This is a genomic window from Streptomyces sp. B93, from assembly GCF_018070565.1.
GTDB lineage: Bacteria > Actinomycetota > Actinomycetes > Streptomycetales > Streptomycetaceae > Streptomyces.
Genome location: NZ_JAGPXL010000015.1, coordinates 1 through 115,098 on the forward strand (window position 1 = coordinate 1; position 115,098 = coordinate 115,098).

The following is a 115,098-nucleotide window of genomic DNA, read 5'->3' on the forward strand; positions in this document are numbered from 1 at the left end:
CAACATATCTGGCGTTGACTTTTGGCACGCTGTTGAGTTCTCAAGGAACGGTCGCTTCCTTCGTACTCACCCTCTCGGGCTTTCCTCCGGGCGCTTCCCTTCGGTCTTGCGTTTCCGACTCTATCAGTGTTTTTCCATGTCCCTGACCACTGTCCCGCAGACATACGGAAAGTGACCCCGAGATAGGATCTGACAAGTTGGGTGCTGCCGAACCAAGGCGCTTGATCGCGTCGCTCAGCTCCGGGCAGGTCTACGACTGTACATGGGGCGCTGGAGCCCGTGCAAATCGATTGGTAGAGTGGTCTAGACCTCTTGACCGGGATCGCTCGTACGGAACGGAACGGGCACGTCATATGACATACCCTGCTGAACAGTGCGCCGTCCGGGACAGGCAGTGACGGCCCATCTGCATCTCCACCCCCCTGGGAGGCTCCCCATGACCACCGTGACGTCCCCGCTCGCAGGACGCGCCATCGGACTGGCAGAGGTGCCTGATCCGGTCTTCTCCGGGGCCATGGTCGGCCCGGGCACCGCCATCGACCCCGTGCGTGAGCCCTCTGACGCGGTGGCGCCCGTCGACGGAGTGATCGTCTCCCTCCACCCGCACGCCTTCGTCGTCGTCGACGCGGACGGCCACGGCGTCCTCACCCATCTCGGTATCGACACCGTCCAACTCAACGGCGAGGGCTTCGAGCTGCTGGTGAGCAAGGGCGACACCGTGACGCGCGGGCAGGCCGTGGTCCGTTGGGACCCGGCCGCCGTCGAGGCCGCCGGCAAGTCGCCCGTGTGCCCGGTCGTGGCGCTGGAGGCGACCGCCGAGTCACTTTCCGAGCTGCGTGAGGACGGCGACGTCAAGGCCGGCGACAGCCTCTTCGTCTGGAAGTGACGTCAGCGCCGTCGTCGGACGGCTGTCAGGACATCAACCGCGGCGGCCGGGTCCGCCGCACTATCGGAGACGGGTGAGATGGAGACAACGCTGCGAGGCGTCGGTGTGAGCCACGGTGTGGCGATCGGCGAGGTTCGGCACATGGGGACGGCGGTGCTCGAACCGCCCGCCAAGCAGATCCCGGCAGAGGACGCGGAGCGTGAGCAGGGGCGCGCCCGCAAGGCCGTGGAGGCTGTTGCCGCCGACCTGATGGCGCGCGGCAATCTGGCGGGGGGCGAAGCCCAGGCAGTGCTCGAGGCCCAGGCCATGATGGCGCAGGACCCCGAACTGATGGCGGACGTCGAGCGCCGGATCGCGGTCGGCAGCACGGCGGAGCGGGCGGTGTACGACGCTTTCGCCGCGTACCGGGCGCTGCTCGCGGGTGCCGGTGAGTACCTGGCCGGTCGTGTGGCCGACCTCGATGACGTGCGAAACCGTATCGTCGCCCGGTTGCTCGGGGTGCCGATGCCGGGCGTTCCGGACAGTGACGAGCCGTATGTGCTGATCGCGCGGGATCTTGCGCCCGCGGACACGGCGCTGCTGGATCCGGCTCTGGTACTCGGTTTCGTGACCGAGGAGGGCGGGCCGACGAGCCACAGCGCGATTCTGGCGCGTGCGCTCGGTGTACCGGCCGTGGTGGCGCTGCCGGGTGCCGGGGAGCTGGCCGAGGGCACCGTGATCGCCGTGGACGGCAGCACCGGTGAGATCTTCGTGAATCCCGGTGAGGACCGGAAGGCCAAGCTCACGGCCGAGGCTGAGGCGCGGAAGGCCGCGCTGGCGGCCGCGACCGGGCCGGGTGCCACGTCCGACGGTCACAAGGTGCCGCTGCTGGCCAACGTCGGTGGTCCGGCGGATGTGCCTGCCGCGGTCGAGGCGGGAGCGGAGGGGGTCGGTCTCTTCCGTACCGAGTTCCTCTTCCTCGACGAGAGCAAGCAGGCGCCCTCGGAGGAGAAGCAGGTCTCCGCGTACCGGCAGGTGCTGAAGGCCTTCCCTGAGGGGCGGGTCGTGGTGCGGGTGCTGGACGCGGGTGCGGACAAGCCGCTGGACTTCCTGACTCCGGCCGATGAGCCGAACCCGGCGCTCGGGGTGCGTGGTCTGCGCACGCTCCTCGATCACCCGGAGGTGCTGCGCACGCAGCTCACCGCGCTGGCGAAGGCGGCCGAGGGGCTGCCGGTCTACCTCGAGGTCATGGCTCCGATGGTGGCGGACCGGACGGACGCGAAGGCGTTCGCCGATGCCTGCCGCGAGGCCGGTCTCAAGGCGAAGTTCGGCGCGATGGTGGAGATCCCGTCGGCGGCGCTGCGGGCGCGGTCGATCCTGCAGGAGGTCGAGTTCCTGTCCCTGGGGACGAACGACCTCGCGCAGTACACCTTCGCCGCCGACCGTCAGGTGGGTGCGGTGTCCCGGCTCCAGGACCCGTGGCAGCCCGCGCTGCTCGACCTGGTGGCGCTGGCCGCCGAGGCGGCGAGGGCGGAGGGCAAGAGCTGCGGTGTCTGTGGCGAGGCCGCGTCGGATCCGCTGCTGGCGTGTGTGCTGACCGGTCTGGGTGTCACCTCCTTGTCCATGGGGGCGGCCTCGCTGCCTTATGTGCGGGCGACGCTGGCGAAGTACACGCTGGCGCAGTGCGAGCGGGCCGCGGCCGCCGCGCGGGCGGCGGACACGGCCGAGGACGCGCGCAGTGCCGCCCAGGCGGTGCTGTCCGGGGAGTAGTCCCCGCCGCCTGGCAATCGTGCAGGGGCGCTCCGCCTTCGGGTGGGGCGCCCCTGGCGTTTTCAGTGCCGGTGGCCCGGCGGCGTGGGGGTGTCGGGTGTGTCGTCGCCGAGGTCGGGTGGGGTGGTGTAGTCGACGTCGGATTCCGGGGAGATGAGGTCGCCGGATTCGATGTCGGTGCAGTAGGCGTCGAAGACCTCTGCGGCGGTGAGGGGTTTCAGGTCGTCGCCGGCCAGGCGCCATCCGTAGACGCGGTCGGTGGTGCCGGGGGCGCTGACCCTGATGACGAGTCCGCCGGGGCTGCGGGTGCCGATGCCGACGGCCAGGACGGTGGCGAGTTCGAGTGCCTCGGCCTCGTCGAGGTGGGTGGCGCCCCCGTTGTCGTCGTCTGTGTGGAGGGCGGCCAGCAGGGTCTCGGGTGTTCCGGTGACGCTGCACACGAGGTGGCGGCTGCCCGGTGGGGCGGTGTCGAGAATCCGTACGAGGAGTGTCGAGGCCCGTTCGAAGGCGGCGCGTCCGATGTCCTCGCCGCAGGATGCGCAGGCGCCGATGCGGGCGAGGAGGGTGGAGGCGTACTCCCAGGTGGCCTGGCGGACGCCCGCGTCGATGAGGGTGGGGAGGAGGTCGGTGAGGGGCTGGCCGTCGTAAGGGAGGGCGGGGCCCCTGGTGGCGAGTTCGGCGGTGAAGCGGGCGCGGCTGGACGGGATGTCCGGGTCGAGGCCTGTTTCCCGGCAGAACTCGGCGTAGTCCTCCGGGTCGAAGAGGGCGACCGTGGTGTGGCTGCCCTGGGAGGCACGGGTCCTGAGGAGGGCTTCGATCTGTTGCAGGTAGAGCGTGTGGTCGTCGAAGGTGAAGCTGCGGTAGCGGCGCCGCATGGTGCGGAAGTCGTGCTCGTCGGTGAGCAGGCCGATGGTGCCTGCGATCTCGCGGCGCAGTACGCGTCGCATGGTCCGGTGGTCGGTGTGCGCCATGTTTCCCCCTGTGCGCGGTCGATCAATGCTCACTCACCGTAACCGCCACCACTGACAACGGGTGGGCGGGCGGGGCGGCGGCGGTCACGGGGGTTGAGTGAAGCCGCAGGTCACAGGGGGGTCAGGCGCGTTTGCGGGCGAGGTCCTCGTAGAAGTGCAGGAGGTCGAGGTTGTCGATGGAGCCAGGGTTGACGGCCTTTTCCAGGGGGGTGCCCTGGAGGAGGCGTTTGACGGGGACCTCGATGCGCTTGCCGGTGAGGGTGTGGGGGACGCCGGGGACCTCGATGATCTCGTCCGGGACGTGGCGTGGGGAGAGCTGTTCGCGGATGGTCCGCTTGATCCGGGTCAGCAGGGCCTCGTCGAGGGTGGTGCCGGGGGCCAGCTGTACAAACAGGGGCATCCAGTAGCCGCCGTCGGGCTGTTCGATGCCGATGACCAGGGATTCCTTGATCTCGGGGAGTCGTTCCACGGCTTCGTAGATGTCCGCCGAGCCCATCCGTACGCCTTGGCGGTTGAGCGTGGAGTCGGAGCGACCGTGGATGACGACGGAGCCCCGGGAGGTGACGGTGATCCAGTCGCCGTGGCGCCAGACGCCGGGGTAGGTGTCGAAGTAGCTGTCGTGGTAGCGGCTGCCGTCGGGGTCGTTCCAGAAGCGGATCGGCATGGACGGCATGGGGTTGGTGACCACGAGTTCGCCGACCTCGTCGACGAGGGGGTCGCCGTTCGGGTCCCAGGACTGGAGGTCGGTGCCGAGGCCGGGTGCCTGGAGTTCGCCGATGTGGACGGGGAGGGTGGGGACGCCTCCGGCGAAGCAGGAGCAGACGTCCGTGCCGCCGCTGACGGAGGCGATCCACAGGTCGGCCCCGCTGTCGGCGAACTCGTCGTGCAGCCAGCGGAAGCCGTCGGGCGGCAGCGGGGAACCGGTGGTGGCGACGCACTGCACGGCGGACAGGTCGTGGTCGCGGGCGGGGTGTACGCCCGCCTTGCGGCAGGCCATGACGTAGGCGGCCGAGGTGCCGTACAGGGTGGCCCGGGTGCGTTCGGCGACGCGCCACTGGGCGCCGGTGTCGGGGTAGCCGGGGCTGCCGTCGTAGAGGACGATCGTGGTGCCCGTGAGCAGGCCGGAGACGAGGAAGTTCCACATCATCCAGCCCGTCGACGTGTACCAGAAGAAGCGGTCCCCGGGGCCGAGGTCGCAGTGCAGGCCGAGCTGTTTGAGGTGCTCGACGAGGATGCCGCCCTGGGACTGGACGATGGCCTTGGGGAGGCCGGTCGTGCCGGAGGAGTAGAGGACCCACAGGGGGTGGTCGAAGGGAACCGGCTCGAACTCGGGTTCGGTGTCGGCGGCGGTCAGCGCCGACCATTCCAGGGCACCTTCGGGGGCCGGGGTGCCGAGGAGGGGGATGTGGACCGCGGCGCGCAGGGTCGGCAGTTCGCGGCGGAGTTCGGCGACGGTGTCGCGGCGGTCGTGCTCCTTGCCGCCGTAGCGGTAGCCGTCGACGGTGAAGAGGACGACGGGTTCGACCTGCTGGAAGCGGTCGAGGACGCTGCGGGCGCCGAAGTCGGGGGCGCAGGAGGTCCACACGGCGCCGACGGTGGCGGTGGCGAGGAGGGCGACCACGGCCTGCGGGATGTTCGGGAGGTAGCCGCTGACGCGGTCGCCGGGGCGGACGCCCAGGGCGCGCAGTTCGGCGGCGAGGGAGCCTACCTGATGGCGCAGCTCGGACCAGGTCACGGGGCGGGGATCGTGGCTCTCGTCGACGCAGAGCAGCGCCGGTTCGTCCGGGCGGGTCCCGGCGGCTCGCAGGGCGTGCTCGGCGTAGTTGAGGGTGGCGCCGGGGAACCACTGGGCTCCGGGCATGGCGCGGTCGCCCAGCACGCGCGCGTAGGGGGTGGAGAAGCGTACGTCGAACCACTCCGTGACGGCTTTCCAGAAGGTGTCCAGCTCGTCCACGGACCAGCGGTGCAGTGCCGCGTAGCCGCCCTCGGCGGGGGCGCCGTGGTGTTCGGCGGCCCAGGTGTGGAATTTGGTGATCTGAGCCTGGGCGATGCGTTCCGGATCGGGCTGCCAGAGCGGCTGGGGGTTCTCGGTCGACATGGGGCGGCTCCCGGACTGTGCGCGTCGTGTGCGTCGCTCGCGCACGGGCTGGGGTGTGCGCGTGACGCGGCTGACACGGACGATGCCATGTGATCGACTTCCGCACCAGGGTGCACCGCACATAGTCGGTGTGGTGAAGATGTGGTCCGAGCACTGGTGAACGGCAGTTGAACGGCACCCTGAGGCGGGCCGCTCAGTGGCATGGTGATCACTATGGACGGTCGTGACCTGGTGCGTTCGGTGAAGGCGGTCGGTTCTGTGGGGACGGCTCAGGGAGTGCGGACCGTGCGCGCGGCCTGGCGGAGGAAGCGCGCCGATGCCTCGGGGTTGCCGCCGCGGGGCGCGGAGCGCGCGCGGGTGCCGGGTCAGGTGCGGGACGTGGAGCCCGCGCCCGGGGGTGGGACCCTCCGGTTCGGCCGCGCCGAGCTGCGGATCGTCGTCACCCTCGGCGGGGCCGTCTTCTGGGGGTGGGACGGGGCCGGTCCGGAGCCGTCGTACGCGCTGGCCGGGCCGTGTCCGGAGCCGGATCCGCGGGCGGTGCTGGAGCCGGACAAGGACGGTGGCTGGCGTGTGGTGGCCGAGCGGGTGACGGTCGTGGTGTCCCGGCACGGCGCCGTCGAGGTGCTCACGCCGGGCGGGGTGATGCTGCGCCGTGATCTGCCGCCCCGGTGGTGGGAGCCGGTGGGGGGCGGTCCGGCCCGCTGGATGCAGCGGTCGGAGGTGTCCGCGGACGCGCGGTTCTTCGGGCTGGGCGGCCGGGCGTCGGGGCCCCGGCTGCGGGACGGGTCGTACCGGCTGTGGAACACCGATCCGGGGCGGTCCTTCGCTCCCGGTGACGATCCGCTGTACATCACGATGCCGGTGCAGCTGGTGGTGGCCGACGCGGGGACGCACCTGGTCTTCCACGACAGCTCCTGGGACGGGACGGTGACGCTGCGGGAGGGCGAGGAGGGTGCCGGGTCGGGGCACGACCGGGCGGGCTCCTGCGAGCTGCGGATGGACGGTGGTCCGCTGCGCTGCTGGGTGGTGGTGGGTACTCCCGCGCGCGTGCTGCTCGCCTGGTCGGCGCTGACGGGGGCGCCCGCGCTGCCGCCCGCGTGGGCGCTGGGGCACCAGCACGCGCGGTGGGGTTTCGGCGGCGAGGGGGAGGTGCGGCGGATCGTCGAGGAGTACCGGCGGCGGGGGCTGCCGCTGGACGCGGTCCATCTGGACATCGATCACTACGACGACCACCAGGTGTTCACCGTGGACCGCGACCGCTTTCCCGACCTGCCCCGGCTCGCGGAGGACCTGCGGGAGGACGGGGTCCGGCTGGTGTCGATCGTCGATCCGGCGGTCAAGGCGGACCCGGGCAACGCCGTATACGCCAGTGGGTCGGCTGAGGGGGCGTTCATACGCGACGCCTCCGGGCGGCTGGTGCGGGGCGTGGTGTGGGCCGGGGAGTCGGTCTATCCGGACTTCACCGACGCGCGCGTGCGGGAGTGGTGGGGCGGGCTGTACGAGGAGCGCCTGAAGCAGGGGTTCTCGGGTTTCTGGCACGACATGAACGAGCCCACGTCGTTCATGTCGTTCGGGGAGTCGACGCTGCCGCGGTCGGCCCGGCATGCGTTGGAGGGACGCGGTGGTGACCATCGTGAGGCGCACAACGTCTACGGGCTGTGCATGGCGAGGGCCGGGTACGAGGGGGTGCGGGCGCTGGTGCCGGAGAAGCGGCCGTTCGTGTTCTCCCGTTCCGGGTGGGCCGGTATGCAGCGGTACGGGGGGACGTGGTCGGGGGATGTGGCGACGGGGTGGGCGGGGCTGCGGGCGTCGCTGTCGCTGGTGCTGGGTCTGGGGCTGTGCGGGGTGCCGTACTCGGGTCCGGACGTGGGCGGCTTCGACGGTTTTCCGTCGCCCGAGCTGTATCTGCGGTGGTTCCAGCTGGGCGCGTATCTGCCGTTGTTCCGCACGCACGCGAGCATCCGGGCGGGGCGGCGGGAGCCGTGGGAGTTCGGGGCCGAGGTGCTGGAGCACGCGCGCGTGGCGCTCCTCGAGCGGCGGCGGCTGCTGCCGTACTTCGTGACGCTGGCGCATCTCGCGCGGCGCACGGGGGCGCCGTACGTGCGGCCCGTGTGGTGGGGCACCCCGGAGGACCGGGCGTTGCGCGACTGCGAGGACGCCTTCCTGCTGGGCGACGGTCTGCTGGTGGCTCCGGTGCTCGACCCGGGGTCGGACCGGCGGGCGGTGCGGCTGCCGCGCGGGCGCTGGTACGACACGGTGACGGAGCAGGTCTACGAGGGTCCCGCGCGGGTGGTCGTGGAGGCGCCCCTGTCGCGTGTTCCGGTGCTCGCGCGCGCGGGTTCCGTCGTGCCGGTGCGCGGGACGGACGGTGGGCTGGAGCTGGAGGTGTGGGCGCCCGCCCCGGGGCGTACCGGGGGCGGGCTGGTGGTGGCGGACGCGGGCGACGGGTGGGACGAGCCGGAGCTGGAGCGGTACGTCGCCCGCTGGGAGGGGAGGCGGGTGGTGGTCCGCCGGGAGGGTGATGACGGGGTGTGCGAGCCCGGCCGTCCGGTGCGGGTACGGGGGCTCGCCGGGGCCCCGGGTCAGTAACGGCCCTCGAACCAGGCGCGCACGGCCAGGGTGTGCAGCGGGAAGGCCAGCTCCTCGGGCCTGCGCAGGAGGTGCCAGCCCTCCGTCTCGTCCGTGGCGGCCGGCTCGGGGAGGCGGTCGGCGGGGCGTTCGGGGAGGAGCCCGAAGAGCAGCAGGTGCCCGTCGGGGGAACTCATCGCGTCGACCAGCCGTACGTCGCGGCTCGCCGCGTCGATGCCGGTCTCCTCCTTGAGTTCACGGACGACGGCCTGGCGCCAGTCCTCACGGTCGTCGATGTAGCCGCCGGGCAGTGCGACGCCCCCGCGCGCGGGACCGATGGTTCGCGTGATGACGACCAGGGCGGTGCCCTGGGTGTCGTACACGGGTTGGAGGGCCACCGCGACGGGCAGCGGGTTGCGGTACGCGACAGTGCCGCAGGCCGGGCAGGTGCGGGGCCAGCCGGTGACGCCCTCTCCGTAGGGCGCGCCGCAGCGCGAACAGTGCGAGTTCGCTGCGGAGTTGATCGTGGAGTGCTGAGATTCGGACACGCGGCGGACTGTATCCGATCACGGAGAGGGCGTCTTCGGTGGGCGGCTCAAGGGCGGGCGGCGAGCGATCGGGCGGACACCGGGAAGTCGAAGTAGGTGTCCGGGTAGCGCTCGGGACGGTAGGTGAAGTGCCACCATTCCTCGGCGAGGTTCACGAAGCCCAGGTCTTCCAGGGTGGTCTTCAGCAGCAGTCGGTTGGCGCGCTGGGGGCCCTGGACACGCGGGTCGAGTGTGTGGCTGAGGGTGTCGAAGCAGTCGTAGCCGGTCCCCATGTCGACCGAGTTGTCGGGGAAGCGCTCGTCCTGGGGCGCGTAGCAGGGCACCAGGGGCTGGCCGGGGACGTAGGGCTTGGTGGGGCGGGCCGGGAGGCGGACCAGGGTGAGGTCCACGGTGGAGCCGCGGCTGTGGCCGGATCTCGCCGCGATGTAGCCGTCCGTGAACAGCCGTGTCTTGTCGACGTCCGGGTAGAACTCGTCCTTCATCGTCTGGTCGTCGAGGTCCTCGGCCCAGCGGACGAAGTGGTCGACGGCGCGCTGTGGCCGGTAGCAGTCGTACACCTTGAGGCCGTAGCCCTGGCGCAGGAGTTGTCGCTGGGCCTGGTGCAGGGCTTCGGCGGCGGGGCGGGTGAGGATGCACAGGGGTTGGCGGTAGCCGTCGATGCGCTCGCCGATGAAGTTGTGGGGGGTGATGTAGCGCATCTCCTCGATGATCGTCCGGTCCACGGTTCGCAGGGCGACGAAGTCGTCGGGTGCCCTGGGCTCGGTCTTCGCCTGGGCGGGGGCGGACGTGGCGGTGACGGCCAGCAGGGCGGCGAGCGTGGTGACCAGTCCTCGTACCGCGGTGGTGAGTCGTGTCATGTCCCCTGCGTCTATCAGGTGGAGGCTGCGGCGGGGAAGACGCCCTGCCGCTACCCGGTTGCCCGTGGCACACTTCTGACGTTCCGTCAGTTACGGATCCGGGAGGGGCGTTGACAGAGACAGGGACCCCTGTGGTGGCCGGGTGGTTCGCCGGAGAGGGGGACGCGTTCCGGTTGCTCGGCACGCGGTGCTCGGGCTGCGCCTCGGTGTTCTTCCCGCGCGAGGACGTCCACTGCCGCAATCCCGGCTGTTCCGGCGGCGATCTGGTGGAGGTGCCGTTGTCGCGGCGGGGGCGTGTCTGGTCGTACACGGACAGCCGGTACCGGCCTCCGTCACCGTATGTGACCGATCCGGAACTTCCGTGGGTGCCGTGCGCGTTGATCGCTGTGGAGCTGGAGTCCGAGCGGATGGTGGTGCTGGGACAGGCGGCTCCCGGTGTCACCGTCGCTCATCTGGCGGTGGGCATGGAGGTGGAGGTCGTCCCCGGTGTGCTGCTCGGGGAAGCGGGGGCGACCTGGACGACGTGGCAGTGGCGGCCGACGGGGGTGGCGTGATGACGGGTGAGGTTGCGGTGCTCGGGGCGGGCATGCACCCCTGGGGGAAGTGGGGGCGCGGCTTCGTCGAGTACGGCGCGGTGGCGGCCCGCGCGGCGCTCGCCGACGCCGGGCTGGAATGGCGGCAGATCGGCTCGATCGTGGGCGCGGACACCGTGCGCGGCGGCTATCCGGGGTATGTGGCGGGGGCCGCGTTCGCCAAGGCCCTGGGCTGGCAGGGGGCCCGGGTCACCAGCGTGTACGCGGCCTGCGCGTCGGGGGCGCAGGCGGTGAACGCCGCGCGGGCGCAGATCCTGGCGGGCCTGGCGGACGTGGTGCTGGTGGTCGGCGCCGACGCCGCGCCCAAGGGGTTCTTCCGCCCGGCGGGCGGCGAGCGGCCCGACGATCCGGACTGGCTGCGCTTCCGGGTCCTCGGCGCGACCAATCCGACGTACTTCGGGCTGTACGCGCGCCGGCGGATGGCCGTGCACGGCGACACGGTGGAGGACTTCGCCCAGGTCAAGGTGAAGAACGCGGCGCTGGGGGCGCTGAACCCGTATGCGCGCTACCGGCGTCGGGTGACCGCCGAGGAGGTCGCGGCCTCCGCGGTGGTCGCGGATCCGCTGCGGCTCCTGGACATCTGTGCGACCTCGGACGGCGGGGCGGCGCTGGTGCTGTCCAGCATGGACTTCGCGCACCGGCACGGGGCGGCGCGGCCGGTGCGCATCCGCGCGGTGTCGACGGTGACGCCGCGCTATCCCAACACCGTGCTGGATCTGCCGGACATGGCGACGGACTCGGCGGTGGCGGTGGCGCCCCCCGCGGAGTCGTTCCGCGCCTCGATCGCCCGGGCGGCCTACGAGGAGGCCGGTGCCGGGCCGGGGGACCTGTCCCTCGCGGAGGTGTACGACCTGTCCACGGCCCTGGAGTTGCAGTGGTACGAGGATCTGGGGCTGTGCGCCGAGGGTGAGGGGGCGAAGCTGCTCAGGGACGGGGCGACCGCGCCGGGCGGGCGCATACCCGTGAACGCCAGCGGTGGACTGGCCTCCTTCGGGGAGGCGGTACCGGCTCAGGCGGTCGCCCAGGTGTGCGAGCTGACCTGGCAGTTGCGGGGTGAGGCGGGAGACCGGCAGGTGGCGGGGGCGCGCATGGGCATCGCGGCGAACCAGGGACTGTTCGGGCACGGTTCGGCGGTGATAGCGGTGCGGTGAGGCACGGCCCTCACCTCCGGGTACCCCGCGGGGCGAGCTGTCCGTACGCTCTGTGATCGCCTCGGAATCCTGCGTGAACGTCTCATGAACTGGGCCTGGGCCCGCGCGGGCGGCGCCATCATGCTCCCGTGCACTCCTGGTCGGACACGCTCCGCTTCGCGTTCCAGCCGGTGGTCAACCTGGCCACCGGAGGGATCGCGGCGTTGGAGATCCTCGCCCGCCCGGAGACCGGTGACGTGCTGGCCGAGGCCCGTCGGGACCCCGAGATCGACGGTCGGCTGGCGGTGTTGGCGGTCCGCGCGGCGGTGGGCAAGGAGACCCTGCTGCCGCTGCATGTCAATGTGTTCGCCGGTACCCTCGCCGACCTCGGTGGGCTCGGTCCGCTGCACGACGCCGTGCGGGCGGCGGGACGGCTGCCCTGGGAGGTGACGATCGACATCTGCCCGCCCTGGACCCATGTGCCGCGCCAGGCCCTGCTGGACGCGGTGGCGGAGCTGCGCGCCCAGGGGTTCCGGATCAGCGCGGACGGGGTCGGCGACGGTGATCTGCCGCTGCGGCTGCTCACCGACATCGCCCCGGACCTGGTGAAACTCGACGCCTCCCTGCTGTCCAGACCGGCGGCGGTGCGAGCGATGCGCACGCTGGCCGACCAGTTGGGCGCGCTGCTGCTGGCGGAGGGCGTGGAGACCGAGACACAGTGCGCGGCGGCGGTGTCGGCCGGGGCGCAGTTGGCCCAGGGCGAGTTGTTCGCGCCTCCGGCCCGGCTGCCCGTCGCGGACGTATACGTTCCACCACGCCCCGGCGGCGGGGGCGGTGGTCCCGCGGCGCCGGGGCCGGGTCCGTCGGTGCGGCAGTTCCTGCGGCCCGCCGCGCTGCTGCCCGCCACGGCGTCCGCGGGGCAGGTGCGGGCCCTGCTGACCGGGTCGCCGGAAGTCTCCGGGGTGCTGCTCGTGGACCGCGCCGGGGTCCCGGTCCGGTCGGTGCACCGCTCCCGCTTCCTGCTGTCGATGTCGGGGCGGTACGGCCATGCGCTGTACGCCGACCGGCCCGCCGCCAAGCTGGGCGATCCGCCCAGGACGGTGGGCATCGGCGCCACCGCGTGGGAGGTGCTGGACGTGGTGGCGGTCGGTGAGCGGGACCGGGCGTCGGACGACGTGGCCGTGGTGGACGAGCACGGGCGGTGCCTGGGCGTCGTACGGCTGGCGGATCTGTTGCGGGCGTTGGCCGAGTCCCGGGTGGAGGAGGCTGCCGGGCTCAATCCGCTGACGCGGCTGCCGGGTTCGGACGCCATCACCGGGGAGGTGGACCGGTGGATCGCGCAAGGGCGGACGTTCGCCCTGAGTTGGCTGGATGTCGACCACTTCAAGCAGGTCAACGACGGGGCGGGGTTCGCCGCGGGTGACGAGCTGATCCGGTCCGTGGGGCGGGCGCTCGAGGCGGCGGCGGCCGGGAACACGCGCGTGGGTCACATCGGCGGGGACGACTTCCTAATCCTGGCCGAGCCGGAAGGGCTGGATCCGCTGGCGGTGTACGTGCTGGACGCGCCGTGGCATGCGGGTGGGCGGCCGGTGACCCTGTCCCTGGCCACGGTGGTGTGCGCGCCGGGCAGCGTCACCGATCACCGGCAGGCGGCGGCCTGTCTGGCGCCGCTCAAGAAGGCCGCGAAGTCACTCGGCGGGGCCAGTTGGGTGCTGGGCCGGCCCGGGCTGCCCGGGTACGAGGTCCTCCGGGGCGCGGAGCCGTCGCCGAGCCAGGCGGGCTGCGCGGTGGCGGAACCGGGGCTCGGCTGAGGGCCCTCGCGCACTCGGCCGGGCCGGCCGGGGACGGCCGGTGGAACCGTTGCCGTCAACGACCTTGACGGTCCCTGGGCGCCGGTGAACACTTCCCGGTGTCAGCCGACATCGCCGTACATACTCGGCGGATTCCGGCACTCCGCCGCATGGGCTCATGACCCTGGCCCACTCCCCCACAAGGCGATTCGGCGACGACGAGACGTTCGTCACGGACGCCTGGGCCGGGCACGGGACCCGCTCCGCCCCGGGCCGAAGTCGCCACGGGAGCAACGGGAGTCACGGGGAGTCACGGGGGAATCCGCCCCGCACCGAGGACCGGGGCCGATCACCCGGGTCCGGCACTAGGAGCCGCCATGAGCAACGGAGACATCGTCGTCGGCGAGATCATCGGCACCGCGATCCTCATCCTCTTCGGCGCCGGGGTCTGCGCCGCAGTCACCCTCAGATACTCCAAGGCCCGGGCCTCCGGCTGGATCGTGATCGCGTTCGGCTGGGGGTTCGGAGTGATGGCGGGCGCCTACACCGCCGCTCCGTTGTCCGGCGGGCACCTCAACCCGGCCGTGACCCTCGGCATCGCCGTCGACACCGGTGACTGGGACAAGGTCGGGCTCTATCTGCTGGGCCAGATGATCGGCGCGATGCTGGGCGCCGTACTGGCCTATCTGGTCTACTTCGCGCAGTTCCAGGCCAACGTCCGGGAGACGGGCACGACGGAGGGCACCGCCGAGGAGCCGACTCCGACGCTCGGCATCTTCTCCACCATCCCGGAGATCCGCCATCCGGTCGCCAACCTCATGACCGAGATCATCGCCACGATCGCACTGGTCCTGCCGATCCTCGCCTTCGGGCTGACCAAGGGGCTCGGCGAGTCCGGCACGCTCGTGCTGATCGTCGCCCTGCTGGTCGTGGGCCTCGGTCTCTCCCTCGGCGGGCCGACCGGCTATGCGATCAACCCGGCGCGCGACCTCGGCCCGCGCATCGTGCACACCTTCCTGCCGATCCCCAACAAGGGCACCTCCGACTGGGGTTACGCCTGGGTGCCCGTCGTCGGGCCGCTGATCGGCGGAGGACTGGCCGGGCTCATCTACAACGCAGCCTTCTGAGACAACTCAGCCCAAGGGGTAGCCATGACGGACCACGCCGAGAAGTACGTCGCCGCCATCGACCAGGGCACCACCTCCAGCCGCTGCATCGTCTTCGACCGGGACGGGGCCATCGTCGCCGTCGACCAGCGCGAACACCGCCAGATCTTCCCCAAGCCCGGCTGGGTGGAGCACGACGCCACCGAGATCTGGTCCAAGGTGCAGGCCGTCGTCGCCGGGGCGATCGCCAAGGCCGGACTGCGCGCCGACCAGCTCAGCGCGCTCGGCATCACCAACCAGCGCGAGACGACGGTCCTGTGGGACCGGGCGACGGGCAAGCCGGTACACAACGCCATCGTGTGGCAGGACACGCGCACCGCCGCACTCTGCGCCGAGCTGGGCGGCACGGACGGCCAGGACCGCTTCCGCGAGCAGACCGGGCTGCCCCTGGCCAGCTACTTCTCCGGCCCCAAGGCGGCCTGGCTCCTCGACCACGTGCCGGGTCTCAGGGCCCGCGCCGAACGCGGCGAGATCGCCTTCGGCACCATCGACTCCTGGCTCATCTGGAACCTCACGGGCGGCACCGACGGCGGACGGCACGTCACCGACGTCACCAACGCCGGGCGGACCATGCTGATGAACCTGGAGACCCTCCAGTGGGACCCGGCCATCCTCTCCGCGATGAACGTGCCGGAGACCGTCCTGCCCGAGATCAGGTCCTCCGCCGAGGTGTACGGGACCGCGGTCGGGCAGCTCGCCGGGGTGCCGGTCGCCTCGGCGCTCGGCGACCAGCAGGCCGCCGTCTTCGGGCAGGCGTGCTACGACGTCGGCACGGCGAAGAACACCTACGGCACCGGCAGCTTCCTGCTGCTCAACACGGGCGGCAGGCCGGTGCCGTCCAAGAGCGGGCTGCTGACCACCATGGGGTACAAGATCGGCGGCGAGGCTCCGGTCTACTGCCTGGAGGGGGCGATCGCCGTCACGGGCGCGCTGGTGCAGTGGTTCCGCGACCAGCTCGGCATCATCCGTACGGCGGACGAGATCGAGACCCTGGCGGCGAGCGTGGACGACAACGGCGGGGCGTACATCGTGCCCGCGTTCTCGGGGCTGTTCGCGCCGTACTGGCGTTCCGACGCCCGCGGTGTCGTCACCGGTCTCACCCGCTACGTGACGAAGGCGCATCTCGCGCGGGCGGTGCTGGAGGCGACCAGTTGGCAGACACGTGAGGTCGTGGACGCCATGTACCAGGACTCCGGGGTGCGGATCACGACCCTGAAGGTGGACGGGGGCATGACGAAGAACAACCTCCTCATGCAGCACCAGGCGGATGTGCTGGACGTGCCGGTGATCCGTCCGCGCGTGTCCGAGACGACCTGTCTGGGCGCCGCCTACGCGGCCGGGCTCGCCACCGGGGTCTGGAACGACCTCGACGAACTCAAGACGCACTGGCAGAGGGACGCCGACTGGACTCCGGCGATGACGGCGGCGGTGCGGGACCAGGAGTACCGCAACTGGCGCCGGGCTGTGGAGCGGAGCTTCGGCTGGCTCGAGGAGGGCGACAACTAGGCCTCCACGCGCGCGTGCACGGGGGGAACCAGGGCATCCGAGCTGTGTGGCCCGTACCCCGGTCGGCGGGGGTACGGGTCACGTCCGGGCGGTCGCCTCAGGTGGTGACCGGGTGTCGGCGGTCCGCCGTCCGGGTCATCGCGTGCTCGACGAGACCGACGAGGACGTCCCTGACCGACCGTCGGTCTCGCGCGTCGCACATCAGCAGCGGTACGTCGTCGTCGAGGTCGAGGGCGCGTCGGACCTGGTCGGCGGGGTGCCGGGCGGCCCCCTCGAAGCAGTTGACGGCGATCAGGAAGGGGATGGCGCGCCGTTCGAAGTAGTCGACGGCGGCGAAGCAGTCCTCCAGGCGGCGGGTGTCGACGAGGACGACGGCGCCGAGGGCGCCCTCGGAGAGTTCGTCCCACATGAACCAGAACCGTTCCTGGCCGGGGGTGCCGAAGAGGTACAGCGTCAGGTCCTCCCGCAGGGTGATGCGGCCGAAGTCCATGGCGACGGTGGTGGTGTGCTTGCCCGCCACGCCGGTGGTGTCGTCGACGGGGCGGCCCGCCTCAGTGAGCAGTTCCTCGGTCCGCAGCGGTCTGATCTCGCTGACCGCGCCGACCAGCGTGGTCTTGCCCACGCCGAAGCCGCCGGCCACGAGGATCTTGAGCGTGACGGGCTCGACCGGGAACCTGCCGCGCTCAGTTCGCCCGAGGATCATCGATGTCTTCTCCTGCTTGATGGGGGTCGTCGGGCGGTGAGCCGTAGCCTCCGCCGCCGGGGGTTTCGATGACGAGTACGTCGCCGGGGCCGACGTCCGTGGCGTCGCTGCCGCCGAGTGGGGTGACCGTGCCGTCCGCGCGTTCCACCCGGTTGGCGCCCAGCGCGCCGGGATGGCCGCCCGCCATGCCGTACGGCGGGACCCGGCGGTGCTGGGAGAGCGTGGAGACGGTCATCGGCTCCAGGAAGCGGACGCGGCGCACCGCGCCGTCCCCGCCGCGGGTGCGTCCGGCGCCGCCGCTGCCGTGCCGTACGGCGAACTCGTCGAGGCGGACGGGCAGTCGCCACTCCAGGACCTCGGGGTCGGTCAGCCGCGAGTTGGTCATATGGGTCTGGACGACGCTCGCGCCGGGGAAGCCGTCGCCCGCGCCGGAGCCCGAGGCGACGGTCTCGTAGTACTGGTGGCGTTCGTTGCCGAAGGTGACGTTGTTCATGGTGCCGGAGCCCTCGGCCTGCACGCCGAGCGCCGCGTAGAGGGCCCCGGTGATCGCCTGGGAGGTCTCCACGTTGCCCGCGACCACGGCGGCGGGCGGTTCGGGCGAGAGCAGGGAACCGGGCGGCACGATGATGCGCAGGGGGCGCAGACAGCCGTCGTTGAGGGGGATGTCGTCGGCGACGAGGGTGCGGAAGACGTAGAGGACGGCGGCGTTCACCACCGCGTAGGGGGCGTTGAAGTTGCTGTCCAACTGGGCGGAGGTGCCGGTGAAGTCGACGGTGGCGCGGCGGTTCTCGCGGTCCACGCGCACGCGTACCCGGATGACGGCGCCGGAGTCGGTCTCGTAGGCGTACTCGCCGTCCTCGAGGGCGTCGACGACCCGGCGCACCGCCTCCTCGGCGTTGTCCTGGACGTGCCGCATGTACGCCTGTACGACGTCGAGGCCGAACTCGTCGATCATGCGGGCGACCTCGTCGACGCCCTTCTGGTTGGCGGCGATCTGGGCGCGCAGGTCGGCGAGGTTGGTGCGGGGGTTGCGGGAGGGATGGGGTGCCTCGGTCAGCAGGCGGAGGGTCTCGCGCTCGCGGAAGCGGCCGTCCTCGGCCAGCAGCCAGTTGTCGAAGAGGACGCCCTCCTCCTCGATGCTGCGGCTGTTCGCGGGCATGGAGCCGGGGGCGATGCCGCCGATCTCGGCGTGGTGGCCGCGGGAGGCGACGTAGAACAGGATGCGGTCACGCTGCGTGGCGTCGGTGTGCTGGGTGGGCCGGGTGTCGAAGACCGGGGTGATGACGGTGACGTCGGGCAGGTGGGTGCCGCCGTGGTACGGGTCGTTGACGGCGTAGGTGTCGCCGGGGCGCATCCGGGAGCCGCGGCGGCGGATGACCTCCTTGACGCTGGTGCCCATGGAGCCCAGGTGGACCGGGATGTGCGGGGCGTTGGCGACCAGGTTCCCGTCCGGGTCGAAGAGCGCGCAGGAGAAGTCCAGGCGTTCCTTGATGTTGACGGACTGGGCGGTGGACTCCAGCCGGGCGCCCATCTGTTCGGCGATGGACATGAACAGGTTGTTGAAGACCTCAAGCAGAACCGGGTCGACATCCGTGCCGAGTTCGGAACTCTGCGTGACCGCCGCGCGTTCCATGACCAGATGCCCGTGCTCGGTCGCGGCGGCCTGCCAACCGTCGTCGACGACGGTGGTCGCGCTGGCCTCCGTGATGATCGCGGGTCCCTGGACCGGTTGTCCGGGCGGCAGGTCCGCCCGGTGGTGCAGGGGTACGTCGCGCCAGGTGCCGCCGGTGTGGAGGCGGACGGTCAGCGGGGCGGCGGTGCGGCCTTCGTAGGGGGCGAGGGCGGAGAGATCGGGGGGGTCGGTGAGTCCGGTGGCTTCGACGGAGAGGGCTTCGACGACGACGGGGCGGTCGAGGGTGAAGGAGTACGTGGCGCGATGACGTTCCTCGAACGCGGCCCGCATCGTGGCGGGGTCGGTCAGCTCGACGGTGAGGGTGGTGTCGGTGCCGTCGTAGCGCAGTTGGGCGCGGCGGGTGACCTGGATCCGGTCCTCCGGGATGTCCTCGGCGAGGAGTTCGGCGCGGGCGGCCGCCTCGAGGTCGTCGGCGGTCTTGCGGACGCCGGGCATGGCCGCGGGCTCCAGGGGTGCCTCGACGGACTGTTCGCGCATGGCGGTGGTGTCGGCGAGGCCGATGCCGAGCGCGGAGAGCACACCGGCCATCGGGGGCACCAGGACGGTGCGGATGCCGAGCGAGTCGGCGACCATGCAGGCGTGCTGGCCGCCCGCCCCGCCGAAGGTGGTGAGCGCGTAGCGGGTGACGTCGTGGCCCTGCTGCACGGAGATCCGCTTGACGGCGTTGGCGATGTTGGCGACGGCGATCCTCAGGTAGCCCTCGGCGACCTGTTCTGGGGTGCGGTCGTCGCCGGTGCGGTCCCTGATCTCACGGGCGAGGGCGGCGAAGCGGTCACGGACCAGCGCCTCGTCGAGGGGCTGGTCGCCGTCGGGGCCGAAGACACGGGGGAAGTGCGCGGACTGGATGCGGCCCAGCATCACGTTGGCGTCGGTGACGGCGAGCGGACCGCCGCCCCGGTAGCAGGCCGGTCCCGGGTCCGCGCCCGCCGAGTCCGGCCCTACGCGGTAGCGGGAGCCGTCGAAGTGCAGCACCGAGCCGCCGCCGGCCGCGACGGTGTGGATGTCCAGCATGGGGGCGCGCAGCCGGACCCCGGCGAGCTGGGTGGTGAAGACGCGTTCGTAGGCGCCCGCGAAGTGGGAGACGTCGGTGGAGGTGCCGCCCATGTCGAAGCCGATGACGCGGTCGAAACCGGCGAGCTGCGACATCCGGGCCATGCCGACGATGCCGCCCGCGGGCCCGGAGAGGATGGCGTCCTTGCCGCGGAACTGCCCGGCCTCGGTGAGCCCGCCGTTGGACTGCATGAACATCAGCCGGACGCCTTCGAGGCGGTCGCCGACGTGTTGGACGTAGCGGCGCAGCACCGGCGACAGGTAGGCGTCGACTACGGCGGTGTCCCCGCGCGGGACGAGCTTCATCAGTGGGCTGACCTCGCTGGACAGCGAGATCTGCGGGAATCCGGTGCGGGCGGCCAGTTCGCCGACGGCGTGCTCGTGCGCGGGATGGAGGTGGCTGTGCATGCAGACGACGGCGACCGCGCGGATCCCGTCGTCGTACGCCTGGCGCAGGGGGCCCGTGAGGGCGTCGAGGTCGGGGGCGCGCAGGACGGTGCCGTCGGCGGCGATGCGCTCGTCGATCTCGATGACCCGCTCGTACAGCAGTTCGGGGAGCTGGATGTGGCGGGCGAAGATGCGGGGCCGGTTCTGGTAGGCGATGCGCAGGGCGTCGCGGAAGCCCCGGGTGATGACCAGCAGGGTGCGCTCGCCCTTGCGTTCCAGGAGGGCGTTGGTGGCCACGGTGGTTCCCATGCGCACCGAGTCGACGGGGTCGCCGGATTCCGCCAGCAGGGCACCGACCCCTGCGACCGCCGCGTCGGAGTAGTGCGCCGGGTTGTCCGAGAGCAGCTTGTGCGTCAGCAGACGGCCGTCGGGACGGCGCGCGACGACGTCGGTGAAGGTGCCGCCCCGGTCGACCCAGAACTGCCAGCCAGTCACGTCCTCACCCCGCTTCCGCGCTGCTCACAGCGCCCGGAGGCCGTTGATCACATCGCGCAGAATACTCTCGTCGGGCAGTTCGGCCGGGGGCACCGGGCGGGTCACATGGACGAAGTCGCTGTCCACGAGGTCCCCGATGAGGACCCTGACGACACCGATCGGCAGATCCAGCTCGGAGGCGAGTTCGGCGACGGACTGCGGGGTCTCCCGGCACAGGTCGACGATGTCCATGTGTTCCGGGGACAGCGTCGGGTCCTCTTCGGGGTCGTCCGCGTGGCGTTCCGTGACGACCACCGCGATCAGGTCGAGGCGGTGCTGTGCCGCATGGCTGGTGCGGCCGCGCGTCATGGCGTAGGGGCGGACGACGGGCCCCGCGTCGTCGTCGAACCAGTGGCTTCTTGCCTGACCGTCTGCGCTCATGTCATCCCACTACCCGCCCGAGGGCAGATCGGTGCGCGGTGCGGCGTTCAGATGTGCGCCGACCCGCTTGACCAGGAGCGTCATCTCGTAGGCGACCTGGCCGACGTCGGAGTCCGCGTCGGCGAGGACGGCGAGGCAGCTGCCGTCGCCCGCGGCCGTGACGAAGAGGAAGGCCTCGTCGAGTTCGACGATCGTCTGCCGGACGCCTCCGGCGTCGAAGTGGCGGCCCACGCCCTTGGCCAGGCTGTGGAAGCCGGAGGCGACGGCGGCCAGGTGTTCGCCGTCCTCCCGGGTCAGGTCCTTGGAGACCCCGATCGCCAGGCCGTCGCCGGACAGTACGACGGCCTTGCGGATGCGCGCGACGCGGTCCACCAGATCGTCGAGGAGCCAGTTCAGCTCGCCGGACCCGGTGGTCGCGGTGTCGCCGGTCGCCTTCGGTGCGGTCATCGACCGTCCCCCTTGTTCGTTCCCTGTGGTGCTGTGCCGCTGTGGGCGTCGTCGCCCGCGGCGTTCTCCTGTCGGCCGCGCTGCCAGCCGCGCTGGAGCGAGGACATACGGCTGCGGACCTCGTCGGCGTCCCGGTCGTCGGACGCCGTCCGCTCCTCGGGGCGTGGCCGGGGTTCCTGCTTCAGCTGGGGCGCCAGGCTCGCCTGCCGCACGCGCCGGGGCAGGGGGCCGGTGTCGCCGCCGGGGCCTTCGGGCTCGGGCCGTCGGTCGGCGCCTCGGGGGTCGGACGGTGCGAGCGCGGCGCGGCGGGCCGGTGTGAGCGCGGCCGGGGTCCTGGGCGGGTCGCCGGGGTCGTGGGCCGCGGGCTCGGCGGTCCCGGCCCGGGTGGGGTCCGTCGGTGGGGTGCGCCGGTCCAGGCGGTCGGCGGACCGGGCCCGTCGGTCCGGGCGGTCGGCCTGCGGGACTTGTCCGTCCCTGCGGTCAGACTGCTGGCCCCGTTCGTCCTTGCGGTCCTTGCGGTCCTTGCGGTCCGCCTGGCCGGTGCGTCGGCCGATGGCGGATGCCCCCCGGCGGCGGGTCGGCAGGGCGGCGGGCCTGTCCGGATCGGGTCGGCCCGGCCCGGGAACCGCCGTGGTGTCCAGGTCGGCGTCCGTGCGACCGGGGCGTGGCTCGGGCACGGGGCGTCCGTGCGAGCTGACCAGCTTGGGTGTGCGTCGGCGGGGCAGGGGGACCGGGGCGGTGAGCCGGTCGTCGTCGATGTCCTCCGGGTCGGCGGCATCCGGGTCGGGTCCGCCGGTGCCGAGGTGCGGGTCCTGCTCGGCCCTGCGGCCGGCCGCCGCATGGTCCGGGCGGGCGGTGGCGCGGCGCGGGCGGAACAGGCCGCCGCGTTCGCTCTCCTCACCGTCGAGGGCGCCGGGGAAGTCGTCGATGGCGTCCAGGTCGACGGGGCCCTCCAGCTCGACGGGTCCGTCGAGGAGCGACGCGGGCAGGCCGGGGAGGCGCACCGGGACCTGGGAGAGCGCGGTGCGGCGGCTCTCCTCGATCTCGGCCTCGCGGGAGGGCTGCGGCCGGTCGAGGCGGAACCCGATGCCGTTGGTGTCCGGGACGTCGTCCGTCAGCAGCGCGTCGGGGATGAAGACGACGGCGGTGGTGCCGCCGTACGGGGAGGTTTGCAGCGAGACCCGTACGTTCTGCCGCTGGGCGAGACGGCTGACCACGAAGAGGCCGAGCCGGTCGGTGTCGGAGAGTTCGAACTCCGGTGTCTCGGCGAGCCGCAGGTTGGCGTCGAGCAGGGCTTCGGCGGTCATGCCGAGGCCCCGGTCGTGGATCTCCAGGGTGAAGCCGTTGGCGACCCGCTCGCCCAGGACCTGGACGGCGGTGTGCGGCGGCGAGAACACCGTGGCGTTCTCCAGGAGTTCCGCCACGAGATGGGTGAGGTCCGCGACGGCCGGACCGGTGACGGCGGTGCGCGGCAGACGGCGGACCTCGATGCGTTCGTAGTCCTCGACCTCGGCGACGGCGGCGCGGACGACGTCCATGAGCTGGATGGGTTTGCGCCACTGCCGGGACGGGGCGGCGCCGGAGAGGATCACGAGGCCCTCGGCGTGGCGGCGCATCCGGGTGGTGAGGTGGTCGAGGCGGAACAGGTCGGCGAGTTCCTCGGGGTCCTCGGTGCGGCGTTCCATGGTGTCGAGGAGGGTGAGCTGCTTGTGCAGGAGGACCTGGTTGCGGCGGGCGAGGTTGACGAAGACCTCGGAGACGCCGGAGCGCAGTTCGGCCTGTTTGACGGCCGCCTCGACGGCTGCGCGCTGCAAGGTGTTGAGGGCCTGGCCGACCTCGCCGATCTCGTTCCTGTCGTACTCCAGGCGCGGGACCTCGGTCTCCACGTCGACCTGTTCTCCCGCGGAGAGGCGGCGTATGACGCTGGGCAGGCGGACGCCGGACGCCTCATGGGCTTCCAGGCGCAGTTGCCGCAGGTCGCGGATGAGGCCGCGGCCGATCCGCGCGGAGACGAGCACGGTCAACAGGAGTGCGACCAGCCCCAGGGCGCCCGCGAAGACGGCCTGCACGATGACGCCGGTGGCGATGGGGCTGACGCGGTCCTGGTAGCGGTCGCTCGCCTCGTCGTCGAGGGTGCCGAGTCCGTCGAGGACGTTGCCCGCCGCGGTGTCCCAGCTCTTCGCGGTGACCCCGCTGGGTGTGCCGGGTCCGGCGGCGATCGCGGCCTGTTCGGCGACGCGCAGCGGGGCGGTGTCGGCGTTCTTCCAGAACCGTTCGTAGCGCTGGCGTTCCGAGGAGGGCAGCAGCGGCAGGTTGGTGTCGTACAGCAGGGTGCGCTGGGCGGCGAGATCGGAGATGTTGCGGATCTCGGCGCGGGAGAGTTCGCCGACGATCAGGGCGGAGCCGAGGAGGGCGTCCTCGCGGGAGAGGAGTTCGCGCGCGCGGGCGACATTGACGAGTGCGCGGTACTGCTTGTCCAGTTCGACGTCGTCGACGGCGTGGAGGTTGGCGAGCAGTACGTAGCAGGGGTCGACCAGGAGGTTGTACTGGTCGAAGGCCTGGGAGCGGTTGATCGTCCCGTCCTCGACGCTGCGGCGCAGGGAGTCGATGCCGTCGAAGGCCTCCAGTACGGCGGTCAGCCGCTCGGCGCTGCCGGGTCCCAGCGCGTCGCGCACATCGGGGTCGGCGGCGTTCCGCCTGATCTCGGCGATGGCCCGGTCGGAGGCGGTGCGGCTGCGTTTCAGCGCGGCGAGGCCGTCGGAGGCGCGCGGGTCGGCGAGGTGGGCGAGGGTCTGGCGGCGTTCCTGCTGGAGGACCCGGACGGTGTCCTCGGTGGGGTAGCCGACCTCCTCGATGAGGGACGACACGGTGAACAGCCGGCCCGCCTCACGTCCCGTCAGTACCGTGGCGAAGGCCCAGATCGCGGTCAGGGACACCAGCGGCACGAGAAGCAGCGCCACGATCTTCCGGCGGATGGACTTCCCGCGAAAGCGCATGGACTCCCCCAGCTCGACCCCCCACCGGCAGGGGGTGCGCATGTGCGTCAACAAACGGCGCGAGCCTACTACCGACGCACAGGGAACTCGAAGAGTCTTCCGGAGGGCGAACTTCCGCACGGGAGCCGAGAGATGTGGAGTTGTCCGGCCATTGCGGGAGATTGTGTCCCGCACGACACCCCAGGCCACAGGGGGCCATGGCGGTTGCACACATGGGGATTTGGCCAGAATTTTTCGGTGCCCGGGAATCTTCGCGGTGCGCCGTTCGTCCTTCTGTACAGGAAATGGGGGCGGAATCGGCCACAGGAGCCGCGTCCTGCAACCAGGCGGCGTAAATCAGCGCAAGCCGGGCAGCCAAGGGGAGTCGGGTCTTCGGACCGGGGCGAGCGGCCTGCTTGGCGGTGGGGAGTGACACGGTGATGGGCACGGCGGAGCGGTACGAGGCACCCGAGCAGGACGTGACGGGGCGAGCGCCGGTGGGGCAGGGGGCCGGGGCGCCGGAGCGTGACATGCCGGCGGTCCGGGAGCAGCCGCACTACCGGCCGTTGTGGATCGAGGAGCCCGCGCGGCGCCGTCGGCTGCCCGACCCGGTGCGTACTGCGGCGGTGCGGGCGGTGCTGATCGTCGCGGTGACGCTGGTGCAGGCGGTGGTGGCGTTCCTGTGCACCCTGGCCGGGTCGTGGCTGGCGTTCCCCATGGTCCTCAGCAGCGTGGCGAGCACGGTGGTGGCGACCTGGGGCGTCCTGGACGTGTGGGTGACCCGTCAGGTGTGGAAGCAGCGCAACGGTGTGGTGTCGACGCCCAGCAGCACGGCGCGGGCGCTGCGGCGCGAGCGGCGCCGGGTCCGGCGACAGGCGAAGGCCGCCGGTCGCGGCCAGAAGGGGATACGGCAGCCTGGAGGGGCCGGGCGCCTGTCTCACCCCTGACGGCACGTGGCCTTGCGGACTCCCCGAGGGTCGTGGCCTTTCGGGGTCTCCGAGGGCGCGCGGGCCGTCAGGCCCTCCAGGCTCGTGGACCGTCCGGTCCCGGAGGAGGCATGAGCCGTCCGGTTCCCAGGGGTTCGTAGGGGGTTCGCAGGGCGCCCGCCCAGGTGCGCATCCTTTCTCTCACCGGCCCCTGAAACGGTCGGCGTTCCTCGGAAGGCCGACGCCATCCGGCCTTCCCCGGGCGTGAGTTCACGCCGGCCCGAGTGAACGGCCGCGAGCGGTCAACGGTGAGGACCGCGGCGATTCGACCGTTGCGTTCGTACGGGTCCCCTCGGCCATGAGGACGGTGCCACCGTCCCTGCGGGCCGCGGACGGCTGCGCGGGCTTCCGGATTTCGTCGACCTCATGCCCGATCAGGTCACCCTGCGCCGGATGTTCCCGCTCCCCGCAGACCGCACGATCGTCGCCCGCGACGGCGGGGTGCTGGTACCCGGTGAGCGTCACCCCGGCGTCTTTCACGCGTGGCTGCTCGGGGCAGCTCCATGCCGAGGGGAACTGACGCATTGTGATGCGCGTCACATCTGAAAATACTCTCGAATGAGTTCCCGACATTCGGGCAGGCGCCCCGCCCCATGTCCTGTCAACAACCTGACTGGTCATGGGAGAGCCGGGAAGGCATCCGGCGCGCACGACAAGGAGCAGAGACCTCATGCCCGAGCAGGACGAGCAGGAGACGTACGACTACGTGGTGGTCGGCGGCGGCACGGCGGGATCCGTCGTCGCCGCGCGCCTCACCGAGGACCCGGGGGTGAGCGTCGCCGTCATCGAGGGCGGCCCGTCCGACGTGGACCGACCGGAGGTGCTGACGCTGCGCCGCTGGCTCGGCCTGCTCGGCGGCGAACTCGACTACGACTATCCAACCACCGAACAGCCGCGCGGCAACAGCCACATCCGGCACAGCCGCGCGCGCGTCCTCGGCGGGTGTTCCTCCCACAACACCCTGATCAGCTTCAAGCCGCTGCCCTCCGACTGGGCGGAGTGGGTCGATGCGGGCGCCGAGGGCTGGGACGCGGCGGCCATGGACCCGTACTACGACCGGCTGCTGAACAACATCGTCCCGGTGGACGAGAAGGACCGCAACGCCATCGCCCGGGACTTCGTCGACGCCGCCCAGCGGGCCACCGGCGTGCCCCGGGTGGAGGGCTTCAACAAGAAGCCGTTCACCGAGGGCGTCGGCTTCTTCGACCTCGCCTACCACCCCGAGGACAACAAGCGTTCCTCGGCGTCGGTGGCGTATCTGCACCCGGTGATGGACGCCCGCCCCAACCTGACGATCCTGCTGGAGACCTGGGCGTACCGGCTGGAGCTGGACGGGGAGCGGGTCACGGGGGTCCGGGTGCGCACCGCGGACGGTGTGGAGAGGACCGTCACCGCGGCGCGTGAAGTGGTGCTCTGCGCGGGCGCGGTGGACACCCCGCGGCTGCTGCTGCTCTCCGGCATCGGCCCCAAGGACGACCTGACCGGCCTTGGCATCCCCGCGGTGCACGACCTGCCGGGCGTGGGTGAGCACCTGCTCGACCATCCGGAGTCGGTGATCGTCTGGGAGACCCACGGGCCCATCCCGGAGAACTCCGCGATGGACTCCGACGCCGGTCTGTTCGTCCGCCGGGACCCCGAATCACCGGGCCCGGACCTGATGTTCCACTTCTACCAGATCCCGTTCACCGACAACCCGGAGCGGATCGGCTACGAGAAGCCGCCGTACGGCGTCTCGATGACCCCCAACATCCCCAAGCCCCGCAGCCGCGGCCGTCTGTACCTGACCAGCGCCGACCCCGAAGTGAAACCCGCGCTGGACTTCCGCTACTTCACCGACGAGGACGACCACGACGGCCGCACGCTCGTCGACGGCATCCGCATCGCCCGCGAGATAGCCAGGACCGAACCGCTGGCGAACTGGCTCAAGCGCGAGGTCTGCCCCGGCCCCGACGTCACCGGTGACGAGGAACTGAGCGAGTACGCCCGCAAGGTCGCGCACACCGTCTACCACCCCGCCGGAACCTGCCGGATCGGCGCTCCCGACGATCCGAACGCCGTGGTCGGCCCCGACCTGCGGGTGCACGGACTGCGCGGGGTACGGATCGCGGACGCCTCCGTCTTCCCCACCATCCCCGCCGTCAACCCGATGATCGGGGTCCTCATGGTCGGCGAGAAGTGCGCCGACCTGCTCACTCGGCCGACGAACCCCGGAGTCGATGCCTGATGTCCACCACCCTGCCCGAACAATCCGCGCCCACCTCGGACTCCGCGCCCCCCGTGTTCTCGGTACGCAACCTCTGGAAGGTCTTCGGCCCGAAGGCCGAACGCGTCCCCGGCAACCCCGGCCTGGAGTCGCTCCCCGCCGACGAGCTGCGCCGCGCCACGGGGTGCACGGTCGCCGTGCGGGATGTGTCCTTCGAGGTCCGCAAGGGCGAGGTCTTCGTCGTCATGGGCCTGTCCGGCTCCGGCAAGTCCACCCTGGTGCGCTGTCTGACCCGGCTGATCGAACCCACCTCCGGGGAACTGGAGATCGACGGCGAGGACGTGCGGGCGATGGACCGCACCCGGCTGCGCGAACTGCGCCGCCACCGCGCCGCCATGGTGTTCCAGCACTTCGGCCTGCTGCCGCACCGCTCGGTCCTGGACAACGTGGCCTACGGCCTGGAGATCCAGGGTGTCGGCAAGCTGGAGCGCCGCGCGCAGGCCATGAAGGTCGTCGCCAAGGTCGGCCTGGACGGCATGGAACACCGCAGGCCGAACCAGCTCTCCGGCGGCCAGCAGCAGCGTGTCGGACTCGCCCGCGCGCTCGCCGTCGATCCCGAGGTCCTGCTCTTCGACGAGCCGTTCAGCGCGCTGGACCCGCTGATCCGGCGCGACATGCAGGAGGAGGTGATCCGGCTGCACCGCGAGGAGGGCCGCACCATGGTCTTCATCACCCATGACCTCAGCGAGGCCCTCAGGCTCGGTGACCGGATCGCGCTGATGCGGGACGGCGAGATCGTGCAGTGCGGCACGCCGGAGGAGATCGTCGCCTCGCCCGCCGACGACTATGTGCGCGACTTCGTGCGCGACGTCCCCCGCGAGCAGGTCATCACCGTCCGCAGCGCCATGCGGGCCGGGGACTGCGGCGGCACCAAGCACCCCGGCGCCCTCGCCCCCGACACGGTCGTCGCCGCCGCCATCGAGACCGTCGCCCGCAGCGGGTCGGCGGCCTGTGTGGTGGCGGACGGCCGCTGCCTGGGCGTCGTCGACCACGAGAACCTGCTGGCGGTCGTCGCGGGCCTGGACTCCGAGCGGGCGGCGGTGAGCTGACGATGAGCACCCTCACCCCCGAGAAGCCAGCCCCGCAGAAGACGGGTTCACCACCGGGCAGGGACCAGCGCGTCGCCACCCGCTCCTTCCTCGCGCGCCGTCTGTCGGTGCTGCGGCCGTCCACACGGCGGCTGGGAGTGCTGGGCGTGGCGGCCGTGCTGCTCGTGCCGTTCGCCGCCGCGCTCTGGGGCAGCGGAGCCTGGCCCGCCGACCTGACGGTCGATGTGAAGGGCCCGCTCGACGACGCCTACGACTGGGTCCTGGACAACCGCGACACCAGCCCGGTGTTCCTCTACTTCCTGCTGCACCTGAGCAACTGGGCCGAGGACTCGGTGGCCTGGGTGACCGACTTCCTGCTGAACCTCGGCTGGTTCGCGGTGACCGCCGCCGCGGTGCTGACGGCCTGGCGGGTCGGCGGGCCGGGACGGCGGGGCCTGCGGACCGCGGGCACGGCGCTGGGCACCTTCGTGGTGTGCGGGCTGCTGGGCATGTGGGAAGCCACCATGGAGACGCTCGCGCTGATGGCGGTGGCCGTGCTGGTCTCCGCCCTGGTGGGCGGCCTGCTCGGGCTCGGCGCGGGCCTGTCGGACCGGTTCGAACGCATCCTGCGCCCGGTCCTCGACACCATGCAGATCATGCCCGCGTTCGCGTATCTGCTGCCGCTGGTGCTGGTCTTCGACATCGGTGTGCCGTCCGCGCTGATCGCCACCGTCGTCTACGCGGCCCCGCCGATGGCCCGGCTCACCTCGCTCGGTCTGCGCGGCGCCGACCCGGCGGTGATGGAGGCGTCGGCGTCGCTCGGCGCGACGCCCGTGCAGCGACTGCTGACCGCACGGCTGCCGCTGGCCCGCAAGGAGATCCTGCTGGGCCTCAACCAGACCATCATGATGGCGCTGTCCATGGTCACCATCGCCTCGGTGATCGGGGCGGGCGGCCTCGGCGAGGAGGTCTTCCGCGCGCTGTCCACGGTCGACGTGGGACAGGCGCTCGCCGCCGGCATCCCGATCGTGCTGCTCGCGGTCTGGCTGGACCGCACCACCGCCGCAGCCGGCGACCGGCTCGGCGAGGGCGGCGCCGGCACCGGGGCCGCCTGGCTGCACGGCTGGCGGGCCTGGGCCCTGGTGGCGGGCGCGTTCGCCGCGCTGCTCGCGGTCGGCAAGGCCGCGACGCCGAGCGAGTGGTCCGACGACTGGACCGTCGGCATCGCCCGGCCCGTCAACGACGCCGTCGGCTGGTTCACCCGCAACCTCGCCGAGGGCGTGCCCGTCCTCGGCGGCACCCGCACCTGGGCGGACGGTTTCACCACCGGCGTCCTCAATCCGCTGCGGGACACCCTGACGGCCACCCCGTGGTGGCTGCTGGTGCTGCTCGCCGCCGCGCTCGCGCTGCTGGCCGGGGGCTGGGGCGCCATGTGCACGGCCGGGCTGTCGATGGCGGCCGTCGGTGCCATCGGTGTGTGGGACCACTCCCTGGACACCCTCTCGCAGGCGATCGCCGCGGTGGTCCTCACCCTGCTCGCCGGGTTCGTGATCGGCGTGGCCGCCGCCCGGGTGCCCCTGCTGGAGCGGCTGTTGCGTCCGGTCCTGGACACCATGCAGACGCTGCCCCAGTTCATCTATCTCATCCCGGTGGTCGCCCTGTTCAACGTGGGCCGGGCCGCCGCCGTCGCCGCCGCCGTCCTGTACGCGCTGCCCGCGGTGGTCCGTATCACCGTCCAGGGTCTGCGCTCGGTGGACGCCGCCGCGCTGGAGGCCGCCCGCTCCATGGGCGCGGGCACCTGGCAGCAGATCCGCCAGGTGCAGCTGCCGCTGGCCCGCCCGGCCCTGATGCTCGCCCTCAACCAGGGCGTGGTCCTGGTCCTCGCCATGGTCATCGTCGGCGGGTTCGTCGGTTCCGGCGCGCTCGGTTACGACGTCGTCTACGGCCTCCAGAAGAGCGAACTCGGCGTCGGTCTGACTGCGGGCGTCGCCATCGTCCTCCTCGGTCTCGTGCTCGACCGGACCACTCAGCGCCGTACGGACGACCGGTCGCTCACCCACTGACCCCGCCCGCTCGCGATATCCCGCCCGACAGAAACGAAAGACACCTCTCCCATGATGAACAGAACCCATGCCCGCCGTGCCGCCGCCGCCGTCACCACCACGCTCGTCCTCACCACGCTGAGCGCCTGCGGCGCCGCCGACACCTCCTCCTCCAGCAGCTCCGACAGCGTCACCATCGCCGTGCCCTCCTGGGTCGGCGCGGAGGCCAACGCGGCGGTCGCCAAGTACGTGATGGAGAAGGAGCTGGACGTCAAGGTCAAGACGACCCAGCTGGACGAGTCGGTCGCGATCGACGGCCTCAACAGCGGCAAGGTCGACGCCGTACTGGAGGACTGGGGCGGCGCGCCGAAGAAGATAGAACAGTACGTCGAGCAGAAGAAGACCGTCGTCGCGGGCGGTGACCTCGGTGTCGTCGGGCACATCGGCTGGTTCGTGCCGAAGTACCTGGTGGACGAGCACCCGGACATCACCGACTGGAAGAACCTCAACAAGTACAAGGACCTCTTCAAGACCGCTGAGAGCGGCGACAAGGGCCAGCTGCTGGAAGGTTCGCCGTCGTACACGACGAACGACGACGCGATCATCAAGAACCTGAAGCTGGACTTCAAGACGGTCTACGCGGGCTCCGAGGCGGCGCAGATCACCCAGATGAAGGAGAACTACGCCGCCAAGAAGCCGTTCATCGGCTACTGGTGGACGCCGCAGTGGCTCAACGCCCAGATGGAGCTGGTGGAGGTGAAGCTGCCCGAGTACGAGGAGGGCTGCGACGCCGACCCGGAGAAGGTGGCCTGCGGGTACGCCAACACCCCGCTCCAGAAGTACTTCAACGCCGACTTCGCCAAGGACGGCGGTGACGCGGCCACGTTCCTGAAGAACTTCAAGTGGACCGCCGACCAGCAGAACGAGGTCGCCGCGATGATCGCCGACGAGAAGATGAGCGCGGACGCCGCCGCGGAGAAGTGGGTCGAGGCCAACCCGGACGTGGTCAAGGCCTGGCTTCCGTAGCCGAGAGCACCGCAAGCGGCCGTCCGGGCACCGACCCTGCCGCGTCGGCGCCCGGGCGGCCCCCTGTCACGAGCACCTGAAAGAGGCACACGATGCCGGACCTGTTCATCGGCGGCGACTGGACCGCACCCCGGGCGAAGCGGACCCGTGAGATCCGCTGTCCCGCCGACGGCACCCTGGTCGCGGTGGTCGACGAGGCGGACGGCGAGGACACCGCCGACGCGATCGCCGCCGCCCGCCGCGCCTTCGACGAGGGCCCCTGGCCGCGCACCCCCGCCGCCGAGCGTGGCGACCTGCTGCTGCGGGTGGCCGACCTGCTGCTGCGGGACAAGGCCGCACTCGCCCGCGCCGAGTCCCTCGACACCGGCAAGCGCCTGGTGGAGAGCGAATACGACATCGACGACGTGGCCGCCTGCTTCCGCTATTTCGGACGGCTGGTCGGGACCCAGACCGGCCGGGTCGTCGACACCGGCACCGACCACGCCGACAGCCGGGTCGTGTACGAACCGGTCGGGGTGTGCGCCCTGATCACCCCCTGGAACTATCCCCTCCTCCAGACCGCCTGGAAGGTCGCTCCGGCGCTCGCCGCGGGCAACACCTTCGTGCTGAAGCCGAGCGAGCTGACCCCGCACACCGCCATCCACCTGATGCGGCTGCTGACGGAGGCGGGCCTGCCCGCGGGCGTCGGCAACCTGGTCCTGGGCGCCGGACCGGAGGCGGGCGCCCCGCTGGGCGACCACCCTGACGTGGACCTGGTGTCCTTCACCGGCGGCCTGGACACCGGCCGCCGGCTGATGGCCGCCGCGGCCGGGACGGTGAAGAAGGTCGCCCTCGAACTCGGCGGCAAGAACCCCAACGTCGTCTTCGCCGACGCCGACTTCGAGGCGGCCGTCGACATGGCGCTGACCGCGGTCTTCCTGCACTCGGGGCAGGTGTGCTCGGCGGGGGCGCGGCTGCTGGTGGAGGACTCGCTGCACGACCGGTTCGTGGAAGAGGTGGTGCGCCGGGCGCGGCAGATCCCGCTCGGCGGGCCGTTCGACGAGCGGGCGCGCACCGGGCCACTGATCTCCGCGGCGCACCGGGCGAAGGTCGAGGCGTATGTCGCGCGGGGCCTCGAGGAGGGCGCCGTGCTGCGGTGCGGGGGCGCGCGGCCGGAAGGGCTCGACGAGGGGTTCTACTACCTGCCGACCGTGCTCGACGAGTGCGAGGCGTCGATGTCCGTGGTGCGGGAGGAGTCCTTCGGGCCGGTCCTCACCGTGGAGCGGTTCCGCGACGAGGACGAGGCCGTACGGCTGGCCAACGACACGATCTACGGGCTCGCGGGCGCGGTGTGGACCGGCGACGAGGCGAAGGCCGCGCGGGTGGCCGCCCGGCTGCGGCTGGGCACCGTGTGGATCAACGACTACCACCCCTATGTCCCGCAGGCGGAGTGGGGTGGTTTCAAGCAGTCGGGGACCGGGCGGGAGCTGGGTCCGGCCGGGCTCGCGGAGTACCAGGAGCCCAAGCACATCTGGCGCAACACCAGCCCCGCGGCGCAGGGCTGGTTCGACTGACGTCAGCTCCCCTGGGGGGCGGGGCGTTTGAACATGCGGGTCGCGGTGATCTCGCTGTGCACCGCCTCCGCCTCCCCGGCCGGGGCGGGCTCCGGCAGCCCCGGCCGCAGGTGCTCCTCGACGCTGATGTACTTCAGCCCCGCCCGTAGGTCGGCGTCGTTGCGCAACCTGATGACCAGCGGGAACTCCGCGAGCGCGGTCGTGTCGAACAGGCCGGTGGTGTACAGCAGCTGCACGCCGAGCGCGTCGGACACCGCACGCTGGAGTTCCAGCAGATAGGTGGCGTTGGCGCGGCCGATGGGGTTGTCCAGGAACAGGGTGCCCGCGTGGCGGTGCTTGTCGCGGCCCCGGTCGTTGCTGCGCAGCGCCGCCATCGTGCAGTACAGGGCGATGGCGGCGGTCAGCAGCTGGCCGCCGGAGAACACGTCGCCCATCTGCCCGACCGGCACCCGCTCGGCACGCAGCACGGCGTCCGGTTTGAGGATTTCCACGGCGACGCCCTTGGGCTGGAGGGCGGCGGCGACCCCGCGCAGCAGCAGGGACATGCCGTCGCGGCGCAGGTCGGAGTTCTTCTTCACGGCGGCGCGGGTCGCCTCGTCGATGACCTCGCCGAGCCGTTCGGTGAGGGTGGCCTGGTCGGGTTCGTCGAAGCGGATGCGCAGGAACTCCTGCCCCGACCACTCCCCCAGCCCTTCGGGCAGCCGGGACAGCCGCTGCGCGGACCGCAGGGTGGCGAGGGCCGACTCGACGAGGCCGCGCAGCCGGTCCACGATCGAGTCGCGGTTGCGCTCCAGCTGGGCCAGCTCGTCGGTGAGGACCCGCAGGCGGGGCGCGAAGGCGTCCGCCCACTTCTGTGCGTGCTCGGGCAGCGCGGCGGCGGGCAGTTCGCGGATCTGCTGGCGGGCCGGGGTGCGGACCTGTTCGTAGCGGGTGGAGTTGGCGTGCCGGACGAGGATGTCGCTGGCCTCGCGGACGGCGGCCTCGGCGGCGGACAGGTCGGCGGCGCAGCCGCGCAGGGAGCGGCGGGCCTCGGCGGCGGACTGCCGGGCGTCCTCCAGGGAACCCGGGTAGGGCTCGGGCCGGTCCTGGTCGTCGTCGGGAGTCTGCTCGCGGAGCAGGTCGCGCAGCAGGGCGGCGGTCTCGTCGAAGCCCCCGGCCGCGTCCTCGGCGGCACGGTGGGCGGCCAGCAGTTCGGCGTGGGCGTCGCGCGACTGGGCCAGCGCCTCGGTGCGGGAGGCGAGTTCGGCGGTGGCGGTGCGCAGCAGGGCCTGGGCGTGTTCGGCGTCGCGCGGGAGCAGTGCCTCAGGGAGGTCGGTGTGGGCGTCGCCGTCCTCGGGCGCGTGCCGCTCGGCCTCGCCGCGCAGGCGTCCCAGTTGCTCGGAGGCGGTGGACATCCGCGTCTCCAGCAGCTGCACCAGTTCCTCGGCGCGGGCGGCGGCGGCCTGCCGGGACGGGCCGTCGGAGCCGTCCGGCGAGGTCAGGAGCTGTTCCGCGCGGGTGCGCACCTTGTTGCTGAGCCGGTCCAGTTCGGCGCGGGCGGCGCTCTCGTCGCTCTCCGCGCGGGCCTGCTCGGCCCGCAGGTCGGCTCCGACGCCGACCTTCTCGTACACCTGGGAGGCGGCCCGGTACGCCTCCCGCAGGGCGGGCAGCGAGGCCTTCGGCCCGTCCGTGCCGTCCTCGGGTACGTCGTCGGGGGCGCCCGCGATCTCGGCGCGCTCGGCGCGCAGCGCGCGGGCGGTCCGGCGGGCGTCGTCGGCGGCGCGCTGGGCGGCGCGGCGGTCCTCGTCGGCGGCGCGGGCGCGCTCCAGGCAGACCTGGGCGCGGGCCTCCGACTCGGTGGCCTCGTCGGCCAGTTCACGCAGCCGCGCCTGCCATCCGGCGCGTTCGCGCAGGCGGAAGGCGAGTCCGGCGAGGGCGTCGGCGGCGCGCCGGGCCTTCTGTGCGGCCTCCTGCCGTTCGTCGCGCACCTGGGCCGCCTCGGCGGCGGCCTCCTCGGCCTCCGCGCGGGCGGTGCGGGCCTCCGCCAGCTCCGCCTCGGCCTCCTCGGCGAAGGCGCGCGCCTCGCGGGCGGCCTCGGCCAGTTCGACCAGGCGTCCGGCCGGGCAGCCGGTGCGCCAGGAGGCGAGCCGCGCGGACAGCTCCCGGTCCTTGCCGAGCCGGGCGGCGAGCGCCCGGATCTCCTCGTCGCGCTCGGTCGCGCGGGCGCGCAGCGCCTGCCGCTCCTCGTCGGCGGCGTGCTCGTCGTGCATGGCCGGGTTCGGCGGTACGAGGAAGACGTCACCGTCGTCCGCGCCGGGCGCCGGGGTGGGGGCGAGCAGGGCGGCGGCGGTGCCGACGGCCACGGTGGAGCGGGGCAGCAGCGCGGCCTCGCCGAGCGCCTCGCGGGCCCGGGTGTGCGAGGCCGGGTCGGTGATGACCACGCCGTCGACGAGTTCGGGCCGGGCGGCCAGGACGCGCGCGTGGTCGGCGGGGTCGACGGCCTGGGCGAGGTAGCGCCAGCCGGGCAGGGCCGGGATGCCGTGCTCGCCGAGGTACTCGACGGTGGCGAGGACGTCCGGGCCGGGCGGCAGCAGTCCGCCGTCGCCGAGCGCGCCGAGGATGCGGGCGTCGTCGGCGGCGGCGGTGCGCAGGTCGAACAGCTGGCGCTCGGCGGCGGAGACGGCGTCGTCGAGCAGTTCGCGCAACTCGTCGGCGAAGCGGTCGAGTTCCTCGGGGGTCAGCGCGCCGTTCGCGTCGGCCGTCGGGGTGCTCGCGCGGGCGCTGTCGGTGCCCGAGCGCGGTCCCGGGACGCCGGAGCGTGGCGCGCCCGGCAGGCTCAGCAGTTCCGCGAGCCGGGTCTCGGCGGCCAGCGCCTCGGCGGTGCGGCGTTCGCCGTCGTACGCCCGCTCGGCGGCGAGGGCGGCGTCCGCCGCGCGGGCCGCGGTGAGTTCGGCGCGGCTCTCGGTGGCCGCGGTCTCGCGGGCCTGTTCGGCGGCCCGGCGGGAGGCCTCGCGGGCGGTGTCCCAGGCGGCGACCGCGCTCTTCTCGGCGTCGCTGGCGGCGAGCGCGGCACGGGCCGGGTCGGCGTCGGGCGCGCTGTCGTCGAGCCAGCCCGCGCGAACGGCCTCGGCGGTTTCCTGCTCGACCTCGGTGAGCCGCTGCCGCAGGTGACCGGCCTCACTGCGGGCGCGCTGCGCCTCGGTGGCGGCGGCGGTGGAGTCGCGGTGGGCGGAGTCGCTGACGTCCTGGAGCGACGCCGAGCGCTCCTCCTCCTCGTTGGCGAGGGTCTCGGCGCTCTCCGCGGCCGAGTGCAGGGCCCGTACGAGGTCGACGGCGGCCTTGGTGCGGGCGGCGAGGGCGGGTGCGGCGTCCCGCTCGGCCTCCTGGATCGCGGCGGACACGCGGGCGACTCGGTCGGCGGCGGCGCGGTGGCGCAGTACGGTCTCGGCGGCCTGCCAGGCGGAGTGCAGGGTGCGGGCGTCGGCGAGTTCGCGTTTCTGCGCGGCGGCGGCCTTCTCGGCGGCGGCGAGCGCCAGGGAGGCGTGCCGGTAGGCGAGTTCGGCGGCGACGAGCGCGCTGTGCTCGCGGGTGGACTCGGCGTGGGTGACGGCGTAGGCGGCGGCCGTGACCCGCTGGGCGAGGTCGGTGGCGCGGACGCGTTCCTGGGTGCCGCGCGCGGACAGCCGCCGGGACAGGGTGCGGGTGCGCCGCTCGGCCGCGGTGTGGATGTCACGCGCGCGTGAACGGGCCTCGGCGGCTTCGACGATCCGGCCCAACAGGTCCACCGACCCGGCGGTGAAGTCGCGTTCGGCGATCAGTTCGGCGCGGCGGCCGAGCTTGTTGCCGAAGCCGCTGACCAGGTCGGCGAGGCCGTCGGTGTCCCGGGTGTCGGTGACGGCGCGCAGCAGCAGGTCGGTGAAGTCGGCGTCCTTCTTCACGGCGAAGAGACCGGCCGCCTCGCCCTCGTCGGCGTTCATCTCCCGCTGGTAGCGGAAGAGTTCGGGATCGAGGCCGAGTTCGCCGAGGTGTTCGGTCCAGCGCTCGTGGGTCTCCTCCCAGTGCACCTCCAGGTGCGGGTAGGTCTTGCCCGCCTCGGTGAGGGCGTCGCGGAAGCCCTTCATGGTGCGGCGGCGGCCCCGGGCGCCGGACTGGCCCTCGACGGGCGGGCGTACGGCGGTGGACTCGGCGACGGGCAGGTTGTCCAGGCTGAGTCCGGGGCCGGGCCGGAAGGAGTACCAGGCCTCGGCGAACTTGCGCGGGTCGTTGGAGACCTGGCGGCCCCGCCACTCGCTGACCTTGCCGACGACCACGCACTCACCGGTCAGCACGTGCTGCCACTCCAGCGCCACGTGCCCGCAGTCGTCGGCGAGCAGGAACTTGCGCAGCACGCCGGAGCTGGCGCCGCCGAGGGTGTTGCGGTGGCCCGGCAGCATCACCGAGAAGATCAGCTTGAGCAGGACGGACTTGCCACCGCCGTTCTCCAGGAAGAGGACGCCCGCGGGGGCCGGGCGGCGCGGCGGGCCGACCGGCTCCTCCTCGAAGAACTCCGCCTGCGTGGGGGCGGGGTCGGGCACGGGCTCGCCGACACCGCGCAGGTCAAGCACGGTGTCGGCGTAGCGCGCACCGGCGGGTCCGATGGAGTAGAGGCGGACCCGGGACAGCTCGTACATGGCGGACTCTCGTCAGTCTTCTGCGGGGGGGTCAGGGCTGGGGGGAGGCGTGGAACGGCAGTCCGGCGTCGGCGACCAGGTCCAGGTCGTCGGTGTCCTCGGCGGGCAGCAGGGTGGGGGTGCCGTCGGTCACCGGGACCACGCCCAGCTCCAGTAGTTCGGCCAGGGCGGCGCTGCCCGCCATGTCGCGGACCTGGAGCTGGTAGCGGGCGGTGGTGCGGTAGGTGCCGCCGTGGTCGTCGCCGGTGCGCTGGAGGAAGCCGGAGTCGGTGAGGAAGGCGACGGCCTTGGCGATGATGCCGGTGGTGGAGCCCGCGAGTCGGCGGGCGTCCTTGGTGGCGCCGGTCGCGCTGCGTCTGACCCAGATCCGCCAGGCGGCCTCCAGTCCGGGCGCGTCGCTCACCGGGTCGGTGTTCTCGCCCTGCGCCTCGGCCCGCTCCTCCAGGCGGCGGCAGGCCTGGCGGACGAAGGCGTCGACGCCGTTGACGGTGACCCGGCCGATGTAGCCGTCGTCGGCGAGGTCCTCGGGGCGGGGGAACGCCATCGCGGCGACGGCGAGGTGGGCGAGCCCGTGCAGGAACCGGTCGCCGGAGTCGGCTGAGGTACGACGCGCGTAGTCGCCCATGCGGACGGCGAACACCGAGTCCTCGGCGGCGGTCACCGCCATGCCCGCGCGCGGGGACACCTCCAGGACCACCAGGCCGAGCCCGGTGGCGACGGCGTCCGCGAGCCGTGCGAAGGGCGGGTCCTCGCGGTAGCGGCGCAGCAGTTCCGCGTACTCCTGGTCGCGGGCGGGCTGGAGCTTGGGCTGGAGCCCGAACGCGACGAGCCGGGCCGCGTCGGCGGCGTCGGCGGGCGTGACGGCGGCGCTCACGGACGCGGAACCGGTCCCAGTCGCGGAACCGGTCCCCGACGCGGCAGCGCTCGCCGACCCGGCGACGGTCTCCTGCTCGCTGCGGTCGTCGTGCTCGGTCACGGTCGGGGCTCCTTGCCGCGGTGTCGCTGGTACGGGGGTGTGCTGGTGTGCCTGCTCACGCGGCCTCCGTCCGGTCGGCCGCCATGCCGGCCGCGTCCAGCAGGGCGGTGCCCACGATGAGGTCGGCGCCGCCGAACTCGGGGTCGTCCAGTTCGGTCCCGTCGTCCACGGCGAAGAGCAGCTTCTGCTCGCCCTGGCGGTAGGCGGTGCCGACGGGCGGGCTGGCCGCGTGCACCGCCAGCAGGGCGACCAGGTACGGCAGGTCGGGGTCGCGGCGGCGGGCCTCGGCGAGCAGGCCGGAGAGTCTGCGGGGGGCGTCGGCGGGCAGGTCGAGCAGTTCCGTCGCCGCCGCGAGCTGCTCCTCGCTGAAGCGGCTGTCGTCCGGGGTGGCGATGAGGTCGGGCTCCGGCATCTCCGCGCCCAGGTGCTCCCGCTCCACCGGTGGTGTCAGCAGTATCTCGACGAGGTCGCCGACGCGCACGGACACGGGTGTGCGCAGGCCGGTGCCGTCGGCGAAGAAGGCGTCGGTGACGCGGATCGCCCGCTCCAGCGGGAGCGGCAGGGTGGGGGCGAGGAGATGGCCGTAGAGGTCCGTGCCGGAGGTGGCCGCAGGGGTGGCGAAGGCCTGCCGGTCCTGTTCGGCGCGGAACAGCGGACCGGCCTCCAGCAGCCGGGACTGGAGCTGGGTGTGCCTGCGGATGCAGTCCTTGACGATGTCGACCAGCTCGGCCGCACGGCGCTTGTGCTCGGGCTCCTCGGACTCGTCGCGGGCGCGGCGGATGTTGGTGAGGATCGCGTTCTCGTGGCGGTAGCGGTCGGCGACGTGGTCGAGGGCCTCGGCGATCATGTCGGGGACGGCGCTGAGCCAGTCCACCGCGCGGACGTTGCGCCGGGTGGCGTCCAGGGCGCGGCGCAGGGTCTCCGAATACTGCACGGTGCGGTACCGGGCCTGCTCGGCGGCGAGCTGGGCGTCGGCCAGCCGCCCCCGGTTGATCAGCACCTCCAGCTTGACCTCGGCGGCGATCTGGGCGCTGGTGACGTCGGTGTCCAGGGCGCCGACCAGGACGTTGACCGCCTCGTCCGTCGTACGGAGGTAGACGCTGCCGCCGGGGCCCGGTACCTCCTCGATCAGCTTGAAGTCGTAGTCCCGGCGGACGTAGGTGCCGTCCGGTGCGAAGGTGCCGTACACGGCGCGGAAGCCGCGGTCGACGTTGCCCACGTTGATCAGGTTCTCCAGCACCCAGCGGGCCACGCGCTCGTGCTCGGTGACGGGGCGCCGCGGGGCCTGGGCGGCGATGCGGGGGATGAGCCGGGCGACGACCTGGTCGTGGTCGGCTCCGGTGTCGAAGTCCATGTTCAGGGTGACGAGGTCGATCGCGGCGAGGGCGACCTCGGCCATGCCGTACACCGAGTACTCGCCCGCGAGGTTGGCCTTGCGGGTGTCCAGGTCGTGCAGCGGGGCGGTGCAGGCGAGCGCGCGCAGCCGCCGCGCCAGTCCTTCGTCGGCGGCCGGGCCCGGCGCGGGCCGCGGCCCCGCGCTGAGCTGGGGCGGAACGCTGTCCGTCGATGCAGGCGAAGTCACGGTGCACAGACTAGGTCCTCGGTCTGACAACGACCCAAACGGGCGCAGAAGCGACCACCGTCACAGCGGCGCTACACGCCTGGTCACCGGCGGGGGCCGGGCTCAGCCGTCGGCGCCCACCCGGCGCTGGTAGGCCCCGCCGATACGCTTCAGTGAGTCGTCGAGGTAGACCGCGAGCTGCCGCTCCGCCTCGGTCCTGTCGCCCGCCTGGAGCGCGTGCAGGATCTGCCGGTTGCGGGCGAGGTAGGGCTCGTGCAGGCGCCGGGGTTCGTCCACGACGTGGAAGGCGAGGCGGAGTTCGGCGAAGACGCTGCGCATCAGCTCGTCGGTGCGTGCGCTCCCGGCGAGGGCGACCAGTTCCCGGTGGAAGTGGATGTTGGCGGTGCCCAGGCGGCTCCAATCCTCCTCGGCGGCCGCCAGCTGGCCCTGGTTGACGGCCGACGTGAGCCCGTCGAGCGCGTACGGCGGCTCGCCGAGCCCGCGGACGACGGCGCACTCGACGAGGCGGCGGGTGCGGTAGATGTCCTCGACGTCCTCGACCGTCAGCACTCGCACGAAGACGCCGCGGTTCAGCTCGTGGACGAGCAGCCGCTCGTGGGTGAGCAGCCGGAAAGCCTCGCGCAGGGTGTTGCGGGAGACGCCCAGCGCCCCGCCGATGGCGTCCTCCGACAGCCGGGTGCCGGGCGGGAAGAAGCCCTCGGCGATCCGGGTCCGCAGGATGTCCGACACCCGCTCGGCGGTGCTGGTGCGCCCGAGGAGGGCGCGGTCGTCGGCCAGTCCCGTCAGCTGCTCTGCCATGCCCGGAATTCAACCGCAGACAGAAGAACGAGACAACATGAGTATTGAAGGATCGTTGAACGATCCTCTACGTTGCTACGAACGCACGGCACAACCCCGCAAGACACGGCAACGGCACGGCTCAGTCCCAGCACCCTCCGTCCTCACACTGCGAGGTGCACATGAGCACGACCCCTCCACGGCAGGCCCTGACCACCGACCCGCGGCCAGGGCCGGGCGAACCCCCCGACAGCGACGTCCCGTTGGGCTGGCTGCGCGCCCTCGGCCCGCGCGGCCGCCGCGCCTTCGCGGGCGCCTTCGGCGGCTATGCCCTGGACTCGTACGACTCTTCACGCTGCCGCTGAGCATGGTCGCGCTGGCCGCGTACTTCGGCCTGGACAGCGGCCAGACCGGCCTGTTCACCACCGTCACCCTGGTCGTCTCCGCGGTCGGCGGCGCGCTCGCGGGCGTGCTCGCCGACCGGATCGGCCGGGTCAGGGCACTGATGATCACGGTGATCACCTACGCCGTGTTCACGGTGGCCTGCGGCTTCGCGCCCAACTACGAGACGCTGCTGGTCTTCCGCGCCCTCCAGGGCCTCGGTTTCGGCGGCGAGTGGGCGGTCGGCGCGATCCTGGTCGCCGAGTACGCGAGTGCCAGGCACCGCGGCCGGACCCTCGGGTTCATCCAGAGTTCGTGGGCGGTGGGCTGGGCGGCCGCCGTGATCGTCTACACGCTGGTGTTCTCCTTCCTCGGTGACGACCTGGCCTGGCGCGTGATGTTCTGGACCGGCGCGCTGCCCGCGCTGCTGGTGCTGTGGATGCGGCGCCGGGTGCACGACGCGCCGCAGGCCACCGCCGTACGCGAACGAAGCCGCCGGAGCGGGAGCGCGAAGGACTCCTTCGCCGCCATCTTCAGGCCGGGGCTGCTGCGGACGACGGTCTTCGCGGTCCTGCTCTCCACCGGCGTCCAGGGCGGCTACTACACGCTGGCGACCTGGGTGCCGACGTACCTGAAGACCGAGCGGGACCTGTCGGTCGTCGGTACCGGCGGCTATCTGACGTTCCTGATCTCGGGCGCCTTCACCGGCTATCTGACGGGCGGTTACCTCACCGACCGGCTCGGCCGTCGCCGCAACATCTGGCTCTTCGCGCTGCTGTCGGCCCTCTGCATCCTGGCGTACGCGAACATCCCGAGCGGCGCCAACACCCTGCTGCTGGTGCTGGGTTTCCCGCTCGGCTTCTGCATGTCGGCCATCTTCAGCGGCTTCGGGTCGTTCCTGAGCGAGCTGTACCCGACGGCGGTGCGCGGGACAGGACAGGGCTTCACCTACAACACCGGCCGCGCGATCGGCGCGGTCTTCCCCACCACGGTCGGCTTCCTGGCCGACGGCTGGGGCGTGGGCGGCGCGCTCGTGTTCGGCGCGATCGGTTACGGTCTCGCCGCGCTGGCGCTGCTCGGACTGCCGGAGACCCGCGGAAAGGAGCTGGTGTGACCCGCACGGAGGACCGGCCGGTGACCCTGGCCGACGAGCACGCGCACGCGTGGAGCGCGAGGACGGCCCGGGCCCGCTTCCGCTCCGGACTGACCGGACCGACGGCGGGGGTCGCGGCCGGGCACACCCAGGTCAACCTGGTGTCGGTGCCCGCCGACTGGGCCTACGACATGCTGCTGTTCTGCCAGCGCAACCCCAAGCCCTGCCCGGTGCTCGACGTGACCGACGCGGGCTCCTGGACGACCGTGCTCGCCGACGGCGCGGACCTGCGCACCGATCTGCCGCGCTACCGGGTGTGGCGGGACGGGGAACTGGTCGACGAGCCCACGGACGTGCTCGGCCACTGGCGGGACGACCTGGTGACGTTCCTGCTGGGGTGCAGCTTCACCTTCGAGTGGGCGCTCGCCTCCGCGGGCGTGCCGATCCGCCACGTCGAACAGGGCCGCAACGTGCCGATGTACGTGACGGGCCGTCAGTGCCGTCCGGCGGGGCGGCTGAACGGCCCCATGGTGGTGTCGATGCGTCCGGTGCCGCCGCGGCAGCTGGCGGCGGCCATCAGGGAGAGCAGCCTGCTCCCGGCGGTGCACGGCGGGCCGGTGCACTGCGGTGACCCGTCGGCGCTCGGCATCGACGACCTCTCCCGCCCCGACTTCGGCGACGCGGTGGACGCCGAACCGGACGACATCCCGGTGTTCTGGGCCTGCGGAGTGACCCCGCAGGCGGCGCTCGCGGCCTCGCGCCCGCCGTTCGCCCTCACCCACGCGCCGGGGCAGATGTTCGTGACCGACGCGCGTGACGAGCAGTACCGCGTGGCCTGAACCGAGTTGAGAGGATTCCATGACCCCCATCGATCTGAACGCCGACCTCGGCGAGGGCTTCGGCCGCTGGCGGCTCACCGACGACGAGCGGCTGCTGTCCGTCGTCACCAGCGCCAACGTGGCCTGTGGCTTCCACGCGGGGGACGCGGCCACCATGCGGCGGGTGTGCGAGCTGGCGGCCGAGCGCGGGGTGACGATCGGCGCCCAGGTCTCCTACCGGGACCTGGCGGGGTTCGGGCGGCGCGCGATGGACGTGCCGCCCGCCGAGCTGACCGCCGAAGTGGCCTACCAGATCGGCGCCCTGGAGGTCTTCGCCCGCGCGGCGGGCGCCCGGGTCGCCTACGTCAAACCGCACGGGGCGCTCTACAACCGGGTGGTGCACGACGAGGAGCAGGCCCGCGCGGTCGTCGAAGGCGTACTCCTCGTGGACGACTCGCTGCCCGTCCTCGGGCTGCCCGGCTCGCGGCTGCTGGAGCTGGCCGCCAAGGCGGGGCTCCCCGACGTCCCCGAGGCGTTCGCGGACCGCGCCTACACCGACCAGGGCACTCTGGTGCCGCGCGCGCGGGAAGGCGCCGTGCTCACCGACCCGGCGACCGTGGTGGAACGGTCGGTGAGCCTGGCCCGCTCCGGAACGGTCGTCGCGGACTCCGGCTCCCGGATCGATGTACGCGCGCGTTCCCTGTGCCTGCACGGCGACACTCCGGGCGCGGTGGAGCTGGCCGGGCGCGTCAGACGGCGGCTGGAGGCGGCGGGCGTCCGGGTGGAGTCCTTCGCATGAGGGCCCTGCCCGTCGGTGAGGACGCCCTGCTCGTCGAGGTCTCCTCGGGGGACGAGGCGCAGGCCCTGCACGCGGAGCTGCTGCGCCGCCGCTCCGCGGGTGCGCTGTCGGCGCGGGAGATCGTGCCCGCGGCCCGCACGGTCCTCCTCGACGGTGTGGACGACCCGGCCCGCCTCGCCGCCGAACTGACCACCTCCGCGGTACCGCCCACGCCCCCGCGTGCTGGACAGGTGATCGAACTCCCGGTGCGCTACGACGGGCCGGACCTGCCGGACGTCGCCGCGCACTGGGGCGTGACCGAGGCGGAGGTGGCCCGGGTGCACGCCGCCACCGAGTTCCGGGTCGCGTTCTGCGGGTTCGCGCCCGGCTTCGGCTATCTGACCGGCCTGCCGCCCCGTTACGACGTCCCGCGCCGGGCCACGCCCCGTACGGCCGTCCCCCCGGGCTCGGTGGCGCTCGCGGGGCCGTACACGGGCGTCTATCCGCGATCGTCGCCGGGTGGCTGGCAGCTGGTCGGCACCACCGACGCGGTGCTGTGGGACCACGCGCGTGTACCGGCGGCGTTGCTGTCGCCCGGGGCGCGTGTGCGGTTCGTCCCGGTGGCGGCGGCCGGGGGAGCGGTGACCGCATGACGGACCGCGCCCTCGCCGTGGTGCGTCCCGGGTCCCTGACCACGGTGCAGGACCTCGGCCGCCCCGGCCACGCCCATCTCGGCGTTCCCCGTTCCGGCGCCCTCGACGCGCCCGCGGCCGCGCTCGTCAACCGGCTGGTCGGCAACCCGCGCGAGGCGGCCGTGCTGGAGACCACCCTCGACGGCTGTGCCGTGCGCCCCCGTTCGGCGGTCACCGTCGCGGTCGGCGGGGCGCCCTGCCGGGTCACGGTCGACGGGCACCCGGTCGCCTGGGGCGCCCCGGTGCGGGTACCGGCGGGGGCGGTGCTGGACGTGGGCGCGGCGGTCTTTGGCGTACGCGGCTATGTCGCCGTCTCCGGCGGCATAGCCGTCGAGCCGGTGCTCGGCAGCCGCTCCACCGACCTGTTGTCCGGGCTCGGCCCCCCGCCGCTCACCCTGGACGCGGTGCTTCCCCTGGGGCCCGCGACCGGGCGGCACGCGCGCGTGGACGTCGCCCCGCAGCCGGGCCCCCCGGCGGAACTCCTGCTGCGGGTGACGCCGGGGCCGCGTGCCGACTGGTTCACCGCGGACGCCGTGCGGACCCTCACCACGCGCGCGTACCGGGTGTCGAGCGCGAGCAACCGCATCGGGCTGCGCACCGAGGGGCCCGCCCTGGAGCGGGCCCGGCTCGGCGAACTGCCCAGCGAGGGCCTGGTGCTGGGCGCCGTCCAGGTACCGCCGGACGGCCGCCCGGTGGTGTTCCTCGCCGACCACCCCACCACCGGCGGCTACCCGGTGATCGCGGTCGTCCGCACCGCCGACCTGCCCGCGGCGGCCCAGGCCCGTCCGGGTACGCCGGTGCGATTCCTGGCCGTACGGCGCCGCTGACCACCGCCGGGCGGTCCGGACGGGCGTCGAGCCGCCCTCTCAGGCCGCCTCCGGCTCCGCCCACGGCTCCCCCGAGGACAGCGCGGCCAGCGCGGCGCTCACCGCGTGGGCCGTGCGCAGGTCCAGGCGGGAGCTGGTCCCGCGCGCGTGGTGGCGCATCTCGTCGGCGGCGAGGCGGAGGAGCTGCGGCAGCAGGTCGGTGCACCTGCAGGCCACCCAGCCGGTGCCCGCGGTGGCCAGCCAGCGCAGCCGCTCCGTCCTTGTGGGCGCGGGGAACTCCGGCTCGGGCGAGGGCCCCACACCGCCGGCGAGGCCGGTCCGGGCCAGCAGGGCGTGGAAGCGGAGGGCCAGTTGGCGGTGCCCGCGCTCTCCCGGGTGCAGCCGGTCGGCGCTCCACATCGCGCGGTCGGTGAGCCAGGCACCCTCGGCCGCGTGCAGGTGCACGGCGCCGTGCCGCGCCGAGAGGGCGTGCACCACGGTGTTGACCGCGCGTTGCCGCCGGGCCAGCGGGCGGGCCAGGGCGCCCGGCAGGCCGAGCATCGCGCCGGGGTCGGGCAGGCAGGCGGTGAGCACGACCGCGCCCTGGGCGGTGCAGGCGGCGTACACCTCGTCGAGCCGGGCGGCGACGGCGTGGATGTCGAAGGTGCGGCGCAGGGTGTCGTTGACGCCGACGAGCACGGACACCAGGTCGGGCCGCAGGGCCAGCGCGGCGGGCAGCTGCGTCTCCAGCACGTCCCGCGTCTGCGCCCCGCTGACCGCGAGGTTGGTCAGGTGGGCGGGACGGTCGCCGAGTTCCCCGGCGAGCAGCGCCGCCCAGCCGCGCCATTTCCCACCCACCGGGTCGCCCACACCCTCGGTGAGCGAGTCACCGAGGGCCACGAAGCGCACGGGTCTCATGACACGCCCTCACGCAGGGCGCCGACCCGCGACACGGACGGCACGCTCGCCGCGGTCCCCACGGGGGACCCACCCCGACCCACCGCATCGCCCCGGCCCGGCGCATCGCCCCGCACCGGAGACTCGGCCCGCACCGGCGACTCGGCTCGCGCGGAATGCTCGGCCCGCACCGGCACATCACCCCGCACACTCGACTCGACGGCCACCGCCGACTCGCGCACCCGAGGCTCGACCGCCACGGGTGACTCACCCCGCACCCGAGCCTCAACCGCCACCGGCCCAGGCACAGGCACCGCAACCGGCACCTCACCCCCCACCCCCGCGTCATGCGCGGCGAGAAACCCGGCCACCGCCGCATCCCACCCAAAGCACTCCGCACGCGTGCGTGCCGCGCCCCGCCGTTCGCCCTCGGGCCGCTCCAGCAGCATGGCGACGGCGTCCGCGAAGGCCTCCCCGTGGTCGGCGGCGGTGGCCCCGGCGGCGCCGACCACCTCCGGCAGCGCGGAGGAGGCGCTGGCCACGACGGGCGTACCGCACGCCATGGCCTCCAGCGCGGCCAGCCCGAAGGTCTCCGCGGGTCCCGGGGCCAGGCACACGTCGGCGGAGGCCTGGAGCGCGCCGAGCAGACCGCGGTCGGCGACATGCCCGAGGAAGGTCACGGGCAGCCCCCGTTCGGCCGCCCGCTGTTCCAGCCGCCCGCGCAGCGGCCCGTCCCCGGCCACCACCAGCACCGCCCGCTCGCCGCGCCGCAGCAGCGCCTCCAGGGCGTCGAGCGCGGTACCGGGCCGCTTCTCCACGGAGAGCCGCGAGCACATCACCAACAGCCGCTGGTCCACGCGCGCGTGCAGGTCGCGCAGGCCCGGGTCGCGCAGCGCCGGGTGCCGGCCCGTCAGATCGACGCCCAGGGGCGCCCGTACGACGTTGGTGGCGCCGATCCGGACGAACTCCCGCTCGGCGAACTCCGTGGTGCACACCACGCGCGCGTAGGCGTGCGCGGTGCGGGCGTTGAGCGCGTCGGCGGCGCGCCGGGACATCCCCTCGGAGAGTCCCCAGGTGCGCAGCACTCCGTCGGCGGTCTCGTGGGAGACCATCACCGCGGGCACCCGGGCGCGCCGCGCCCACCGGCCGGTCCACCTGAGCGTCGTACGGTCGGAGACCTCAAGTCGGTCGGGCGCCAGTTCCTCCAGCAGCGCGGCGACCCGGCGCTTGTCGGTGAGGACTCGGTAGCCGCCGGTGCCGGGCAGCAGCGGTCCGGGCAGGGTGATCACCCGGCCCTGCTCGGTGTCCCGGTCGTCGTACCGCTCGCCGGGCACCACCAGCACCGGCTCGTGCCCCGCCGCCAGGAAGCCCTTGCCCAGCTCCCGCAGGGCGGTGCGCAGCCCTCCGGAGGCGGGTGCGACGAAGTTGGCGAGCCGGACGATCCGCAGCGCGCTCATGCCGCCATCACCGCCGTCCGCGCGGCGAGGACGTCTTCGTAGTGCCCGATCAGCCGGTCGCCGATCGCGGCCCAGGTGCGCCCCTCGACGGCGGCGCGCCCGGCGGTGCCGTAGGCGGTCCGCAGCGGGGGGTCGGCGGCCAGGGAGGCCACGGCGTCGCGTACGGCGTCGGCGTCGCCCGGCGGGACCAGCAGTCCGGTGCGGCCGTGGTCGACCAGGTCGAGCGGGCCGCCCACGGCGGGCGCGACGACCGGCACTCCGCTGGCCATGGCCTCCTGCACGGTCTGGCAGAAGGTCTCGAAGGGACCGGTGTGCGCGAAGAGGTCGAAGGAGGCGAAGATCCGCGCGAGGTCGTCGCCGCCCCGGCGGCCGAGGAAGACCGCGCCGGGCAGCGCCTCCTCCAGGCCGGACCGGCTCGGCCCGTCACCCACGACGACGACGCGCACCCCGGGCAGGGCGCAGGCCCCGGCGAGCAGTTCGACGTGCTTCTCGGGGGCGAGGCGGCCGACGTAGCCGACGATCAGTTCACCGTTCGGGGCGAGTTCGCGGCGCAGCGCCTCGTCGCGGCGGTCGGGGCGGAAGCGGACGGCGTCCACGCCGCGCGGCCACAGCCGCACCCGGGGCACGCCGTGCGCCTCCAGGTCGCTGAGGGAGGCGCTGGAGGGCGCCAGGGTGCGGTCGGCGGCGGAGTGCACGGAGCGTATCCGCCGCCAGGCCGCGGCCTCACCGGCGCCCACATAGGTGCGGGCGTACCCGGCCAGATCGGTCTGGTAGACGGCGACGGCGGGGATGCCGAGCCGGGCGGCGGCGGCCATGCCGCGCACACCGAGGATGAAGGGGCTGGCCAGGTGGACGACGTCCGCGCGGTGAGTGACGAGCGCGGCGGCCAGGCGTCGGCTGGGGAGGGCGACGCGCACCTGGGGGTAGCCGGGGAGCGGCAGGGAGGGGACATGGACCACGGGGCACGGCGCCAGGGCGGCGTCGGCCTTGTTGCCCGGGGCGGGCGCCGGTGCGACGACGAGGGGAGCGTGACCGCGGTCGACGAGGTGCCGGGCGGTCTGGAGCGCGCAGTGTGCCACGCCGTTCACATCGGGGGGAAAGGATTCGGTCACGATGACGACACGCATACGGGTGTTGTCGCCGGGCTGGACGTGGCCGCGTCAACGTGGATCTTTCCGGGCGAGGAACGTCCCATGAGCTTCTGGATCGGCTCCCGCGCAGGTCGGACCACGTCCATGCGCTCCTGACCCGCGAGTCACCCCGTGTTCACACTGCGGGCGCGTCAGGGCCGATCCGGCTGCGTACGGCCGTCTGGACCTCCGCCTCCTCGGCCGGATCGGCGGCGAGCCTGCGCAGTCGCTCCACCACGCGCGCGTCCCCGGTCTCGGCGTGCCGGGCGGCCAGTTCCCGGGTGGTCTCCTCGCAGTCCCACAGGCATTCGACGGCGAATCCGGTGGCGAAGGAGGGGTCGGTGGCGGCGAGCGCGCGGGCGGCCCGGCCGCGCAGGTGGGACGAGGCGGTCTCGCGGTAGACGTGCCGCAGCACGGGCGCCGCGCAGACGATGCCGAGCCGTCCGGTGCCGTCGACGAGGGTCCACAGGGTGGGCGCGTCGGGGCCCTCCGAGCGCACCGCCTCGCGCAGGGCGCCAAGGACGAGGTCGCTGTCCCTGGTGGTGCCGCGGCAGGCGAGCATCCGCCCGGCGGCGGCGCCGAGGGCGTCGGGCCGCTGGGCCCAGCCGCGGGCCCGGTCGACGGCGGCGACGCCGCGCATCCGTTCGAAGGCGTCGACGGCGGCGTCCACGACAACCGTGGAGCCGGTGGCGACGGCGGTGTCGATCAGGTCGAGGGCGTCGGAGTCGTCGCCGTCGGCGAGGTAGCGCAGGGCGGTGCAGCGGGCGCCGTCGGAGCCGTCCTTGGCCGCCTGCACGATCTCGGCCCGGTCCTCGGGGCCGGCGACCGCGCTGAGACATCGGGCGGCGGGCACATGCAGGGCGGCGCCGCGTTCGATGCCCTGCTGGGCCCACTCGAACACCGCCTGCACGCTCCAGCCGGGGCGGGGCCCGGAGGGCCGCATCTGCCGCTGCCAGCGGTCGAAGCACCCGGTCTCCTGGGCGGCACGCACGCGTGCGGCGATCGTCTCGCGCGAGTCCTCCGCCCAGAGCCGCCAGGGCCGTGGCTCGAAAGCGTCCCTCACGGTGGCGGCCAGTTCGGCGTCGCCCTCGGGGCCGGCGGGGAACCGCGCGAGGACCGGCTCGGCGAGGGCGCGCAGCCCGGCGTCGTCGTCGCGCAGCGCCAGTTCGTCCAGGGCCCAGGCCCAGTTGGTGCCGTGGGCGGCGTAGGCGCGCAGCAGGTCGAGGGCGTCACGTCGGCCGTAGGAGGCGAGGTGACCGAGGACGGCGAGGGCGAGTCCGGTGCGGGACTCGCAGGTGTCCAGGACATCCTCGGGGTCGAACAGGTGGGCCTCGATCTCGTCGAGTCCGCCGCCCAGGTCGAGGTAGAGACGGGCGTAGTAGAGGGAGCGGTTCTCCAGCTGCCAGTCGTGGCGGGGGTCGTGCAGCACGCAGTGGTTGAGTGCCGCGAGCGCTTCCGCGCGGGGGGCGGTGAGCGCGTGCAGTGTGCCGTCGCCGCGGCCTCGCTGGAGCAGGCCGAGCAGCGTACCGCTGGGCGCTATGACCGGATCGAACATGGGAAACAGCCTCACATCAAGCGTCGACGCAACCGGGGAACGTGCACTACCTGGCCGCGTGACAACACGTCGGGGCGCCCGCCGTCTCTTGCTCGCTGTAGACCATCTTCCTCTGCCTCTCGTCAAGTGGCCCGTGCGGACCATTCACGGCCCGCGCGGTGCGGCAACACCTGCCCAGCCATCGCGTCCGTGAATCACGACGTCATGATGACTCGGCGGTTATCAGTACCGCGACCGATATTTCCGGCGGCCTTGTCCCGCCTCCCCCGTTTTCCGTTCCGAACCCCACTGACCAGCCCGTCCTCGCTGGTCAGGGCGTTCGGATCACTGTGCGCCGAACAATTCCAGCAGTTCTGTCTTGCCGAACATCCGGGCCGTGTCGACGGCCGAGGGAGTTCCCGCGGCCGGGTCGGCACCGCCCTTCAGAAGGGCCTCGATCACTTGCTGCTCCCCCTTGAAGACGGCCCCGGCGAGCGGGGTCTGTCCCCGGTCGTTGATCCGGTCGGCGTCGGCCCCGCGGGCGAGCAGCGCGCGCACGGTCTGCGCGTGGCCGTGGTAGGCGGCCAGCATCACCAGGGAGTCGCCGCGGTCGTTGGTGAGGTCCGCCGGTACGCCCGCGTCGACATAGGCCGTGAGCGCCTCGGTCTGCCCCCGCCGGGCCAGATCGAAGATCTTGGTCGCGAGTTCCACGACCTCGGGGTCGGGGACTTCGGTCATCGGCGGGACCGCCTCTCACTGCGAGCGCTTCGGGGACGTACGGGGAGCAGCGTACGGCGGCGAGCGGTGCAGCCGTACGGGTGAATCGCCAGCGTACTTGCTGCGCACGCACATGGCCGGACACACCCGAGGCAAAGATCACCAATGCGCCCGCCGGACGCAACCGCGCTGGTCGGACGCGCCGGGAGCTGCTCGGCCAACCGGACGAAATCCTCGGAATTTCACCCAGTTGCACCTTTTGTCGTATGGATACATGCTGTGAGCCTGGAAGTACTCATGGTGACTGTCCCCTCACACCAGGAGACCTCATGATCCTCTCCATCTCAGGCGTCGTCCTGCTCGGCATCGTCGTCTTCATCTTCTTCCGCAAGGACGGACTGAAGGCGTCGCACGCGCTGATCTCGGCCCTGTTCGGCTTCTACCTCGCGAGTACCGCCATCGCCCCGAGCATCAAGGCGGGCGGCGAGAGCCTCGCGAGCCTCCTGGGCGGCATCAAGTTCTGACGCCTGCCCGTCCGCACGCCCCGCTCCCACCCGTACGCACCTCCAGGAGACAGCAGTGGTCCGGCGCCCCCTCCCCCGCATTCTGAGCAACGGCAGCGCGCAGCTCGCCCGGAGCCGGGAGCTGGCCCGGACGGCCGCCGACAGCGCCACCGACGTCCTCCACCCGCTGATCACCATCACCCGCGGGCTGCGCCGACTGGCCTCGGCCGGCCGGCGCAGGTGGGCCGAGACCCCCAAGGACAAGCGCGGCCCCCTGCTGTTCCTGGTGGCCTCGGTCATCCTGGTGGTGGCGCTCGTGCCGTACGGTCCGCTGCTCGCCGCCATCACCCTGATGGCGGCGGCGGCGTGGCAGGGCCGGGACCGCACCCCACCGGCCCCGGACGGCCCCGACGAGTCCCAGGTCCAGCGCCTGAAGTCGCTCTACGAGGCGCTGGTCCCGTACTTCTCGGCCTCCGAGGACCCCGAGCCGATGTACAGCCACGGCGGCGACTGGGAGACGGCGCTGACCTCGTACGACTTCGACGCCTCGGGCCGCGTCACCCGCCTGGTCATCGACTACCCCGCCTACTTCACCGACGGCGAGCCCGAGTCCCGGGCGCGCATCGAGCAGCTGCTCAGCTCCAAGTCGGGCCGCGGCCGGGAGTACCACTTCGACTGGGACGAGGAGGGCAACCAGCTCACGGTCACCGTCCTCGCCCCCCTCCCCACCGGCATCCCCGCCCAGCGCTTCGTCACCGCCCCCGGCGAGACCGTGCTCGGCTTCACCGACCCCACCGAGGTCCAGCGCACGCTCCCCCTCACCTACGGTGAGGAACAGCACGACATCCCGCCGGTCGTCTGGCGCACCGGCCCGCGCTCCACCGAGCCGCATCTGCTGGCGCTCGGCCAGCCCGGCAGCGGCACCTCCACCCTGCTGCGCTCCGTCGCCCTCCAGGCGCTCCAGCACGGCGACGTCCTGATCGTCGAGGGCGGCGGCACCGGCGAGTACGCGTGCCTGACCGGCCGGGACGGCGTCCTCGCCGTCGAGTGCGCGCTGGCCGGGGCGCTGACCAGCCTGGAGTGGGCGGCGCACGAGACGGAGCGCCGGCTGATCGCCGTCAACCGCGCCCGCCAGGCGGGCCACCCGCCGCCCGAGGACACCAAGCGGCCCCTGTGGATCCTCCTGGACCGCCCGACCGCCCTGGCCCACGTGGCCGCCGCCGACGGGCACAAGGACCCCCAGTCCCTGCTCCAGATCCCCCTGCGGCACGGCCGCGCGGCCGGCGTCACGGTCGTCGTCGCCGAGCAGTTCGACGCCATGGACGCGCTGAGCGACGCGGTACGGCAGCACACACGCGCGCGTGTCGTCCTCGGCCCCGCCACCGCGGCGCAGCTGGAGCAGTTTCTGGGCGCCCCGCCGCGCACGACGCCGGTCAGCCATGTCCCGCCCGGCCGCGGCTACGCCCGACTGGGCACCGGCCCGGTCCTGCGCCTCCAGGTTCCGGCGACACCCGACCCGTACGACGACGCGACCGCGGACAGCCACCGGCAGGCGGTCATGGACCTGCTGCCGCCGCACACGACGCCGGGCGACGCGGAGGTCGAGGGGCCCGCCGACGCCCTCGCCGAGCCCACCGGTGGGCCGGAGACCGAGGCCGACCCCGAGACCACCCCCGAACCCGCCCCCGTCCTCAGGCCCACCCTGGACAAGCCCGACCCGGTCCCGGCGAAGGCGGCAGTGGCGGAGACGTCGTAGCGCCCGGCTCGGCCGGCACGCCAACCGTCCCTACGCGACGAACGTCCGCGGTGTCTCGCCGCCGCCCACCCCGCCGCTCTCCACCAGCCGGGCCGCGGCCGCCAGCCGCAGGGCGGCCTCCTCGGCCACCGCGCCCGCCACGGTGAACGGCAGCCGCACATACCCCTCGAACGCCCCGTCCACCCCGAAGCGCGGCCCGGACGGCACCCTGAGGCCCACCCGCTCCCCCGCCTCGGCGAGCCGCGACCCCGACAGCCCCCCGGCCCGCACCCACAGCGTGAGCCCGCCCCGGGGCACCTCGAACCCCCAGCCGGGCAGCTCCCGGCGCACCGCGGCGACCAGGGCGTCCCGGTTGCCGCGGGCCTGCTCGCGCCGTACCTCGACCGCCTGCTCCCAGCCACCGGTGCCGAACAGCCAGTTCACCGCCAGCTGTTCGAGGACCGGCGTGCCGAGGTCGGCGTAGGCGCGGGCGGCGACCAGGCTGCGGATGACGTCGGGGGCGGCCCGTACCCAGCCGATGCGCATCCCCGCCCAGAACGCCTTGCTGGCCGACCCGACGGTGATCACGGTGGACCCGGCGGGATCGAAGCCGCACACCGGCCGCGGCATCCGCACGTCGTCGTCCAGCCACAGTTCGGTCATCGTCTCGTCCGCGACCAGCACGGTCCCCGCCGACCGGGCCGCCTCCACCAGTTGCCGTCGCTGGTCCTCGTCGGCGAGCGCGCCGGTGGGGTTGTGGAAGTCGGCGACGACATAGGCGAGCCGCGGCGCCGCCTCCCGCAGCACCTGCCGCCAGCGGTCCATGTCCCACCCGGCGAGCCCCGCGGCCATCGCCACGGGCACAAGACGGGCGCCGGTCTCCCGCATCAGCTGGAGGATGTTCGCGTACGACGGCGACTCGACGGCGATCCGCTCACCACGCCCGGCGAACAGATGGCAGATCGCGTCGATGGCACCCATCGCCCCGGTCGTCACCATGATCTGCTCGGGCATGGTCGGGATGCCCCGCGCGGTGTACCGGTCGGCGATCGTGGCGCGCAGCGCGGGCAGTCCGGCCGGGTAGTCGCCGTGGGTGTGCGCGTAGGGCGGCAGTTCCTCCAGGGCGCCCCGCACGGCCCGGGTGAGCCAGGGTTCGGGCGCGGGCAGCGCGGCGGTGCCGAGGTCGATCATCGAGCCGAGCGCCTCCGGCGGCAGCGGTTCGAGCCCGCGCGCGGGCAGGGGGTTCCCGGCCGGTACGGCGGTCCAGCTGCCCGCGCCGCGCCGGGACTCCAGGAACCCCTCCTGGCGCAGCGCCTCGTAGGCGGCGGCGACCGTGGTGCGGCTGACGGACAGCGAGAGCGCGAGTTCCCGTTCGGCGGGCAGCCGCGCGGCCACCGGGACCCGGCCCTCCAGCACCAGCAGCCGGATGCCGTCGGCGAGCGCGCGGTAGGCGGGCGGACGGCGCGTGCCGGGGCCCGCCGGGCGGTCCTGCTGCGACTTGAGCAGCCGGGCGAGCTGCGCCGCCCCGACCGCCGAGGTCCACTGCGCCATGCGGATCAGTCCACCTTCCCCGAATTGGCCCTGGATGGCCATGCTTCCCAAGCCACAGAGTGGCACGCGCCAGGCCACTTCTCCAACAGGGGGCATCTCTTGTCCGCACCGGGACCCAGGCAGGGGCACGTCCCACGCCGTCTCACCCAGCTCTATCTCGGCCTCACCCTCTACGGCGCCAGCTCCGCCCTCCTGGTCCGGGCGGGCCTCGGTCTGGAACCCTGGAACGTGCTGCACCAGGGCCTCGCCGAACGCACCGGCCTGACCATCGGCGTCGTGTCGATCATCATCGGCGCGGCGGTCCTGCTGCTGTGGATCCCGCTGCGCCAGCGCCCCGGACTCGGCACCGTCTCCAACGTCTTCGTCGTCGGCGTCGCGATGGACGGCACCCTCGCCCTGGTCCCCGACGCCCACTCCCTCGCGGTCCGTGTCCCGCTCCTGCTGGCCGGGGTCGTGCTCAACGGCGTGGCGACCGGCCTCTACATCGCCGCCCGCTTCGGACCGGGCCCGCGCGACGGCCTGATGACCGGACTGCACCGGCGCACCGGCCGCTCGATCCGTCTGATGCGCACGGCGGTCGAGGTCGCGGTCGTCGTCACCGGCTTCGCGCTGGGCGGCACGATCGGCGTCGGCACCCTGCTGTACGCGGTCTCGATCGGCCCGCTCGCCCAGCTCTTCCTGCGCGTCTTCGCCGTCCCCGATGCATCCGGCGGCAGCACGGTCGTTGCCGCGGCGCCACCGCGGCGCGCGATACTTCGACGGTGACCACGCGGATACGCCACCCCTACCTCGACCACCCCGGACCCATCCCGTTCGCCCACCGGGGCGGCGCGGCGGACGGCCTGGAGAACACCGCCCTCCAGTTCCGGCGCGCGGTCGAGGCCGGTTTCCGCTACATCGAGACCGATGTGCACGCCACCCGGGACGGCAGGCTGGTCGCCTTCCACGACGCGACGCTGGACCGGGTGACCGACGGGGCGGGCCGGATCGCCGACCTGCCGTGGGCGGAGGTACGGCACGCGCGCGTGGCGGGCCGTGAGCCGGTGCCGCTCTTCGAGGAACTGCTGGAGACGTTCCCGGAGGTCCGCTGGAACGTGGACGCCAAGGCCGAGTCCGCGCTGCACCCCCTCCTCGACCTGATCGCCCGCACCGGATCGTGGGACCGGATCTGCGTCGGCTCGTTCTCCGAGGCCCGGGTGGTGCGCGCCCAGCGGCTGGCCGGTCCGCGCCTGGCGACGTCGTACGGAACCAGGGGGGTGCTGAACCTGCGGCTGCGCTCCTGGGGCGTGCCCGCCGCGCTGCGCCGGTCCGCGGTGGCCGCCCAGGTGCCCGAGGCGCAGTCCGGCATCCAGGTGGTCGACCACCGCTTCGTCCGGGCCGCCCACGCGCTCGGTCTCCAGGTGCACGTGTGGACGATCAACGAGCCCGAGCGCATGCACCGTCTGCTCGACCTGGGCGTCGATGGCATCATGACCGATCACATCGACACACTGCGCAAGGTCATGGAGGACCGGGGCGTCTGGGCCTGAGCCCCGCACCAGGGCCTTCTCGCGGCGCGGGCACGGGGAAGCGAGGGCACGGGTGGGCATCGACGCCGTGCGGGCGGAGGTCACCGACGAAGTGGCCGAACGGCGGCGCGAGCAGCGCGGCTGGTACTTCTACGACTGGGCCTGCTCCGTCTATTCGACCAGCGTGCTCACGGTGTTCCTGGGGCCGTACCTGACGTCGGTCGCCAAGTCGGCGGCGGACGCCGACGGCTTCGTCCACCCCCTCGGCATACCGGTGCGCGCGGGCGCCTTCTTCCCGTACGCGGTGTCCCTGTCGGTGATCGTGGCGGTGCTGGCGATGCCGCTGGTCGGCGCGGCGGCCGACCGCACCGGCCGCAAGAAGCCGCTCCTCGCGGCCGCCGCCTATCTGGGCGCCGCGGCGACGACGGGCATGTTCTTCCTCGACGGCGAGCGCTATCTGCTCGGCGGTGCGCTGCTGGTGGTCGCGAACGCCGCCCAGTCGGTGGCGATGATGCTGTACAACTCCTACCTGCCGCAGATCGCACCGCCCGAGGAACGCGACGCGGTCTCCTCGCGCGGCTGGGCGCTCGGCTACGCGGCGGGCGCCCTGGTCCTGGTCGCCAACCTGGTGCTGTACCTCGCCCACGACTCCTTCGGCGTCTCGGAGAGCACGGCCGTACGCATCTGCCTGGCCTCGGCCGGCCTGTGGTGGGGCGCCTTCGCGGTCATTCCACTGAGACGGCTGCGCGACCGCCGCTCCCCCGCGCGGGAGGCCGCCCTGCCGGGCCGCAGACAGCTCGCGGCGACCCTGCGCGACATGCGCCGCCACCCGCTGACCCTGGCCTTCCTGCTGGCGTACCTCCTCTACAACGACGGCATCCAGACGGTGATCTCCCAGGCGTCGGTCTACGGCTCGGAGGAACTGGGGCTGGAGCAGTCGACCCTGATCGTGGCCGTGCTGCTGGTGCAGGTGCTGGCGGTGGCGGGCGCGCTGGCGCTCGGCAGGCTGGCGCACCGGTACGGCGCGAAGCGCACGATCCTCGGCTCGCTGGTCGCCTGGACGCTCACCCTGGGCGCCGGGTACTTCCTGCCGGCCGGTGCGCCGCTCTGGTTCTTCGTGCTGGCGGCCGGGATCGGGCTGGTCCTGGGCGGCAGCCAGGCCCTGTCCCGCTCCCTCTTCTCCCACCTGGTCCCGCCGGGCAAGGAGGCCGAGTACTTCTCGGCGTACGAGCTGAGCGACCGGGGCATGAGCTGGCTGGGGCCGCTGCTGTTCGGGCTGACCTACCAGCTGACCGGCAGCTACCGGGACGCGATCATCTCGCTGGTGGTGTTCTTCGTGCTCGGTTTCGTGCTGCTCGCGCGGGTTCCGGTGCGCCGGGCGATCCGCGACGCGGGCAATCCGGTGCCGGACAGGATTTAGCACTCGGAGCGAAAGGGCTGTAGTGTACGCGTTTGGCCTGCCAGGCGTACCGTTACTGCGCGTCAAAGATGCCGAAACGCTGGGTGACATCTCCTTGCAGATGTGACAAACCGGGCGCCGGTGGGTACTGCACTGGTTGACAAGGCTGCGGCTACGACGGCGACGCATGACCCGGAACGGGACTCGGAACGGGAATCTTTACCGCCGACCGGACGTTGACCGGATGACGACGACAGCGACACCTGTCCTGTGGGCGACAAGCCCGGGAGGCACGATTCATGAGTGAGCGAGCTCTTCGCGGCACGCGCCTCGTGGTGACCAGCTACGAGACGGACCGCGGCATCGACCTGGCCCCGCGCCAGGCCGTGGAGTACGCATGCGAGAAGGGGCACCGCTTCGAGATGCCCTTCTCGGTCGAGGCGGAGATCCCGCCGGAGTGGGAGTGCAAGGTCTGCGGGGCCCAGGCACTTCTGGTCGACGGCGACGGTCCGGAGGAGAAGAAGGCCAAGCCTGCGCGTACGCACTGGGACATGCTGATGGAGCGGCGTACCCGCGAGGAACTCGAAGAGGTCCTCGAGGAGCGCCTCGCCGTCCTGCGGTCCGGTGCGATGAACATTGCGGTGCACCCCAGGGACAGCCGCAAGAGCGCGTAGCCGAAGGCCACGACAGCAAGACCCGAGAAATTGCCCGCGGGCGCCGTACACGGTGTGTACGGCGCCCGCGGGCATTTCGGGTGCGCCGCTCAGCGCTCGATGGGCGGGCGCGGCTCCTCGGGGCGGTCGGTACGCTCGCGCGGCTCGTCCCGGATGACCTCGCCCTGCACGACCTTGCCGTCGGGGCGGTGCATACGGGCCTGCTGGAAGGCGTCGCCCAGAGTGCCGGGGCGGGCGGTGCGCAGCCTGCGCTCCAGGGTCCGCTCGGCCCGACGGCTCAGCGCCTTCTGCACCGGCGGGATCAGCAGGACGAGGCCCACCGCGTCCGAGATCAGCCCGGGCATCATCAGCAGCAGGCCGCCCAGCATCAGCAGGCCGTTGCCGCCACCGCGCGAGGGGGCGGTGCCGCGCTGCAACGCCTCGTTCAGGTTCTGGAAGGCGCGGCGGCCCGCCCGCTTGATGACCACCGTGCCGCACACCAGCCCGGCGAGCAGGAGCAGGAACACCGTCAGTCCGCCCGCCGCGTCGGCGACCAGGGTCAGCAGCCAGATCTCCAGCACCAGCCAGGCCGCCACGCCCAACGGCAGGAAGGTGCGCAGCCGGGAGCGGCGCGGCCGGGCGGGGGTGGGAGTCGAAGCGCCAGTCGTCATGTCTCCAGTGTGCCTGGCCCCGGCTCAGCCCGGGATAAGCCCCCCGCAGCGGTCAGTCCCGGCCGCGCCCGAGCACCCGTCCGACGCGCTCCCCCACGCCCCAGGTGGTGACCCGCCACAGCGCCTCCACGAGGATGTCGCGGCTCATCTTGGAGTCACCGTGCTCGCGCTCGACGAAGGTGATGGGCACCTCGACCACGTGGTAACCGGCCCTGACGGCCCGGCGGGCGAGGTCGACCTGGAAGCAGTAGCCCTGGGAGGCCACCTCGTCGAGGCCGAGGCCCTCCAGTGTCTCGCGGCGGAAGGCGCGGTAGCCGCCGGTGACGTCCCTGATCGGTACGTCCAGCAGCACGCGCGAGTAGAGGCTGCCGCCGCGCGAGATGAACTCGCGCCCCTTGGGCCAGTTCACCACCCGGCCGCCGGGCACCCAGCGGGAGCCGAGCGCCAGGTCGGCGTTCTTCAGTGCGGTCAGCAGCCGGGGCAGTTCCTCGGGCTGGTGGGAGCCGTCCGCGTCCATCTCGATGAGGACGCCGAAGCCGTGCTCCAGGCCCCAGCGGAAGCCCGCGAGATAGGCGGCGCCGAGGCCCTCCTTGCCCTTGCGGTGCAGTACCTGGACGTGGTCGTCACCGGCGGCCAGTTCGTCGGCGAGCTTGCCGGTGCCGTCGGGGCTGTTGTCGTCGGCGACGAGGACGTGCGCGTCGGGGACGGCCTCCCGTACCCGGGTGACGATCGCCTTGATGTTCTCGGCCTCGTTGTAGGTCGGAATGATCACCAGAGGCGTGCCGAGCGGACCGAAGCGCCTCCCCCGGTCCTGTGCCGCGAGGGTCTCGTCGCCGTCGTTCACTGCTGCCCCTTCGAGTACGTCCGCAGGGGTCCACCATAATGGTCGCGGCCTGCGTGGACGTGACGGGACGTTCGTATTCCGGTGTCGATCGTCGCGGAACGGGGTAGGGATCCGTTCTTTCGGACTCTTTCGCCCGGATGCGGCGGGTACGGCGGATCGGGGCCCGGCGCCCTTCGGGCCGACCTGGGACCCGCTGGCTGCGGATCGACCTGAAGCCGTTGTCTACTGAACGCGCGGGCCCCACCCCGGTCCCACCTTGCCGGCCGGCCGGAACGTCCCTCGGGCGGCGGGGACGCTGAGCCTGGCACCCAGCGACGGTGCCCCGGTGCGGTACACCGTCCCTGACCCAGCGGCGCCGCGCCGAGTGCGCGGAGGTTCCCCGGTCGGGCGTCCGATGGTGGACCCGGCCGAACCTACCCGTCCTCGGCCGCTGCCTGTCAACAGCCGAGGAACCCGCCGGTCCGCCCGCCCGCCGCCGGTCGGCGGCGAGGATCCGCAGGTCGTACGAGGGGTGGCGGGCGGGGGCGGCCCGAGCGCCGCCCCCGTAGATCACTCGCCCGGCCGTACGAACACGGTCCGGCCGCCCACCACCGTGCGCAGACAGACGGGCAACTCGGAGCCGGGAGCGAGATCGGGCAGGCCGGGGGTGCCGGAGCGGGGGTCGGTCGACCAGCGCGCGACCCGGTCGTCGGGGGCCTGCACGACGAGGTCGCCGGTCCGCCAGACGGCGTAGTCGGCGGGCGCGCCCGGCACCAGCACACCGGCGTCGTCGCGGCCCACCGCGCGCCAGCCGCCGCGGGTGTGGGCGGTGAACGCGGCCCGCACCGAGACCCGGTGCTCGGGCGTGCGGTGGAAGGCGGCGGCGCGGACCGTGCCCCACGGGTCGAGCGGGGTGACCGGGCTGTCGGAACCGAAGGCCAGCGGGACCCCGGCCCGCAGCAGCGCGGCGAAGGGGTTCAGGGTGCGGGCCCGTTCGGCGCCCAGCCGCTGGGCGTACATGCCGTCCTCGCCGCCCCACAGCGCGTCGAAGGCGGGCTGCACGGAGGCGGTCAGGCCCAGCTCGGCGAAGGCGGCGACGGTGTCGGGGGTGAGCATCTCGGCGTGCTCGACGCGGTGCCGGGCGGCGCGGATCCGGGCCAGGCCGAGCTTCTCGGCGGCGGCGCGCACGCCCTCGACGACCGTGGTGACCGCGGCGTCGCCGATGGCGTGGAACCCTGCCTGGAGCCCGGCCTCGGTGCAGTCGGCGACATGTCCGGCGACGGCATCCACGTCCAGGTAGGCGATGCCGGTGTGGTCCGCGTCGGCGTAGTGCTGGTGGAGGCAGGCGGTGTGCGAGCCGAGGGCGCCGTCGACGAACAGGTCCCCGGCCGCGCCTACGGCGCCGAGCTGGCGTGCCCGGTCGATGTCCCGGTCCGCCCAGTAGCCGACGACGCGGGGGCCGTCCTCCTCGGCGGCCAGCCGCAGCAGCCCGGTGAAGTCGTCCTCGCCGGAGATCTCCGGCCCGGCGCACTCGTGGACCGTGCCGATGCCGAGCGAGGCGGCGTGCGCGAGGGCGGCGCGCTGGGCCTCGGCGCGCTGGAGCGGGGTGACGGCCGCGAGCGCGGCGGCGCGCACGGTGTGGTGGTCGTCAGCGGTCAGCGGCCGGTCCTCCCGGGTGACCCGGCCGGGGACCAGGTCCAGCAGGGCCGTGGTGACCACCGCGGAGTGGACGTCGATCCGGCTGAGGTAGAGGGGCCGTCCACCGGTGGCGGCGTCGAGTTCGGCGCGGGTCGGCGGGCGGCCACCGGGCCAGCGGGCGGCGTCCCAGCCGTGGCCGAGCAGCACCCGGTCGTCCGGGCGGGCGGCGGCGAACTCCCGGACCAGCCCGAGCGCCGCCTCCAGGCTCGGCGCGCCGGACAGGTCGAGGCCGGTCAGCGCGAGCCCGGTGGCGGTGGTGTGCACATGGGCGTCCGTGAACGCCGGGGTGACCAGCGCACCGTCCAGGTCGACGACCTCGTCCACCCCGTCCACGAAGGCGTCGGCGGCCCCTTCGGACCCGACCCAGGCCACCTGCCCCCGCTCGACGACCATGGCGGTGGCGAAGGGATCGGCGGGACTGTGGACCTCTCCACGGCGAAGCAGAACGGTCCTGACGGGCTCGGTGCGCTCACTCATGGGCACCAGTCTCACCCGACGCCGGGGGCCCATCGCACGGGGGGCGCCTCCGACGCCGCAAAGGGGCGCGGTGCTGTGTTCAATCTGCGGCTCCGCCGCGCGGGCGCGACCAACCACAGACCACCCGCACGCGCAGAACGACGATTCAGATCCGCGGCGGCCGCGCCTCATACGGCGTGGACAGGACCACCGTCGTCCGCGTGGACACCCCGGCCAACGACCGCAACCGGGCCAACAGCTCCTCCAACTCGTGCGGCGTGGCGACCCGCACCTTGAGGATGTAGTTCTCGTCGCCCGCGACGCTGTGACACGCCTCGATCTCCGGCACCCCCGCCAGCCGTTCCGCGATGTCGTCCGGCGCGCTGGGATCGAACGGCTTCACCGAGATGAACGCGGTCAGGGGCAGCCCGACCGCCTCGGGGTCGACCACCGCGGCGTAGCCGCGGATGACGCCACGCTGTTCCAGCCTGCGCACCCGCTGGTGCACGGCCGACGTGGACAGGCCCGTGGCCTTGCCCAGGTCTGTGTAGCTCATCCGCCCGTCCTTGACGAGCAGCTGCACGATCTGACGGTCCAGCTCCTCCATGGCGCAAGAACCTACAGTGCGCTTGATCTCCTCGGACACCTCGGCGAAACGGGCCGTGCCGTGCTCAGGGGACAAATGCGCCGCGCCGGGCACCTGCGGGCGGCATGTGACGAAGACCACACCCCCCGAGCGGGCTCCGTGATGTCCCCGTGATTACCCCGGATGCCGGACGGGAAGTGCTTGCTGTGGTCGAGGCCGCAGCGCCTTCACGGCCCAGCCCGAGGGGGAGAATCCCATGCAGAGTCTTAAGCGCCCTGGTCGTACCGCACCCAAGCGCCAGCAGCTGGTCGTCGAGCCCACGCCGGAGGGCGTCGAACCCGACGACTTCGACGCCGACGAACTCGACGCGTACGACACCTTCGAGATGTACCGGGTGATCTGCCCGGACTGCGCCCAGCCCATCGCCCTGCTCGCGGACGAGGAGGTCCTGCCGGAGCACGCGCTGTGCGCCTCGCCGTGGAACCCGTTCGGCCTCACGGTCTGCGCCGGTACGGGCCGCCGGGCCACGGACGCCCGTCCCGCCGACGAGTCGGTGGAGCCGCAGGAGCAGGACACCGCGCTGCTGCTGACGCTCCCCCAGGGCCTGGACTGGCGGATGCAGCCCTTCTCGCACGTCGGCGGACCGGGCTCGCGCCCCATCAGGGTCCCCGCGATGCGCCGGCACGCCGCCTGACGCGACACCGCGCAGGCACATCCCCGTAGCGGACACCCCGCGCCATGGCCGTACACCGCCGTGGTGCGGGTCGGGTACGCGTGCGCCGGAGCGGGGCGGGAACTCACGGACGATTCCGTGCGCCGGTGACCTGTCCACCCGTGGTCGCGTTGGCCGGGTATGAGTCCCACCCTTTCGGCGACGACGCGGCAGCGCCAGATCTACGTCCGCCGCCCCGCAGAATCGGTTCCGTCACCCCTTCCGACGGCCCAGCCGCAGCTGTCGGACCCGCCCATCTACCGTGATCTGCTCCGGACCTGGGCAGGCCACGGCCGCACCCTGCCGGGGCGCCACGACCCGGAGTGGGTGCGGCTCGCGGCGCCCCTGGTGCGGCCGGGACAGTTCAGCGCGTCTCCGGGCCCACGAGATGACGGGCGATGACCATCCGCTGGATCTGGTTGGTCCCCTCGACGATCTGGAGCACCTTGGCCTCGCGCATGTAGCGCTCGGCCGGGAAGTCGGCGGTGTAGCCGTACCCGCCGAGGATCTGCACGGCGTCGGTGGTGACCCGCATCGCCGTGTCGGTGCAGTGCAGCTTGGCCATGGCAGCCTGCCGGGCGAACGGCCGGCCCGCGTCCCGCAGCCGCGCGGCCGACAGGTACAGGGCGCGGCCCGCCTCGATCTGGGTCGCCATGTCGGCGATCATGAACCTGAGCCCTTGGAAGTCGGCGATCGGCCGCCCGAACTGCCGCCGCTCCGCCGCGTACGCCATCGCCTCGTCCAGCGCCGCCTGGGCCACGCCGATCGCGCAGGCCGCGATGCCGAGCCGTCCGGAGTCGAGCGCGGCGAGCGCGATCGCGAAGCCCTGGCCCTCGTCGCCGATGCGGGCGCTGTCCGGGACCCGCACGCCGTCGAGGTGGACCTGTGCGGTGGGCGAGCCCTTCATGCCCATCTTCTTCTCGGGCGCGGCGGCGCTCAGCCCTTCGGCGTCGCCGGGCACCAGGAACGCGGTGATCCCGCGCGGGCCCTCCTCGCCGGTGCGCGCCATGACGGTGTAGAAGTCGGCGACGCCGCCGTGCGTGATCCAGGCCTTCGTGCCGGTGATCACCCAGTCGTCGCCGTCCCGCACGGCCTTGGTGCGCAGGGAGGCGGCGTCGGAGCCGGAGGACGGTTCGGACAGGCAGTAGGCGCCGAGCAGACCGCCGCCGAGCATCGCGGGCAGGTGTTCGGTCTGCTGCTCCTTGGTGCCGTAGGCGGCGAGCGCGTAGGAGGCGAGGGTGTGCACGCTGACGCCGAGGCCGACGGTGAGACGGGCGGCGGCCAGCTCCTCGAGCACCTGGAGGTAGACCTCGTACGGCTGGTCACCGCCGCCGTACTCGGAGTCGTACGGCAGTCCGAGCAGGCCGGACTGCGACAGCAGGGCGAAGATCTCGCGCGGGAAGCGGCCCGCGTCCTCCTCCTCGGCCGCGTTCGGGGCGATCTCGCGCTGCGCGATGTCACGGACGAGCGAGATCAGATCCCGGGCCTCGTCCGTGGGCAGTTGGCGGTCCACCGGTTGCGGGGCGCGGTCGGGCATGGGAACGCTCTCCTCCCTGTTCGGGCAAGCGGCGGACGCACGCCTTCGGTGGTGGCGGCCCCGCCGGGTGTCACGGCACTCGCCGGTGCTTCCGCTCCCGGGTCGCGGAAGCGGCTGACCAGCGGCTGCGCTGTGAGTATGCCCGATCACGGACCTTCCGTCACCGGTTAACGACCGCTCACTTCAGGCCGTACCCGCGTGCTCACCGGAAGGAACGCCGAGGGCGCCGGAATCGTCCCGTCAGCCGTCCCGGCGGGCGGGGGCGGGGGCGCGGTGGGAGGGCTCCATTTCCTCGATGGCGCGCAGGGTGCCGCCGAGGGTCTTCACCAGCAGCTCGCGCATGGTCTCGCGGGAGAGCGCGGGACGGTCGATCCAGTCGAGGGTGGCGCCCTCCACGGCGCACACCCAGCCGAGCAGTCCCACGCGTGCGACCGGCGCCATCTCGCGAGTGCCGTACGCCCCGTCGGCGATGGTCTCGACGATCGCCTCGCGCACCCCGTCCCGGATGGCCTGCACCTCTGTGTCGAAGCCGACGCCGCCGCTGACGATGGTGCGGTACGCGGCCTGGTTGTGCTCGGCGTAGCGCAGGTAGCCCTCGATGGTGCGGTGCACCCGGTCCAGCTGGGGCAGTTCGGCCTCGCGGGCCGCGAAGTCGACGAGGTCGGCGACGGAGTCCTGGACGATCGCGAGGTAGTAGCCGCGCTTGGACTGGAAGTAGTAGTAGATCAGCCCCTTGGCGACATGAGCATGACGGGCGATGTCGTCCATCGACAGCGCGTCGTAGGACCGGTCGGAGAAGAGCCGCCGCCCGATGGCGATCAGTTCGGCGCGGCGCGCCAGGGACCGCTCGGTGCCACGGGCCCGGGGACGGGCACGGTCGTCGACGGAGGCACGCTGTTGACTGATATTCAATTTCGACCCTGGTCTCCGGGGGGCGGCGCGGGACAACCGCAGTATGGCAGGTCGGCCGTAGGGTCCGCCGGGGCCGGAAGGCCGGGGTCAGAGCAGTCCGAGACGGGTCACGAACACGGCGACGACCAGGACGAGGAGCCATCCGAGGGCATGCTCGACGATCTCCGGGCCGTGGTCCTTCGGCCCGCCGGTGCGGACGCGTCCGGCGGTGGCTGGGTGTGCGGTCATCCGTCCACCCTGCCACCGCCGGGAGCCCGCGCGGCGGAGAGGTTGCTCACAGCCTCACTGCCGCAGAGGGCTCAGCAGACGCCGACCGCTTCCAGCGCGGCGCGCTGCCGCGCGGTCGGCCGGGCCGGGAAGTACAGGTAGCAGACGCCGCCGGTGCCGGAGACGACCCTGCCGGAGGCGTTGTACCGCTTGGTGCGCAGCCAGATGTTCTCCCACTCGCGCCGCTTGTAGACGCGCCGCACCGCCTCGTTGCTCGGCGAGGCCGGGTCGTTGGCGATCACGTCGCCGTCGGCGGTGAAGCCGATCACCGTCATCAGGTGGCCCGAGGTGCCGTACCCGGACCCGGTCAGCTCCTCCTCGCGGAACGACTGGGACGTTATGGCCGGGATGCCCGCGGCGATCAGCGTCTCCAGGTCGGTGAGCGAGGCGAGCCGGGTGACCACGCCCTGGACGCCGTCGAAGGTGGCGGCGTAGGCGGCGTTGAAGGGCCAGTTGCCGCAGCCCGCGTACTGGTAGTCGTAGGTGTACCGGGCCGCGTGGCAGACCTGCGGGTCGGCGTAGGACGGGTCGACCCAGGAGAGCTGTTCGTCGGTGAGCCGTCCGCCCCAGTACTCGATGATCATCTGCGAGGAGGTGGGGCTGCACCAGGCCTCGCCGCCGTTGTCGTACTCGGGGTACTGGCCGACGTGGGTCTCCTGCGAGTAGCGCGGGACGTCCAGCTCACGCGCGAGGCCCGGCGTGGTGGCGGGCACGGTGAAGCGGTCCGGGATGTCGGAGCCCATCGCGCCGAGCCGCCACACGGTCGGCGTGAGCTTGGTGCCGGGCCTGCGGTGCAGGGTGAGCCGCAGCCGGTACGAGGTCAGGCGCAGTCCCGAGGCGGCGTCGTCGATGGCGAAGGTGTCCGTCCAGACGCTGCTCTTGCCGTCACCCTGGTCGTCCACCGAGGTCCGGCGGATGTCCTGGTCGCCCGCCGCCCAGCGGCCCATGACGTACCAGGGGGTGTCGGTGCCGTCGGAGTAGGTGCCCTTCAGCTCGACCTGGAGCCAGGTGCCGTCCGGGGTGTGCGCGTTCCAGGAGGCGATCACCTCGGTCGAGGGCACCTTGAGCCGGTGGACCGGGGAGGTCCAGGTCGCGTACTCCCAGGCGGCCGTGCGCCCGGTGTGCGGGTCGGTGTAGTCGGCGGTCCCGGCGGGCGTCGCGATCGCCAGGCCGGGGCGGTCGCCCGCGACGGCCCGGGTACCGCGGGCGGTACCGCCGCGCCAGTCGGTGTACGTGGTCCAGGCGTGGTTGTCGATGGGGCGGGCCGGGGCCTTGGCGGGGCCCGCGGCGGCGCTCGCCGCGTGGGCCACCGTCCCTCCCGCTCCGCTGCCCACGGCGGCGACGACCGCGGCGGCCAGAAGGGTTCTGCGGGACGGCTGTTCGGCTCTGCTCATGGGCGGAAGACCCCCAGGTGTCGAAGTCGGGGCAGGTCAGTCGAGGCGGGTCGGGTTGGGTCGAGGCACGTCATGCCGGGCGGGCCGGGGTCGGCCAGGTGCTCGGATCGTGGGCCAACTATGGCTGTTGATCACCCGGTCCGGCCAGCACTTCGGTCCATGGCGCGTCCACCAATATTGGTCTCGACCACTGGCACCACCTGGAGCGGAGCGCCCGGGGCGCCATGGATGATGGGGACGTGCCGACCTCCCGCCGCCCCCTCGTCCGCCCGGCCGGGCTCACCGCCCTCGCCGACGCCCTGCGCGCCCTGCCGCCGTCCTGCGGGCCGGCCCGGCTGGTCGGCGTCGACGGACACGCCGGGTCCGGCAAGTCCACGTTCGCCGGACGACTGGCGGAGGCGCTCGGCGGGGCGCCGGTGTTGCACCTCGACGACATCGCCAGCCACACCGAACTGTTCGACTGGACCGGCCGGATGCGGGCCCAGGTCATCGAACCCCTGCGCCGCGGCGCCCCGGCGCACTACACCCCCTACGACTGGACGGCCCGCGACTTCGGACCGCCCCGCGTGCTGGAGCCCGCGCCGGTCGTGCTCGTCGAGGGCGTCGGCGCCGGGCGCCGCGCGCTCCGGCCGTGGCTGGCGCTGCTGCTGTGGATGGACCTGCCCCCCGAGGAGTCCTGGCGGCGCGGACGCTCACGGGACGGGGCGGACCTGCGGGAGTTCTGGGACGGCTGGGTCCGCGCGGAGCGGCGGCATTTCGCCGACGACCCCTCCCGCCCCTTCGCGGACCTGCTGGTACGGCAGGGAACAGCGGGGTACGAGGTGCTGCCGGGGCCCACCGGACGCCCCCGCCGGGGACCCGCACATGACAGTCGGTGACGGAGCACCCGTCATGTGGTGAACGTGTGAAGACCCTTGCGCCGGAACTTGCCCTGGTGCTTCAACTCCGCTTGACCGACGGCCCGTACAGGACTTACGTTCTCAATGTGCGGCCCATCGAGGCCGCCCCGTACGCGAAGCCCCCGGTTGTTCCCCCGTGACCGGGGGCTTCGTTCTTCCCTCACCCCGCCGCCCCGGGCGCTGTGAGCCGCGATCCGCTCACCCTCGGTCACCACCCGCACCGCGCCCCATCTGCTCCCACCTCGACAAACGGCCGTACCGGCACCCTTCGGCGGGCGGCGGCCCACGGGTACGATGCCCTCGGGTGCGACCTTCCGGACGACGCTGTCTCGCACCGCCGCAACTCCCGTCCGGGGCACGGCGGTTCGACCCAGAACGGTCGGCGGGCGACGGCCCGGCGGTGAACCAGCGGGGGCATGGTTTGTGGGGGGACGTGATGGACTTCGGCACGCGGGGCCCCGAGGCCCCGGCCGACCTCGCCTGGCTGCGAGGCGTGGACGCGTACACCATGGGCGCCTATCCGCAGGCGGAGGAGGAGTTCCGCACCGCGGTGCGCCTCGACCCCGGGATGGCCGACGGCTGGCTGGGACTGCACGCGCTGCGCGTCGACACCACCACCGCGCTGCTGCGGATGTTCCGCCACCGTGAGCGCTTCGGCGAACAGCGCGCCCGGCACCGCCGTACGCTCAACTCCTGGTACTGGCTGGGCTGGTGGGTGCAGCCGGTGCTGGAGAGCCCCCGCGATCTGCTGCTCGCGCACGCCTCGCACTGGCTGGACGGCCGCCATGTCCCGGAGCTGGACCGGGCGCTCGCCGGACTGCCGCCGGTCGACACCGACCCGCAGGTGCGGTTCCTGCACGCCTGCCGCTCCTATCTGGTCAAGGACTGGGACCAGTTGGTGCGGCACACCGACCCGCTGCTCGACGATCCGCTGCTCGGCATCGAGGCGGGGCTGTTCGGCGGCATGGCCCGGGTCCGCCTGGAGATGTACGGGCAGGCCGAGCCGCTGCTGTCCGCCGCGCTGATGCGCTGCCGCAGCGAGCAGCCGCAGCGCAAGGAGCTGCGCTACTGGCTGGCCCGGGCCCACGAGGGCACCGGCCGGTCGGCCGCCGCGCTCCCGCTGTACCGGGCGGTGCACCGGGTCGACCCGGCGTTCATGGACACCTCGGCCCGGCTGGCGGCGATCGCCGAGGGCGACGGCTACGACGACTCCGACGGCCTGGCCCTCACCCTCACCGGCGTCGTTCCCGACCTCGACGGCCTGGACGCCACCGACCCGCTGTACGACACCGAGGGCCGGGACCTGAAGCTCTCCGAGCCCGAGCTGCCACCGGCCGGACCGCCGCCGTCGGTGAGCGACCCGGCGGTGCGCGAACGGGGCGCCGCGACCTCGCAGCCGCTGCCCGCCGGACCCACCGACCCGGCGCTGCTGGCCGAGGCGCTCGCCGAGCTGGAGCGGATGGTCGGGCTGGAGCCGGTGAAGCGCCAGGTCAAGGCGCTGTCGGCGCAGCTGAACATGGCCCGGCTGCGGGCCGGGCAGGGCCTGCCCGTGCAGCCGCCCAAACGGCACTTCGTCTTCTCCGGCCCCTCCGGCACCGGCAAGACCACCGTCGCCCGCATCCTGGGCCGGGTCTTCTACGCGCTCGGGCTGCTCGGCGGCGACCACCTGGTGGAGGCACAGCGGGCGGACCTGGTCGGCGAGTACCTCGGGCAGACCGCCGTGAAGGCCAACGAGCTGATCGACTCCGCGCTCGGCGGGGTCCTCTTCGTCGACGAGGCCTACTCGCTGTCCAACTCCGGATACGGCAAGGGCGACGCGTACGGCGACGAGGCCTTGCAGGTGCTGCTCAAGCGGGCCGAGGACAACCGCGACCACCTCGTGGTGATACTCGCGGGCTACCCCGAGGGCATGGACCGGCTGCTCGCCGCCAACCCCGGGCTGTCCTCCCGCTTCACCACCCGCGTGGACTTCCCCTCCTACCGGCCCCTCGAACTCACCTCGATCGGCGAGGTGCTGGCCGCGGAGAACGGCGACGTGTGGGACGAGGAGGCCCTCGACGAGCTGCGCGCCATCGCCGGGCACGTCGTCGACCAGGGGTGGATCGACGAGCTGGGCAACGGGCGGTTCCTGCGCACGCTGTACGAGAAGAGCTGCGCGTACCGGGACCTGCGGCTGTCGGTGTACCCGGGGTCGCTGTCCCGGGACGATCTGGCGACGCTGCGCCTGCCGGATCTGATGCAGGCGTACGGAGAGGTGCTGTCGGGGCGGGCACCGCAGGATCCGACCGCTCCGTGACGGACCCCGCGGCGCGCCGCGCCGCCGGTCAGCTCGCCAGCACCTCCCCGCCCGGCGCGGACCGGGTCGACGCCGGGTCGAGGGGGGCCGCGTCACAGGGAGCGGGCGGAGCGGGCGCCCGGTGCGCCGGGTCGCGCACCTCCCCCACCAGCAGCTCCAGCACGTCCTCCAGCGCGACCAGGCCCAGCACCCTGCCGGAGGCGTCGGCCACCTGCGCGAGATGGGTGGCGGCGCGCCGCATGACGGTGAGGGCGTCGTCCAGCGGGAGTTCGGAGCGCAGGGTCGTCATCGGCCGCCACAGCCGCTGCGGCACCGCCCGCTCGGAGTCCTCCAGGTCGAGTACGTCCTTCACGTGCAGATAGCCCATGAAGGCGCCGCCGCGCCCCGCGACCGGGAAGCGGGAGTAGCCGGTGCGGGCGGTCAGCTCGACGATCCGGGCCGGGGTGACCGAGGGAGGGACCGTCACCAGGGACTCCCGGCGCAGCAGGACGTCGGTGACCGGGCGGGAGCCCAGTTCCAGGGCGTCCTCCAGGCGCTCGGCCTCCTCCGGGTCGAGCAGGCCCGCCTGTCCGGAGTCCTCCACCAGCCGGTTGAGCTGCTCGCTGGTGAAGACGGCCTCCACCTCGTCCTTCGGCTCCACCCGGAAGAGCCTGAGGACGCCCTGGGCGACGGCGCCGAGGGCGACGGTGAGGGGGCGGCACAGCCGGGCGAAGGCGACCAGCCCCGGGCTGAGCCAGAGCGCGGCCTTCTCCGGGGCGGCCATCGCCAGGTTCTTCGGGACCATCTCGCCGATCACGAGATGGAAGAAGACGACGGTGGCGAGGGCGATCACATAGCCCAGCGGATGGATCACGGCGTGCGGCAGATGGACCCGCTCGAAGACCGGTTCCAGCAGCCGCGCCACGGTCGGCTCGGCCACCGCGCCCAGCGTCAGCGAGGACACCGTGATGCCGAACTGCGCCGCCGCCATCATCTGCGGCAGCCGTTCCAGGCCGTAGAGCACCTGCCGGGCACGCGCGGTGCCGAGCGGTTCGATCTGGCTGCGCCGCACGGACACCAGCGCGAACTCGGCGCCGACGAAGAAGCCGTTGGCCAGCACCAGCAGGGCGGCGAAGAGCAGTTGGAGGAGGCTCATCGCACGCCCTCCGCGACGGCGGGGACGGGGGCCGTCTCCGTCGCCGCCGTACGGCGCTCGGCGCGCACCCGGGTGAGCGGGAGGGCCGCCGGGGCCGTCGCGACCAGCCGGACGCGGTCGGCGCGGTAGTGGGAGACGCGGCGCACCACCAGGCGCCAGCCCGGCAGCTCCACGGTGTCACCCACGGCCGGGATGCGGCCGAGGAGGTCGGCCACCAGTCCGGCGACGGTCTCGTACGGCCCCTCGGGCGCGGTGAAGCCGACCCGGGTCAGGGTGTCGACGCGGGAGCCGCCGTCGACGTCCCAGGCCGGGCGGCCGTCCTCCGGCGGGGCCGGGACCAGCTCGGGCACGTCCTGTCCGTCGTGCTCGTCGCGGACCTCGCCGACGAGTTCCTCCACGATGTCCTCCAGGGTGACGACCCCGGCCGTGCCGCCGTACTCGTCGACGACGACCGCGATGGGCTGCTCGCTGCGCAGCCGGGCCAGCAGGGGGCGGACCGGCAGGGTCTCGGGGACGAGCAGCGGCGGGCGGGCGATCCGGCTCACGGGGGTGCGCAGCCGGTCCGCCGCCGGGACGGCCAGGGCGTCCTTGAGGTGGACCATGCCGACCACCTCGTCGATCCGTTCCCGGTAGACGGGGAAGCGGGACAGTCCGGTGGCGCGGGTCAGGTTGACCACGTCCTCGGCGGTGGCGGACGACTGGAGCGCGCTGACCTTCACCCGCGGGGTCATGACGGCCTGCGCGGTCAGCTCGCCGAGCGACAGGGTCCGTACGAAGAGGTCCGCGGTGTCCTGCTCCAGGGCTCCGGCGAGGGCCGAGTGCCGGGCCAGGGAGACCAGTTCGCCGGGGCTGCGGGCGGAGGCCAGCTCCTCGGTGGGTTCGACGCCGAGGGCGCGGACGAGGCGGTTGGCGACGGCGTTGAGCGCGGCGATCACCGGCCGGAACACCGTGGCGAAGACATGCTGGGGGCCCGCGACGAAGCGCGCCACCTGGAGCGGGCGGGACACCGCCCAGTTCTTCGGCACGAGTTCACCGACGACCATCTGCACGGCCGAGGCCAGCAGCATGCCGACGACGACGGCGAGGGTGGGTACCGCGCCCTCGGGGACACCGACGGCGGTGAACGGGCCGCGCAGCAGCGCGGCGAGGGCGGGCTCGGCGAGCATGCCGACCACCAGGGAGGTGATGGTGATGCCGAGCTGGGTGCCGGAGAGCTGGAAGGACAGCTCCCTGAGCGACGCGACCACCTTGCGGGCCCGTCGGTCGCCCTCGGCGGCGGCCCGCTCGGCGTCCGCGCGCTCGACGGTCACCAGGCCGAACTCGGCGGCCACGAAGAAGCCGTTGGCGAGGATCAGCAGGAACGCGGCTGCCAGGAGCAGCAGGGGGGTGGTCATGATGCCGCCGCCGGGGCCGGGGCGCGGTCCGCGCGGACGCGGGGTGCGCTATGTCGACCGGGGGCGGCGCAGGTACTGCAGGACGATCCGTCCATCGCCGGAGGGGGTCACTCCTCGGGTAGCAGGAACCCCTGTGCACCGGGCGGTACGACAGGGGCGAAGGCGCGGGGAGCGCGTCTTCGCCACCAGATTAATCAAGACAGGGGCGTGTGCGTCAGGGTGAACACCCCCGGCCGCCCCTGATGTTCCCCCGACTCAGCCCTGGCGTTCCCGGGCCCGGGCCTCCACCAGCGCGCGCAGGGCGGCGGCGTCGGCGATGGCCTGTTCCCTGGCGATGCCCGGCTGGATGCCGATGGCGGCCAGGCTGGTGCCGTCGCTGAGGTCGAGGAAGACCCAGGGGTCACCGACGCGCAGGTTCACCCGGACGATCTCCGCCCATTCCAGACGGCGGGTGCTGGCGAAGTTGACGACCGTGACACCGGACTCCTCGGCGACGATCTTCGGCCGGGCGAGGATCACCACCACGGCCGCGAGCAGGGCGCCGGTGAAGACGAAGCTGACGCGCTCCCCGGGGCCGAGCCGGTCGAGGAGCAGCGCGATGGCCGAGACGACGCCGAAGATCGCGACGGCGGCGGTGAGCAGGACCGCGCGGGTGCGGCCCGGCCGGAAGGTGTGGGGGAGCTGGGGAAGCGGTGCCCGTTCCGACATGGTGCGCCGCCTCTCAGAGCCGGCAGGCGTGGATGGCGGTGGTGAGGATGGCGCGGGCGCCGATCTCGTAGAGGTCGTCCATGACCCGCTGGGCGCCCTTGGAGGGCACCATGGCGCGTACGGCGACCCAGCCCTCGTTGTGCAGCGGGGAGACGGTCGGGCCCTCCAGGCCGGGGGTGATGGCGACGGCCTGTTCCAGGTGCTCGGCGCGGATGTCGTAGTCCATCATCACGTACGTCCGGGCGACCAGGACGCCCTGGAGGCGGCGCAGGAACTGCTGGACCTTCGACTCGGCGGTTTCCTCGGTGTCCGCACCGGTGCGCCGGACCACGATCGCCTCGGACTTCATGATCGGCTCGCCGATGACCTCCAGGCCCGCGTTGCGCAGCGAGGTGCCGGTCTCGACGACGTCGGCGATGACCTCGGCGACGCCCAGTTCGATGGCGGTCTCGACGGCGCCGTCGAGGTGCACGACGGAGGCGTCGATGCCGCTGTCGGCGAGGTGCTTGGCGACGATGCCCTCGTAGGAGGTGGCGACGGTGAGGCCGTTCAGGTCCTCGACGCCCTTGGCGGTGCCGGGCTTGGTGGCGTACCGGAAGGTGGAGCGGGCGAAGCCGAGCGGGAGGATCTCCTCGGCGTTGGCGCCGGAGTCGATCAGCAGGTCGCGGCCGGTGATGCCGATGTCGAGGCGGCCGGAGGAGACGTAGATCGCGATGTCGCGGGGGCGGAGGTAGAAGAACTCGACCTCGTTCTCCGGGTCGACGATGCGCAGTTCCTTGGACTCGCGGCGCTGCTGGTAGCCGGCCTCATGCAGCATGTCCGCCGCAGGGCCGGAGAGTGAACCCTTGTTGGGGACGGCGATGCGCAGCATGAGGTCGGCTTCCTTTGTTCGTTCTCTACGGGGATGAGGTGCGGGTACGGCTCAGAGGTGGGCGTAGACGTCGTCGAGGGAGATGCCGCGGGCGACCATCATCACCTGGACGTGGTACAGCAGCTGCGAGATCTCCTCGGCCGCCGCCTCCTTGCCCTCGTACTCGGCGGCCATCCAGACCTCGGCGGCCTCCTCGACGACCTTCTTGCCGATGGCGTGGACGCCCTTCTCGACCAGTTCGGCGGTGCGGGAAGTGGCGGGGTCGCCGTGGGCGGCCTTCTGCTGGAGCTCGCTGAACAGCTCCTCGAACGTCTTATTGGACATGGTGACGCTCAGCCTATGCCAAATGCCGGCTTGCTCAGCGCCAGGGTTCGGATACCGAGCGGAGGGTGGCCGCCGTGGCGACGGCCGCGGTCACCGCCTCGTGCCCCTTGTCCTCGCTGGAGCCGGGCAGTCCGGCCCGGTCCAGGGCCTGCTCCTCGGTGTCGCAGGTGAGCACGCCGAAGCCGACGGGGACGCCGGTGTCGAAGGAGACCTGGGTGAGGCCCTGGGTGACGCCCTGGCACACGTAGTCGAAGTGGGGGGTGCCGCCGCGGATGACGACGCCGAGGGCGACCACCGCGTCGTAGCCGCGGCCCGCGAGGCCCTTGGCGACCACGGGGAGTTCCCAGCTGCCGGGGACCCGGAGCACGGTCGGCTCGTCGATCCCCAGCTCGGTGAGGGCGCGCAGGGCGCCGTCCACCAGTCCGTCCATCACCTTCTCGTGCCACTGCGCCGCGATGACGGCGACCCGGAGGTCACCCACGCCGGTCACGGACAGTTCCGGTGCGCCCTTGCCGCTCACGTTCCTGTGTCTCCTCGTTCGTTCGCTTACTGGTTGCCGCAGGTGGGCACGGTGGTCGTGTCCAGCCAGGGCAGGTCGTGGCCCATCCGGTCCCGCTTGGTGCGCAGGTAGCGGAGGTTGTGCTCGCCCGCGGTCACGGGCATCGGCTCGCGGCTGGCGACCTTGATGCCGTGCCGGGTGAGGGCGTCGCTCTTGTCGGGGTTGTTGGTCAGCAGCCGCACCCCGCGCACGCCGAGGTCGTCCAGGATCTGGGCGCCCGCGCCGTAGTCCCGGGCGTCGGCGGGCAGGCCGAGTTCCAGGTTGGCGTCGAGGGTGTCGCGGCCGCGTTCCTGGAGTTCGTAGGCGCGCAGCTTGGACAGCAGGCCGATGCCGCGTCCCTCGTGGCCGCGCAGGTAGACCACGACGCCCCGGCCCTCGCTCTGGATGCGTTCCAGGGCGGTGTCGAGCTGGGGGCCGCAGTCGCAGCGCAGGGAGCCGAAGACATCGCCGGTGAGGCATTCGGAGTGGACGCGGACCAGCACGTCCTCGCCGTCGCCGAGGTCGCCGTGGACGAGGGCGACGTGCTCGACGCCGTCGACGGTGGAGCGGTAGCCGTAGGCGGTGAAGGTGCCGTGCCGGGTGGGCAGGTGGACCTCGGCCTCGCGGCGGACGGTGGGCTCGGAGGTTCGGCGGTAGGCGATGAGGTCCTCGATGGAGATGATCGACAGGCCGTGCTTGCGGGCGAACGGGATCAGCTCGGGCAGCCGCAGCATCCGGCCGTCCTCACCGGCGATCTCCACGATGGCCCCGGCCGGGCGGAGCCCCGCGAGACGGGCGAGGTCGACGGCGGCCTCGGTGTGGCCGTTGCGCACGAGGACGCCGCCGGGCTTGGCGCGCAGCGGGAAGATGTGGCCGGGGCGGACCAGGTCGTCGGGCTCGGCGGTGCCGCCGGCCAGCAGTTGGAGCGTGGTGGCGCGGTCGGCGGCGGAGATGCCGGTGGTCACGCCGTGCGCGCCGGAGGCGTCCACGGAGACGGTGAACGCGGTCTTCATCGACTCGGTGTTCTCGTCGACCATCTGCGGGAGCCTGAGCCGGTCCAGTTCGTCGCCCTCCATGGGGGCGCAGATCAGGCCGCGGCACTCGCTCATCATGAAGGCCACGATCTCCGGGGTCGCCTTCTCGGCGGCGATCACGAGGTCGCCCTCGTTCTCCCGGTCCTCGTCGTCGACCACGACGACGGGGCGGCCGGCCGCGATGTCGGCGATGGCCCGCTCGACCGGGTCGAGGGCGAGGTCCTCGACGCCGTCGGCGCTGTACAGGACGGTTGCCGCGGTCATGCGCGGGCTCCTTCCGGGACGGGCCGCGCGGCCGTCGTGCGGGAGCGCAGCCACCAGTCGCGCAGGCCCCACAGGACGAGCGCGCCGTAGATGACGTAGACGAAGCCGGAGAAGGCGTAGCCGTTGGCGAAGTTCAGGGGGACGCCGACGAGGTCGACGAGCAGCCAGGCGAACCAGAACTCGACCATGCCGCGGGCCTGGGCGTACATGGCGACGATGGTGCCGACGAAGATGTACGCGTCGGGCCAGGGGTCCCAGGACAGGCTCGGGTAGGCCTTGAAGAGCAGGGCCACGGCGACGGTGCCGACGACGGCAGCGGCGGCCATGGCGCCGCGCTCGGTCCAGCTGGCGAAGCGGACGGAGATGTGGCCGTCGGCCGCCTTGTCCCGGCCGCGGTTCCACTGCCACCAGCCGTAGAGCGCGACGGCCATGACGACGGCCTGCTTGCCCGCGCTGCCGGTGAGGTGGCCGAAGAAGGCGCCGAAGAGGATGAGACCGGCGAGGAACTGCACCGGCCAGGTCCACACCGAGCGCCGCCAGCCGAGGGCGAGGGCTATCAGGCCGCAGATGTTGCCGATCATGTCCGACCAGAGGATGTGCTGGTCGAACAGGACGAAGGCCTCGGAGTTCAGCGAGTTCACCGGGTCGCCCCCTGGCCCGCGCCGAGCATCCGCTCGACGTACTTGGCGATGATGTCCACCTCGAGGTTGACCGGGGCGCCGGGCTGTTTGTGGCCGAGCGTGGTGAGGTCGAGGGTGGTGGGGATGAGACTGACGGTGAAGTAGTCGGCACCGGCCTCGACGACGGTGAGGCTGATGCCGTCGACGGTGATGGAGCCCTTCTCGACGACGTAGCGGGAGAGCTCGGCGGGCAGGGAGATCCTCACGATCTCCCAGTGCTCGGAGGGGGTGCGCTCCAGGAGGGTGCCGGTCCCGTCGACGTGGCCCTGCACGATGTGGCCGCCGAGGCGGTCGCCGACGGCGGTGGGGCGTTCGAGGTTGACGCGCGAGCCGACGGTCAGGGCGCCGAGGCTGGACCGCTTGAGGGTCTCGGCCATGACGTCGGCGGTGAACTCGTCGCCCTCGTGGTCCACGACCGTGAGGCAGACGCCGTTGACGGCGATGGAGTCGCCGTGCTTCGCGCCCTCGGTCACGACGGGGCCGCGCAGCCGGAAGCGGGAGGCGTCGCCGAGGTTCTCGACGGCGGTGATCTCGCCCAGCTCTTCGACGATTCCGGTGAACACTTCCCGGGTCCTCCTGCCTCTTCGGGCACGGACTCCGGGGTTGCCGACGACGGCAGAAGGTACGAGCGAGGACACGGAGAGCGACGCCGGACTCATGGCCCGTCCGAGGACGGACCCGGTATCGGCGGCGCGCACGTGTGCCCGCCCGCCGCGCACTGCCTCCCATCCGGACTTTAACCGTCGGTCCAGGAATTTCACCTGGTCAACCGGTCGCTGGAGGCGACCGGGTCGCGGACTGTAACCGCCGGTTCGGACTTTCACCGACCCCGGAGTGCGCTGCTGTTGGTACAGGGCCAGTGTGCCACGCCCGTCCGGCGTCCATGCATGCGCATCGTGTGGAGTGCCTCACAGAGGGTGCGCCCGGAGCCCCGGGCCCCGCCGGGGAATTGGTCCATACCTATTGACGTATTGGTCTAGTCCTCCCTACGGTCTGCCCAACTCCGTGGAGAGGAACCGACTTTGCTGTCCCCCTCGCGCAACCACCGCAAGAGACCCGCCCTGCTCGCCACCGCCGGTGCCGCCGCGGGCCTGGTGCTGGCCGGTCTCCTCCCGGCGACCGTCTCGCACGCCGCCGACGAGGAGTCCTGCCGCCCCGACGGCCTCTACCGCACGCCCGGCGTCGCCGTCCCGTACTGCTCGGTCTACGACTCGGCGGGCCGGGAGAAGATGGGCGCCGACCACCAGCGCCGGGTGATCGGGTACTTCACCGGCTGGCGCACCGGCAAGGACGGCACGCCCGCCTATCTGGCCTCCGACATCCCGTGGGACAAGATCACCCACATCAACTACGCCTTCGCGCACGTCGACGCGGGCAACAGGATCTCCGTCGGCGCGGACAGCGCCACCAACGCGGCGACCGGAATGACCTGGCCGGGCGTGAGCGGCGCGGAAATGGACGCCACGCTCCCCTACAAGGGCCATTTCAACCTGCTCAGCAAGTTCAAGAAACAGCACCCGGACGTGAAGACGCTGATCTCGGTCGGCGGCTGGGCGGAGACCGGCGGCTATTTCGACGACAGCGGACAGCGCGTCGACTCCGGCGGCTTCTACTCGATGGCCACCAACGCCGACGGCTCGGTCAACCAGTCCGGCATCGACACCTTCGCCGACTCCGCCGTCCAGTTCCTCCGGACGTACGGGTTCAACGGCGTCGACATCGACTACGAGTACCCGACCTCCATGAAGGACGCGGGCAACCCGCTCGACTACTCGGTCTCCAACGCGCGCCGGGCCGGCCTGGTCAAGGGCTATGCCGCGCTGATGAAGACCCTGCGCGAGAAACTCGACCGCGCGGGCGCGGCGGACGGGCGGCACTACCTGCTGACGGTCGCGGCGCCCTCGTCCGGATACCTGCTGCGCGGCATGGAGACCTTCCAGGTCCAGAAGTACCTGGACTACGTCAACATCATGTCCTACGACCTGCACGGCGCCTGGAACGAGTACGTCGGCCCGAACGCCTCGCTCTTCGACGACGGGAAGGACGCCGAACTCGCCGCGGCGGGGGTGTACTCGACCTCCCAGTACGGCGGGATCGGCTATCTCAACACCGACTGGGCGTACCACTACTTCCGCGGCTCGATGCCAGCGGGCCGGATCAACATCGGGCTCCCCTACTACACCCGGGGATTCAAGAACGTCACCGGCGGCACGGACGGTCTGTGGGGCAGGGCACCGTCCACCAACTGCCCGGCTGGTTCGGGCCTGACCAAGTGCGGCGACGGCGCCACCGGCATCGACAACCTCTGGCACGACCTGGACACCAACGGCAGGGAGTCCCCGGCCGGTTCCAACCCGATGTGGCACGCCAAGAACCTGGAGAAGGGCGTCGTCGGCGACTACGTCACCCGGTACGGCTTCCCGGCCGACACCCGGCTGACCGGCACCTACGCCCGCAAGTACGACTCCACGCTGGTCGCGCCGTGGCTGTGGAACGCCGAGAAGAAGGTGTTCCTGTCCACCGAGGACGAGCAGTCGGTGAAGGCCAAGGCGGACTACGTCGTGGACCGCGGCATCGGCGGCACGATGGTGTGGGAGCTGGCGGGCGACTACGCCTGGAACGCGGCCAAGGGCCAGTACGAGCCGGGTTCGACGCTGACGACGGCGATGTACGAGAAGTTCAGGTCGGCCACGCCGTACGGCGCCCGGCGCGCGACCGTCGACATGCCGGCCGAGGCGCTCGACATCGACGTGCAGTTCGGGCAGTTCCCGCTCGGTGACTCCAACTATCCGATCAGCCCCAAGCTGAAGATCACCAACAACACCCCGGTGACCCTGCCCGGCGGCACGGAGTTCCGGTTCGACTACGCCACCTCGGCGCCCGGGAACGCCAAGGACCAGTCGGGCTGGGGCACCTCGGTGATCCGCAGCGACCACACCGGTGCCAACGTCGGCGGTCTCAAGGGCGACTACCACCGGGTCTCGCTGAAGCTGCCGGGCTGGCAGTCGCTGGCGCCGGGCGCGTCGGTGGAGCTGGACTTCGTCTACTACCTGCCGGTGTCGACGCCGTCCAACTGGACGGTGACGTTCGGCGGGACGACGTACGCGCTGGCCGGTGACCTGGCGCGCGGCACCACCGTGGTGAACCCGGGCACGGGTACGACGCCGACGCCGACGCCCACCGAGCCCGGCGGTCCGTGCACGGCACCGGCCTGGGACGCGGCCACGGCGTACGGCGGCGGCAGCACGGTGTCGCACCACGGGCACGACTGGAAGGCCAAGTGGTGGACGAAGGGCGAGGAGCCCGGCACCACCGGCGAGTGGGGGGTCTGGCAGGACCTGGGCGCCTGCTGACCCCCGCGCGGACCGGCCCGGCGGCGGTGACGACGGCCCTTGCCCGCCGCCGGGCCTCACCACGAGGGACGGAGGGCCTTCTGGCAGGCTGGGCACCATGACGACCGCCGCCGCTCCCGCCGCCGAGTTCGAGCGCCACCGCCCCCGGCTGTTCGGCCTCGCCTACCAGATGCTCGGCTCGGCCGACGAGGCCGAGGACGTCGTCCAGGACGCCTATCTGCGGTTCAGCGGCGCCGACCGGGAGCGGATCGAGCATCCGGCGGCCTGGCTCGCCAAGGTCGTCACCAACCTCTGCCTCAACCGGCTGACCTCCGCCCGCGCCCGGCGCGAGCAGTACGTCGGGGAGTGGCTGCCGGAGCCGGTGGTCACCTCCGACGGCACGCTCGGGCCGCTGGAGTCGGCCGAGCAGCGGGAGGCGGTGTCGCTGGCGATGCTGGTGCTGCTGGAGCGGCTGACCCCGGTCGAGCGCGCGGTGTACGTGCTGCGGGAGGCCTTCGGGTACGGGCACCGCGAGATCGCCGAGGTGCTGGAGCTGAGCGAGGCCAACAGCCGTCAGGTCTACCGGCGGGCGGTGCGGCGGGTCTCCGCCGAGGAGAGCCGCTTCGATCCGGCGCCGGAGCGGCAGGAGGAGCTGGTCAGGTCCTTCATCACCGCGGCGCGGGACGGGGATCTGAACGGCCTGGAGAAGCTGCTGGCGGACGACGCCACCTGGTGGACCGACAGCGGCGGCAAGGTCCACGCGGCCCGGCGCACGGTCGAGGGCCGCGAGCACGTCGCGCGGTTCGTGCTGGGCGTCATGCGGAAGTTCACGGCCGGGCTCGAGTTCCGGACGGCCGAGATCAACGGCGCGAGCGCGCTGACCACGTGGCGGGGGGACGAGCTGACGATGGTGATCTCCTTCGAGGTGCGCGACGGGCGGGTCACCCAGGTCCAGAGCATGATGAACCCGGACAAGCTGAACTTCGTACGGCGTCAGCTGCTGCCCCGCTGACCCCGCCGCCCGGCGTGGCTGTCACGTTTCCGGGTGGCTGCCCGGTCCCAGCTGACGTGAGGCGCTCCGTCCGGGAGCGCGCGGTGTCGGAAGGGACTGAACAGCATGACCACGATCCTGGTGACCGGCGGTACCGGAACCCTCGGACGGCACGTCACCGAACTGCTGCGGGCGGACGGCCACGAGGTGCGGGTGCTCAGCCGCACCGCCCAGCCGTACGCCGTCGATCTGCGCGAGGGCGGCGACGGGCTGGACACGGCCCTCGACGGCGTGGAGACGGTCGTGCACTGCGCCACGTCGGCGCGCGGCGGTGACGAGGACGCGGCGGCGAACCTGATCGCGGCGGCGCGGCGGGCCGGGGTGGGCCATCTGGTCTACATCTCGATCGTCGGCGTCGACCGGGTGCCGTTCGGCTACTACCGGAGCAAGCTCGCGGTCGAGCGGCTGGTCGAGGAGTCCGGGCTGGGCTGGACGGTGCTGCGGGCGACGCAGTTCCACGATCTGCTGGCGCAGGTGTTCGGGGCGCTGGCGAAGTCTCCGGTGCTGCCGCTGCCCGCGAAGGTGCCGGACCAGCCCGTCGAGGTCAGGGAGGTGGCGGCCCGGCTGGCGGAGCTGGCGACCGGCGCGCCGGTCGGACGGGCCGAGGACATGGGCGGCCCCGAGGTCCGCGACCTGGACAGCCTCGCCCGCGCCTACCTCCGGGCCACGGGCCGACGCCGCCCCCTGCTCGGCGTCCCGCTGTGGGGCTCCGCCTACCGGGCCTTCCGGGCGGGCGGCCACCTGACCCGCGACCACGCGGTGGGCAAGGGCACCTTCGAGGACTACCTGACCAGGCGCTTCGGCCGCCGCCCGGCTGCTTGAACGCCCGGCGGGGTGCGGGCGGACGCCGGCTGGCCGAGGGCCGACGGTTCCCGAGGCCACGACCCGGCCCACGCGGCTGCCCGCCCGGCGCGGACTTCCGGCAGCCACTGCCAGACGGCCGCGGCTGCCCGGCCGCCAACGCCCCACCTGCCCCACCCCTGCGGCTGCTCGACGGCCGCTGCCCGACCTCACGTCCGCCAAAGGGCCCCTACCTGACCCCGGCGGCTGCCCGCCGGGCGCGGGTTTTCCGATGGCCGCTGCCGGAGAACGGCCGCTGCTGTCTCACGGGCGCTCTCCGCGCCCCCTACCGCTCGCACGCCACCCCACCCGCCGCTCGCACGCCACCCCACCCGCCGCTCGCACGCCACCCCACCCGCCGCTGGCGCGGCGCCCCCATCCACCGCTCGCGCGCCGCACCCACCGCTCCCGCGCTCCCCCGCCTATCGCTCCCGCGGCGCGAACAGGTCGTCCTGGGCCCGGCTCCCGGCCGTCAGCAGCGCCCCGCGCAGGACCGCCGCGCCGCCCAGCGCACCGGCGCGGACCTCGGTGGGCAGCGGGGAGATGCGCCGGATGCGCTCCTCGACGCGCGCCGCCAGTTCCGGGCCCCCGGCCTGGCCGACCTCGCCGCCGAGCACCACGCAGCCGGGGTCCAGAACGGCGGCGACGGAGGCGACGCCGAGGGCGATCCGGTCGGCCAGTGTGTCGAGGAAGCGTCCGGCGCCGTCGTCGTCCGGCCGCTGCACGGCGGCCCGCACCACGCCCGCGGCGGGCGGCTCGCCGTCCGGTTCCGGCGCGGTCAGGCCGTACTCCCCCGCCAGCTTCACGATCGCCGCCGAGCCCGCCAGGGAATGGAAGCCGCCCGCGCAGTCGGTCGCCGAGGGCGGGCCGGAGGTGCCGGGGACCGGCAGGAACCCGATCTCGCCGGTGCCGCCGGAGGCACCGCGGCGCAGGACACCGTCGAGGACGACGGCGGCGCCGGTGCCGTGGCCGAGCCAGAGCAGCACGAAGGTGTCCCGGTCGTGGGCCGCGCCGTCGCGCTGTTCTGCGAGGGCGGCGAGGTTGGTCTCGTTCTCGACGCTGACGCGGGCCTCGGGGAGCCGTTCCTGGAGCGCGGCGACGAGGCGGCGGTGCCACTCGGGCAGGCTCACGGAGTCGCGCAGTTCCCCGGTGACCGGGTCGATCAGGCCGGGCGCACCGATCCCGACGGTGTGCAGCCGGTCCGCGCCCGCCTCCTTCACCACCCGTTCGACGAGGGCGACCGCCTGTTCGACCGCGGGCCCGGTGCCGGACGCGGCGTCGATGGGCAGCGCGGCCTCGGCGAGGACCCGGCCGAGCAGGTCGGCGACGACCACGGCGACGCCCTCGGTGCGGACGTCGAGGGCGGCGAGGTGGGCGCGGTCGGCGACGATGCCGTAGAGCCTGGCGTTGGGGCCGCGGCGCTGCTCCCCCGCCTCTCCGACGACCGCGATCAGACCGGCCTCGGTGAGGCGGTCGACGAGGTCGGCGACGGACGGCCGGGACAGGCCGGTGAGCTGTTTGAGCTGCCCCGCCGTCAGCGGCCCCTCGCGCTGGAGGTGGTCGAGCGCGAGCCGGTCGTTGATGGCCCGGGCGGTGCTCGGGGATGCGGGCATGCCGGGATCCTCCCAGATGGGCGCGGGTGCGGGCCGGGCGCCGGATAATCTCTATCTATCAGGCAGGCTCCCTGATAGTTTACGCGACGGCAGCGGCAGACGGCAGCCGACGGCAGCACGGGCCGGACAGCGACCGGAGAGGGGCGGGACAATGAGCGCAGTGGTCTACGAGCAACGCGAGGTGAAGCGCGCCCGGTACGCCGTGGCGGCGGTGTTCGCCGTCCACGGCGCCGTCACCGGCTCCTTCGCCACCCGGGTGCCGTGGATCCAGGACCACGCCTCGGTGAGCGCCGGACAGCTGGGCCTCGCGCTGGCCTTCCCCGCCCTCGGCGCGTCCGTCGCGATGCCGCTCGCGGGCCGGGTCAGCCACCGCTTCGGCGCCCGCGCCGCCCTGCGCGGCCTGCTCTCGCTGTGGACCCTGGCGCTGGTCCTGCCGTCCCTCGCGCCCAGTCTGGCCACGCTCTGCACGGCCCTGTTCGTCTTCGGCGCCACCGCCGGGATGTCGGACGTCGCGATGAACGCGCTCGGCGTGGAGATCGAGAACCGCCTCGGCAAGTCGATCATGTCCGGTCTGCACGGCATGTGGAGCGCGGGCGCCCTGATCGGCTCGGCGGGCGGCACCCTCGCCGCCCATCTGGGCGCGGACGCCCGGCTGCACCACGCGCTCGCCGCCGCCGTGCTCACCGTCGCCGGTCTGGTGGCCTGCACCTGGGTGCTGGACCTCCAGCCCGCCGAGGACGAGGAGCCGCCGCCCCGGTTCGCGCTGCCGCCCAGGTCGGCGCTGCTGATCGGCGCGGTCGGGTTCTGCGCGGTGTTCGCGGAGGGCGCGAGCCTGGACTGGTCGGCGGTCTACCTGCGGGACCAGTTGGAGACGTCCGCGGGTCTCGCCGCCGCCTGCACCACCGGCTTCACCCTCACCATGGCCATCGCCCGGATCGCCGGGGACCGGGTGGTGGACCGCTTCGGCTCGGTCCGCACGGTCCGCTACGGCGGTGTCCTCGCCGCCCTCGGCGGACTGATGATCGTCCTCGCCGGGCACCCGGCGGTCGCCATGACTGGCTTCGGCCTGATGGGACTCGGCATCGCGGTGGTCGTACCGCTCTGCTTCGCCGCGGCGGGCCGCAGCGGACCCAACCCGAGCCAGGCCATCGCGGGCGTCGCCACCATCACCTACACCTCGGGCCTGGTCGCGCCGAGCGCGATCGGCACCCTGGCCCAACTCACCAGTCTGGTGGTGTCGTTCGCGCTCGTGACGGTGCTCTCCTGCGGCCTCGCCGCCTTCGCGGGCGTGCTGCGCGGTGCCGACCGCGACCGCCCGAAGATCAGCGCACCGAGCACGCCGGTCGCCGAACAGCGCAGCTAGGGCGCTCCACAGACCACCGGCCCCGGACATCCACAGCCCCGCTCCGGGGCCGGTCCAGCGCATCCGCGCGCACCCCGCACAATGGTCCGGAACGTTTCACCTGGAAAGCACCGCGAGAAAGCGAAACACCATGGACCTCGGCGTGCGCTGGAAGCTGCACGGGGACGGGCGCACGCCCGGACCGGGAGCGGTCGTCCGCCCCGACGAACGGCTCTCCTGGCCCCGCACGGCCGGACTCGGCGCCCAGCATGTGGTGGCGATGTTCGGAGCCTCCTTCGTCGCCCCCGTCCTGATGGGCCTGGACCCCAATCTGGCGATCATGATGTCGGGCGTCGCCACGATCGTCTTCCTGCTCGCCACCCGCGGCCGGGTGCCGAGCTACCTCGGCTGCTCGCTCCCCTTCGTCGGCGTGGCCGCGGTGATCCGCGCGGACGGCGGCACCTCCGCCACCGTCACCGGCGCCGTCCTCGTCGTCGGCGCCGTGCTGTTCCTGGTCGGACTGGCCGTGCGGCGGTTCGGCGCGCGGATCATCCACGCCACGATGCCGCCGATCGTCACCGGCGCCGTGGTGATGCTGATCGGCTTCAACCTGGCCCCGGTCACGGCGGCCACCTACTGGCCGCAGGACCAGTGGACGGCCCTGCTGGTGATGCTCTTCACCGGTCTCGCCGTGGTCTGTCTGCGCGGCTTCTGGTCCCGGATCGCCATCTTCCTCGGCCTGGTCTTCGGCTACGGGATCTCCTGGGCCTTCGACCGGATCTTCGGGCGGATCCACTCCGCCGACGCGAGCGGCAAGGTCACCGACCACTGGCGGCTGGACTTCTCCGCCGTCGGCCAGGCCGACTGGATCGGACTGCCCACCTTCCACGGCCCGTCCTTCGAATGGTCGGCGATCCTGGTCGCGCTGCCGGTGGTGATCGCCCTGGTCGCGGAGAACGCCGGGCACGTCAAGGCGGTCGGCGAGATGACCGGCGACAACCTGGACGACAAGCTCGGTACGGCGATCTCAGCGGACGGCGTCGGCTCCATGCTGTCCACCGCGGTCGGCGGCCCGCCCAACACCACCTACTCCGAGAACATCGGCGTGATGGCCGCGACCCGCGTCTACTCCACGGCCGCCTACTGGGCCGCCGCCGGATTCGCCCTGCTGTTCGGCCTGTGCCCCAAGTTCGGCGCGGTCGTGGCGGCGATCCCGGGCGGCGTCCTCGGCGGCATCACCGTCATCCTGTACGGCATGATCGGCCTGCTCGGCGCCCAGATCTGGATCAACGCCAAGGTCGACCTGCGCAATCCGCTCAACCTGGTCCCGGCCGCCGCGGGCATCATCATCGGCGTCGGCAACGTCTCCATGGAGATCACCGACACCTTCTCCCTCAGCGGCATCGCCCTGGGCACCCTCGTCGTCATCACCGGCTACCACGCGCTGCGGGCCTTCGCCCCGGCCCACCTCAAGACCCAGGAGCCGCTGCTGGACGAGGGCACGTCCAGCTACGACGAGGATGCTCAGCGCGCCAGGTCGTAGGCGTACGACGGTGTGAAGGTGCCGGGTTCGCCCTTGCATCCGTCGGACTCGCCCGGCAGCTTCACCCACAGGTAGCCGTCGATCCGGGCCGCCCCGGTGTCCAGCGTCGGCGCCCGGCCGATCTTCCGTCCGTCCGGATCGCACCACTCCCCGTCCGCCGGTGCCCCGTTGCCGTTGCGGCTGGTGTCGATGACGGCGCCCAGACCGGCCGGACCGCCGAGGGCGTCGAGGACCTGACGGTCGTAGGCGGTCTCGTCGGCGGTGGTGTGGAAGTTGGAGACGTTGCTGAAGATCCCGTCGGAGGACGCGGGGTCGGCGGCGCCCGCCTGGCGCAGCAGCGCCGCCTGGCGGCCCGCCGGGTGCCAGCCGGAGTGGCCCGCGTCGTAGTAGACACGGGCCCTGGGACCGGCGGCCTTCAGCACGCGGCCCGCGCGGGCCAGCGAGGCGAACCGGTCGGCCCGCTCCCCCGCGGACAGGCACTCGGACTGGGCGACGGAGTCGGGTTCCAGGATCACGATGACCTCGCCGGAGCCGAGCCCGGCCGCGAAGGCGTCGATCCAGGCGTCGTAGGCCGCCAGGTCGGGCGCCCCGCCCTCGGAGTGCCCGCCGCAGTCGCGGTCCGGGATCACGTACGGCACGAGGACCGGGACCCGGCCCGCCGCCGCGGCGCCCGAGGTGACCGCGGCGACCCGGGCGGTGATCGTCGCCGGGGCGTGGTCGGCGAACCACACGGCGGCGGGCCGGTCGGCGATCCGTGACCGGATGACCTCCCGGCGCGGGTCGTCTGCGTTGCCGTGCACCCAGGCGAGGACCTGCGAGTCGGGATGCCGGTAGAGCCGGGGCGGGGCCACGGCCGCGGGCCGCTCCGGCGCACTGGCGGCGCGGGGCGACGGTCTCGGGGTGACGGACGCCGGGGCCGCGCTGGTGGCGGTGGCCGACGGCGGGACGGGGATCTCCGACGGGGACGGCGACGGCACGGGCGGTCGCTTGGGGCGCGGCATGCCGGTCACCTCGGCGCGCCGGGCCTCGTCCACCGGAGCCCGGTCGCCGACCGCCGTCAGCACCCCGGCCGCGGTGCCCACCGCGGCCACCACCGACGCCGCCACCACCATCACGCCGCGCCGCACGGCCCGTCCGCGCTCCGCCCTGCGCTCGGCGAGGCGCCGGGCACGTGTGCCTGGCACGCTGCTGTTCCCCCTCCCGCGCGACGGGCGCGTTCCCCCGTTCTGGGGAAGCGCCGGGCCCGTCGGCACGTCGCACAGCCTAAGGCTGGGACGCTGCCCCCATGGCGCAGTTGGAGCAGTTGGAGCAGTTCACCACCCCCGTCGACGCGGTCGTCTCCCGGATGCGTGCCCTGGACGCGGCGCTGGACGCGCGGGACGGCGTGGCGGTCTTCAACCGCGTCTACCTCACCGTCACCGAGGAGACCGACCGGCGGCTCGACAGCGGCCGGTTCCCGGACCAGCACACGGCGCTCACGCTGGACGTGCGGTTCGTACAGCGCTATCTCTCGGCGGTCGACGCGGTCACCGACGGGCTTCGCCCACCCGCCTGCTGGCGGCCGCTGTTCCAGTTCCGCCGCCATCCCGGCGTACGACCGCTTCAGTTCGCGCTGGCGGGCATCAACGCGCACATCGGCCACGACCTGGCGCTCGCCGTGGTGGACGCCTGTCGTACGTTGGACTGCGAACCCGACGAGCTGGAGAGCGAGTTCGACCGCGTGGGCGATCTCCTCACGGCGCTGGAGGAACGGGTCCGCGAGGATCTGATGCCGGGCCCCGACCTGCTCCGGATCGCCGACCCGCTCACCCATCTGCTGGGCGCCTGGAGCCTGGAGCGGGCCCGCGACGCCACCTGGGCGGCGGCGCGGGCGCTCTGGGCGCTGCGTGAACTCCCGGATCTCACGGTGGAGTTCACCGACCGTCTGGACGCGGCGGTCGGCTTCGCGGGCCGCATGATGCTCACCCCGCTGCCGGACTGAGCACCCGCCCGGCTCAGTCCTCCGGCAGCTCGACCGGCGCGATCTCGTCGTAGACGTCACCCGGACCGGGGTTGGTCGGGTCGGTCGCCCCGCCGAGCTGGTGCATGACGCCCCATACGGCGTTCAGCGCGGTGTGCACGGCGCCCTCGGCCCAGCCCGCCGTCCAGGAGATGTCGTCACCGGCGAGGAAGATGCCCCGCTTGTCGGCGGGCAGCCGGTCCTGCATGAAGTGGGTGAACAGGCGCCGCTGGTAGCGGTAGTGGCCGGGGAGGTTGGCCTTGAAGGCGCCCATGAAGTAGGGCTCGTTCTCCCAGGAGACCGTCACCGGGTTGCCGATGATGTGCTTCCTGATGTCGACCTTCGGATAGATCTCGCCGAGCGACTTCAGCATGACCTCCATCCGCTCGTTCGCCGACAGCGGCAGCCACTTCAGGCTGTCGTCGCACCAGGTGTACGACAGACAGATGACGGCGGGCTTGTCCGGGCCGTCGCCGAGGAGGTAGGTCCCGCGGGTCATCCGGTCGGTGAGGGTCATCGACATGACGTCCCGGCCGGTCCGCTCGTCCTTGTCCAGCCAGAACGGCCGGTCCACGGGCACGAACAGCTTGCTGGACTCCATGTAGTGGGTGCGCTCGATGGCGGTCCAGTGGTCGATCGGGAAGAGCGAGTCATCGCACTGGATCTTGGACAGCAGCATCCAGGACTGCGCGGTGAAGATCGCCGCGCGGTAGGTGCGGATGTCGCCCTTCGCGTCCGTCACCGTGATCCGGTTGCCCGCGGTGCGGTGCAGCCGGGTCACGGCCGGGCGGGGCTCGCCGCCCTCGTGCAGGCTCGCGAGCGAGGTTCCGTGGGCCCAGTGGACGACCTTCTGTGGTTCGCGTTCCCAGAGCCTGAGCGGCAGCTGCTGGGAGCCGCCGACGATGCCGCGGTGGTGGTCGTCGGCCTCGGTGTAGACGACGCGCAGGATCTCCAGGATGGAGTTGGGGAAGTCGGTGTCCCAGCCGCCGGTGCCGAAGCCGACCTGGCCGAAGATCTCCCGGTGCCGGAAGGACTTGAAGGCCTCGGAGTCACAGAGGAAGCCGTAGAAGGTCTGGTTGTCGAGCTTCTCGACGAGCCTCGCCCAGATCTCGCGGATGCGCGGCACGTCCCGCTCCCGCAGGGCGCGGTTCATGCCGGAGAAGTCGGCGCCCTCCTCCAGGCACCTGTTCCAGGCGGCGGCGACGTCCCGGTACACCTGGGGCAGGTCGTCGATGGTCTCGGCGTAGTGCGACTCGCCCTTGAGGTCGACGACGGTCGACGGGGTCGCCTCGGCGAGGGGGTTGGGGAAGGGCCTGGTCTCCAGGCCCACCAGGTCGATGTAGTGCTGGAGGGCGGTGGAGGACGGCGGGAAACGCATCGCCCCCATCTCGGCGGTGAGCGCCGGGTCGCAGCCGTCGAAGCCGACCGTGCGCAGCCGTCCGCCGATCTGGTCGGCCTCGTAGACCACCGGCTTCAGGCCCATCTTCATCAGCTCGTAGGCGGCGACGAGGCCGGACAGTCCGCCTCCGATGACGGCGACCTCGGTGCCGTGCTCGGTGGCGGGGACCTGGCCGAGGCCCGCCGGGTGGGCGAGGAAGTCGTCGTACGCGTACGGGAAGTCCGGGCCGAACATGGTGATCGGCGGCTGCTGCTCGTCTGCGTGCTCGACGGCGTTGGGCACGGTGGACGTCATGGTGGTGCGGACTCCTTGCGCGGAACTGGGGGAGCGGGTGGTTCAGATGAGGGAGCCGTACAGACCGGGGCGGCGGTCCTTCAGGTACGGGTTGGCCTCGCGGGAGGCGGCCAGGAAGGCGGGGTCGGCGTCGGCGAGGACGAGTTCCTCGGCGCGGCCGGCGCGGGTGCGGGCGATGCCGTCGGGTCCGGCGAGCGTGGACAGCCCGACGAACTCGAACTCGCCCTCGGCGCCGACGCGGTTGACGTACGCGACGTACATCTGGTTCTCGAAGGCCCGCACCGGCACGAGCGACTCGGCGACGAACTGGAACGGGTGCATCTGCGCCGTCGGCACCAGCAGCAGGTCGGTGCCCGCGAGGGCGTGGGCGCGGACGTTCTCCGGGAACTCCACGTCGTAGCAGATCATCAGACCGACGCGCAGACCGTTCAGCTCGGCCTGGACGACGGGCCGGTCACCCGGTGTGAAGTGGTCGCGCTCGAAGCAGCCGAAGAGGTGGGTCTTGCGGTAGTTGGCGAGCCGGGTGCCCTCGGCGGAGATCAGCTGCGCGGAGTTGTGCACGGTGTCCCCGTCGCGCTCCGGGTAGCCGTAGGCGACGGCGATGCCGTGCCGTCCGGCGATCTCGGCGACGGCGTCCGCGCCGTCCCCGTCGGCGGGCTCGGCGAGGCGGGCGATGTCGTCACCGATGGCGTACCCCGTGAGGAACATCTCCGGCGCGACCAGCAGCCCGGCCCCGGCGGCAGCGGCCCGCCCCGCGGCCTCGTCGAGGACCTTGAGGTTCCCGGCGGTCGAGCCGGGGTGACCGGAGCTTTGCAGCAGGGCGGTGCGCATGCGGTTCCTCACGCGGGCTGAAGGGAGTGGGGCGCCCCGGGAGAGATGGGTGCGGGGGCCACCTAGAAGGTACGGTCGACGCCCGCACCCGGACAAGAAGCCGCCGTTGCGTGTGCGTGGGCGGATCGTTGCGTGGTTCGGGCCGGTCGCGGCGATTCGTTGCGTGGGGGCCTGACGGGGGTCACCGGTCAGGTAGGTGACCCCGAGGAGAACCGTCGCAGCAGCGGCGAGAGCACCAGCACGGACTTGGTCCGCTCCACGAACGGCTCCCCGGCGATCCGCTCCAGGACCCGCTCGAAGTGCCGCATGTCGGAGGCGAAGACCTGGGCGACGGCGTCCGCGTCGCCGGTGACGGTGGACGCGGCGACGACCTCCTGGTAGCGCTCCAGACCGCGTTGGATGGTCTCCGGGGAGGTGTTGCTGCGGCAGTAGATCTCGACGAACCCCTCGGTCTCCCAGCCGAGGGCGGCCGGGTCCACCCGTACGGTGAAGCCGGTGATCGCCCCGGTGGCGCGCAGCCGGTCCACGCGCCGTTTCACGGCGGGCGCGGACAGGCCGACGAGCTGCCCGATGTCCGCGTAGGAGCGGCGGGCGTCCTCGGCGAGGGCGTGCACGATGCGTTCGTCGAGATCGTTCAGCACTGCGGGTCGTTCACTTCGCTTCGGCTCGGGCAGGAGGGGAGCGGCCGGGGGGCCGCACCCGCAGTAGATCACGCCGGGCCGGTACCCGGCTCAGCTCCAGCTGGCGTGCAGCGGCTTGCCCTCGGCGTAGCCCGCCGCGCTCTGGATGCCGACGACGGCCTTCTCGGCGAACTCCTCCAGGCTGGCGGCGCCGGCGTAGGTGCAGGAGGAGCGGACGCCCGCGATGATCGAGTCGACCAGGTCCTCGACGCCGGGGCGGGCCGGGTCCAGGAACATCCGGGAGGTGGAGATGCCCTCCTCGAACAGCGCCTTGCGGGCACGGTCGTAGGAGGACTCCTCGCTGGTGCGGTTGCGGACGGCACGCGCGGAGGCCATGCCGAACGACTCCTTGTAGTACCGCCCGCTGGCGTCCTGCTGGAGGTCGCCCGGCGACTCGTAGGTCCCGGCGAACCAGGAGCCGATCATGACGTTGGAGGCACCGGCGGCGAGCGCCATGGCCACGTCGCGCGGGTGCCGGACACCGCCGTCGGCCCACACGTGCTTCCCGTACTTCTTCGCCTCGGCGGCGCACTCCAGCACCGCGGAGAACTGCGGCCGTCCGACGCCGGTCATCATGCGGGTGGTGCACATGGCGCCCGGCCCGACCCCGACCTTGATGATGTCGGCGCCCGCCTCGACGAGGTCGCGCACGCCCTCGGCGGAGACGATGTTGCCCGCGACGATCGGCACCCGCGGGTCGAGCGCCCGCACCACCCTGATGGCGCTGATCATCGACTCCTGGTGGCCGTGCGCGGTGTCGATGACGAGGGTGTCGACGCCCGCGTCGAGGAGTTGCTTGGCCTTGCCCGCGACATCCCCGTTGATGCCGACGGCGGCGGCGATCCGCAGCCTGCCGTGCGCGTCCACGGCCGGGGTGTACAGGGTGGCGCGCAGCGCGCCCTTGCGGGTCAGGATGCCCGCCAGCTTGCCGTCGGCGTCCACGGCCGGGGCGTAGCGGCGGTTGTGCTGGTCGAGGGTGTTGAACGCCTCGCGCGGGTCGATGTCGGCGTCCAGCAGGAGCAGGTCCTTGGACATGACCACTTCGAGCTGGGTGAAGCGGTCGACGCCGCTGAGGTCGGCGTCGGTGACCACACCGACCGGGCGCCCCTCGTCGTCGACGACGACACCGGCGTTGTGCGCCCGCTTGGGCAGCAGGCCCAGCGCGTCGGCGACGGTCTGGTGCGGGGCCAGCACGATCGGGGTGTCCAGCACCAGGTGGCGGCTCTTCACCCAGGAGACGACATCGGTGACGACGTCGATCGGGATGTCCTGCGGGATGACCACCAGCCCACCGCGCCGGGCCATCGTCTCGGCCATCCGGCGCCCGGCGATGGCGGTCATGTTGGCGACGACGAGCGGAATGGTGGTGCCCGTGCCGTCCGGGGCGCTGAGGTCCACGCCCTGGCGCGAGCCGACGGCGGAGCGGCTCGGCACCATGAACACGTCGTCGTACGTCAGGTCGTACGAGGGCTGGATGTCGTTGAGGAAACGCACGTGCTGCACATCCCAGTCGATCAGAAGTGGCCCCCGGACAGGTCAGCCGGGGGAAAGAGCACGTACTTCATTGTCCCATGGCGTCCACGAAGCGGTGCACGGTCCGTTCCTCCAGGCTACGCAGGGTGCCCTGGGAGGATGCTCCAAGAGCGACCACCGCGTTCCGTCCTGTGCGGACGGCCGCGGCGGCACCCTTCGGCGCCACCACGGCCGTCTCCCGTTCCGCTCCCGTCCCGCCCGGTCAGGGCCCGTCGGGGTCGGCGCGGTTCAGCGCGGGCCGCGGCGCCGACCCGGCCGCCATCAGGTAGTCCGCGGCGGAGGTGTCCGTCACCAGGCTGGTGACGAGCCCCGACCGCAGCACCGCGTCGATCGCGGCCGCCTTCCGCTGCCCGCCCGCGATCGCCACGACCTCGGGGATACGGCGGAGCTGGTCGGCCTTGACCGTGATGCACCGCTCCCCCAGGTCCCGGCCGACCCGGCGCCCCTCGGAGTCGAAGAGGTGCGCGGACATCTCGGCGGCGACACCGAGCGAGGCGTAGTGCGCCCGCTCCTCGTCGCTGAGCATGTCGTGCACCGTCGAGATGCCCGGCTCCCAGGAGCCGATGGAGACGCAGGCGACCGTGACCTTGTCGAAGTACTCGAAGGCCCGGGCGATCCCGGTCTGGTGGCGCAGCGCCGCCGCGGTCGCCGCGTCGGGCAGCAGCATCGGCGCGTAGATGGGGTGGGCGTCGCCGCCGGACACCTGGGCGGCGCGGCGGACGGCCTCCACCGAGCCGCGCTCGGCGGTCCCGGCGTCGTACACCCCGGTCAGCTGGACCACCGTGCAGGGCGGCAGCCGGTCCAGGGCCGCCGCCATGTGGATGGTGGAGCGGCCCCAGGCCAGGCCCAGCACATCGCCCTCGTTGACGAGTTCGCCGAGCAGGTCGGCGGCCACCTCACCGAGGTTCTCGGGGTCCGGGGTCTCCTCCGCGTCGGCCGGGGACTCGACCACGACGGCGTGCCTGAGGCCGTACCGGGCGCGCAACGCGTCGGAGCGCTCGGCGTCCAGTTCGGCGGGGACTCGGATCTCGATCCGTACGAGATCCCGTTCGAGGGCGGTCTCCAGGACCCGGGCCACCTTGAAGCGGCTGACGCCGAACTCCTCGGCGATCTGGATCTTGGACTTTCCCTCGAGGTAGAAGCGGCGGGCCATGGCCGCCGCCTGCACCAGCTCAGCGGGTCCCATCCGCATGGCTGACCGGCCCGCCGACATACCCGACACGGCGATCTCCTCACTGCTGTTCACACTCTGGATACGCCGTTCATCCTTGCAGATACGGCGCGGTCGATCAGCCCTGCTGAGAGCCGTTCACGTTCCCGTGGCTCAGTGGCCGCATGCCCAGGACGCCGCCGCGGTGGCCGCCTCCGCCTGACTGCGCAGTGCACGTACCGCCTCGGCGGGGTCCTCGGCGCCGTACACGGCCGAACCCGCGACGAAGACGTCGGCGCCCGCGTCCGCGCACCGCTCGATGGTGGAGGCCGAGACACCGCCGTCCACCTGGAGCCACAGCTGGAGACCGTGCTTGCTGATCAACTCGCGGGTCCGCCGGATCTTCGGGAGCATGATGTCGAGAAACGCCTGCCCACCGAACCCGGGTTCAACCGTCATGATCAGCAGCATGTCGAGTTCGGGGAGCAGGTCCTCGTACGGCTCGATGGGCGTCGCCGGCTTCAGCGCCATGGAGGCGCGGGCGCCCTTGGCCCGGATCTCCCGGGCGAGCCGTACCGGCGCCGCGGAGGCCTCGACATGGAAGGTGACGGACCCGGCACCCGCCTCGACGTACTGCGGGGCCCACCGATCGGGGGCTTCGATCATCAGATGGCAGTCCAGCGGAGTGTCCGTCGCCCGCGCCAGGGACTCTACGACCGGAACGCCGAGCGTGAGGTTGGGGACGAAATGGTTGTCCATGACGTCGACGTGGAGCCAGTCGGCTCCCTGCACGGCCTTCGCCTCGTCCGCGAGGCGGGCGAAGTCGGCGGACAGGATGCTGGGGTTGATCTGCGCGGCCATGACCCAAGCCTGCCATGTCGCGGCGCTCGGCTGTCACGGCGGTCCCCGGTGGCTAGGGTTGCGTTTCGGCCGCGGGCCGGTTGTGGCTGGTCGCGCAGTTCCTCGCGCCCCTGAGGGGGCGTAGCCGTGGAGGTGGGTATGACGGGTCGACGGGGGATCGCGCATCTGGTGTGCGGGCGGCGGGCCAAGTGGCTGGTCCTGGGGCTGTGGGTGGTGGTGCTGCTGATCGTCGCACCGCTCGCGCAGAAGCTGACCGACGCACAGGACAACGACGCGCAGTCGTGGCTGCCGGGGTCCGCCGAATCCACCCAGGTTCTGGAGATCTCCGAGGACTTCAGGCCGGAGCAGATCCCGGCCGTCGTCATCTACGCCCGCGACGGCGGACTGACGGCCGAGGACCGGGCGCGGATCGCCGAGGACGTGCGGGAGCTGAAGCAGCTGCGCGACCACGGCATCCGGGGCGCCGAGACCCGCGGCCCGGTCTACGACCGGGAGACCGACCCCAGGGCCGCCCAGGTCTTCGTGCCGATCACCATGGACGAGCAGGGCTGGGAACGCATCTCCCCGGCCGTCGAGTCGATCCGCGACGACGTCGGCGAGAGCACCGGCGGCCTCGCCGTCCACATCACCGGCCCCGGCGGCACCTCCGCCGACTTCGCCGAGGCCTTCGAGGGCATCGACTCCACCCTGCTCTTCGCCGCGATGACCGTCGTCATCGTGATGCTGCTGATCACCTACCGCAGCCCCACCCTGCTGCTGGTGCCCCTGCTGTCGGTGATCGTCGCGCTGTTCACCGCCCAGGCGCTGGTGTACCTGCTCGCCGAGCACGGCGGGCTCACCGTCAACGGGCAGAGCGCGGGCATCCTGCTGGTCCTCGTCTTCGGCGCGGGCACCGACTACGCCCTGCTGCTGGTGGCCCGCTACCGCGAGGAGCTGCGCCGCCACCAGGACCGGCACGAGGCGATGGCGCTGGCGCTGCACCGCGCGGGCCCGGCGGTGATCGCCTCCAGCGCGACCGTCGTGCTGAGCATGCTGGTGCTGATGGCCGCCGAGATGAACTCGACCAGCGGCCTCGGCCCGGTCGCCGCCATCGGCGTCGCCGTCGCCCTGCTGGCGATGCTCACCCTGTTCCCGGCCCTGCTGGTGATCTTCGGCCGCTGGATCTTCTGGCCGGTGATCCCCCGCCACGGCGACCCCGACCCCACCGAACGCGGCGTCTGGGCCCGCACCGGCCGCCGTATCGCCCGCCGTCCGCGCATGGTGGGGGCGGTGACCGCGGGGGTCCTGGCGATCTGCTCCCTGGGGCTGATCCAGTTGCGCGCCGAGGGCATCAGCAACGCCGACGCGTTCACCGGCAAGCCGGACTCGATCGTCGGGCAGGAGGTCTCCGCGCGCTACTTCCCGGCGGGCAGCGGCGATCCGCTCGTCATCGTGGCCAACCAGCCGCAGGCCGAACAGGTGGGCCGGGCGGTGGCCGGAACACCCGGGGTGGTCCCGGAATCGCTGGGTCCGGCACCGGGCTCGAAGACCGTCCACGAGGGCCGGGTGCTGTTCGAGGCGACCATGTCCGACCCGGCCGACAGCGAGGCCGCGAAACAGACCGTGGAGCGGGTCCGGGACGCCGTGCACGAGGTGCCCGGCGCCGACGCCCTGGTGGGCGGCGGTACGGCCGCCCTGCTCGACATGGACAAGGCGACCACGCACGACAACATCCTGATCATCCCGCTGGTGCTGATCGTGGTGCTGCTGATCCTCTGCGTCCTGCTGCGCGCCCTGATCGCCCCGCTGCTGCTGATCGGCACGGTGATCCTGTCCTTCGCGGCCGCCCTCGGCATCAGTGCGCTGGCCTTCCGGTACCTCTTCGACTACGCGGGCGAGTCGACCGACTTCCCGCTGTTCGTCTTCGTGTTCCTGGTCGCCCTGGGCATCGACTACAACATCTTCCTCACCACCCGCATCCGGGAGGAGGCCGCCCGCCAGGGCACCCGCGCGGGCGTGGTGACCGGCCTCGCCGCCACCGGCGCGGTCATCACCTCGGCGGGCCTGGTCCTCGCGGGCACCTTCGCCGCCCTCGGCACCCTCCCCATGGTCGCCTTCGCGGAGATCGGCTTCGCGGTCGCCCTGGGCGTCCTGCTGGACACCTTCATCGTCCGCTCGGTCCTGGTGACGTCTCTGTTCCTGGACGTGGGCGAGAAGGTGTGGTGGCCACACCGCCTGGCTTTCTCAGCCCGTCCGGCGTTTGAGGACGAGGCCCGTCCAGGGCCGAAGGGGGGGCCTGGGGGCGGCAGCCCCCAGGGACGGGACGGGTAGGGGCGGCGGGGGCGACCCACCCACCTCAGCCCACCCGACGGATCACCGCAAGGTACATCGCGTCAGTCCCCTGCACATGCGGCCACAACTGCACGTCCGGCCCCTCCCCCAGCCCCGGCACCCCCGGGAACAACGGCCGCGCATCCACCAACTCCGTCTCCGGAAACTGCTTCAGCACATCCGCGACGACCGCCCGTGTCTCCGCGAGATGCGGCGAGCAGGTGGCGTACCCCACCACGCCCCCCACCCGCACGGACTCCAGCGCCGTCCGCAGCAACCCCCGCTGAAGCGGCGCGAACCCCTCCAGGTCCTCCGGACGCCGCCGCCACCGGGCCTCGGGCCGCCGCCGCAACGCCCCCAGCCCCGTACAGGGCACGTCCATCAGCACCCGGTCGAAGGTCCCGGGCCGCCACGGCGGCCGGGTCCCGTCGGCGGCGACGACCTGATACGGCCCCGGGTTGCCGTCCAGCGCCTTGGCGACCAGCCCGGCCCGGTGCGGCTGCTTCTCGGAGGCCAGCAACACGGCACCCCGCTCCGCGGCGAGTGCGCCGAGCAGCGCCGCCTTGCCGCCGGGCCCGGCGCACCCGTCGAGCCACCGCTCGTCCCGCCCGTCCAGCGGCGCGTTGGCCAGCGCGAGCGCGACGAGCTGGCTCCCCTCGTCCTGTACCCCGGCGCGCCCCTCCCGTACGGCTTCGACCGCCCCCGGCTCACCGCCCTCGGTGAGCCGCACGGCGTACGGCGACCAGCGACCCGGCTCTGCGGCGTCCTCCCGCAGCAGTTCCCCGGCCGTGGCCCGCCCCGGCCGGGCGACCAGCGTCACCTCGGGCCGTTCGTTGTCGGCGGCCAGCAGCTCCTCGATCCCGGCCCGCCCGCCACCGAGGGAGTCCCACAGTGCGGAGACCACCCAGCGCGGATGCGAGTGCACGACGGCGAGATGGTCCTCGGGGTCCTCGTCGTAGGGCGGCGCGACCCGCTCCAGCCAGCCGTCGAGATCGTGCTGGGCGACCTTGCGCAGCACGGCGTTGACGAACTTGGCGCGCCCGTCGCCGAGGACCACGCGGGCCAGCTCGACGGAGGCGGAGACGGCGGCGTGGCTGGGGATGCGGGTGCCCAGCAGCTGGTGCGCGCCGAGGCTGAGCACATCCAGCACCGGCGGATCGACCTCGCGCAGCGGCCGGTCGACGCAGGCCGCGATCACGGCGTCGTACGTGCCCTGCCGCCGCAGCGTGCCGTAGACCAGCTCGGTGGCGAGTGCGGCGTCCCGCCCGTCGAAGTCGCCCTGCTCACGCGCCTTGCGCAGCAGTGGCGGCAGCACGAGGTTGGCGTAGGCGTCCCGCTCGTCCACCGCGCGCAGCGCCTCGAAGGCGAGGACGCGGACGGGGTCCTTCTTGGGCCGCCGGTAGGGCTTGCCGGATGTGCGGGGCCGCCGGGAGGTGTCGCTCACGAAAGGTGCTCCGGAAACTCTGTATACGGTGTGCACCCAGCGTACGCCGCTGCCGCTCGCGCCCGGTCATCGCCGGGTCAGTCCCCCAGCCGCTCCCCGTCGGCGATCCGTACCCCGCGCGCCCAGTCCGCGGCCCGCATCGGCTTCTTGCCCTGCGCCTGCACCCACAGCAGCTCGACGGCGTGCGAGCCGGTGCCGACGTGGACGCTGTTCTTGCCCACGGACAGCTGCCCGGGCGCGAGATCCGTCCGCTCCGGCGTCGGCGCGACGTGCACGAGCTTGAGCCGCTCCCCGCGGAAGGTGGTCCAGGCGCCGGGAGCGGGCGTGCACCCGCGCACCACCCGGTCGACCCGCATCGCGGGCGTCGACCAGTCGACGCGGGCGTCCTCGACGGTGATCTTCGGAGCCAGGGTGACGCCGTCGGCGGGCTGCGGTACGGCCTTCAGGGTGCCGTCCTCGATGCCGTCCATGGTCGCCGCGAGCAGCCCGGCCCCGGCGAAGGCGAGCCGGGTCAGCAGGTCACCGCTGGTGTCGGCGGGCCGGACCGTCTCCGTCACCGTGCCGTACACGGGCCCGGAGTCGAGCCCCTCCTCGATGAGGAAGGTGGAGGCGCCGGTGATCTCGTCGCCCGCCATCACGGCGTGCTGCACGGGCGCCGCCCCGCGCCAGGCGGGCAGCAGCGAGAAGTGCAGGTTGACCCAGCCGTGCGCGGGGATGTCGAGGGCCACGCGGGGCAGCAGGGCGCCGTAGGCGACGACGGGACAGCAGTCCGGCGCGATCTCGCGCAGCCGCTCCAGGAACTCGGGGTCGCGCGGCCGGGCGGGCTTGAGCACCTCGATCCCGGCCTCCGCCGCCCGCTCCGCCACCGGGGAGGCGACCAGCCTGCGCCCCCGCCCGGCCGGGGCGTCCGGCCGTGTGACGACGGCGGCCACCTCGTGGCGCCCGGAGGCGATCAGGGCGTCCAGGGCGGGAACGGCGACCTCGGGGGTACCGGCGAAGACGAGCTTCATGAGCGGGCACGGGCCTCTCGGGCGGGACGAACGACGGGCAACGCACAAGTCTATGGCGAACGGAGAGCCGCGGAACGCTCCCGCGCGCATCCCGCGCCGGGGGCGTACGCATATGCCCTTACGCCCCTGGAGCGTGACCAGTCACGCAAAAAGGCGTTGGTCTAGAAAGAGTTGACCAACGGGCCGCGACAGCGGCCCGATCCTTTCTCCTCATCGCCGGTTCGAGAGGCTTGTTCATGGCCGACCACGCAACCCACGACGCCCAGGCTCGGGCCAGCCTGCACTTGCTGGTGCGCGACATCGAGCGGGTCCGCCGGCAGGTGGACGCACTGCGCACCCTCACCGCCCAGCTCGGCAACGTCTACCGCCCGCGCCGCTCCGGCCCCGCCACGGGCTTCGTCGTCTACGGACGCGCCCCCGCGCCGACCGTCCGTCTCGCCCAGGAACTGCGGGACAGTGTCGAGACCCTGGTGACGGCCGCGGTCGACTTCGACCGCTCGCTCGGCTTCTCGTGGGACGCGGTGGGCTCCGCCCTCGGGGTCACCAAGCAGGCGGTCCACCGCCGCTACGGCTCCCGTCGCGCCACCGCCCAGTCGGCCGCCGACGCCGAGCGCTCCACCGAACCCTCGGGCACCCGCACGGTCAGCGTGAACACCGGCATCCCGTCGATGCCCACGGTGCCCGCGGCCCGTTCGATGCCGACCCAGCCGACGGCGGGCAGCCCCGCCCTCCGCGAGGAGATCAGGCCAACGGCCTTCCCCGCCCCCCGCAACGGCTGACCCCCTACGGCTGCCCGCCAACTGCCCTCCCGGACCCGCCCCGGGAGGGCAGCCGTACCTACACCAGCCGCTGGAGCGGGGCCCACCCCGGCAGCTGAACTGCCATCTGCCACAGCCACAGACAACCGCCCGCCGGAGCCGCCCTCACCCCGACAGCTGAGCCGCCATCTACCGCAGCCGCACACAACCGCCCACCGGAGCCGCCCCCACCCCGACAGCTGAGCTGCCGTCTGCCGCAGCTGCGGGCAATCGTGCCGCTAGGGCGGCACGGGTGGGCGCAGCGGCACCCCGCGAGCGCCGGGCTGCGCAACGCCCCCCGCGCTCACGCCGGTCACCCGATGTCCGGCGGATCGATCCGCACCCGCACCGCCTGCCCCCCGCCCCGCGCCATCCGCACCGCCTGCGCGGCCTTCAACGCCGCCGCCAACGCGGCCCCCCGCCCGGGAGGCACCCGAATCAACGCCCGCTCCCACCGCTCCCCCGCCGGCGGCGCCCCCGGCCGCCGCTGTGCAGCTCCCCCCACCGCCGCGCCCGCTATCGGCACCGGCCCCAACACCTCCGCCTCCACGGGCAGTTCCACCATGCCGAGGAACTCGGCCACCGCCTCCGGCGGCCCCGCCACCGCCGCCATCCGCGACACCGGCGGAAACCCCAACTCGGCCCGCTCGGCCAGCTCACGCACCGCGTGCCCGACGGGATCCCAGCGCACCAGCGCCTGCACGGGCCGCAACGTCGGCTCGGCGACCACCACCACGGTCCCGCCCGCCGCCTGCGGCCGGACCAGCGCCGCCGCGGCGATCCAGCGGCGCAGGGCATCCTCCCCGGCCCGCAGATCGGGCCGCCCGAGCATGGCCCACCCGTCGAGCAGCAGCCCCGCCGCGTAACCGCCCTCGGCGACCGGCTCGGCCCCCGGTGTGCTCACCACCAGCGCGGGCGCCCCGGAGACGGTGTCCAGCACCTGCTCACGCCCCGACGTGCGCACCGGTACGGCGGGAAAGGCGCGGCCCAGCTCCTCCGCGGTCCGCCGCGCCCCGACGATCTGGGCCCGCAGCCGGAAGGCACCGCACTCCGGGCAGTGCCAGGCGCCCTCCTCGCGCCCGCACCAGCCACACGCCAGCGCCCCGGAGTCACGCGCCTGGAGCGGCCCGGCGCACCGCACGCACCGCGCGGGCGCCCGGCAGCGGTCGCAGGCCATCCGCGGAACGTAGCCGCGCCGCGGCACCTGCACGAGCACCGGCCCGTGCTTCAGGCCCTCCCGCACGACCTGCCAGGCGAGCGTCGGCAGCCGCGCGGCCCGGGCGGCCTCGTCCCGGGCAAGGTCGCCGTCCCCCACCGTCCGCACCAGCGGGGCGGCGGCCCGCACCTGCTCCCGGGGGGCGACCAGCGGCCGTGCCCAGCCGCTGTCGACCAGCTGCGCGGCCTCCACGGTGGTGCTCAGGCCCCCCAGCAGGAAGCCGCACCTGTCCTGCGCCGCCCTGAGCAGCAGCACCTCACGGGCGTGCGGCTGCGGTGCGTGCAGCTCGCTGTGGCTGTCGTCCCCGTCGTCCCAGAGGGCGACGAGGCCGAGGTCCCGCACGGGTGCGAACATCGCGGCCCGCGTCCCGACGACGGCCCGCACCGATCCGCGCCGCACGGCGAGCCACTCGCGGTACCGCTTCTCGGGCCCGGCGTCGGCGGTGAGCAGGGCGTGCCGCCCTTCCCCCAGGACGGCCGTCAGGGCGGCGTCGACGCGCGCGGCGTCCCGCCCGTCGGGTACGACGACCAGCGCCCCGCGTCCCGAGGCGAGCGTCGCGGCGACGGCCCGGGCCAGCTCCTCGGCCCACGACGGGCCGGGCAGCGCCTGCCACACGGCGCGCGGCGCTCCCCCGGCCGCCAGCGACTCCACGAAGGCGGGCCCCCGCTCGTACCGCGCCCACGACGCCGCCTCGGGCGCCGGGGGCGGCGGCAGCGGCTCGGGCGACGGCCGCTGCTCGGCACGGGCGCTGCGCGGCGGCACGGCCAGTTGCAGCACATCGGCGAGGCTCCCGGCGTACCGGTCGGCGACGGCCCGGGCCAGCCCCAGCAGTTCCTCGTCGAGTACGGGTTCGGGCGACACGACCTGGGCGAGCGCGGCCAGCGGCCCGGAGTAGTCGGACTCGGCCCGCCGCTCGATCAGGAAACCGTCGATCAGGCCCCCGCCCTCACGGCGCCCCTCCCGCACCCGGTGCCGCCCGGCCCCGAACCGCACCCGCACCCGCACGCCGGGCTGCGCGTCGGCGTCCAGCTCCTCGGGCACGGCGTAGTCGAAGTACCGGTCGAGATGGAGCACGCCCTTGTCGACGAGCACCCGCGCGACCGGCAGCTCCTTGGCCAGCGCGGCCCCGCGCCAGGTCCGCGGCTTGGCCCGCGGCGCCCTCGCCCCCCGCACGCTCTCCCTGATGAGCGCGAGCTGCTCGGGCGGCGCGCCTTCCCCGCCGTCCCCGCTCCCCGACCCGTTGTCGCTGCTCACGCCTGCATTCTCGCAAACGGCACCGACAACGGACCCCGCGCGCGCTCCCCGGGGGACCTCCCGCGTCCCCCACGTGCGACGTGCCCGGCCTCCCTCCAGGGAGAACCGGGCACGTTCGAACAATCGGGTGCCTTACAGCCCCACGGCCTTCCGCAGCGCCTCCACCCGGTCCGTGCGCTCCCAGGTGAAGTCGGGCAGCTCACGGCCGAAGTGACCGTACGCCGCGGTCTGGGAGTAGATCGGGCGGAGCAGGTCGAGGTCGCGGATGATGGCCGCCGGACGGAGGTCGAAGACCTGCTCGATGGCCTGCTCGATCCTGTCGGTGTCGACCTTGTGGGTGCCGAAGGTCTCCACGAACAGGCCGACCGGCTCGGCCTTGCCGATCGCGTAGGCGACCTGGACCTCGCAGCGGGAGGCGAGGCCCGCCGCGACGACGTTCTTCGCGACCCAGCGCATCGCGTACGCGGCGGAGCGGTCGACCTTGGACGGGTCCTTCCCGGAGAAGGCGCCGCCGCCGTGCCGGGCCATGCCGCCGTAGGTGTCGATGATGATCTTGCGGCCGGTCAGACCGGCGTCGCCCATCGGGCCGCCGATCTCGAACCGCCCGGTCGGGTTGACCAGCAGGCGGTAGTTCTCGGTGTCGAGCTTGATGCCGTCCTCCAGCAGCGCCTTCAGCTCGGGCTCGACGACGAACTCCCGGATGTCGGGCGCCAGCAGCGAGTCCAGGTCGATGTCGGAGGCGTGCTGCGAGGAGACGACGACCGTGTCCAGGCGGACCGCCTTGTCGCCGTCGTACTCGATGGTGACCTGCGTCTTGCCGTCCGGGCGCAGGTAGGGGATCGTGCCGTTCTTGCGGACCTCGGACAGCCGGCTGGACAGCCGGTGGGCGAGGAAGATGGGCAGCGGCATCAGCGTCGGGGTCTCGTCCGTCGCGTAGCCGAACATCAGGCCCTGGTCACCGGCGCCCTGCCGGTCCAGCTCGTCCTCATCGCCCTCGACGCGGCTCTCGTAAGCCGTGTCGACGCCCTGCGCGATGTCCGGGGACTGCGCGCCGATCGACACCGACACACCGCAGGAGGCGCCGTCGAAGCCCTTCTTCGAGGAGTCGTAGCCGATCTCCAGGATCTTCTCGCGCACCAGCTGCGCGATCGGTGCGTAGGTCTTGGTCGTGACCTCACCGGCGACATGCACGAGGCCGGTGGTGATCAGGGTCTCGACCGCGACCCGGGAGGACGGGTCCTCGCGGAGCAGGGCGTCGAGGATGGTGTCGCTGATCTGGTCAGCGATCTTGTCAGGGTGGCCCTCGGTCACGGACTCCGAGGTGAACAGGCGACGGGACACAACGCTCCCTGGGGTTGCAGCGGCTGCTGGCTGATCATGGGCGGACGGGACGGGGGCTGCGCCCGGCGTCGTCCGAGAGACAGTTTATCGGTCGCGTTCGGTCACCGGACCCCCGTCTCGCCTCTCGGAAGGCCTGTGACCTGCGGCACGCGCATTCTGCCCAATGGCGAGCCGCCTTGGCCAGGGTCGCCACACCGCGGCGTCGCATCCTCCACCACCGGTTCAGCGTTCCTCGAGGTCAGTCCAGCCGCGCCACTACCAGGTCCCAGACGATGTCCGCCAGCGCCTCCTTGGGTCCGTGCGGCACGGGCGTCTCGCCGCCGTCGGCGCCGAGCACCACCGCCTCGTTCTCCTCGGCGCCGAAGGTCTTGCGTTCGCCGACCTCGTTGACCACGAGGAGGTCGCAGCCCTTGCGCCGGAGCTTGGTGCGGCCGTTGGCCAGGACGTCGTCGGTCTCGGCGGCGAAGCCCACCACGACCTGCCCGGGGCGGGGCCGGTCGGCCGAGATCTCCGCGAGGATGTCCGGATTGCGCACCAGGGCGACGGACTCGGGGTCCTGGCCGTCCTGCTTCTTGATCTTCCCGGAGGCGTAGACCGCGGGGCGGAAGTCGGCCACCGCCGCGGCCATCACCACGGCGTCGGCGTCGGCGGCGGCCTTCAGCACCGCCTCCCGCAGCTGTACGGCGGTGCCGACGGGGACGACGTCCACGCCCGCCGGGTCCGGCAGGCCGGTGTTGGCCGAGATCAGCGTGACCCGGGCGCCGCGCGCCGCCGCCGTACGCGCGAGGGCGTAGCCCTGCTTGCCGGAGGAGCGGTTGCCGAGGAAGCGGACGGGGTCGAGGGGCTCGCGGGTGCCGCCCGCGCTGACGACGACATGGCGTCCGGCGAGGTCGGGCCCGGTCACGCCCCGGGCGAGCACCCGACGGCAGATCTCGAAGATCTCGGCGGGCTCGGGGAAGCGGCCCTTGCCGGTGTCGACGCCGGTCAGGCGGCCGACGGCCGGTTCGATAACGACGGCGCCGCGGCGGCGCAGCGTCGCCACGTTCTCCTGGGTGGCCGGGTGCTCCCACATCTCGGTGTGCATGGCGGGGGCGAAGACCACCGGGCAGCGGGCGGTGAGGAGGGTGTTGGTGAGCAGGTCGTCGGCGAGGCCGTGGGCCGCCTTGGCGAGCATGTCGGCGGTGGCCGGGGCGACCACGACGAGGTCGGCGTGCTGGCCGATGCGGACGTGGGGCACCTCGTGGACGTCGTCCCAGACCTCGGTGGAGACGGGGTGGCCGGACAGCGCGGACCAGGTGGCGGCGCCGACGAAGTGCAGCGCGGAGGCGGTCGGCACGACGCGGACGTCGTGGCCGGATTCCGTCAGTCTGCGCAGCAGTTCACAGGCCTTGTAGGCGGCGATGCCACCGCTGACCCCCAGGACGACCTTCGGCTTGTCCACCGTCTCTCCCCGCACCTCGAAGAACCTACGCCCCCATCACACACCACAGGCCCGGCAGTCGCGCTGCCGGGCCTGTGGAAAAGCCAGCTTCAGGCTGAAAATACTACCGCCGTCGCTGCGGTCGACTACTGCGCCGGGCCCTCGATGGCCTCGGACGTCAGCAGACCCGCGTTGATCTCGCGGAGGGCGATCGAGAGCGGCTTCTCGTGGACGTGCGTGTCGACGAGGGGACCGACGTACTCCAGCAGGCCCTCACCGAGCTGCGAGTAGTACGCGTTGATCTGGCGGGCACGCTTGGCCGCGTAGATCACGAGGCTGTACTTCGAGTCCGTGGCCTCGAGAAGCTCGTCGATCGGCGGGTTGATGATGCCCTCGGGCGCGGAGATGGAAGAGGACACGCTCTACCTTCCGATGGATGGGAAAAGATCAGTCGTGATCACACAACTTCCGTCAAGGCTAGCAGCTCACGCGCCACATCCTCGACGGAGGTGTTGACCAGGGTCTCGTCGAACTCCGGCTCGGCCGCGAGTTCGATCCTCGCGGCGGCCAGTCGGCGCTCGATCACCTCGGGCGGTTCGGTGCCCCGGCCGGTGAGTCTGCGCACCAGCTCCTCCCAGGAGGGCGGAGCCAGGAACACCAGCCGGGCCTCCGGCATGGACTCGCGGACCTGCCGGGCGCCCTGGAGGTCGATCTCCAGCAGCACCGGCTCACCGGCCTCCAGCCGCTCCAGCACAGCCGCGCGCGGCGTGCCGTACCGGTTCCCGGCGAACTCGGCCCACTCCAGCAGCTCGCCGTTGGCGATCAGCTTGTCCATCTCCTCGTCGGTGACGAAGAAGTAGTGGACCCCGTGCCGCTCACCGGGCCGGGGCTTTCGGGTCGTCGCCGACACCGAGAGCCACAGCTCGGGGTGTTCCTTGCGCATATGGGCGACGACCGTGCTCTTGCCGACCCCCGAAGGGCCGGAGAGCACGGTCAGCCGCGGACGTTCACTCATGCGGCGATTATTCCAGCAATCGCCCCGCGCCCGGGACTCAGGAGCCGGTGCTGCCGAACTCGCGCTCCAGGGAGGCGATCTGGTTGGAACCGAGACCGCGCACACGGCGGCTCTCGGAGATGCCGAGTCGCTCCATGATCTGCTTGGCGCGGACCTTGCCCACGCCCGGCAGGGACTCAAGGAGGGCGGAGACCTTCATCTTGCCGATGACGTCATTCTCCTGGCCCTGCTTGATGACCTCGTGCAGGGAGGCGCCGGAGTGCTTGAGTCGATTCTTGACCTCGGCCCGCTCCCGGCGAGCCGCGGCGGCCTTTTCGAGCGCGGCTGCGCGCTGTTCGGGGGTAAGGGGCGGAAGAGCCACGCCTACGTCACCTCGGATGTCGAACTGTCGGATACGGACCGGTGAGGAACCTAGTCGCCCCACACCTGGGGAGCCACGAGCAACACGCTTGCCCGTTCTCTCGTCGGAGACTAGCGGGCAAGTCCGCCAGAGTCAGCGAGAACAGCGGAAAAGTCCTGGTCAGCCTCTGTCAGGACAGTACATTTCAGACATATTGCCCCGGATTTGAGAATGTATCCAGGGCCGGCAAGCTCCCCGGGACCCCTCCGAAGCCCTCAGACCGCCGCCAGGGCCGCCCGGATCTCCTCGGCGAACCGGTCCGCGGCGTCACGCAGCGCAGTCACGTCGGGACCGTGTCGTAGCACCCCCCGGCTGACGTTCGGCACCACATTGCGCACCGCGGAGCCGAACACCCCCGGCAGATCGGCCGGAGTGGCTCCCTGGGCGCCGATGCCGGGCGCGAGCAGCGGACCGTTGATCTCCAGGTCGTACGACGACAGGTCACCCAGCGTGGCCCCGACGACCGCGCCGAAGGAGCCCAGGGGACGCTCTCCCGCGTTCTCGGCGGCCAGGTGCGCCAGCATCGTCGCCCCCACGTTCCGCCCGTCCGCGCGCACCGCGTGCTGCACCTCACCGCCCTCGGGGTTGGAGGTCAGCGCCAGCACGAAGAGCCCGGCGCCGCTCTCCCGGGCCAGCCCGACGGCGGGCCGCAGCGACCCGTAGCCGAGGTACGGCGACACGGTGAGCGCGTCGGAGAACAGCGGGGCGTCCTTGTGCAGGAAGGACTCGGCGTAGGCGGCCATGGTGGAGCCGATGTCGCCGCGCTTGGCGTCCATGACGATCAGCGCACCGGCCGCGCGGGCCTCCTCGACCGCCTTCTCCAGGACCGCGACCCCGCGCGATCCGAAGCGCTCGAAGAACGCGCTCTGCGGCTTGAGCACGGCGACCCGGTCGGCCATCGCCTCCACGACCGTGCGGCTGAACCGCTCAAGTCCGGCGACGTCGTCGTTCAGCCCCCACTCGGCGAGCAGCGAGGCGTGCGGGTCGATGCCGACGCACAGCGGGCCGCGCTCGTCCATCGCGCGGCGCAGCCGGGCGCCGAAGGGTTCCTGTGCGGTCATGCGGTCTCCTTCACGTCGGCGCCGACGGCGTCGGCGAGGGTGGCGTACGGGCTGGTGCGCAGGCGGGCGGCGAGGCCCTTGTGGATCGCGCGGCACCAGAAGGGGCCCTGGTAGACGAAGGCGCTGTAGCCCTGGATCAGGGTGGCGCCCGCGAGGATGCGCTGCCAGACGTCCTCGGCGTTCTCGACGCCGCCGACGCCGACCAGGGTGATGCGGTCGCCCACGCGCGCGTAGAGGCGGCGCAGCACGGCGAGGGAGCGGGCCTTCAGCGGGGCGCCGGACAGGCCGCCGGTCTCCCCGGTCAGGGCGGGGCCGGAGGTCAGACCGAGGCCCTCGCGCGCGATGGTGGTGTTGGTGGCGATGATGCCGTCCAGGCCCAGTTCGACGGCCAGGTCGGCCACCGCGTCGATGTCCTCGTCGGCGAGGTCGGGCGCGATCTTGACCAGCAGCGGGACGCGCCGGGTGGTGACGGTGCGGTCGGCGGCCTCGCGGACGGCGGTCAGCAGGGGGCGCAGCGCCTCTGTGGCCTGGAGGTTGCGCAGGCCGGGCGTGTTGGGCGAGGACACGTTCACGACCAGGTAGTCGGCGTACGGCGCCAGCCGCTCGGCGGACTTCACGTAGTCCTGGGCGGCCTCCTCCTCGGGGACGACCTTGGTCTTGCCGATGTTGACGCCGACGACGGTCCTGAAGACCGGATCGCGGGAGGCGAGGCGGGCGGCGACGGCGAGCGAGCCGTCGTTGTTGAAGCCCATGCGGTTGATCAGCGCCCGGTCGGCGACCAGCCGGAACAGCCGCTTCCTGGGGTTGCCGGGCTGTGGCTCCCCGGTGACGGTGCCGATCTCGACGTGGTCGAAGCCGAGCATCGCCATGCCGTCGATCGCGACGGCGTTCTTGTCGAAGCCCGCGGCGAGGCCGAAGGGCCCGTGCATCCGCAGCCCGAGCGCCTCCGTACGCAGTTCCTCGTGGCGCGGCGCGAGCACGGCGGCGACGAAGGTGCGCAGGACGGGGACGCGCGCGGTCAGCCGGATCCAGCGGAAGGCGAGGTGGTGGGCCTGCTCCGGGTCCATCCGCCGGAACAGCAGGTTGAAGAGAAGCTTGTACATCGTGTCCTCGTGAAGAGGGGGACACCGTTTCCGGTGTCCCCCTCGTGGGCTGCTAGTCGCGGGCCGCGGTCAGGTGTTCCGCGTGTTCCTGGAGCGATCGGACGCCCACGTCTCCGTGGTTGAGCGCGTCGATGCCCTGGACGGCGGCGGCCAGCGCCTGGACCGTGGTCAGGCAGGGCACGGAGCGGGCCACCGCGGCGGTGCGGATGTCGTAGCCGTCGAGTCGGCCGCCGGTGCCGTACGGGGTGTTGACGATGAGGTCGACCTCGCCGTCGTGGATCAGCTGGACGATGGTCCGCTCGCCGTTCGGTCCGATGCCCTCGGACTGCTTGCGCACGACCGTGGCGTTGATGCCGTTGCGCTTGAGGACCTCGGCGGTGCCGGAGGTGGCGAGCAGTTCGAAGCCGTGCGCGACCAGTTCCCGGGCCGGGAAGATCATCGACCGCTTGTCGCGGTTGGCGACCGAGATGAAGGCGCGGCCCTTGGTCGGCAGCGGGCCGTAGGCACCGGCCTGCGACTTGGCGTACGCCGTGCCGAAGACGGAGTCGATGCCCATGACCTCGCCGGTGGAGCGCATCTCCGGGCCGAGGACGGTGTCGACGCCGCGGCCGTGGATGTCGCGGAAGCGCGACCACGGCATGACGGCCTCCTTGACGGAGATCGGCGCGTCCAGCGGCAGTTCGCCGCCGTCGCCCTCCTTGGGCAGCAGCCCCTCCGCGCGCAGTTCGGCGATGGTCGCGCCCAGCGAGATCCGGGCGGCGGCCTTCGCCAGCGGCACGGCCGTCGCCTTGGAGGTGAAGGGGACGGTGCGCGACGCGCGCGGGTTGGCCTCCAGGACGTAGAGGATGTCCCCGGCGAGCGCGAACTGGATGTTGATCAGGCCGCGCACGCCGACGCCCTTGGCGATGCCCTCGGTGGAGGCGCGCAGCCGCTTGATGTCGAAGCCACCGAGGGTGATCGGGGGCAGCGCGCACGCGGAGTCGCCGGAGTGGATGCCGGCCTCCTCGATGTGCTCCATCACACCGCCGAGGTACAGCTCCTCGCCGTCGTAGAGGGCGTCGACGTCGATCTCGATGGCGTCGTCCAGGAACCGGTCGACGAGGACCGGCCGGGAGGGGCTGATCTCCGTGGACTCGGCGATGTAGGACGACAGCCGGGCCTCGTCGTAGACGATCTCCATGCCGCGCCCGCCGAGCACGTACGACGGCCGCACCAGGACCGGGTAGCCGATCTCGTCGGCGATGGCCTTGGCCTCGGCGAAGGTGGTGGCGGTGCCGTGCTTGGGGGCGGGCAGGCCCGCCTCGGCGAGGACGCGGCCGAAGGCGCCGCGGTCCTCGGCGGCGTGGATGGCCTCGGGCGAGGTGCCGACGATCGGTACGCCGTTGTCCTTCAGGGCCTGCGACAGGCCCAGCGGGGTCTGGCCGCCGAGTTGGACGACGACACCCGCGACGGGTCCGGCCTGCTGCTCGGCGTGGACGATCTCCAGCACGTCCTCCAGCGTCAGCGGCTCGAAGTACAGACGGTCGGAGGTGTCGTAGTCCGTGGAGACCGTCTCCGGGTTGCAGTTGACCATCACGGTCTCGTACCCGGCGTCGGAGAGCGCGAAGGAGGCGTGGACGCAGGAGTAGTCGAACTCGATGCCCTGGCCGATGCGGTTGGGGCCGGAGCCCAGGATGATCACCGCGGGCTTCTCGCGGGGCGCGACCTCGGTCTCCTCGTCGTAGGAGGAGTAGAAGTACGGCGTCCTGGCGGCGAACTCGGCGGCGCAGGTGTCGACGGTCTTGTAGACCGGGCGGATGCCGAGCGCGTGCCGCACCTCGCGGACCACGTCCTCCCTCAGGCCCCGGATCTCGCCGATCTGGACGTCGGAGAAGCCGTGCCGCTTGGCCTCGGCGAACAGCTCCGGGGTCAGCTCGGGGGCGGCGGCCAGCTCGTCGGCGATCTCCTTGATCAGGAAGAGCTGGTCGACGAACCAGGGGTCGATCTTCGTGTACTCGAAGACCTCCTCGGGCGTGGCGCCCGCGCGGATGGCCGCCATGACGGTGTTGATACGGCCGTCGGTGGGCCGGACGGACGCCTCAAGCAGCGTCCGCTTGTCGCCCGGGTCGCCCACGAACGTGAACTGGCTGCCCTTCTTCTCCAGCGAGCGCAGCGCCTTCTGGAAGGCCTCGGTGAAGTTGCGGCCGATGGCCATGGCCTCGCCGACCGACTTCATGGTGGTGGTCAGCGTGGCGTCGGCCTGCGGGAACTTCTCGAAGGCGAACCGGGGAGCCTTGACGACCACGTAGTCCAGGGTCGGCTCGAAGGAGGCCGGGGTCTCCTGGGTGATGTCGTTCGGGATCTCGTCGAGGGTGTAGCCCACGGCGAGCTTGGCGGCGATCTTGGCGATCGGGAAGCCGGTCGCCTTGGACGCGAGCGCCGAGGACCGCGACACGCGCGGGTTCATCTCGATGACGATGACCCGCCCGTCGACGGGGTTGACCGCGAACTGGATGTTGCAGCCGCCGGTGTCGACGCCGACCTCACGGATGATGGCGATGCCGACGTCGCGCAGCACCTGGTACTCGCGGTCGGTGAGCGTCATCGCGGGGGCGACGGTGATGGAGTCGCCGGTGTGCACGCCCATCGGGTCGAAGTTCTCGATGGAGCAGACGACCACGACGTTGTCGTGCTTGTCGCGCATCAGCTCCAGCTCGTACTCCTTCCAGCCGAGGATGGACTCCTCCAGGAGCACCTCGGTGGTCGGCGAGAGCGTGAGGCCCTGACCGGCGATGCGGCGCAGTTCCTCCTCGTCGTGCGCGAAGCCGGAACCGGCGCCGCCCATGGTGAAGGAGGGGCGTACGACGACGGGGTAGCCGCCGAGCTGCTCGACCCCGGCGAGGACGTCGTCCATGGAGTGGCAGATCACCGAGCGGGCGGACTCGCCGTGCCCGGTCTTCCTGCGGACCTCCTCCACGACCTCCTTGAACTGGTCGCGGTCCTCGCCCTTGTGGATGGCCTCCACCTTGGCGCCGATCAGTTCGACGCCGTACTTCTCCAGGACGCCGTTGTCGTGCAGGGAGATCGCGGTGTTGAGGGCCGTCTGGCCGCCCAGGGTGGGCAGCAGCGCGTCGGGCCGCTCCTTGGCGATGATCTTCTCGACGAACTCGGGGGTGATCGGCTCGACGTAGGTCGCGTCGGCGATCTCCGGGTCGGTCATGATCGTCGCCGGGTTGGAGTTGACCAGGATGACCCGCAGGCCCTCGGCCTTGAGGACGCGGCACGCCTGGGTGCCGGAGTAGTCGAACTCGGCGGCCTGGCCGATGACGATCGGGCCGGAGCCGATGACCAGGACGGACTGGATATCGGTGCGCTTAGGCACGCTGGCCCTCCATGAGCTTCACGAAGCGGTCGAACAGGTAGGCGGCGTCGTGCGGGCCCGCTGCCGCTTCGGGGTGGTACTGGACGCTGAAGGCCGGGCGGTCGAGGAGCTGGAGCCCTTCCACCACGTTGTCGTTGAGGCAGACGTGGGAGACCTCGGCGCGGCCGTAGGGGGTGTCGGAGACCTGGTCGAGCGGGGCGTCGACGGCGAAGCCGTGGTTGTGCGCGGTGACCTCGACCTTGCCGGTCGTACGGTCCTGCACGGGCTGGTTGATGCCGCGGTGGCCGTACTTCAGCTTGTAGGTGCCGAAGCCGAGCGCGCGCCCGAGGATCTGGTTGCCGAAGCAGATGCCGAACAGGGGCGTGCCGCGCTCCAGGACGCCCCGCATGACGGAGACGGCGTGGTCGGCGGTGGCGGGGTCGCCGGGGCCGTTGGAGAAGAACACGCCGTCGGGCTGGACGGCGTACACGTCGTCGACGCCGGCGGTGGCGGGCAGGACGTGCACCTCGATGCCGCGCTCGGCCATGCGGTGCGGGGTCATGCCCTTGATGCCGAGGTCGACGGCGGCGACGGTGAACTTCTTCTCGCCGATGGCGGGGACGACGTACGGCTCCTTGGTGGCGACCTCCGCCGACAGGTTCGCGCCGGTCATCTCGGGGGCCTGGCGGACCTCGGCGAGCATGGTGCCCTCGTCGGGCAGCGCGTTGCCGGAGAAGATGCCGACCCGCATGGCGCCGCGCTCGCGCAGGTGCCGGGTGAGCGCGCGGGTGTCGATGCCGCTGATGCCGACGACGCCCTGCGCGGCCAGTTCCTCGTCCAGGGAGCGCCGGGAGCGCCAGTTGGACGGCACGCGCGCGGGGTCGCGCACGACGTAGCCCGCGACCCAGATCCGCTTGGACTCGGGGTCCTCGTCGTTGACGCCGGTGTTGCCGACGTGCGGGGCGGTCATCACGACGACCTGGCGGTGGTACGACGGGTCCGTCAGGGTCTCCTGGTAGCCGGTCATGCCGGTGGAGAACACCGCTTCGCCGAAGGTCTCCCCCACGGCCCCGTAGGCACGGCCGCGGAAGGTCCGGCCGTCCTCCAGGACGAGTACGGCGGGAACCTTGGCGGTTCCCCTGGTGGAGGTCGTC

General features: G+C 72.7%; 91 protein-coding genes, 3 pseudogenes and 1 riboswitch (2 of these 95 cut by a window edge). Of the genes and pseudogenes, 37 read left to right on the top strand and 57 right to left on the bottom strand.

The features are described 5' to 3' along the window. Window positions 1–436: 436 nt before the first annotated feature. Together KBY47_RS16845 and ptsP are read left to right on the top strand one after the other, a co-directional pair. Window positions 437–886, top strand: a complete 450-nt coding sequence (locus KBY47_RS16845; protein WP_210921955.1) for a PTS glucose transporter subunit IIA — start codon at window positions 437–439, stop codon at window positions 884–886. Window positions 887–964: 78 nt separating this feature from the next. Then, the gene (gene ptsP, locus KBY47_RS16850) at window positions 965–2,635 is read left to right on the top strand and encodes a phosphoenolpyruvate--protein phosphotransferase (protein ID WP_210921956.1); all 1,671 of its coding nucleotides are present in this window, start codon (window positions 965–967) and stop codon (window positions 2,633–2,635) included. A 62-nt stretch (window positions 2,636–2,697) separates the two neighbouring features. Here ptsP and KBY47_RS16855 read toward each other — a convergent pair whose 3' ends face one another. Together KBY47_RS16855 and KBY47_RS16860 are read right to left on the bottom strand one after the other, a co-directional pair. Further along, a complete protein-coding gene (locus KBY47_RS16855; RefSeq protein ID WP_210921957.1) occupies window positions 2,698–3,606 on the bottom strand; it encodes a hypothetical protein in 909 nt (302 codons plus the stop codon). A 121-nt stretch (window positions 3,607–3,727) separates the two neighbouring features. After that, complete coding sequence (locus KBY47_RS16860) at window positions 3,728–5,704, bottom strand: acetoacetate--CoA ligase (RefSeq protein ID WP_210921958.1); 1,977 nt, start codon at window positions 5,702–5,704, stop codon at window positions 3,728–3,730. Between the two features lie 213 nt (window positions 5,705–5,917). On the opposite strand from KBY47_RS16860, the gene KBY47_RS16865 reads away from it, so the two are divergent. Next, a complete protein-coding gene (locus KBY47_RS16865) occupies window positions 5,918–8,293 on the top strand; it encodes a TIM-barrel domain-containing protein (protein ID WP_210921959.1) in 2,376 nt (791 codons plus the stop codon). Here the strand turns inward: KBY47_RS16865 and KBY47_RS16870 are convergent. After that, complete coding sequence (locus tag KBY47_RS16870; protein ID WP_210921960.1) at window positions 8,287–8,820, bottom strand: NUDIX domain-containing protein; 534 nt, start codon at window positions 8,818–8,820, stop codon at window positions 8,287–8,289. The genes KBY47_RS16865 and KBY47_RS16870 overlap by 7 nt on opposite strands. 47 nt (window positions 8,821–8,867) lie before the next feature. Beyond that, window positions 8,868–9,677: a M15 family metallopeptidase gene (locus tag KBY47_RS16875; RefSeq protein WP_210921961.1), complete on the bottom strand. Its 810-nt coding sequence runs from the start codon at window positions 9,675–9,677 to the stop codon at window positions 8,868–8,870. A 131-nt stretch (window positions 9,678–9,808) separates the two neighbouring features. Here KBY47_RS16875 and KBY47_RS16880 point away from each other — a divergent pair, with 131 nt between their 5' ends. The 5 genes from KBY47_RS16880 (at window position 9,809) to glpK (ending at window position 15,862) form a co-directional block, all read left to right on the top strand. Beyond that, window positions 9,809–10,231 (top strand): Zn-ribbon domain-containing OB-fold protein, encoded by a 423-nt coding sequence (locus KBY47_RS16880; RefSeq protein WP_210922087.1) that lies wholly within the window; start codon window positions 9,809–9,811, stop codon window positions 10,229–10,231. Next, the gene (locus KBY47_RS16885) at window positions 10,231–11,421 is read left to right on the top strand and encodes a lipid-transfer protein (protein ID WP_210921962.1); all 1,191 of its coding nucleotides are present in this window, start codon (window positions 10,231–10,233) and stop codon (window positions 11,419–11,421) included. The genes KBY47_RS16880 and KBY47_RS16885 overlap by 1 nt, the downstream gene beginning before the upstream one ends. Before the next feature lie 128 nt (window positions 11,422–11,549). Further along, entirely contained in the window at window positions 11,550–13,211 is a 1,662-nt protein-coding gene (locus KBY47_RS16890; RefSeq protein ID WP_210921963.1) for a GGDEF domain-containing protein, read from the top strand. Window positions 13,212–13,567: 356 nt separating this feature from the next. Then, window positions 13,568–14,317, top strand: coding sequence for an MIP/aquaporin family protein (locus tag KBY47_RS16895; RefSeq protein WP_210921964.1), 750 nt, complete (start codon window positions 13,568–13,570; stop codon window positions 14,315–14,317). Between the two features lie 24 nt (window positions 14,318–14,341). After that, window positions 14,342–15,862: a glycerol kinase GlpK gene (glpK, locus tag KBY47_RS16900; protein ID WP_210921965.1), complete on the top strand. Its 1,521-nt coding sequence runs from the start codon at window positions 14,342–14,344 to the stop codon at window positions 15,860–15,862. Between the two features lie 97 nt (window positions 15,863–15,959). Here glpK and KBY47_RS16905 read toward each other — a convergent pair whose 3' ends face one another. Genes KBY47_RS16905 through KBY47_RS16925 form a run of 5 tightly spaced genes read right to left on the bottom strand, consistent with a single transcriptional unit; the run spans window position 15,960 to window position 24,053 of the window. Beyond that, window positions 15,960–16,565, bottom strand: a complete 606-nt coding sequence (locus KBY47_RS16905) for an ATP/GTP-binding protein (protein WP_210921966.1) — start codon at window positions 16,563–16,565, stop codon at window positions 15,960–15,962. Then, window positions 16,546–20,190 carry a hydantoinase B/oxoprolinase family protein gene (locus KBY47_RS16910; RefSeq protein ID WP_210921967.1) on the bottom strand — a complete coding sequence of 1,215 codons (3,645 nt, stop codon included), beginning with the start codon at window positions 20,188–20,190 and terminating at the stop codon, window positions 16,546–16,548. The genes KBY47_RS16905 and KBY47_RS16910 overlap by 20 nt, the downstream gene beginning before the upstream one ends. Before the next feature lie 24 nt (window positions 20,191–20,214). After that, window positions 20,215–20,610 carry a DUF742 domain-containing protein gene (locus KBY47_RS16915; protein WP_210921968.1) on the bottom strand — a complete coding sequence of 132 codons (396 nt, stop codon included), beginning with the start codon at window positions 20,608–20,610 and terminating at the stop codon, window positions 20,215–20,217. A 9-nt stretch (window positions 20,611–20,619) separates the two neighbouring features. After that, complete coding sequence (locus tag KBY47_RS16920; protein ID WP_210921969.1) at window positions 20,620–21,057, bottom strand: roadblock/LC7 domain-containing protein; 438 nt, start codon at window positions 21,055–21,057, stop codon at window positions 20,620–20,622. Beyond that, on the bottom strand, window positions 21,054–24,053 hold the full coding sequence (locus KBY47_RS16925; RefSeq protein ID WP_210921970.1) for a nitrate- and nitrite sensing domain-containing protein: 3,000 nt from the start codon (window positions 24,051–24,053) through the stop codon (window positions 21,054–21,056). Before KBY47_RS16925 ends, KBY47_RS16920 begins: the two co-directional genes overlap by 4 nt. A 419-nt stretch (window positions 24,054–24,472) precedes the next feature. Between KBY47_RS16925 and KBY47_RS16930 the strand changes: the two genes are divergently transcribed. The 7 genes and pseudogenes from KBY47_RS16930 to KBY47_RS16955 all read left to right on the top strand — a co-directional run bounded on the left by KBY47_RS16930 (window position 24,473) and on the right by KBY47_RS16955 (window position 32,930). After that, window positions 24,473–24,979, top strand: a complete 507-nt coding sequence (locus tag KBY47_RS16930) for a hypothetical protein (RefSeq protein ID WP_247694825.1) — start codon at window positions 24,473–24,475, stop codon at window positions 24,977–24,979. Between the two features lie 393 nt (window positions 24,980–25,372). Continuing rightward, window positions 25,373–25,564, top strand: a pseudogene (locus tag KBY47_RS37380) (hypothetical protein); the annotation flags it as partial. A gap of 124 nt (window positions 25,565–25,688) precedes the next feature. Then, window positions 25,689–27,242, top strand: a complete 1,554-nt coding sequence (locus KBY47_RS16935) for a GMC family oxidoreductase (protein ID WP_210921972.1) — start codon at window positions 25,689–25,691, stop codon at window positions 27,240–27,242. Beyond that, window positions 27,242–28,330 (top strand): glycine betaine/L-proline ABC transporter ATP-binding protein, encoded by a 1,089-nt coding sequence (locus tag KBY47_RS16940; protein WP_210921973.1) that lies wholly within the window; start codon window positions 27,242–27,244, stop codon window positions 28,328–28,330. Before KBY47_RS16935 ends, KBY47_RS16940 begins: the two co-directional genes overlap by 1 nt. A 2-nt stretch (window positions 28,331–28,332) precedes the next feature. Continuing rightward, window positions 28,333–30,372 carry a proline/glycine betaine ABC transporter permease gene (locus KBY47_RS16945; protein ID WP_210921974.1) on the top strand — a complete coding sequence of 680 codons (2,040 nt, stop codon included), beginning with the start codon at window positions 28,333–28,335 and terminating at the stop codon, window positions 30,370–30,372. Between the two features lie 51 nt (window positions 30,373–30,423). Beyond that, complete coding sequence (locus KBY47_RS16950; protein WP_374103087.1) at window positions 30,424–31,377, top strand: ABC transporter substrate-binding protein; 954 nt, start codon at window positions 30,424–30,426, stop codon at window positions 31,375–31,377. A 92-nt stretch (window positions 31,378–31,469) separates the two neighbouring features. Beyond that, window positions 31,470–32,930, top strand: a complete 1,461-nt coding sequence (locus KBY47_RS16955) for an aldehyde dehydrogenase family protein (protein ID WP_210921975.1) — start codon at window positions 31,470–31,472, stop codon at window positions 32,928–32,930. Window positions 32,931–32,932: 2 nt separating this feature from the next. On the opposite strand, the gene KBY47_RS16960 is transcribed toward KBY47_RS16955, so the two are convergent. The 4 genes from KBY47_RS16960 to KBY47_RS16975 form a co-directional block, all read right to left on the bottom strand. Continuing rightward, entirely contained in the window at window positions 32,933–37,579 is a 4,647-nt protein-coding gene (locus tag KBY47_RS16960) for a hypothetical protein (protein ID WP_210921976.1), read from the bottom strand. Between the two features lie 31 nt (window positions 37,580–37,610). Beyond that, on the bottom strand, window positions 37,611–38,555 hold the full coding sequence (locus tag KBY47_RS16965; RefSeq protein ID WP_374103088.1) for a hypothetical protein: 945 nt from the start codon (window positions 38,553–38,555) through the stop codon (window positions 37,611–37,613). A gap of 55 nt (window positions 38,556–38,610) precedes the next feature. Next, window positions 38,611–40,137 (bottom strand): hypothetical protein, encoded by a 1,527-nt coding sequence (locus KBY47_RS16970; RefSeq protein WP_210921977.1) that lies wholly within the window; start codon window positions 40,135–40,137, stop codon window positions 38,611–38,613. 102 nt (window positions 40,138–40,239) lie between these two features. Then, on the bottom strand, window positions 40,240–40,935 hold the full coding sequence (locus tag KBY47_RS16975; RefSeq protein WP_210921978.1) for a GntR family transcriptional regulator: 696 nt from the start codon (window positions 40,933–40,935) through the stop codon (window positions 40,240–40,242). 161 nt (window positions 40,936–41,096) lie between these two features. On the opposite strand from KBY47_RS16975, the pseudogene KBY47_RS16980 reads away from it, so the two are divergent. The 5 genes and pseudogenes from KBY47_RS16980 to KBY47_RS17000 all read left to right on the top strand — a co-directional run bounded on the left by KBY47_RS16980 (window position 41,097) and on the right by KBY47_RS17000 (window position 45,503). Further along, window positions 41,097–42,409 (top strand): annotated as a pseudogene (locus KBY47_RS16980) (MFS transporter). After that, window positions 42,406–43,227, top strand: a complete 822-nt coding sequence (locus tag KBY47_RS16985) for a putative hydro-lyase (RefSeq protein ID WP_210921979.1) — start codon at window positions 42,406–42,408, stop codon at window positions 43,225–43,227. The pseudogene KBY47_RS16980 and the gene KBY47_RS16985 overlap by 4 nt, the downstream one beginning before the upstream one ends. A 19-nt stretch (window positions 43,228–43,246) precedes the next feature. Further along, on the top strand, window positions 43,247–44,005 hold the full coding sequence (locus KBY47_RS16990) for a LamB/YcsF family protein (protein WP_210921980.1): 759 nt from the start codon (window positions 43,247–43,249) through the stop codon (window positions 44,003–44,005). Continuing rightward, window positions 44,002–44,637: an allophanate hydrolase subunit 1 gene (locus KBY47_RS16995; protein WP_210921981.1), complete on the top strand. Its 636-nt coding sequence runs from the start codon at window positions 44,002–44,004 to the stop codon at window positions 44,635–44,637. Before KBY47_RS16990 ends, KBY47_RS16995 begins: the two co-directional genes overlap by 4 nt. Further along, window positions 44,634–45,503 (top strand): biotin-dependent carboxyltransferase family protein, encoded by an 870-nt coding sequence (locus tag KBY47_RS17000; protein ID WP_210921982.1) that lies wholly within the window; start codon window positions 44,634–44,636, stop codon window positions 45,501–45,503. The genes KBY47_RS16995 and KBY47_RS17000 overlap by 4 nt, the downstream gene beginning before the upstream one ends. Before the next feature lie 39 nt (window positions 45,504–45,542). Here the strand turns inward: KBY47_RS17000 and KBY47_RS17005 are convergent, their stop codons facing one another. From KBY47_RS17005 to KBY47_RS17025, 5 genes and pseudogenes are all read right to left on the bottom strand, one after another. After that, on the bottom strand, window positions 45,543–46,400 hold the full coding sequence (locus KBY47_RS17005) for an SGNH/GDSL hydrolase family protein (RefSeq protein ID WP_210921983.1): 858 nt from the start codon (window positions 46,398–46,400) through the stop codon (window positions 45,543–45,545). 272 nt (window positions 46,401–46,672) lie between these two features. Beyond that, window positions 46,673–47,836: pseudogene (locus KBY47_RS17010) on the bottom strand (glycosyltransferase); the annotation flags it as partial. After that, a complete protein-coding gene (locus KBY47_RS17015) occupies window positions 47,833–48,963 on the bottom strand; it encodes a glycosyltransferase family 1 protein (RefSeq protein ID WP_210921984.1) in 1,131 nt (376 codons plus the stop codon). The pseudogene KBY47_RS17010 and the gene KBY47_RS17015, both read right to left, overlap by 4 nt. Before the next feature lie 139 nt (window positions 48,964–49,102). Continuing rightward, on the bottom strand, window positions 49,103–50,521 hold the full coding sequence (locus KBY47_RS17020; RefSeq protein ID WP_210921985.1) for a HEAT repeat domain-containing protein: 1,419 nt from the start codon (window positions 50,519–50,521) through the stop codon (window positions 49,103–49,105). A gap of 324 nt (window positions 50,522–50,845) precedes the next feature. Further along, window positions 50,846–51,238: an ankyrin repeat domain-containing protein gene (locus KBY47_RS17025; RefSeq protein WP_210921986.1), complete on the bottom strand. Its 393-nt coding sequence runs from the start codon at window positions 51,236–51,238 to the stop codon at window positions 50,846–50,848. A gap of 308 nt (window positions 51,239–51,546) precedes the next feature. Between KBY47_RS17025 and KBY47_RS17030 the strand changes: the two genes are divergently transcribed. Together KBY47_RS17030 and KBY47_RS17035 are read left to right on the top strand one after the other, a co-directional pair. Beyond that, window positions 51,547–51,741 carry a hypothetical protein gene (locus tag KBY47_RS17030; RefSeq protein ID WP_007380617.1) on the top strand — a complete coding sequence of 65 codons (195 nt, stop codon included), beginning with the start codon at window positions 51,547–51,549 and terminating at the stop codon, window positions 51,739–51,741. Window positions 51,742–51,796: 55 nt separating this feature from the next. Next, window positions 51,797–53,476, top strand: coding sequence for a hypothetical protein (locus KBY47_RS17035; RefSeq protein ID WP_210921987.1), 1,680 nt, complete (start codon window positions 51,797–51,799; stop codon window positions 53,474–53,476). A gap of 30 nt (window positions 53,477–53,506) precedes the next feature. Here KBY47_RS17035 and KBY47_RS17040 read toward each other — a convergent pair whose 3' ends face one another. Further along, window positions 53,507–55,006 carry a PLP-dependent aminotransferase family protein gene (locus KBY47_RS17040; protein ID WP_210921988.1) on the bottom strand — a complete coding sequence of 500 codons (1,500 nt, stop codon included), beginning with the start codon at window positions 55,004–55,006 and terminating at the stop codon, window positions 53,507–53,509. A gap of 99 nt (window positions 55,007–55,105) precedes the next feature. Here KBY47_RS17040 and KBY47_RS17045 point away from each other — a divergent pair, with 99 nt between their 5' ends. From KBY47_RS17045 to KBY47_RS17060, 4 genes are all read left to right on the top strand, one after another. Continuing rightward, on the top strand, window positions 55,106–55,771 hold the full coding sequence (locus KBY47_RS17045; RefSeq protein ID WP_210921989.1) for a YitT family protein: 666 nt from the start codon (window positions 55,106–55,108) through the stop codon (window positions 55,769–55,771). Next, on the top strand, window positions 55,768–56,535 hold the full coding sequence (locus KBY47_RS17050) for a glycerophosphodiester phosphodiesterase (RefSeq protein WP_210921990.1): 768 nt from the start codon (window positions 55,768–55,770) through the stop codon (window positions 56,533–56,535). The genes KBY47_RS17045 and KBY47_RS17050 overlap by 4 nt, the downstream gene beginning before the upstream one ends. Before the next feature lie 52 nt (window positions 56,536–56,587). Further along, window positions 56,588–57,934, top strand: a complete 1,347-nt coding sequence (locus tag KBY47_RS17055) for an MFS transporter (RefSeq protein WP_210921991.1) — start codon at window positions 56,588–56,590, stop codon at window positions 57,932–57,934. A gap of 278 nt (window positions 57,935–58,212) precedes the next feature. Next, window positions 58,213–58,587 (top strand): RNA polymerase-binding protein RbpA, encoded by a 375-nt coding sequence (locus KBY47_RS17060; protein ID WP_003977404.1) that lies wholly within the window; start codon window positions 58,213–58,215, stop codon window positions 58,585–58,587. An 89-nt stretch (window positions 58,588–58,676) separates the two neighbouring features. Here the strand turns inward: KBY47_RS17060 and fxsA are convergent, their stop codons facing one another. The 4 genes from fxsA to KBY47_RS17080 form a co-directional block, all read right to left on the bottom strand. Further along, window positions 58,677–59,237 carry an FxsA family membrane protein gene (gene fxsA, locus KBY47_RS17065; protein WP_210921992.1) on the bottom strand — a complete coding sequence of 187 codons (561 nt, stop codon included), beginning with the start codon at window positions 59,235–59,237 and terminating at the stop codon, window positions 58,677–58,679. Window positions 59,238–59,289: 52 nt separating this feature from the next. Next, on the bottom strand, window positions 59,290–60,081 hold the full coding sequence (locus KBY47_RS17070; RefSeq protein WP_210921993.1) for a polyprenol monophosphomannose synthase: 792 nt from the start codon (window positions 60,079–60,081) through the stop codon (window positions 59,290–59,292). A 549-nt stretch (window positions 60,082–60,630) separates the two neighbouring features. Beyond that, complete coding sequence (locus KBY47_RS17075; protein WP_210921994.1) at window positions 60,631–62,235, bottom strand: amidohydrolase; 1,605 nt, start codon at window positions 62,233–62,235, stop codon at window positions 60,631–60,633. Window positions 62,236–62,380: 145 nt separating this feature from the next. Next, window positions 62,381–62,821 (bottom strand): Lrp/AsnC family transcriptional regulator, encoded by a 441-nt coding sequence (locus KBY47_RS17080; protein ID WP_110626847.1) that lies wholly within the window; start codon window positions 62,819–62,821, stop codon window positions 62,381–62,383. Between the two features lie 235 nt (window positions 62,822–63,056). Between KBY47_RS17080 and KBY47_RS17085 the strand changes: the two genes are divergently transcribed. Then, window positions 63,057–63,494: a hypothetical protein gene (locus tag KBY47_RS17085; RefSeq protein WP_210921995.1), complete on the top strand. Its 438-nt coding sequence runs from the start codon at window positions 63,057–63,059 to the stop codon at window positions 63,492–63,494. 382 nt (window positions 63,495–63,876) lie between these two features. Here KBY47_RS17085 and KBY47_RS17090 read toward each other — a convergent pair whose 3' ends face one another. The 4 genes from KBY47_RS17090 to KBY47_RS17105 form a co-directional block, all read right to left on the bottom strand. Then, entirely contained in the window at window positions 63,877–65,049 is a 1,173-nt protein-coding gene (locus KBY47_RS17090; RefSeq protein WP_210921996.1) for an acyl-CoA dehydrogenase family protein, read from the bottom strand. 240 nt (window positions 65,050–65,289) lie between these two features. Continuing rightward, window positions 65,290–65,961 (bottom strand): TetR/AcrR family transcriptional regulator, encoded by a 672-nt coding sequence (locus KBY47_RS17095; protein WP_210921997.1) that lies wholly within the window; start codon window positions 65,959–65,961, stop codon window positions 65,290–65,292. Between the two features lie 87 nt (window positions 65,962–66,048). Beyond that, window positions 66,049–66,189 (bottom strand): SCO1431 family membrane protein, encoded by a 141-nt coding sequence (locus KBY47_RS17100; protein WP_210921998.1) that lies wholly within the window; start codon window positions 66,187–66,189, stop codon window positions 66,049–66,051. A gap of 71 nt (window positions 66,190–66,260) precedes the next feature. After that, entirely contained in the window at window positions 66,261–67,622 is a 1,362-nt protein-coding gene (locus tag KBY47_RS17105; protein WP_210921999.1) for a peptidase C39 family protein, read from the bottom strand. A 239-nt stretch (window positions 67,623–67,861) separates the two neighbouring features. On the opposite strand from KBY47_RS17105, the gene KBY47_RS17110 reads away from it, so the two are divergent. Continuing rightward, window positions 67,862–68,500 (top strand): hypothetical protein, encoded by a 639-nt coding sequence (locus tag KBY47_RS17110; RefSeq protein ID WP_210922000.1) that lies wholly within the window; start codon window positions 67,862–67,864, stop codon window positions 68,498–68,500. Between the two features lie 457 nt (window positions 68,501–68,957). Next, window positions 68,958–70,817 carry an AAA family ATPase gene (locus KBY47_RS17115; protein WP_210922001.1) on the top strand — a complete coding sequence of 620 codons (1,860 nt, stop codon included), beginning with the start codon at window positions 68,958–68,960 and terminating at the stop codon, window positions 70,815–70,817. Window positions 70,818–70,845: 28 nt separating this feature from the next. Here KBY47_RS17115 and KBY47_RS17120 read toward each other — a convergent pair whose 3' ends face one another. The 9 genes from KBY47_RS17120 to KBY47_RS17160 all read right to left on the bottom strand — a co-directional run bounded on the left by KBY47_RS17120 (window position 70,846) and on the right by KBY47_RS17160 (window position 78,328). After that, window positions 70,846–71,952: a hemolysin family protein gene (locus tag KBY47_RS17120; protein ID WP_210922002.1), complete on the bottom strand. Its 1,107-nt coding sequence runs from the start codon at window positions 71,950–71,952 to the stop codon at window positions 70,846–70,848. Beyond that, the gene (locus KBY47_RS17125; protein ID WP_210922003.1) at window positions 71,949–73,346 is read right to left on the bottom strand and encodes a hemolysin family protein; all 1,398 of its coding nucleotides are present in this window, start codon (window positions 73,344–73,346) and stop codon (window positions 71,949–71,951) included. Before KBY47_RS17125 ends, KBY47_RS17120 begins: the two co-directional genes overlap by 4 nt. A gap of 255 nt (window positions 73,347–73,601) precedes the next feature. Further along, window positions 73,602–74,054, bottom strand: a complete 453-nt coding sequence (locus tag KBY47_RS17130) for a PH domain-containing protein (RefSeq protein ID WP_210922004.1) — start codon at window positions 74,052–74,054, stop codon at window positions 73,602–73,604. Between the two features lie 13 nt (window positions 74,055–74,067). After that, a complete protein-coding gene (gene hisG / locus KBY47_RS17135) occupies window positions 74,068–74,925 on the bottom strand; it encodes an ATP phosphoribosyltransferase (RefSeq protein ID WP_210922005.1) in 858 nt (285 codons plus the stop codon). A gap of 51 nt (window positions 74,926–74,976) precedes the next feature. Further along, window positions 74,977–75,249: a phosphoribosyl-ATP diphosphatase gene (locus tag KBY47_RS17140; protein WP_210922006.1), complete on the bottom strand. Its 273-nt coding sequence runs from the start codon at window positions 75,247–75,249 to the stop codon at window positions 74,977–74,979. A gap of 34 nt (window positions 75,250–75,283) precedes the next feature. Continuing rightward, the gene (ribH, locus tag KBY47_RS17145) at window positions 75,284–75,769 is read right to left on the bottom strand and encodes a 6,7-dimethyl-8-ribityllumazine synthase (RefSeq protein WP_210922007.1); all 486 of its coding nucleotides are present in this window, start codon (window positions 75,767–75,769) and stop codon (window positions 75,284–75,286) included. A gap of 26 nt (window positions 75,770–75,795) precedes the next feature. Next, window positions 75,796–77,085, bottom strand: a complete 1,290-nt coding sequence (locus tag KBY47_RS17150) for a bifunctional 3,4-dihydroxy-2-butanone-4-phosphate synthase/GTP cyclohydrolase II (RefSeq protein WP_210922008.1) — start codon at window positions 77,083–77,085, stop codon at window positions 75,796–75,798. Continuing rightward, entirely contained in the window at window positions 77,082–77,726 is a 645-nt protein-coding gene (locus KBY47_RS17155) for a nicotinamide mononucleotide transporter family protein (protein ID WP_210922009.1), read from the bottom strand. The genes KBY47_RS17150 and KBY47_RS17155 overlap by 4 nt, the downstream gene beginning before the upstream one ends. Then, a complete protein-coding gene (locus KBY47_RS17160) occupies window positions 77,723–78,328 on the bottom strand; it encodes a riboflavin synthase (protein WP_210922010.1) in 606 nt (201 codons plus the stop codon). Before KBY47_RS17160 ends, KBY47_RS17155 begins: the two co-directional genes overlap by 4 nt. A 148-nt stretch (window positions 78,329–78,476) precedes the next feature. After that, window positions 78,477–78,607: riboswitch (FMN riboswitch) on the bottom strand. Between the two features lie 180 nt (window positions 78,608–78,787). On the opposite strand from KBY47_RS17160, the gene KBY47_RS17165 reads away from it, so the two are divergent. The 3 genes from KBY47_RS17165 (at window position 78,788) to KBY47_RS17175 (ending at window position 82,970) form a co-directional block, all read left to right on the top strand. Then, window positions 78,788–81,118: a chitinase C-terminal domain-containing protein gene (locus KBY47_RS17165; RefSeq protein ID WP_210922011.1), complete on the top strand. Its 2,331-nt coding sequence runs from the start codon at window positions 78,788–78,790 to the stop codon at window positions 81,116–81,118. A 97-nt stretch (window positions 81,119–81,215) separates the two neighbouring features. Further along, the gene (locus KBY47_RS17170; protein ID WP_210922012.1) at window positions 81,216–82,109 is read left to right on the top strand and encodes an RNA polymerase sigma-70 factor; all 894 of its coding nucleotides are present in this window, start codon (window positions 81,216–81,218) and stop codon (window positions 82,107–82,109) included. A gap of 105 nt (window positions 82,110–82,214) precedes the next feature. Further along, window positions 82,215–82,970: an SDR family oxidoreductase gene (locus KBY47_RS17175; protein WP_210922013.1), complete on the top strand. Its 756-nt coding sequence runs from the start codon at window positions 82,215–82,217 to the stop codon at window positions 82,968–82,970. A 440-nt stretch (window positions 82,971–83,410) separates the two neighbouring features. On the opposite strand, the gene KBY47_RS17180 is transcribed toward KBY47_RS17175, so the two are convergent. Next, window positions 83,411–84,601 carry an ROK family transcriptional regulator gene (locus tag KBY47_RS17180; protein WP_210922014.1) on the bottom strand — a complete coding sequence of 397 codons (1,191 nt, stop codon included), beginning with the start codon at window positions 84,599–84,601 and terminating at the stop codon, window positions 83,411–83,413. Between the two features lie 151 nt (window positions 84,602–84,752). Between KBY47_RS17180 and KBY47_RS17185 the strand changes: the two genes are divergently transcribed. Then, window positions 84,753–85,964, top strand: a complete 1,212-nt coding sequence (locus KBY47_RS17185; RefSeq protein ID WP_210922015.1) for an MFS transporter — start codon at window positions 84,753–84,755, stop codon at window positions 85,962–85,964. A gap of 130 nt (window positions 85,965–86,094) precedes the next feature. Beyond that, complete coding sequence (locus tag KBY47_RS17190) at window positions 86,095–87,486, top strand: uracil-xanthine permease family protein (protein ID WP_210922016.1); 1,392 nt, start codon at window positions 86,095–86,097, stop codon at window positions 87,484–87,486. On the opposite strand, the gene KBY47_RS17195 is transcribed toward KBY47_RS17190, so the two are convergent. After that, window positions 87,468–88,598: a glycoside hydrolase family 6 protein gene (locus tag KBY47_RS17195; protein WP_210922090.1), complete on the bottom strand. Its 1,131-nt coding sequence runs from the start codon at window positions 88,596–88,598 to the stop codon at window positions 87,468–87,470. The two genes, KBY47_RS17190 and KBY47_RS17195, sit on opposite strands and share 19 nt — an antisense overlap. Window positions 88,599–88,780: 182 nt before the next feature. Between KBY47_RS17195 and KBY47_RS17200 the strand changes: the two genes are divergently transcribed. Beyond that, entirely contained in the window at window positions 88,781–89,467 is a 687-nt protein-coding gene (locus tag KBY47_RS17200; protein ID WP_210922091.1) for a DUF5995 family protein, read from the top strand. Between the two features lie 13 nt (window positions 89,468–89,480). Here KBY47_RS17200 and KBY47_RS17205 read toward each other — a convergent pair whose 3' ends face one another. The 6 genes from KBY47_RS17205 to rpe form a co-directional block, all read right to left on the bottom strand. Continuing rightward, complete coding sequence (locus KBY47_RS17205) at window positions 89,481–91,178, bottom strand: NAD(P)/FAD-dependent oxidoreductase (RefSeq protein ID WP_210922017.1); 1,698 nt, start codon at window positions 91,176–91,178, stop codon at window positions 89,481–89,483. A gap of 42 nt (window positions 91,179–91,220) precedes the next feature. Further along, window positions 91,221–92,009, bottom strand: coding sequence for a carbon-nitrogen hydrolase family protein (locus KBY47_RS17210; protein WP_210922018.1), 789 nt, complete (start codon window positions 92,007–92,009; stop codon window positions 91,221–91,223). A gap of 188 nt (window positions 92,010–92,197) precedes the next feature. Further along, window positions 92,198–92,650, bottom strand: a complete 453-nt coding sequence (locus KBY47_RS17215) for an Lrp/AsnC family transcriptional regulator (RefSeq protein ID WP_033275118.1) — start codon at window positions 92,648–92,650, stop codon at window positions 92,198–92,200. A 90-nt stretch (window positions 92,651–92,740) separates the two neighbouring features. Then, a complete protein-coding gene (locus KBY47_RS17220; protein ID WP_210922092.1) occupies window positions 92,741–94,183 on the bottom strand; it encodes a GuaB1 family IMP dehydrogenase-related protein in 1,443 nt (480 codons plus the stop codon). 241 nt (window positions 94,184–94,424) lie between these two features. Next, window positions 94,425–95,468 carry a sugar-binding transcriptional regulator gene (locus tag KBY47_RS17225; protein WP_210922019.1) on the bottom strand — a complete coding sequence of 348 codons (1,044 nt, stop codon included), beginning with the start codon at window positions 95,466–95,468 and terminating at the stop codon, window positions 94,425–94,427. A 78-nt stretch (window positions 95,469–95,546) separates the two neighbouring features. Then, the gene (rpe, locus tag KBY47_RS17230; protein WP_210922020.1) at window positions 95,547–96,233 is read right to left on the bottom strand and encodes a ribulose-phosphate 3-epimerase; all 687 of its coding nucleotides are present in this window, start codon (window positions 96,231–96,233) and stop codon (window positions 95,547–95,549) included. A 138-nt stretch (window positions 96,234–96,371) separates the two neighbouring features. On the opposite strand from rpe, the gene KBY47_RS17235 reads away from it, so the two are divergent. Further along, window positions 96,372–98,543, top strand: a complete 2,172-nt coding sequence (locus KBY47_RS17235; RefSeq protein ID WP_210922021.1) for an MMPL family transporter — start codon at window positions 96,372–96,374, stop codon at window positions 98,541–98,543. Between the two features lie 25 nt (window positions 98,544–98,568). Here KBY47_RS17235 and KBY47_RS17240 read toward each other — a convergent pair whose 3' ends face one another. Together KBY47_RS17240 and fmt are read right to left on the bottom strand one after the other, a co-directional pair. Continuing rightward, a complete protein-coding gene (locus tag KBY47_RS17240) occupies window positions 98,569–99,987 on the bottom strand; it encodes an RsmB/NOP family class I SAM-dependent RNA methyltransferase (protein ID WP_210922022.1) in 1,419 nt (472 codons plus the stop codon). Between the two features lie 77 nt (window positions 99,988–100,064). Further along, a complete protein-coding gene (fmt, locus tag KBY47_RS17245) occupies window positions 100,065–100,997 on the bottom strand; it encodes a methionyl-tRNA formyltransferase (RefSeq protein ID WP_210922023.1) in 933 nt (310 codons plus the stop codon). Window positions 100,998–101,233: 236 nt separating this feature from the next. Here fmt and KBY47_RS17250 point away from each other — a divergent pair, with 236 nt between their 5' ends. Continuing rightward, window positions 101,234–101,776 carry a hypothetical protein gene (locus KBY47_RS17250; RefSeq protein ID WP_210922024.1) on the top strand — a complete coding sequence of 181 codons (543 nt, stop codon included), beginning with the start codon at window positions 101,234–101,236 and terminating at the stop codon, window positions 101,774–101,776. A 331-nt stretch (window positions 101,777–102,107) separates the two neighbouring features. Here KBY47_RS17250 and KBY47_RS17255 read toward each other — a convergent pair whose 3' ends face one another. Continuing rightward, window positions 102,108–104,264: a primosomal protein N' gene (locus KBY47_RS17255; RefSeq protein ID WP_210922025.1), complete on the bottom strand. Its 2,157-nt coding sequence runs from the start codon at window positions 104,262–104,264 to the stop codon at window positions 102,108–102,110. Between the two features lie 132 nt (window positions 104,265–104,396). After that, a complete protein-coding gene (metK, locus tag KBY47_RS17260) occupies window positions 104,397–105,605 on the bottom strand; it encodes a methionine adenosyltransferase (RefSeq protein ID WP_210922026.1) in 1,209 nt (402 codons plus the stop codon). A 238-nt stretch (window positions 105,606–105,843) separates the two neighbouring features. Beyond that, window positions 105,844–107,046: a bifunctional phosphopantothenoylcysteine decarboxylase/phosphopantothenate--cysteine ligase CoaBC gene (gene coaBC / locus KBY47_RS17265; protein ID WP_210922027.1), complete on the bottom strand. Its 1,203-nt coding sequence runs from the start codon at window positions 107,044–107,046 to the stop codon at window positions 105,844–105,846. A 125-nt stretch (window positions 107,047–107,171) separates the two neighbouring features. Further along, on the bottom strand, window positions 107,172–107,444 hold the full coding sequence (rpoZ, locus tag KBY47_RS17270; protein WP_003977348.1) for a DNA-directed RNA polymerase subunit omega: 273 nt from the start codon (window positions 107,442–107,444) through the stop codon (window positions 107,172–107,174). 38 nt (window positions 107,445–107,482) lie between these two features. Next, window positions 107,483–108,040 carry a guanylate kinase gene (gmk, locus tag KBY47_RS17275; protein WP_210922028.1) on the bottom strand — a complete coding sequence of 186 codons (558 nt, stop codon included), beginning with the start codon at window positions 108,038–108,040 and terminating at the stop codon, window positions 107,483–107,485. A 37-nt stretch (window positions 108,041–108,077) separates the two neighbouring features. Next, window positions 108,078–108,401 carry an integration host factor gene (locus KBY47_RS17280; RefSeq protein WP_003977346.1) on the bottom strand — a complete coding sequence of 108 codons (324 nt, stop codon included), beginning with the start codon at window positions 108,399–108,401 and terminating at the stop codon, window positions 108,078–108,080. A gap of 254 nt (window positions 108,402–108,655) precedes the next feature. Beyond that, window positions 108,656–109,501, bottom strand: a complete 846-nt coding sequence (pyrF, locus tag KBY47_RS17285) for an orotidine-5'-phosphate decarboxylase (protein ID WP_210922029.1) — start codon at window positions 109,499–109,501, stop codon at window positions 108,656–108,658. Further along, on the bottom strand, window positions 109,498–110,604 hold the full coding sequence (locus KBY47_RS17290; RefSeq protein WP_210922030.1) for a quinone-dependent dihydroorotate dehydrogenase: 1,107 nt from the start codon (window positions 110,602–110,604) through the stop codon (window positions 109,498–109,500). Before KBY47_RS17290 ends, pyrF begins: the two co-directional genes overlap by 4 nt. Before the next feature lie 52 nt (window positions 110,605–110,656). After that, window positions 110,657–113,965: a carbamoyl-phosphate synthase large subunit gene (gene carB / locus KBY47_RS17295; RefSeq protein ID WP_210922031.1), complete on the bottom strand. Its 3,309-nt coding sequence runs from the start codon at window positions 113,963–113,965 to the stop codon at window positions 110,657–110,659. Further along, a protein-coding gene (gene carA, locus KBY47_RS17300) for a glutamine-hydrolyzing carbamoyl-phosphate synthase small subunit (RefSeq protein WP_210922032.1) crosses the window boundary here: on the bottom strand, window positions 113,958–115,098 show its 3' portion. The gene runs 2 nt beyond the window's last position; only the last 1,141 of its 1,143 coding nucleotides appear in the window; its start codon straddles the right edge of the window (only 1 of its three bases is visible, at window position 115,098); the stop codon is at window positions 113,958–113,960. Before carA ends, carB begins: the two co-directional genes overlap by 8 nt. Then, a protein-coding gene (locus KBY47_RS17305; RefSeq protein WP_210922033.1) for a hypothetical protein crosses the window boundary here: on the bottom strand, window positions 115,097–115,098 show a 2-nt sliver of it. The gene runs 559 nt beyond the window's last position; only 2 of the gene's 561 nt are visible here; its start codon lies beyond the right edge, outside the window; its stop codon straddles the right edge of the window (only 2 of its three bases are visible, at window positions 115,097–115,098). The genes carA and KBY47_RS17305 overlap by 4 nt, the downstream gene beginning before the upstream one ends.

Excerpts from the sequence above, each read along its gene's own strand:
- KBY47_RS17290 (WP_210922030.1), bottom strand. The coding sequence starts at position 110,604 with ATGTACAAGCTTCTCTTCAACCTGCTGTTCCGGCGGATGGACCCGGAG.
- KBY47_RS17020 (WP_210921985.1), bottom strand. The coding sequence starts at position 50,521 with ATGTTCGATCCGGTCATAGCGCCCAGCGGTACGCTGCTCGGCCTGCTC.
- KBY47_RS16940 (WP_210921973.1), top strand. The coding sequence starts at position 27,242 with ATGTCCACCACCCTGCCCGAACAATCCGCGCCCACCTCGGACTCCGCG.
- KBY47_RS16995 (WP_210921981.1), top strand. The coding sequence starts at position 44,002 with ATGAGGGCCCTGCCCGTCGGTGAGGACGCCCTGCTCGTCGAGGTCTCC.
- KBY47_RS16915 (WP_210921968.1), bottom strand. The coding sequence starts at position 20,610 with ATGAGCGCAGACGGTCAGGCAAGAAGCCACTGGTTCGACGACGACGCG.
- KBY47_RS17150 (WP_210922008.1), bottom strand. The coding sequence starts at position 77,085 with ATGACCGCGGCAACCGTCCTGTACAGCGCCGACGGCGTCGAGGACCTC.
- KBY47_RS17040 (WP_210921988.1), bottom strand. The coding sequence starts at position 55,006 with ATGGCGCAGTGGACCTCGGCGGTCGGGGCGGCGCAGCTCGCCCGGCTG.
- KBY47_RS17100 (WP_210921998.1), bottom strand. The coding sequence starts at position 66,189 with ATGACCGCACACCCAGCCACCGCCGGACGCGTCCGCACCGGCGGGCCG.
- KBY47_RS17205 (WP_210922017.1), bottom strand. The coding sequence starts at position 91,178 with ATGACGTCCACCGTGCCCAACGCCGTCGAGCACGCAGACGAGCAGCAG.
- KBY47_RS17115 (WP_210922001.1), top strand. The coding sequence starts at position 68,958 with ATGGACTTCGGCACGCGGGGCCCCGAGGCCCCGGCCGACCTCGCCTGG.
- KBY47_RS17195 (WP_210922090.1), bottom strand. The coding sequence starts at position 88,598 with ATGGTGGTGGCGGCGTCGGTGGTGGCCGCGGTGGGCACCGCGGCCGGG.
- KBY47_RS17175 (WP_210922013.1), top strand. The coding sequence starts at position 82,215 with ATGACCACGATCCTGGTGACCGGCGGTACCGGAACCCTCGGACGGCAC.
- KBY47_RS17000 (WP_210921982.1), top strand. The coding sequence starts at position 44,634 with ATGACGGACCGCGCCCTCGCCGTGGTGCGTCCCGGGTCCCTGACCACG.
- KBY47_RS17085 (WP_210921995.1), top strand. The coding sequence starts at position 63,057 with ATGCAGAGTCTTAAGCGCCCTGGTCGTACCGCACCCAAGCGCCAGCAG.
- KBY47_RS17235 (WP_210922021.1), top strand. The coding sequence starts at position 96,372 with ATGACGGGTCGACGGGGGATCGCGCATCTGGTGTGCGGGCGGCGGGCC.
- hisG (WP_210922005.1), bottom strand. The coding sequence starts at position 74,925 with ATGCTGCGCATCGCCGTCCCCAACAAGGGTTCACTCTCCGGCCCTGCG.
- KBY47_RS16860 (WP_210921958.1), bottom strand. The coding sequence starts at position 5,704 with ATGTCGACCGAGAACCCCCAGCCGCTCTGGCAGCCCGATCCGGAACGC.
- KBY47_RS17180 (WP_210922014.1), bottom strand. The coding sequence starts at position 84,601 with ATGCCCGCATCCCCGAGCACCGCCCGGGCCATCAACGACCGGCTCGCG.
- KBY47_RS16950 (WP_374103087.1), top strand. The coding sequence starts at position 30,424 with ATGATGAACAGAACCCATGCCCGCCGTGCCGCCGCCGCCGTCACCACC.
- KBY47_RS17075 (WP_210921994.1), bottom strand. The coding sequence starts at position 62,235 with ATGAGTGAGCGCACCGAGCCCGTCAGGACCGTTCTGCTTCGCCGTGGA.
- KBY47_RS17170 (WP_210922012.1), top strand. The coding sequence starts at position 81,216 with ATGACGACCGCCGCCGCTCCCGCCGCCGAGTTCGAGCGCCACCGCCCC.
- KBY47_RS17210 (WP_210922018.1), bottom strand. The coding sequence starts at position 92,009 with ATGCGCACCGCCCTGCTGCAAAGCTCCGGTCACCCCGGCTCGACCGCC.
- rpe (WP_210922020.1), bottom strand. The coding sequence starts at position 96,233 with ATGGCCGCGCAGATCAACCCCAGCATCCTGTCCGCCGACTTCGCCCGC.
- KBY47_RS17190 (WP_210922016.1), top strand. The coding sequence starts at position 86,095 with ATGGACCTCGGCGTGCGCTGGAAGCTGCACGGGGACGGGCGCACGCCC.
- KBY47_RS16885 (WP_210921962.1), top strand. The coding sequence starts at position 10,231 with ATGACGGGTGAGGTTGCGGTGCTCGGGGCGGGCATGCACCCCTGGGGG.
- KBY47_RS17090 (WP_210921996.1), bottom strand. The coding sequence starts at position 65,049 with ATGCCCGACCGCGCCCCGCAACCGGTGGACCGCCAACTGCCCACGGAC.
- gmk (WP_210922028.1), bottom strand. The coding sequence starts at position 108,040 with ATGAGTGAACGTCCGCGGCTGACCGTGCTCTCCGGCCCTTCGGGGGTC.
- fmt (WP_210922023.1), bottom strand. The coding sequence starts at position 100,997 with ATGAAGCTCGTCTTCGCCGGTACCCCCGAGGTCGCCGTTCCCGCCCTG.
- KBY47_RS16845 (WP_210921955.1), top strand. The coding sequence starts at position 437 with ATGACCACCGTGACGTCCCCGCTCGCAGGACGCGCCATCGGACTGGCA.
- KBY47_RS16865 (WP_210921959.1), top strand. The coding sequence starts at position 5,918 with ATGGACGGTCGTGACCTGGTGCGTTCGGTGAAGGCGGTCGGTTCTGTG.
- KBY47_RS16875 (WP_210921961.1), bottom strand. The coding sequence starts at position 9,677 with ATGACACGACTCACCACCGCGGTACGAGGACTGGTCACCACGCTCGCC.
- KBY47_RS17250 (WP_210922024.1), top strand. The coding sequence starts at position 101,234 with ATGGCCGACCACGCAACCCACGACGCCCAGGCTCGGGCCAGCCTGCAC.
- KBY47_RS16990 (WP_210921980.1), top strand. The coding sequence starts at position 43,247 with ATGACCCCCATCGATCTGAACGCCGACCTCGGCGAGGGCTTCGGCCGC.
- KBY47_RS17130 (WP_210922004.1), bottom strand. The coding sequence starts at position 74,054 with ATGTCGGAACGGGCACCGCTTCCCCAGCTCCCCCACACCTTCCGGCCG.
- KBY47_RS17105 (WP_210921999.1), bottom strand. The coding sequence starts at position 67,622 with ATGAGCAGAGCCGAACAGCCGTCCCGCAGAACCCTTCTGGCCGCCGCG.
- KBY47_RS17030 (WP_007380617.1), top strand. The coding sequence starts at position 51,547 with ATGATCCTCTCCATCTCAGGCGTCGTCCTGCTCGGCATCGTCGTCTTC.
- KBY47_RS16935 (WP_210921972.1), top strand. The coding sequence starts at position 25,689 with ATGCCCGAGCAGGACGAGCAGGAGACGTACGACTACGTGGTGGTCGGC.
- KBY47_RS17125 (WP_210922003.1), bottom strand. The coding sequence starts at position 73,346 with ATGACCACCCCCCTGCTGCTCCTGGCAGCCGCGTTCCTGCTGATCCTC.
- KBY47_RS16960 (WP_210921976.1), bottom strand. The coding sequence starts at position 37,579 with ATGTACGAGCTGTCCCGGGTCCGCCTCTACTCCATCGGACCCGCCGGT.
- KBY47_RS17080 (WP_110626847.1), bottom strand. The coding sequence starts at position 62,821 with ATGGAGGAGCTGGACCGTCAGATCGTGCAGCTGCTCGTCAAGGACGGG.
- fxsA (WP_210921992.1), bottom strand. The coding sequence starts at position 59,237 with ATGACGACTGGCGCTTCGACTCCCACCCCCGCCCGGCCGCGCCGCTCC.
- KBY47_RS16930 (WP_247694825.1), top strand. The coding sequence starts at position 24,473 with ATGGGCACGGCGGAGCGGTACGAGGCACCCGAGCAGGACGTGACGGGG.
- KBY47_RS17140 (WP_210922006.1), bottom strand. The coding sequence starts at position 75,249 with ATGTCCAATAAGACGTTCGAGGAGCTGTTCAGCGAGCTCCAGCAGAAG.
- KBY47_RS17060 (WP_003977404.1), top strand. The coding sequence starts at position 58,213 with ATGAGTGAGCGAGCTCTTCGCGGCACGCGCCTCGTGGTGACCAGCTAC.
- KBY47_RS16975 (WP_210921978.1), bottom strand. The coding sequence starts at position 40,935 with ATGGCAGAGCAGCTGACGGGACTGGCCGACGACCGCGCCCTCCTCGGG.
- KBY47_RS17005 (WP_210921983.1), bottom strand. The coding sequence starts at position 46,400 with ATGAGACCCGTGCGCTTCGTGGCCCTCGGTGACTCGCTCACCGAGGGT.
- KBY47_RS17185 (WP_210922015.1), top strand. The coding sequence starts at position 84,753 with ATGAGCGCAGTGGTCTACGAGCAACGCGAGGTGAAGCGCGCCCGGTAC.
- KBY47_RS16920 (WP_210921969.1), bottom strand. The coding sequence starts at position 21,057 with ATGACCGCACCGAAGGCGACCGGCGACACCGCGACCACCGGGTCCGGC.
- KBY47_RS16945 (WP_210921974.1), top strand. The coding sequence starts at position 28,333 with ATGAGCACCCTCACCCCCGAGAAGCCAGCCCCGCAGAAGACGGGTTCA.
- glpK (WP_210921965.1), top strand. The coding sequence starts at position 14,342 with ATGACGGACCACGCCGAGAAGTACGTCGCCGCCATCGACCAGGGCACC.
- KBY47_RS17015 (WP_210921984.1), bottom strand. The coding sequence starts at position 48,963 with ATGCGTGTCGTCATCGTGACCGAATCCTTTCCCCCCGATGTGAACGGC.
- KBY47_RS17120 (WP_210922002.1), bottom strand. The coding sequence starts at position 71,952 with ATGAGCCTCCTCCAACTGCTCTTCGCCGCCCTGCTGGTGCTGGCCAAC.
- KBY47_RS16955 (WP_210921975.1), top strand. The coding sequence starts at position 31,470 with ATGCCGGACCTGTTCATCGGCGGCGACTGGACCGCACCCCGGGCGAAG.
- KBY47_RS16895 (WP_210921964.1), top strand. The coding sequence starts at position 13,568 with ATGAGCAACGGAGACATCGTCGTCGGCGAGATCATCGGCACCGCGATC.
- KBY47_RS16905 (WP_210921966.1), bottom strand. The coding sequence starts at position 16,565 with ATGATCCTCGGGCGAACTGAGCGCGGCAGGTTCCCGGTCGAGCCCGTC.
- KBY47_RS16855 (WP_210921957.1), bottom strand. The coding sequence starts at position 3,606 with ATGGCGCACACCGACCACCGGACCATGCGACGCGTACTGCGCCGCGAG.
- KBY47_RS17025 (WP_210921986.1), bottom strand. The coding sequence starts at position 51,238 with ATGACCGAAGTCCCCGACCCCGAGGTCGTGGAACTCGCGACCAAGATC.
- ptsP (WP_210921956.1), top strand. The coding sequence starts at position 965 with ATGGAGACAACGCTGCGAGGCGTCGGTGTGAGCCACGGTGTGGCGATC.
- KBY47_RS16925 (WP_210921970.1), bottom strand. The coding sequence starts at position 24,053 with ATGCGCTTTCGCGGGAAGTCCATCCGCCGGAAGATCGTGGCGCTGCTT.
- pyrF (WP_210922029.1), bottom strand. The coding sequence starts at position 109,501 with ATGACCGCACAGGAACCCTTCGGCGCCCGGCTGCGCCGCGCGATGGAC.